Annotated in this window: 105 protein-coding genes and 1 riboswitch (2 of these 106 running past the window's edge); of the genes, 56 read left to right on the top strand and 49 right to left on the bottom strand. The window is 60.0% G+C overall.

Going from position 1 to position 113691, the window contains the following annotated elements; all coding sequences use genetic code 11:
* The 3 genes from cobT to FHT97_RS13325 all read left to right on the top strand — a co-directional run.
* Positions 1-697, top strand: partial view of a nicotinate-nucleotide--dimethylbenzimidazole phosphoribosyltransferase gene (gene cobT, locus FHT97_RS13335; protein WP_183862756.1) — the 3' portion only. 320 nt of this gene lie to the left of the window's left edge; the window shows 697 of its 1017 coding nt (coding positions 321-1017); its start codon lies off the left edge, out of view; its stop codon occupies positions 695-697.
* 119 nt (positions 698-816) lie between these two features.
* Positions 817-1197, top strand: a complete 381-nt coding sequence (locus tag FHT97_RS13330; RefSeq protein ID WP_183862754.1) for a diacylglycerol kinase — start codon at positions 817-819, stop codon at positions 1195-1197.
* 119 nt (positions 1198-1316) lie between these two features.
* Positions 1317-2423 (top strand): hypothetical protein, encoded by a 1107-nt coding sequence (locus FHT97_RS13325; protein ID WP_183862752.1) that lies wholly within the window; start codon positions 1317-1319, stop codon positions 2421-2423.
* A gap of 6 nt (positions 2424-2429) precedes the next feature.
* Here FHT97_RS13325 and FHT97_RS13320 read toward each other — a convergent pair whose 3' ends face one another.
* Positions 2430-3965: a HAMP domain-containing sensor histidine kinase gene (locus tag FHT97_RS13320; RefSeq protein ID WP_183862750.1), complete on the bottom strand. Its 1536-nt coding sequence runs from the start codon at positions 3963-3965 to the stop codon at positions 2430-2432.
* A 106-nt stretch (positions 3966-4071) separates the two neighbouring features.
* Here FHT97_RS13320 and FHT97_RS13315 point away from each other — a divergent pair, with 106 nt between their 5' ends.
* The 3 genes from FHT97_RS13315 to FHT97_RS13305 are packed head-to-tail and all read left to right on the top strand — an operon-like array spanning position 4072 to position 5807.
* Positions 4072-4608, top strand: a complete 537-nt coding sequence (locus tag FHT97_RS13315; protein ID WP_183862748.1) for a thermonuclease family protein — start codon at positions 4072-4074, stop codon at positions 4606-4608.
* Positions 4602-5267, top strand: a complete 666-nt coding sequence (locus FHT97_RS13310) for a uracil-DNA glycosylase family protein (RefSeq protein ID WP_183862746.1) — start codon at positions 4602-4604, stop codon at positions 5265-5267. The genes FHT97_RS13315 and FHT97_RS13310 overlap by 7 nt, the downstream gene beginning before the upstream one ends.
* A gap of 51 nt (positions 5268-5318) precedes the next feature.
* On the top strand, positions 5319-5807 hold the full coding sequence (locus FHT97_RS13305) for an Lrp/AsnC family transcriptional regulator (protein ID WP_007533095.1): 489 nt from the start codon (positions 5319-5321) through the stop codon (positions 5805-5807).
* 11 nt (positions 5808-5818) lie between these two features.
* On the opposite strand, the gene FHT97_RS13300 is transcribed toward FHT97_RS13305, so the two are convergent.
* Together FHT97_RS13300 and FHT97_RS13295 are read right to left on the bottom strand one after the other, a co-directional pair.
* Positions 5819-6817 (bottom strand): ABC transporter permease, encoded by a 999-nt coding sequence (locus tag FHT97_RS13300; RefSeq protein WP_114712870.1) that lies wholly within the window; start codon positions 6815-6817, stop codon positions 5819-5821.
* A 34-nt stretch (positions 6818-6851) separates the two neighbouring features.
* Complete coding sequence (locus FHT97_RS13295; protein ID WP_040674400.1) at positions 6852-7595, bottom strand: ATP-binding cassette domain-containing protein; 744 nt, start codon at positions 7593-7595, stop codon at positions 6852-6854.
* 213 nt (positions 7596-7808) lie between these two features.
* Between FHT97_RS13295 and FHT97_RS13290 the strand changes: the two genes are divergently transcribed.
* Together FHT97_RS13290 and FHT97_RS13285 are read left to right on the top strand one after the other, a co-directional pair.
* Complete coding sequence (locus FHT97_RS13290) at positions 7809-8789, top strand: NAD(P)-dependent oxidoreductase (protein WP_183862744.1); 981 nt, start codon at positions 7809-7811, stop codon at positions 8787-8789.
* Positions 8790-8836: 47 nt separating this feature from the next.
* Complete coding sequence (locus tag FHT97_RS13285) at positions 8837-9826, top strand: sugar-binding protein (protein ID WP_019279868.1); 990 nt, start codon at positions 8837-8839, stop codon at positions 9824-9826.
* Between the two features lie 68 nt (positions 9827-9894).
* Here the strand turns inward: FHT97_RS13285 and FHT97_RS13280 are convergent, their stop codons facing one another.
* Entirely contained in the window at positions 9895-10596 is a 702-nt protein-coding gene (locus FHT97_RS13280; protein ID WP_183862743.1) for a DNA alkylation repair protein, read from the bottom strand.
* The gene (locus FHT97_RS13275) at positions 10593-11462 is read right to left on the bottom strand and encodes an NAD(P)-dependent oxidoreductase (RefSeq protein WP_183756368.1); all 870 of its coding nucleotides are present in this window, start codon (positions 11460-11462) and stop codon (positions 10593-10595) included. Before FHT97_RS13275 ends, FHT97_RS13280 begins: the two co-directional genes overlap by 4 nt.
* Before the next feature lie 254 nt (positions 11463-11716).
* On the opposite strand from FHT97_RS13275, the gene FHT97_RS13270 reads away from it, so the two are divergent.
* The 4 genes from FHT97_RS13270 to FHT97_RS13255 all read left to right on the top strand — a co-directional run bounded on the left by FHT97_RS13270 (position 11717) and on the right by FHT97_RS13255 (position 15668).
* Complete coding sequence (locus tag FHT97_RS13270; RefSeq protein WP_183756369.1) at positions 11717-12682, top strand: aliphatic sulfonate ABC transporter substrate-binding protein; 966 nt, start codon at positions 11717-11719, stop codon at positions 12680-12682.
* Between the two features lie 29 nt (positions 12683-12711).
* The gene (ssuD, locus tag FHT97_RS13265; protein WP_183862741.1) at positions 12712-13887 is read left to right on the top strand and encodes an FMNH2-dependent alkanesulfonate monooxygenase; all 1176 of its coding nucleotides are present in this window, start codon (positions 12712-12714) and stop codon (positions 13885-13887) included.
* Positions 13888-13996: 109 nt separating this feature from the next.
* The gene (gene ssuC, locus FHT97_RS13260) at positions 13997-14833 is read left to right on the top strand and encodes an aliphatic sulfonate ABC transporter permease SsuC (RefSeq protein WP_183862739.1); all 837 of its coding nucleotides are present in this window, start codon (positions 13997-13999) and stop codon (positions 14831-14833) included.
* Positions 14834-14843: 10 nt separating this feature from the next.
* A complete protein-coding gene (locus FHT97_RS13255) occupies positions 14844-15668 on the top strand; it encodes an ATP-binding cassette domain-containing protein (protein WP_183862737.1) in 825 nt (274 codons plus the stop codon).
* A 29-nt stretch (positions 15669-15697) separates the two neighbouring features.
* Here FHT97_RS13255 and FHT97_RS30805 read toward each other — a convergent pair whose 3' ends face one another.
* From FHT97_RS30805 to FHT97_RS13230, 6 genes are all read right to left on the bottom strand, one after another.
* On the bottom strand, positions 15698-15880 hold the full coding sequence (locus FHT97_RS30805) for a hypothetical protein (protein WP_246712619.1): 183 nt from the start codon (positions 15878-15880) through the stop codon (positions 15698-15700).
* Between the two features lie 53 nt (positions 15881-15933).
* Positions 15934-16410 (bottom strand): SRPBCC family protein, encoded by a 477-nt coding sequence (locus FHT97_RS13250; RefSeq protein ID WP_183862735.1) that lies wholly within the window; start codon positions 16408-16410, stop codon positions 15934-15936.
* 7 nt (positions 16411-16417) lie between these two features.
* Positions 16418-16753: a metalloregulator ArsR/SmtB family transcription factor gene (locus tag FHT97_RS13245; RefSeq protein WP_183862733.1), complete on the bottom strand. Its 336-nt coding sequence runs from the start codon at positions 16751-16753 to the stop codon at positions 16418-16420.
* On the bottom strand, positions 16750-17433 hold the full coding sequence (locus tag FHT97_RS13240; protein WP_183862731.1) for a glutathione S-transferase family protein: 684 nt from the start codon (positions 17431-17433) through the stop codon (positions 16750-16752). Before FHT97_RS13240 ends, FHT97_RS13245 begins: the two co-directional genes overlap by 4 nt.
* Positions 17434-17523: 90 nt before the next feature.
* A complete protein-coding gene (locus FHT97_RS13235; protein WP_183862729.1) occupies positions 17524-19131 on the bottom strand; it encodes a hypothetical protein in 1608 nt (535 codons plus the stop codon).
* A gap of 127 nt (positions 19132-19258) precedes the next feature.
* On the bottom strand, positions 19259-20074 hold the full coding sequence (locus FHT97_RS13230; RefSeq protein WP_183862727.1) for a class I SAM-dependent methyltransferase: 816 nt from the start codon (positions 20072-20074) through the stop codon (positions 19259-19261).
* 124 nt (positions 20075-20198) lie between these two features.
* Between FHT97_RS13230 and FHT97_RS13225 the strand changes: the two genes are divergently transcribed.
* Positions 20199-20921: a DUF2270 domain-containing protein gene (locus tag FHT97_RS13225; RefSeq protein WP_183862725.1), complete on the top strand. Its 723-nt coding sequence runs from the start codon at positions 20199-20201 to the stop codon at positions 20919-20921.
* Positions 20922-20938: 17 nt separating this feature from the next.
* On the opposite strand, the gene FHT97_RS13220 is transcribed toward FHT97_RS13225, so the two are convergent.
* From FHT97_RS13220 to FHT97_RS13205, 4 genes are all read right to left on the bottom strand, one after another.
* Positions 20939-21205 (bottom strand): phosphoribosylanthranilate isomerase subunit Usg protein, encoded by a 267-nt coding sequence (locus FHT97_RS13220; protein WP_016554211.1) that lies wholly within the window; start codon positions 21203-21205, stop codon positions 20939-20941.
* 159 nt (positions 21206-21364) lie between these two features.
* Positions 21365-22195 carry an ABC transporter permease gene (locus FHT97_RS13215; RefSeq protein ID WP_183862723.1) on the bottom strand — a complete coding sequence of 277 codons (831 nt, stop codon included), beginning with the start codon at positions 22193-22195 and terminating at the stop codon, positions 21365-21367.
* Positions 22192-22995, bottom strand: coding sequence for an ABC transporter permease (locus tag FHT97_RS13210; RefSeq protein ID WP_016554209.1), 804 nt, complete (start codon positions 22993-22995; stop codon positions 22192-22194). Before FHT97_RS13210 ends, FHT97_RS13215 begins: the two co-directional genes overlap by 4 nt.
* A 113-nt stretch (positions 22996-23108) precedes the next feature.
* Positions 23109-23885 (bottom strand): ABC transporter substrate-binding protein, encoded by a 777-nt coding sequence (locus tag FHT97_RS13205; protein ID WP_016554208.1) that lies wholly within the window; start codon positions 23883-23885, stop codon positions 23109-23111.
* A gap of 323 nt (positions 23886-24208) precedes the next feature.
* Here FHT97_RS13205 and FHT97_RS13200 point away from each other — a divergent pair, with 323 nt between their 5' ends.
* Entirely contained in the window at positions 24209-26470 is a 2262-nt protein-coding gene (locus FHT97_RS13200) for an OmpA family protein (RefSeq protein ID WP_183862721.1), read from the top strand.
* Positions 26471-26560: 90 nt separating this feature from the next.
* Here the strand turns inward: FHT97_RS13200 and FHT97_RS13195 are convergent, their stop codons facing one another.
* The 4 genes from FHT97_RS13195 to FHT97_RS13180 are packed head-to-tail and all read right to left on the bottom strand — an operon-like array spanning position 26561 to position 29435.
* A complete protein-coding gene (locus tag FHT97_RS13195) occupies positions 26561-27349 on the bottom strand; it encodes a GNAT family N-acetyltransferase (protein ID WP_183862719.1) in 789 nt (262 codons plus the stop codon).
* Between the two features lie 22 nt (positions 27350-27371).
* Positions 27372-27887 (bottom strand): molybdopterin-guanine dinucleotide biosynthesis protein B, encoded by a 516-nt coding sequence (gene mobB / locus FHT97_RS13190; protein ID WP_183862717.1) that lies wholly within the window; start codon positions 27885-27887, stop codon positions 27372-27374.
* The gene (gene mobA, locus FHT97_RS13185) at positions 27887-28519 is read right to left on the bottom strand and encodes a molybdenum cofactor guanylyltransferase MobA (protein WP_183862715.1); all 633 of its coding nucleotides are present in this window, start codon (positions 28517-28519) and stop codon (positions 27887-27889) included. Before mobA ends, mobB begins: the two co-directional genes overlap by 1 nt.
* Positions 28520-28526: 7 nt before the next feature.
* Positions 28527-29435 (bottom strand): DMT family transporter, encoded by a 909-nt coding sequence (locus FHT97_RS13180; RefSeq protein ID WP_183862713.1) that lies wholly within the window; start codon positions 29433-29435, stop codon positions 28527-28529.
* Between the two features lie 202 nt (positions 29436-29637).
* Here FHT97_RS13180 and FHT97_RS13175 point away from each other — a divergent pair, with 202 nt between their 5' ends.
* Positions 29638-30408 carry an SDR family oxidoreductase gene (locus FHT97_RS13175; protein ID WP_183862711.1) on the top strand — a complete coding sequence of 257 codons (771 nt, stop codon included), beginning with the start codon at positions 29638-29640 and terminating at the stop codon, positions 30406-30408.
* 21 nt (positions 30409-30429) lie between these two features.
* Here the strand turns inward: FHT97_RS13175 and moaA are convergent, their stop codons facing one another.
* Entirely contained in the window at positions 30430-31476 is a 1047-nt protein-coding gene (gene moaA / locus FHT97_RS13170; RefSeq protein WP_183756385.1) for a GTP 3',8-cyclase MoaA, read from the bottom strand.
* Positions 31477-31610: 134 nt separating this feature from the next.
* On the opposite strand from moaA, the gene FHT97_RS13165 reads away from it, so the two are divergent.
* Together FHT97_RS13165 and FHT97_RS13160 are read left to right on the top strand one after the other, a co-directional pair.
* Positions 31611-31985 carry a DUF971 domain-containing protein gene (locus tag FHT97_RS13165; RefSeq protein WP_183862709.1) on the top strand — a complete coding sequence of 125 codons (375 nt, stop codon included), beginning with the start codon at positions 31611-31613 and terminating at the stop codon, positions 31983-31985.
* A 26-nt stretch (positions 31986-32011) separates the two neighbouring features.
* A complete protein-coding gene (locus tag FHT97_RS13160) occupies positions 32012-33193 on the top strand; it encodes a low temperature requirement protein A (RefSeq protein WP_183862707.1) in 1182 nt (393 codons plus the stop codon).
* A gap of 105 nt (positions 33194-33298) precedes the next feature.
* On the opposite strand, the gene FHT97_RS13155 is transcribed toward FHT97_RS13160, so the two are convergent.
* Entirely contained in the window at positions 33299-33766 is a 468-nt protein-coding gene (locus FHT97_RS13155; RefSeq protein WP_183862705.1) for a MarR family transcriptional regulator, read from the bottom strand.
* Between the two features lie 45 nt (positions 33767-33811).
* On the opposite strand from FHT97_RS13155, the gene FHT97_RS13150 reads away from it, so the two are divergent.
* Positions 33812-34765, top strand: a complete 954-nt coding sequence (locus FHT97_RS13150; protein WP_183862703.1) for an alpha/beta fold hydrolase — start codon at positions 33812-33814, stop codon at positions 34763-34765.
* A 50-nt stretch (positions 34766-34815) separates the two neighbouring features.
* Complete coding sequence (locus FHT97_RS13145) at positions 34816-35427, top strand: pyridoxamine 5'-phosphate oxidase family protein (protein ID WP_183862701.1); 612 nt, start codon at positions 34816-34818, stop codon at positions 35425-35427.
* Positions 35428-35502: 75 nt separating this feature from the next.
* Here FHT97_RS13145 and FHT97_RS13140 read toward each other — a convergent pair whose 3' ends face one another.
* The gene (locus FHT97_RS13140; protein WP_183862699.1) at positions 35503-36573 is read right to left on the bottom strand and encodes a GGDEF domain-containing protein; all 1071 of its coding nucleotides are present in this window, start codon (positions 36571-36573) and stop codon (positions 35503-35505) included.
* Positions 36574-36924: 351 nt separating this feature from the next.
* Between FHT97_RS13140 and FHT97_RS13135 the strand changes: the two genes are divergently transcribed.
* On the top strand, positions 36925-37122 hold the full coding sequence (locus FHT97_RS13135) for a hypothetical protein (RefSeq protein ID WP_183862697.1): 198 nt from the start codon (positions 36925-36927) through the stop codon (positions 37120-37122).
* Positions 37123-37128: 6 nt separating this feature from the next.
* Here FHT97_RS13135 and FHT97_RS13130 read toward each other — a convergent pair whose 3' ends face one another.
* Both FHT97_RS13130 and fumC read right to left on the bottom strand, forming a co-directional pair.
* Positions 37129-38736 (bottom strand): fumarate hydratase, encoded by a 1608-nt coding sequence (locus FHT97_RS13130; RefSeq protein ID WP_183862695.1) that lies wholly within the window; start codon positions 38734-38736, stop codon positions 37129-37131.
* Positions 38737-38895: 159 nt separating this feature from the next.
* Positions 38896-40287, bottom strand: coding sequence for a class II fumarate hydratase (gene fumC, locus FHT97_RS13125; protein WP_183862693.1), 1392 nt, complete (start codon positions 40285-40287; stop codon positions 38896-38898).
* A gap of 399 nt (positions 40288-40686) precedes the next feature.
* Between fumC and FHT97_RS13120 the strand changes: the two genes are divergently transcribed.
* The gene (locus tag FHT97_RS13120; protein WP_183862691.1) at positions 40687-42561 is read left to right on the top strand and encodes a L,D-transpeptidase family protein; all 1875 of its coding nucleotides are present in this window, start codon (positions 40687-40689) and stop codon (positions 42559-42561) included.
* 57 nt (positions 42562-42618) lie between these two features.
* Here FHT97_RS13120 and FHT97_RS13115 read toward each other — a convergent pair whose 3' ends face one another.
* Positions 42619-43326: an HAD family hydrolase gene (locus FHT97_RS13115; protein WP_183862689.1), complete on the bottom strand. Its 708-nt coding sequence runs from the start codon at positions 43324-43326 to the stop codon at positions 42619-42621.
* 190 nt (positions 43327-43516) lie between these two features.
* Here FHT97_RS13115 and rpiA point away from each other — a divergent pair, with 190 nt between their 5' ends.
* From rpiA to gor, 3 genes are all read left to right on the top strand, one after another.
* The gene (gene rpiA, locus FHT97_RS13110; protein ID WP_183757502.1) at positions 43517-44215 is read left to right on the top strand and encodes a ribose-5-phosphate isomerase RpiA; all 699 of its coding nucleotides are present in this window, start codon (positions 43517-43519) and stop codon (positions 44213-44215) included.
* Positions 44216-44232: 17 nt separating this feature from the next.
* On the top strand, positions 44233-44820 hold the full coding sequence (locus FHT97_RS13105; protein WP_183757501.1) for a DUF2059 domain-containing protein: 588 nt from the start codon (positions 44233-44235) through the stop codon (positions 44818-44820).
* Positions 44821-44929: 109 nt separating this feature from the next.
* The gene (gene gor / locus FHT97_RS13100) at positions 44930-46315 is read left to right on the top strand and encodes a glutathione-disulfide reductase (RefSeq protein ID WP_183862687.1); all 1386 of its coding nucleotides are present in this window, start codon (positions 44930-44932) and stop codon (positions 46313-46315) included.
* Between the two features lie 4 nt (positions 46316-46319).
* Here gor and FHT97_RS13095 read toward each other — a convergent pair whose 3' ends face one another.
* Positions 46320-47648, bottom strand: a complete 1329-nt coding sequence (locus FHT97_RS13095; protein ID WP_183862685.1) for a pilus assembly protein TadG-related protein — start codon at positions 47646-47648, stop codon at positions 46320-46322.
* Between the two features lie 288 nt (positions 47649-47936).
* On the opposite strand from FHT97_RS13095, the gene FHT97_RS13090 reads away from it, so the two are divergent.
* Positions 47937-49310 (top strand): 3-deoxy-7-phosphoheptulonate synthase class II, encoded by a 1374-nt coding sequence (locus FHT97_RS13090; RefSeq protein WP_183862683.1) that lies wholly within the window; start codon positions 47937-47939, stop codon positions 49308-49310.
* Positions 49311-49507: 197 nt separating this feature from the next.
* On the opposite strand, the gene FHT97_RS13085 is transcribed toward FHT97_RS13090, so the two are convergent.
* The 3 genes from FHT97_RS13085 to FHT97_RS13075 form a co-directional block, all read right to left on the bottom strand.
* A complete protein-coding gene (locus FHT97_RS13085) occupies positions 49508-50383 on the bottom strand; it encodes a hypothetical protein (RefSeq protein ID WP_183862681.1) in 876 nt (291 codons plus the stop codon).
* Between the two features lie 133 nt (positions 50384-50516).
* Positions 50517-51041 carry a DUF1003 domain-containing protein gene (locus FHT97_RS13080; RefSeq protein WP_183757497.1) on the bottom strand — a complete coding sequence of 175 codons (525 nt, stop codon included), beginning with the start codon at positions 51039-51041 and terminating at the stop codon, positions 50517-50519.
* A gap of 81 nt (positions 51042-51122) precedes the next feature.
* Complete coding sequence (locus FHT97_RS13075; RefSeq protein ID WP_246712618.1) at positions 51123-53051, bottom strand: LTA synthase family protein; 1929 nt, start codon at positions 53049-53051, stop codon at positions 51123-51125.
* Positions 53052-53255: 204 nt separating this feature from the next.
* Between FHT97_RS13075 and FHT97_RS13070 the strand changes: the two genes are divergently transcribed.
* Both FHT97_RS13070 and bluB read left to right on the top strand, forming a co-directional pair.
* The gene (locus tag FHT97_RS13070) at positions 53256-54089 is read left to right on the top strand and encodes a PD40 domain-containing protein (RefSeq protein WP_183862679.1); all 834 of its coding nucleotides are present in this window, start codon (positions 53256-53258) and stop codon (positions 54087-54089) included.
* 25 nt (positions 54090-54114) lie between these two features.
* Positions 54115-54296, top strand: a riboswitch (cobalamin riboswitch).
* A 39-nt stretch (positions 54297-54335) separates the two neighbouring features.
* Positions 54336-55025, top strand: a complete 690-nt coding sequence (gene bluB / locus FHT97_RS13065; protein ID WP_183862677.1) for a 5,6-dimethylbenzimidazole synthase — start codon at positions 54336-54338, stop codon at positions 55023-55025.
* 6 nt (positions 55026-55031) lie between these two features.
* Here bluB and FHT97_RS13060 read toward each other — a convergent pair whose 3' ends face one another.
* Positions 55032-56114 (bottom strand): DUF2865 domain-containing protein, encoded by a 1083-nt coding sequence (locus FHT97_RS13060; protein ID WP_183862675.1) that lies wholly within the window; start codon positions 56112-56114, stop codon positions 55032-55034.
* A gap of 127 nt (positions 56115-56241) precedes the next feature.
* The gene (locus tag FHT97_RS13055; protein WP_183862673.1) at positions 56242-58554 is read right to left on the bottom strand and encodes an NADP-dependent malic enzyme; all 2313 of its coding nucleotides are present in this window, start codon (positions 58552-58554) and stop codon (positions 56242-56244) included.
* 226 nt (positions 58555-58780) lie between these two features.
* On the opposite strand from FHT97_RS13055, the gene FHT97_RS13050 reads away from it, so the two are divergent.
* Together FHT97_RS13050 and FHT97_RS13045 are read left to right on the top strand one after the other, a co-directional pair.
* Positions 58781-59605 carry a UDP-2,3-diacylglucosamine diphosphatase gene (locus tag FHT97_RS13050; protein WP_114712829.1) on the top strand — a complete coding sequence of 275 codons (825 nt, stop codon included), beginning with the start codon at positions 58781-58783 and terminating at the stop codon, positions 59603-59605.
* Between the two features lie 160 nt (positions 59606-59765).
* Entirely contained in the window at positions 59766-60986 is a 1221-nt protein-coding gene (locus tag FHT97_RS13045; protein ID WP_183862671.1) for an MFS transporter, read from the top strand.
* Here the strand turns inward: FHT97_RS13045 and dgcA are convergent.
* The gene (dgcA, locus tag FHT97_RS13040) at positions 60938-61921 is read right to left on the bottom strand and encodes an N-acetyl-D-Glu racemase DgcA (RefSeq protein ID WP_183862669.1); all 984 of its coding nucleotides are present in this window, start codon (positions 61919-61921) and stop codon (positions 60938-60940) included. The genes FHT97_RS13045 and dgcA overlap by 49 nt on opposite strands.
* Positions 61922-62020: 99 nt before the next feature.
* Between dgcA and FHT97_RS13035 the strand changes: the two genes are divergently transcribed.
* From FHT97_RS13035 to FHT97_RS13020, 4 genes are read left to right on the top strand one after another with little or no spacing between them, the layout of a single operon-like run.
* Positions 62021-63190: an MlaE family lipid ABC transporter permease subunit gene (locus FHT97_RS13035; RefSeq protein WP_183862667.1), complete on the top strand. Its 1170-nt coding sequence runs from the start codon at positions 62021-62023 to the stop codon at positions 63188-63190.
* A 9-nt stretch (positions 63191-63199) separates the two neighbouring features.
* The gene (locus FHT97_RS13030; protein WP_183757488.1) at positions 63200-64045 is read left to right on the top strand and encodes an ABC transporter ATP-binding protein; all 846 of its coding nucleotides are present in this window, start codon (positions 63200-63202) and stop codon (positions 64043-64045) included.
* A gap of 9 nt (positions 64046-64054) precedes the next feature.
* The gene (locus tag FHT97_RS13025; RefSeq protein ID WP_183757487.1) at positions 64055-65425 is read left to right on the top strand and encodes an MlaD family protein; all 1371 of its coding nucleotides are present in this window, start codon (positions 64055-64057) and stop codon (positions 65423-65425) included.
* 22 nt (positions 65426-65447) lie between these two features.
* Positions 65448-66056 carry an ABC-type transport auxiliary lipoprotein family protein gene (locus tag FHT97_RS13020; protein WP_183862665.1) on the top strand — a complete coding sequence of 203 codons (609 nt, stop codon included), beginning with the start codon at positions 65448-65450 and terminating at the stop codon, positions 66054-66056.
* A 179-nt stretch (positions 66057-66235) separates the two neighbouring features.
* On the opposite strand, the gene FHT97_RS13015 is transcribed toward FHT97_RS13020, so the two are convergent.
* Positions 66236-72901, bottom strand: a complete 6666-nt coding sequence (locus FHT97_RS13015; protein ID WP_183862663.1) for a hypothetical protein — start codon at positions 72899-72901, stop codon at positions 66236-66238.
* Between the two features lie 468 nt (positions 72902-73369).
* On the opposite strand from FHT97_RS13015, the gene FHT97_RS13010 reads away from it, so the two are divergent.
* Together FHT97_RS13010 and FHT97_RS13005 are read left to right on the top strand one after the other, a co-directional pair.
* A complete protein-coding gene (locus FHT97_RS13010; RefSeq protein WP_183757484.1) occupies positions 73370-73738 on the top strand; it encodes an Hpt domain-containing protein in 369 nt (122 codons plus the stop codon).
* 204 nt (positions 73739-73942) lie between these two features.
* Positions 73943-74263 carry a 2Fe-2S iron-sulfur cluster-binding protein gene (locus FHT97_RS13005; protein WP_027511814.1) on the top strand — a complete coding sequence of 107 codons (321 nt, stop codon included), beginning with the start codon at positions 73943-73945 and terminating at the stop codon, positions 74261-74263.
* Positions 74264-74553: 290 nt separating this feature from the next.
* On the opposite strand, the gene FHT97_RS13000 is transcribed toward FHT97_RS13005, so the two are convergent.
* Positions 74554-75180 (bottom strand): DUF922 domain-containing protein, encoded by a 627-nt coding sequence (locus FHT97_RS13000; RefSeq protein ID WP_183863016.1) that lies wholly within the window; start codon positions 75178-75180, stop codon positions 74554-74556.
* A 98-nt stretch (positions 75181-75278) separates the two neighbouring features.
* On the opposite strand from FHT97_RS13000, the gene folP reads away from it, so the two are divergent.
* Genes folP through folK form a run of 3 tightly spaced genes read left to right on the top strand, consistent with a single transcriptional unit; the run spans position 75279 to position 77021 of the window.
* A complete protein-coding gene (gene folP, locus FHT97_RS12995; RefSeq protein ID WP_183862661.1) occupies positions 75279-76145 on the top strand; it encodes a dihydropteroate synthase in 867 nt (288 codons plus the stop codon).
* Entirely contained in the window at positions 76142-76510 is a 369-nt protein-coding gene (gene folB / locus FHT97_RS12990) for a dihydroneopterin aldolase (protein WP_183862660.1), read from the top strand. Before folP ends, folB begins: the two co-directional genes overlap by 4 nt.
* The gene (folK, locus tag FHT97_RS12985; protein WP_183862658.1) at positions 76503-77021 is read left to right on the top strand and encodes a 2-amino-4-hydroxy-6-hydroxymethyldihydropteridine diphosphokinase; all 519 of its coding nucleotides are present in this window, start codon (positions 76503-76505) and stop codon (positions 77019-77021) included. The genes folB and folK overlap by 8 nt, the downstream gene beginning before the upstream one ends.
* A 52-nt stretch (positions 77022-77073) precedes the next feature.
* On the opposite strand, the gene FHT97_RS12980 is transcribed toward folK, so the two are convergent.
* The 4 genes from FHT97_RS12980 to FHT97_RS12965 all read right to left on the bottom strand — a co-directional run bounded on the left by FHT97_RS12980 (position 77074) and on the right by FHT97_RS12965 (position 80961).
* Positions 77074-77625, bottom strand: a complete 552-nt coding sequence (locus tag FHT97_RS12980) for a hypothetical protein (protein WP_183757480.1) — start codon at positions 77623-77625, stop codon at positions 77074-77076.
* 210 nt (positions 77626-77835) lie between these two features.
* The gene (locus tag FHT97_RS12975) at positions 77836-78915 is read right to left on the bottom strand and encodes a TIGR01620 family protein (RefSeq protein ID WP_183862656.1); all 1080 of its coding nucleotides are present in this window, start codon (positions 78913-78915) and stop codon (positions 77836-77838) included.
* Positions 78912-80387: a YcjX family protein gene (locus FHT97_RS12970; RefSeq protein ID WP_183862654.1), complete on the bottom strand. Its 1476-nt coding sequence runs from the start codon at positions 80385-80387 to the stop codon at positions 78912-78914. The genes FHT97_RS12975 and FHT97_RS12970 overlap by 4 nt, the downstream gene beginning before the upstream one ends.
* 76 nt (positions 80388-80463) lie before the next feature.
* Positions 80464-80961 carry a histidine phosphatase family protein gene (locus FHT97_RS12965; protein WP_183862652.1) on the bottom strand — a complete coding sequence of 166 codons (498 nt, stop codon included), beginning with the start codon at positions 80959-80961 and terminating at the stop codon, positions 80464-80466.
* A 273-nt stretch (positions 80962-81234) separates the two neighbouring features.
* On the opposite strand from FHT97_RS12965, the gene dksA reads away from it, so the two are divergent.
* The gene (gene dksA, locus FHT97_RS12960) at positions 81235-81654 is read left to right on the top strand and encodes an RNA polymerase-binding protein DksA (RefSeq protein WP_007532954.1); all 420 of its coding nucleotides are present in this window, start codon (positions 81235-81237) and stop codon (positions 81652-81654) included.
* A gap of 71 nt (positions 81655-81725) precedes the next feature.
* Here dksA and FHT97_RS12955 read toward each other — a convergent pair whose 3' ends face one another.
* Positions 81726-82757: a flagellar biosynthetic protein FliO gene (locus FHT97_RS12955; protein WP_183862650.1), complete on the bottom strand. Its 1032-nt coding sequence runs from the start codon at positions 82755-82757 to the stop codon at positions 81726-81728.
* Positions 82758-83043: 286 nt separating this feature from the next.
* Between FHT97_RS12955 and FHT97_RS12950 the strand changes: the two genes are divergently transcribed.
* A complete protein-coding gene (locus FHT97_RS12950; protein WP_183862648.1) occupies positions 83044-85644 on the top strand; it encodes a PAS domain-containing sensor histidine kinase in 2601 nt (866 codons plus the stop codon).
* A 31-nt stretch (positions 85645-85675) separates the two neighbouring features.
* Here the strand turns inward: FHT97_RS12950 and FHT97_RS12945 are convergent, their stop codons facing one another.
* Entirely contained in the window at positions 85676-86602 is a 927-nt protein-coding gene (locus tag FHT97_RS12945; protein ID WP_114712814.1) for a pseudouridine-5'-phosphate glycosidase, read from the bottom strand.
* Between the two features lie 28 nt (positions 86603-86630).
* A complete protein-coding gene (locus tag FHT97_RS12940) occupies positions 86631-87575 on the bottom strand; it encodes a carbohydrate kinase family protein (RefSeq protein WP_183862646.1) in 945 nt (314 codons plus the stop codon).
* 240 nt (positions 87576-87815) lie between these two features.
* Between FHT97_RS12940 and recA the strand changes: the two genes are divergently transcribed.
* The 3 genes from recA (at position 87816) to FHT97_RS12925 (ending at position 92707) form a co-directional block, all read left to right on the top strand.
* On the top strand, positions 87816-88904 hold the full coding sequence (gene recA / locus FHT97_RS12935; protein WP_016554154.1) for a recombinase RecA: 1089 nt from the start codon (positions 87816-87818) through the stop codon (positions 88902-88904).
* A 156-nt stretch (positions 88905-89060) separates the two neighbouring features.
* On the top strand, positions 89061-91721 hold the full coding sequence (gene alaS / locus FHT97_RS12930) for an alanine--tRNA ligase (RefSeq protein ID WP_183862644.1): 2661 nt from the start codon (positions 89061-89063) through the stop codon (positions 91719-91721).
* 134 nt (positions 91722-91855) lie between these two features.
* Entirely contained in the window at positions 91856-92707 is an 852-nt protein-coding gene (locus FHT97_RS12925) for an AraC family transcriptional regulator (RefSeq protein WP_183862642.1), read from the top strand.
* Position 92708: 1 nt separating this feature from the next.
* On the opposite strand, the gene FHT97_RS12920 is transcribed toward FHT97_RS12925, so the two are convergent.
* From FHT97_RS12920 to FHT97_RS12910, 3 genes are all read right to left on the bottom strand, one after another.
* Positions 92709-93329: a glutathione S-transferase family protein gene (locus tag FHT97_RS12920; protein WP_183862640.1), complete on the bottom strand. Its 621-nt coding sequence runs from the start codon at positions 93327-93329 to the stop codon at positions 92709-92711.
* Between the two features lie 100 nt (positions 93330-93429).
* Positions 93430-93876: a GNAT family N-acetyltransferase gene (locus tag FHT97_RS12915; protein WP_183862638.1), complete on the bottom strand. Its 447-nt coding sequence runs from the start codon at positions 93874-93876 to the stop codon at positions 93430-93432.
* Positions 93877-93958: 82 nt separating this feature from the next.
* Positions 93959-95170 (bottom strand): NADP-dependent isocitrate dehydrogenase, encoded by a 1212-nt coding sequence (locus FHT97_RS12910; RefSeq protein WP_113365402.1) that lies wholly within the window; start codon positions 95168-95170, stop codon positions 93959-93961.
* A 186-nt stretch (positions 95171-95356) separates the two neighbouring features.
* On the opposite strand from FHT97_RS12910, the gene FHT97_RS12905 reads away from it, so the two are divergent.
* The 12 genes from FHT97_RS12905 (at position 95357) to FHT97_RS12850 (ending at position 108571) form a co-directional block, all read left to right on the top strand.
* Positions 95357-95887: a hypothetical protein gene (locus FHT97_RS12905; protein ID WP_183862636.1), complete on the top strand. Its 531-nt coding sequence runs from the start codon at positions 95357-95359 to the stop codon at positions 95885-95887.
* A 163-nt stretch (positions 95888-96050) separates the two neighbouring features.
* Positions 96051-98015, top strand: coding sequence for an FUSC family protein (locus FHT97_RS12900; RefSeq protein ID WP_183862634.1), 1965 nt, complete (start codon positions 96051-96053; stop codon positions 98013-98015).
* Positions 98016-98073: 58 nt separating this feature from the next.
* On the top strand, positions 98074-98904 hold the full coding sequence (locus tag FHT97_RS12895) for an RNA methyltransferase (RefSeq protein WP_183757466.1): 831 nt from the start codon (positions 98074-98076) through the stop codon (positions 98902-98904).
* On the top strand, positions 98885-99685 hold the full coding sequence (murI, locus tag FHT97_RS12890; protein WP_183757465.1) for a glutamate racemase: 801 nt from the start codon (positions 98885-98887) through the stop codon (positions 99683-99685). The genes FHT97_RS12895 and murI overlap by 20 nt, the downstream gene beginning before the upstream one ends.
* A 114-nt stretch (positions 99686-99799) precedes the next feature.
* Positions 99800-100927, top strand: coding sequence for an MFS transporter (locus FHT97_RS12885; protein WP_183862632.1), 1128 nt, complete (start codon positions 99800-99802; stop codon positions 100925-100927).
* Positions 100928-101018: 91 nt separating this feature from the next.
* Positions 101019-102533 carry an ATP-binding protein gene (locus FHT97_RS12880; protein ID WP_183757513.1) on the top strand — a complete coding sequence of 505 codons (1515 nt, stop codon included), beginning with the start codon at positions 101019-101021 and terminating at the stop codon, positions 102531-102533.
* A 153-nt stretch (positions 102534-102686) separates the two neighbouring features.
* Positions 102687-104144, top strand: a complete 1458-nt coding sequence (gene phoA / locus FHT97_RS12875; protein ID WP_183862630.1) for an alkaline phosphatase — start codon at positions 102687-102689, stop codon at positions 104142-104144.
* Positions 104145-104399: 255 nt separating this feature from the next.
* On the top strand, positions 104400-105017 hold the full coding sequence (gene rpsD / locus FHT97_RS12870) for a 30S ribosomal protein S4 (protein WP_183757462.1): 618 nt from the start codon (positions 104400-104402) through the stop codon (positions 105015-105017).
* A gap of 69 nt (positions 105018-105086) precedes the next feature.
* Positions 105087-106016: a glutaminase gene (locus tag FHT97_RS12865; RefSeq protein ID WP_183862627.1), complete on the top strand. Its 930-nt coding sequence runs from the start codon at positions 105087-105089 to the stop codon at positions 106014-106016.
* Positions 106017-106075: 59 nt separating this feature from the next.
* Positions 106076-106960, top strand: coding sequence for a tRNA 2-thiocytidine(32) synthetase TtcA (gene ttcA, locus FHT97_RS12860; RefSeq protein WP_183862625.1), 885 nt, complete (start codon positions 106076-106078; stop codon positions 106958-106960).
* Between the two features lie 29 nt (positions 106961-106989).
* Positions 106990-107814 carry an inositol monophosphatase family protein gene (locus FHT97_RS12855; protein ID WP_183862623.1) on the top strand — a complete coding sequence of 275 codons (825 nt, stop codon included), beginning with the start codon at positions 106990-106992 and terminating at the stop codon, positions 107812-107814.
* A gap of 157 nt (positions 107815-107971) precedes the next feature.
* Positions 107972-108571 carry a LysE family translocator gene (locus FHT97_RS12850; RefSeq protein WP_246712617.1) on the top strand — a complete coding sequence of 200 codons (600 nt, stop codon included), beginning with the start codon at positions 107972-107974 and terminating at the stop codon, positions 108569-108571.
* Between the two features lie 52 nt (positions 108572-108623).
* On the opposite strand, the gene FHT97_RS12845 is transcribed toward FHT97_RS12850, so the two are convergent.
* From FHT97_RS12845 to grxD, 3 genes are all read right to left on the bottom strand, one after another.
* Positions 108624-109895 carry a multidrug effflux MFS transporter gene (locus FHT97_RS12845; RefSeq protein ID WP_183862621.1) on the bottom strand — a complete coding sequence of 424 codons (1272 nt, stop codon included), beginning with the start codon at positions 109893-109895 and terminating at the stop codon, positions 108624-108626.
* A 35-nt stretch (positions 109896-109930) separates the two neighbouring features.
* The gene (locus tag FHT97_RS12840) at positions 109931-111136 is read right to left on the bottom strand and encodes a multidrug effflux MFS transporter (protein WP_183757512.1); all 1206 of its coding nucleotides are present in this window, start codon (positions 111134-111136) and stop codon (positions 109931-109933) included.
* A 143-nt stretch (positions 111137-111279) separates the two neighbouring features.
* Complete coding sequence (gene grxD, locus FHT97_RS12835; RefSeq protein WP_016554134.1) at positions 111280-111615, bottom strand: Grx4 family monothiol glutaredoxin; 336 nt, start codon at positions 111613-111615, stop codon at positions 111280-111282.
* Positions 111616-111900: 285 nt separating this feature from the next.
* Here grxD and FHT97_RS12830 point away from each other — a divergent pair, with 285 nt between their 5' ends.
* Positions 111901-113052: a hypothetical protein gene (locus FHT97_RS12830; protein WP_183862619.1), complete on the top strand. Its 1152-nt coding sequence runs from the start codon at positions 111901-111903 to the stop codon at positions 113050-113052.
* Positions 113053-113073: 21 nt separating this feature from the next.
* Here the strand turns inward: FHT97_RS12830 and FHT97_RS12825 are convergent, their stop codons facing one another.
* Both FHT97_RS12825 and purL read right to left on the bottom strand, forming a co-directional pair.
* The gene (locus tag FHT97_RS12825; protein ID WP_183757455.1) at positions 113074-113307 is read right to left on the bottom strand and encodes a BolA family transcriptional regulator; all 234 of its coding nucleotides are present in this window, start codon (positions 113305-113307) and stop codon (positions 113074-113076) included.
* A gap of 19 nt (positions 113308-113326) precedes the next feature.
* On the bottom strand, positions 113327-113691 hold the end of the coding sequence (gene purL, locus FHT97_RS12820; protein WP_183862617.1) for a phosphoribosylformylglycinamidine synthase subunit PurL. Its footprint extends 1870 nt past the window's final position; the window shows 365 of its 2235 coding nt (coding positions 1871-2235); its start codon lies off the right edge, out of view; the stop codon is at positions 113327-113329.

The raw sequence follows: 113691 nt of genomic DNA, 5'->3' as shown, positions 1-113691 counted from the left end.
CTGCGTGGCCTATGATCTTGGGCTGAAGGTCTTCGATCTCGCGCTCGACTACCCGACCGGTGACATCACCGAAGAGCCCGCATTGTCCGAGCGCGATTGTGCGGCAACCATGGCCTTCGGCATGGAGGCGATCGCAGGCGGCACCGATCTTCTTTGCATCGGCGAGATGGGGATCGGTAACACCACGATCGCAGCAGCGATCAACTATGCCCTTTACGGCGGGAACGCGCGTGACTGGGTTGGCCCGGGCACCGGTTCCGAAGGCGAAATGCTGGAACGCAAGATAGCTGCGGTCGAAAAGGCTGTGGCGCTGCACAGTGACCATCTTGACGATCCGCTGGAGATCATGCGCCGCCTCGGCGGACGCGAAATCGCGGCGATGGCTGGGGCAATCCTGGCCGCGCGTGTCGAGAGGATCCCGGTGCTGATCGACGGCTATGTCGCGACAGCGGCCGCCGCCATCCTGAAGGCCGCCAATCCTTCGGCGCTCGATCACTGCTTGATCGGCCACGTCTCCGGCGAACCCGGACATTTGCGAGCGATTGAAATGCTTGGCAAAACGCCGCTTCTCGCGCTCGGGATGCGGCTTGGCGAGGGGACTGGCGCGGCGCTCGCGGCCGGTATCGTCAAGGCAGCGGCGGCCTGCCATTCCGGCATGGCAACGTTCTCGCAGGCAGGTGTCAGCAACAAGCACTGAAACCTTCAGGTTTATGACAGGTTGATGACAGAGTTCTTGCCGCGGGGACCGTGAACCGGTATCGCAATTTCTGACTGATGGCGGCAATGGCTGCCATTGACGGACGACGAGGGCACTTGATGAAACCTGCCGTGACAAAACTCACCGGCATCAGCCACTTCTTTGCAGCCGCCAGCTATTCGCTTGGCGGCTTTCGCCGGCTGATCAAGGAGGCGGCGTTCCGGCAGGAACTGTTGTTCTTCGTGGTTTCACTGATCCTGCTGGTCTCCGTCGGCGCGACGCTGGCGGAGTTGATGATCGCTGTCGTCCTGTTTCTCGTGCTCTTTGCCGTAGAGGCGCTCAACACCGCGATCGAGGAAGTCATCGACAGGATTTCGCCTGAGATCTCGATGGTTGGAAAGCACGCCAAGGATCTCGGCTCTTTCGCCGTGCTCTGCACGATTGCCGCGTGCGGGGTGTTCCTCCTGTTTACGATCGGCAAGCATCTGCTGTTCGGGTAAACGGCGCGCCTCCACTTCTTGATGTAATCGGTTGTTGTTACTACACAAGTGCATCTTGTGGGTGTATTTCAACCTACGCTAGGCTGGCTGTCAGGTGCGCACCAACTGGAGGGGTGGCGATGTCGGCGATGGCAGGGAGATCAAACTCAACTTCCGAGGAACGCGAGCGCGGCCGACATGCGCTTCTTCTCTGCATCGTGGGCGGAGTTGCAACGGTTGTAACCCTGCTCTTTATGCTTCTCTCGCAGTTTGACGGTTGGATCGCTGCTACAGGCGTCGGCGGTTTGATTACCTTCCTTGGAATGTCCATTGGTGGTTTCCTTGGCTTTTTGTTCTCGGTACCGCGAATTCTGGCGAAGGACAGCACAGCACCGCTCAGCGCCATTGTTGGCGCGGCAGCAAATGGGACGGGTCCATCTGCCCCGCCGGCGGCTGTGGCGGCGATTAAGCGCGAGCGTCTGCTCAGTTCGAACACGAACCTCGAGCGCATCTCTGAGTGGCTTACGACAATGCTCGTTGGCGTGGGGCTCACACAGATCGGCTCGCTCGATCGGGCAATAATGGGCCTTAGCGGCTTTCTCGACGCGAAGGCCCGGGTTTTCCTCGTCGATGGACAGCCAAATGCCGGCGTTCTCCCCGCAATCGGTCCTCTCCTGCTAGTTTGCGGATTGGTAAGCGGATTCATCTTCTTCTATCTGTATACCCGGATCTATTTGTCGCCACTCTTTCAGCGCGTTGAAGAAATTCTGGGAGACGAGCTAAGCACGGAACCACTGCTAACCGCGATCCCCGAGTTCCGAAATGCGGCGGCGAGCCTTGCCGAGGGCACTGATAACCTATCGATGGCGTACACTTCGAAGGCTTCGGAGATTTCTATAGCAGACAGTCTCGATGTCATCCAAAACCTCCTTTATAAAACCGATGGATACGCGCGAGCACTCGAGCTCAGCAACAAACTCGTGACCACGCCAGCAGTCAAGCTTGCACGGTACTGGTTTCTCATGTCGGCAGCCTATGGCCAAAAGCATCACGCACTATTGGACGCCGACGCACCCGAAGCAGAGCGTCTTTCTGCAAGGCGTGCTGTGCTTGACGCGGTGCAAAAGACCGTCCAGCTCAATCCTAGCTATAGAGCGAGGTTGATTGCCTTGACTGACGCAGGCGCGTTCGACAACGATCTGCAGGATTTTGCGACGAGTGATGATTTTTGGCGGATCGTCAAATAGTCGACATCACGCAAAACTGCGGCGCTTGCGGGAAACCGCTTGGGTATCCTCGACAGCCGGAACGGTCTGAAGCACGCGCTTGGCGGGCAGGATGGCGATAACTTCGGTGCCTTCGCGCAGCTTCGATTTGAGGATGAACTGGCCGTCGTGCTTGGCGAGGATCGCCTGAACGATCGGCAGGCCGAGGCCGGTGCCTTGTTCCGCGCTCTTGATCGCGATCGAGCCCTGGCCAAAAGCGGACAGGACCACCGGAATTTCATCTTCCGGAATACCGGGGCCGTTGTCCTTGATGGAGATGTATTGGCCGCCACCGGCGGTCCAGCCGACCTTGACGTGGATTTCGCCCGATTGCGGCGTGAACTTCACGGCGTTCGAAAGCAGGTTGAGGACGACCTGGCGAAGCGATTTCTCATCTGCCCAGACGGCGGGCAATTCGGGCTCGAACTGCTGCGAGATGGTGATGTTCTTGCCCCGAGCCCTCAGTTGCACCATGCCGATGCAATCTTCGGAAATGTTCAAAAGCGAAATCGCTTCCTCGCTGAGTTCGTATTTGCCAGCCTCGATGCGCGAGAGGTCGAGGATCTCGTTGATGAGATTCAGCAGATGCTCGCCCGAGCGGTGGATGTCGCTGGTGTATTCCTTGTAGGTCGGGTTGTTGAGCGGCCCCATGACCTCAGCTGACATGACCTCGGAGAAGCCCAGGATGGCATTGAGTGGCGTTCTCAGCTCATGCGACATTGAGGCGAGGAAACGGGACTTTGCAAGGTTTGCTTCCTCGGCCCGGCGGCGGGCCTCATCCGACATCGATTTTGCGACTTCGAGTTCGGCGATCAGGTCGTCCTTTTCTGCCTGATAGGCGAGAATCTTGAGGTTGGATTGGAAGAGCCGGTCGGCGATGTAGTTGAAGAAAATGACGGTGGTTGTGAAGATGGCGGTCAGGCTGATCTCGAGGATTTCTCGGGACAGACCGGCCTTGGCGACCAGGCCGAGGACGACAGGGGCGAAGGTTATCAGCACCGACGGTGTCAGCATGAAATTCGACATGGCCGTCACGGAAAGTGCGATCAGTAGCGTAGCGCCCTTGTAAAGCAGGAAGCTCGACGGCTCGCATACGGCGCAGTCCTGCAGAGCGAACACTGCCCAGCAGCAGCCGACCATGAGTTGGCCGAGCAGGAGAATGCGGCGCCAGCTGCGCGCGGTTGTCGCGTTGATTTCCTGGCTGCGGGCGCGGCGCGCGATGAAGACGTTTGCCGCATGGGCTGTCAGTGTCAGCAGCGCCCACAGAAAGATCTGCGTGTCTTCCGTGAAGTAAACGCCGAATGCGGCAATGATGATGACGAAGAGCGGGACGATCGAAGCGCCCTGCAGGACGGCATTGACATACATCACCAGTACGTCGCGATCGAACCCGCCGCTCGCGGCGTGGCTCGATTGCAGGCGTTCCCGCGTCAGCCGAACAGCCTTCGATACAGGCTTGTTCCGGTGACTGCGTGACTTGTCGACGATGTTCTTATCGGTCGATGTGCTAACGCCAGTACTCATTGTGCACGTTGAAACTTGATCCGCGGGTCTCTACACCCTAAAGCCCAATCCTTAAGATGATGTTAGCCATCTTTGCCAAGGATTTGTTTCTGAAGGAGGCGAAAGCGTGACGCGCGGTTGGCGGGTGATGCGCGACGGCGTGACGGCGCTGGCTTTGCTGGCGTTCCTGTGGCTGATTGCGGCGAAGTTGAACGACAAGACAGAAACGGTCCATTCCGGACAATTTCATGCCGCGGATGGTGACAGTCTGAATCTCGGCAATGAGCGGATGCGGCTCTACGGCATCGATGCACCCGAGCTGAGCCAGACATGCGAGCGGGCAGGTGGAGTATGGACCTGCGGTCAGGAGGCGAAGCGGGCATTGCAACGTCTTGTTGGGGCGGTCGATACACAGTGCGCTGGAACGGAGCGGGACCGTTTTGATCGCCTGCTTGTGATCTGCCGGGCTGGCGGCGTCGATTTGAACGCCGTGATGGTGCGGAGCGGCATGGCGGTGTCCTATGGCGCTTATGGTGACGAGGAGAGGCAAGCGAGAATGGAAAAGGTCGGGCTCTGGGCTGGGACGTTTGAGACGCCGCGCAGTGTGCGCGAGCATGCGCCAAGATCGAATGTGCGGGGAATAGCGGGATTACTCGGATGGTGACTGACGAAGGCGCGCCGGACGAGCGCGCGCTGGATCGCCTTCGGCAGGAGATTGCCGCCTGCCGGATCTGTCGTGACGCACCGTTCGGCGGGCCTGGTGCGCGATTGCCACATGAGCCGCGGCCGGTCGCGGTCATCTCTTCCAAGGCGAGGATATTGATCGCGGGGCAGGCGCCGGGGCTCAAGGTCCACGACACAGGTCTGCCGTTCAACGACGCATCCGGCGACCGCCTGCGCGATTGGCTGCATGTCGATCGGGAGACGTTCTACGACCGCGACCGTTTCGCCATTGTGCCGATGGGTTTTTGCTTTCCTGGCTACGACGCCAAGGGAAGCGACCTGCCGCCGCGGCGGGAATGTGCGCCGCATTGGCGGAGTAGGGTGATTTCGGCAATGCCGCAGATCGAACTGGTGATCGTGGTCGGCCAATATGCGCAGGCTTGGCACATGGGCCGGGAGCGCCGCGAGACTATGACCGAGACGGTGCGGGCCTGGCAGACGGCCCTTTCGCGTCCGGGCTCGCCGGTCATTTTTCCGCTGCCGCATCCTAGTTGGCGAAATACCGGCTGGATCAAACGCAATCCTTGGTTCGCAACAGAGTTGTTGCCGACGTTGCGCGAGCGGGTTGCGGCATTGCTGTCTGAAACAAAATTCTTTTAAACTCCCGGAATCGCGCTATACAGAGAAAATAATTCGAAGGGGCTTTGCCGTATGGACCGTCTTGACCGTAAGATCCTGCGTCTCTTGCAGGAGGATTCGACTTTGGCTGTGGCCGATCTTGCCAAGAAGGTCGGGCTCTCCACAACACCTTGCTGGCGGCGCATCCAGAAGATGGAAGAAGACGGCGTCATCAAGCGCCGTGTGGCCATCCTCGATCCGGAGAAGGTCAACACCAAGGTCACGGTGTTTGTATCGATCCGGACGGCAACGCACTCGATCGAGTGGCTGCGACGCTTTTCGGAAGTCGTCGCCGACTTCCCCGAGGTCGTCGAGTTCTATCGCATGAGCGGCGATGTGGACTATCTACTGCGCGTCGTCGTGCCTGACATCGCGGCCTATGATGCATTCTACAAGCGGATGATCGCAAAGATCGAGATTCGTGACGTCTCGTCTGCTTTTGCCATGGAACAGATCAAGTATTCGACGCAGCTGCCGCTCGACTATATGATCCTCGACAACGCCAAGTCGAACGAGGACTGAGGGCTCCTCAGCTACTCGCTCTGGCGGAGATTTCTCAGCCGGTCGAACAGAACCGCGAGTACGATCGCGCCACCGATGAAGGTACCTTGCCAGAAGGCGTTGATCCCCAATAGTCCAAGGCTGTTGCGGATCACCTCGATCAGCGCCGCGCCAACGATGGCGCCGAACGCAGTGCCGACGCCACCGGCTAGATTGGCGCCGCCGATGACGGCCGCGGCGATAACTTGTAGCTCCATGCCCGCACCGATGTTCGTGGTCACGGCGCCAAGCCAGCCCGTCTGGATGATGCCGGCGACCCCGGCCGAGAGTGCCGAGATCATGTAAACGGCGACCTTGATCTTCCTGACGGGCACGCCCGTCAGCGTTGCCGCGTGCTCGTTTCCACCGATGGCGAACACATAGCGGCCAAACCGGGTCCAGCGCAGCACGAAGCCGGTGAGGAGGGCCAGCACTGCCATATAGAGCACCGGATTGGCTATGCCGAAGAACCATGCGCCGCCGCCAAGCGCCAGCAGCTTGTCGTGGTCCGGGCCAAACTGGAAGACAACGGTGTTGTTCGAGGCAACCATCGCGAGGCTGCGGGCAATCGACAGCATACCAAGGGTGACGACGAAAGGCGGGAACCCAAGATAAGCGATCAGGAGGCCGTTGAAGGCGCCCACGACGAGCGCCGTGCCGATCGAAGCCGCAATGCCGGTTCCGATGCCATAGCCGGCATGCATGGTGACTGCCAATACCATGCTGCAGAGGCACAGCACCGAACCGACCGAGAGGTCGATGCCACCGGTGACAATCACAAGCGTCATCCCGAGCGCGATGATCGCGACGAAGGTGACATTGCGGGTGATGTTGTAGAGGTTGGTGGGGGTAGCAAAGGAGCTCGTGGCGAAGGACAGGAAAATGCAGGCGAGAACGACGGCGACGAGGACCCAGAACGTCTGGCTCGCAAAGACTGACGACAGCCAGTTACGCTGCTTCTGCGCTATCGTTTGATCGAGGGTTATTGCCATGGTCGACCTTCGTTCGCTTGCATCCGGTGCTTGTTCACACCTGTTCGATTGCGCCGGTTATGAGCCCCGTGACTTCCTCCGGCGAGCTTGCCCCGATCTGCTTGTCGGCAACCTTGCGGCCGCGCCGCATAACGATCACCCGATCAGCTACCGAGAAGACGTCGGGCATGCGGTGGCTGATCAGGATGACGGCGATGCCGCGATCGCGCAGTTGGCGGATGAGGGAGAGGACCTCCGCAACCTGACGAACGGAAATGGCGGCCGTCGGCTCATCCATCAGCACAAGCTTCGCCTCGGCCAGCATGGTGCGCGCAATCGCGACGGCTTGGCGCTGGCCGCCCGACATCTGCTTCACCAGGTCGCGCGGGCGTGTCTCCGATTTCAGTTCCTTGAAGATTTCGCCGGCGCGCTTGTACATCGTCCGGTAGTCAAGAATGCGCAGCGGGCCGAGGCCGCGGCGGAGTTCGCGGCCAAGGAATACGTTGGCTGCGGCGGTGAGGTTGTTGCAGAGCGCAAGTTCCTGATAGACGATCTCGATGCCGCGCTGTCTCGCATCGATCGGCTTGTGAAGGATGAGATCCTGACCATCGAGCCGCATCGCGCCATGGCTCGGCCGAAAGTTGCCGGCGATCATTTTCACGAGTGTCGATTTGCCGGCGCCATTGTCGCCCATCAGCCCGACGACCTCTCCCGCTTCCAGTGAAAACGAAACGTCGTTGACCGCCTGTATGGCGCCGAAATGTTTTGATATGTTGGCGAGCTCGAGAACTGCCACCAGCCGTCTAGCCTCCTAAAGCCGAAACCCCTATTTCGGGCCGTGATGTAGCTCGCCAGTTCCTCCCTCGCGAGCCGTTGCAACATTACCCAGAACCGCGCGAAACCGTCAATCGGATGCTGCTAATTTACGGGCTCCGTTACAATTATTCGTTTTGTACTACAATTCGATTGACGCGCGTAGGTGTCTGTATATTAGCTATTGGTGGAGGAGAGTATGCTGATCCTTGTCACCGGTGGAACGGGCAAGGTCGGGCAGCACTTCATCGCTGGGCTGCTCGACGATCCGCGATTTTCAAAGGCGCGCATTCGCGCGCTTTGTCATAATCGCTTGTGCCCAGAAACCGAGCGGGTCGAAACCCTCCGAGGCTCGATCAGCGATCGCGAGACGGTAACCAAGGCGCTTGCCGACGTCACACATGTCGTGCATTTGGCGACATGCAAGGAAACGCCTGAGGACGTCATGGACGTCACCGTCAAGGGACTTTTCTGGCTACTCGAGGCATTCAGGACGAGCGCCACTGCGCGCCAGTTCATTCTTATCGGCGGTGATGCCGGAATCGGCCATTTCTTCTATCGCCATGAAGCGCCGATCACCGAGGCCACGCCGCACCAAGCCTATCCCGGGTGCTACGCGCTGTCGAAGGTTCTGGAAGAGGTGATGCTGGAACAATTCCAGATCCAGTACGGCATCAATGGCTGCTGTCTGCGTGCGCCCTGGATCATGGAGAAGGATGATTTCAAGTTCACGTTGTCGTTCGGTGATGACGTCTTCGGAGGGCCGGACTGGAAGACGCTTGTTCCGGCGAGCGATGCTGTGCGTTATGCGCGGGAACAGACGATCCCGCTCCTGCGTGACGCTGACGGTCGCCCATTGAAGCGCAATTTCGTGCATGTGGATGACCTTGTTTCCGCGATCCTTGCCGCGCTCGACAATCGGCGCGCCAACGGGGAGCTCTTCAACATCTGCATGGATCGTCCCGTCGACTACGGCGAGGTCGCCGCCCATCTGGCGCGCACGCGCGGGCTCAACTCGGTCGACATCCCAAGCCAGTTCCATTCGAACTGGATGGACAATAGCAAGGCCAAGTACCTGCTGGGATGGCGGCCCGTCTACGATCTGGAAATGCTAATCGACTCGGCCTGGGGGTATATGCGTTCGGAGGAGGATCCTCGCATCGTCTGGTATCCGGGTTGATCATGTGGCGGGCGATGGCGTCCGCCATTTTTAAATGGGAGGAAGCTATGAGGAAGGCATTATTGCTTACAGCCGCGGTGCTGGCGCTGACGGCTGGACAGGCCCTTGCCGCGAAGAAACAGCTGGTCATTGTCGTGAAGGGGCTCGACAACCCGTTCTTCGAGGCAATCAACCAGGGTTGCCAGAAATGGAACAAGGAAAACCCGGACTCCGAATATGAATGCTTCTACACCGGTCCCGCATCGACTTCCGATGAAGCCGGCGAAGCGCAAATCGTTCAGGACGTATTGGGTAAATCCGAAACGGCGGCCATCGCTATTTCTCCGTCAAACGCCAAGCTGATCGCGCAGACGCTGAAGACGGCAAATCCGAAGGTCCCCGTCATGACACTCGATGCCGACCTTGCTGCCGAGGACTCGGCACTGCGCAAAACCTATCTCGGCACCGATAACTATCTGATGGGCGCCCGCATCGGCGAATACATCAAGAAAGCCAAGCCGAAGGGCGGCAAGATCTGCACGATCGAGGGCAACCCCGGCGCCGACAACATTTTGCGTCGTGCGCAGGGAATGCGTGACACGCTGACCGGCCAGAAAGGCCTGACGGCGCTGAAAGGTGAGGGTGGGTGGACGGAAGTTGCCGGTTGCCCGGTCTTTACCAATGACGATGGCGCCAAGGGCGTTCAGGCCATGACCGACATTCTCGCCGCCAATACCGACCTCGATGCCTTTGGCATCATGGGCGGTTGGCCGCTGTTCGGCGCACCACAGCCCTATCGGGATCTCTTCAAGCCGATGGCCGACAAGATCGGCAAGAACGAGTTCGTGATCGGTGCGGCCGACACGATCGGCGATGAAGTCGCGATTGCCAAGGAAGGCCTCGTTACGGCGCTCGTCGGCCAGCGGCCTTTTGAAATGGGCTACAAGGCACCGTCGGTAATGATGGATCTGATCGCCGGCAAGACCGTCCCGGATCCTGTTTTCACCGGTCTTGACGAGTGCACGAAGGACACGGTCGATACGTGCATCCAGAAATAGTTGGGTAGAAGGAACGGCGGGCGGACGAAGATTCTCCGTCCGCTGTTTTCAACACGACTGAGGCGCGGTCATCGTTCGGCGGACTTTCGTTCCACCCTGGCAATGACCTTCTCGCTTGTCAGTTCCCGCACGGCATCCTTCCCGATCCAGCGCGCGGTCCGGTCGCTGGATGCGGCGAGGCTTTCCGCGACCGCGAGTGCCTTCGCGTGGCAATACAGATTGCGTTTGCCCATGTTCCTCAGCGCCCAGTTCACCGCCTTGCGCACAAAATTGCGTGGATCGCCAGCATGCAACTCAATGAGAGGAAGCCACGCCAACAGGGTTTCGTCCGGTTCCTTCTTCATATGAACTGCAGCGCTCGCGATCATGGCAAAGGCGGTTCGCCGAACAAACTCACGATCGTCGGCCGCGAACTCCGATATCAGCGCCTCGAGACGGGCTTCGACATAGAGGTCTGCCGCGGTATCGACGATCTCCCACGAGGCGAAGTCATCGGACCATGTTCTTGCAAGGTCCGGCGTCAACCTTTTAGGTTCGGCCGTATAGAGCGCCAGTAGGCGCGCCTCGCGGACGTTGCTTTGCCAAAGCTCAAGCGAGCGAGCGTGATTTCGCTTCACTATCCTCGCGATCTTTTGCAGATCCGGATTGGAGATCCCAAGCGCGGTTTCGGTGACGATCCCGAAACGGGCCATGCCTGATATGATTTCCTCAGAGCGCAGCGTCCGCAGATGCGCGATGAGCTCTGCTGCGCTGGAGGAGGGGACGATCATTTCTCCAATCGAGCCAGCAGCGAGGACGTATCCCAGCGATTGCCGCCCATGGCCTGAACGTCACCATAGAATTGGTCGACGAGGGCTGTCACTGGCAGCTTCGCGCCGTTGCGGCGCGCCTCGCTGAGGACGATGCCGAGATCCTTACGCATCCAGTCGATGGCGAAGCCGAAGTCGTACTTGCCCGCGTTCATGGTCTTGTGGCGGTTCTCCATCTGCCAGGAGCCGGCCGCGCCCTTGGAGATGACCTCAACTACCTTCTCGATATCGAGGCCGGCGCGCTTGCCGAAATGAATGCCCTCAGCAAGTCCCTGCACGAGACCGGCTATGCAGATCTGGTTAATCATCTTGGTGAGCTGGCCGGCACCGGCCGGTCCCATGAGGCCAGCCATGCGGGCATAGGCATCGATCACCGGCTTCGCCTTGTCGAATGTGGTTTCTTCACCGCCGCACATGACCGTCAACACACCATTCTCGGCACCTGCCTGTCCGCCCGATACCGGGGCGTCGATGAAGGCACAGCCCTTTGCTTTCGCGGCGGCATCGAGCTCGCGGGCAACTTCCGCGCTTGCGGTCGTGTTGTCGATGAGGATAGCGCCCGGCTTCATCGTCAGGAGAACGCCGTCCTCGCCCGTTGTCACCGAGCGGAGATCGTCGTCGTTGCCGACGCAGGTGAAGACGAAGTCCGCATCCTTCGCCGCTTCTGCCGGCGTTGGGGCGGACTTGCCGCCGAATTTCTCCACCCAGGCAGCCGCCTTTTCCGTGGTCCGGTTGTAGACCGTGACATCGTGGCCGCCTTTCACCTTGAGATGGCCAGCCATGGGGAACCCCATTACGCCAAGACCGATGAATGCGACTTTTGCCATGTGTCTATCCTTTCCCGAATGCAGGGCATGAGGATTAGCCGAAAGCACGGCGCCCGAAAAGCCGTCGGAAGAGCCAGCAACATCTGGAGGGAAAAATTTTCTCCGAAAGGGCCGAATGCTGGTTCGGATAATCCCGCAAGCGCCAAAAGATAATAAATATAAATGTCGATCGATTTAATGGGGTTTATCAAGATTGAAACATCGAAACGCTGGAGCGGCGACGGACAAGGCCGACTCCCAACGAGGGAACGACGATGATTTCACGACGTCAGACATTGGGGCTTTTCGGCGCGGCGGCGGCAACGGCGTTGCTCCCCGGGATCAAAGGCGCGCGTGCGGCGGCGACCGAATTTCGGATCGGCTGGCAGAAAAATGGCGTTCTGGCTCTGGCCAAGCGCCGCGGCGCGCTGGAGAAGCGATTGGCTGATCGCGGCATCACCGTCAGCTGGTCGGAGTTCACCTCGGGCCCACCGCTGCTTGAGGCGCTCGGCGCCGGTGCGCTCGACTTCGGCGCGACGGGTGATGTCCCCCCGCTTTTCGCGCAGGCCGCCGGTGGTCACCTCTACTATGTTGGACTTTATCGAGGCAGCCCGGCCGGCTCGGCGATCCTTGTCAGGAAGGACTCGCCGATCAAGTCGCTGGAAGATCTGAAGGGCAAGAAGGTTGCCTTCAAGCGCGGCTCGAGCGCCCATAACGTCACGGTAAAGGCACTGCGCAAGGTTGGGCTCGCGCCTGAGGATATCGAGGGCGTCGATCTCAGCCCAGCGGACGCCGCAGCCGCCTTCAAGAATGGCAGCATCGAGGCTTGGTCGATTTGGGATCCATATCTCGCAATCGCGGAGGCGGATCCGGAAACGCGCATCCTGACAACGGCCGAAGGCATCGTCGACTCCTACAGCTTCTTCCTGGCGAATGCCGAATTCACCGACGCAAACGGCCAGGTCATCACCGATGTGCTTGATGAGCTGACGCAGGTCGGGCGGTCTGCACAGAGCAATCTCGATCAGACAATCAAGGAGCTCTCCGAAATCACCGGCGTGCCGCCCGAAGTGACGCGTGTGACGCTGACGCGAGCTGGGGCCGACCTCGGCAGTGTTTCCGGCATTACGGATGCGGCTGCGGCTTATCAGCAGGGGCTGGCCGATGAGTTCTACAAGCTCGGCATCGTCCCGAAGCAGTTGAACACCGGCGACATCGTCTGGCGCGCCAAGGCAAGCTGATTTCTATTCCGACTAGAAGGCATCATTCCATGACCGGCAAACACGATCCCATCAATTTCCTCTGGTTCATCCCGACCTCGGGGGACGGCGCCTATCTCGGTTCGAACGAGCAGACGCGTGCGCCCGAGATCGGCTATCTCACCCAGATCGCCCAGGCGGCCGATCGACTTGGCTACTCCGGCGTGCTGCTGCCGACAGGCGTCGCCTGTGAAGAATCCTTCGTGACGGCGGCAGCACTTGCCGCCAAGACCGAGAGGCTGCAATTCCTGGTCGCCATCCGCCCGGGCACGGCGTCGCCGGCTTACTACGCTCGCCTGACGACAACGCTGGACCGCATCTCGAATGGCCGCCTGTTGCTTAACATCGTTGTCGGTGGCAGTCCGGAGGAGCTGGCCGGCGACGGCATTCATCTGGCCCATGACGAGCGCTATGCCCATGCCGATGAGTTCTTCACGGTGTTCGAAGAGCTGCTCGAGAAAGGCGTCGCGAGCTATGACGGCAAGTACATCAAGGCAACGAATGCGAAGCTTGGTTTTCCCTCAGTCCAGAACCCGCGTCCGCCGCTCTATTTCGGCGGTTCGTCGGATGCCGGCATTGATTTCTCGGTTGGTCGCGTTGACAAGTACCGGACCTGGGGGGAGCCACCTGCACAGGTCGCCGAAAAGGTCGAGAAGGTGCGCGCGGCCGCTGCGAAAAAAGGCCGTGAGGTGAGCTTCGGCATTCGCCTGCACTTCATCGTCCGCGAGACAGATGAGGAAGCATGGGCGGCGGCCGATCGCCTGATCTCGAAGCTCGACGATGAGACGATCCGCGAGGCACAGGAGCGCTTCGTGAAGGAATCCGATTCGGTCGGTCAGAAGCGCATGGCAGCGTTGCACGGCGGCAGGCGCGACAAGCTGGAAGTTTCACCGAACCTGTGGGCCGGTGTTGGCCTGGTGCGCGCCGGTGCAGGAACGGCACTGGTCGGCTCGCCGAAGACAGTGGCCGCGCGGCTGCGCGAGTATCAGGACGTCGGCATCGATACCGTCATCGGGTCCGGTTACCCGCATCTCGAGGAAGCCTATCGTGTGGCCGAGTTATTGTTCCCGGAACTCGGGATCGCACGCGACGAGCAACGGCACGGCTTCCAGACCGATTTCGCCAAGCATCAGGTCTTCGGTGGCGGCAGCCATGGGGGCAACCTGAAGGTAGTTTCCGGCTCCTGACCCGCCAGATGGCGCCGCCCGCTATCGGGCGACGCTTCTTGATTGATGACCACACCCCCATGCCTCTCCGAAGTTGAGGTGGAGCAAGCAGCAGCGAGGAAAAACCTTCATGTCGACTTTCGACACGCCGATTGGGCGGGCACTAACCGACCGCGTTGAACGCAAGGGAAATATCCGTCTGCCTCTTCCGGGGCGAGATAAGCTGTTGCCCTTCCTCGTGCCCGTGGCGATCATCGCCGTATGGCAACTGGCCTCTTCGGCCGGTTGGATCTCCTCCCGCATCATGCCGTCACCGGCGGATGTAGCCGTTGCATTCTGGTCGACGACCGCCACAGGGCAGTTGCCACACGATATCCTCGTCAGCGCCGGCCGAGCCTTTGCCGGTCTGCTGGTTGGCGGCTCGATCGGTTTCCTGCTCGGCATCGCCAATGGCGTCTCGAAAATCTCCGAGCAGCTGACGGATACGACGCTGCAGATGCTGCGCACGATCCCGCATCTGGCCATGATCCCGCTGGTCATCCTCTGGTTCGGGATCGGCGAAGAATCCAAGTTGTTCCTGACTTCGCTCGGCGTGCTCTTTCCGATCTATCTCAACACCTATCACGGCGTCCGCAACGTCGACCGTGACCTGATCGAAATGGGCCGCGTCTATGGTATGAGAGGCTGGACGTTGTTCAGGAAGGTGATCTTTCCCGGCGCCCTGCCGTCCATCTTCGTCGGCCTGCGCTACGCACTCGGCATCATGTGGTTGACCTTGATCGTATCGGAATCGATCGCTGCTTCGTCCGGTATCGGTCACATGGCGAACAACGCGCGCGAGTTCATGATGACGGACATCGTGGTGCTGGCGCTGGTGATCTACGCCATCCTCGGCAAGCTTGCCGATGTTGTCGCCCGGGCGCTCGAACGTCGAGCGCTCAAGTGGAACCCGGTTTATCAGAAGTAGGAGAGGCGTCGTGACCATCATTGCGCATGAACGTTTTCAAGGGGCCGCTGACGAGTTCGAATACGAGTCCGATCGTGCGACGCCGGAACGCACCGGGGCCGCGACGATTACCCTGAGAGCACTTGAGAAGAGCTTCGGCGGCAACCGTGTGCTGCGCGGCATCAATCTCCACATTCCGGCCGGGCAGTTCGTCGCGGTTATCGGCAAGAGCGGTTGCGGCAAGAGTACGCTCCTGCGCATTCTGATGGGGCTCGATGAGCCGACGAGCGGTGAACTGCACTTTGAAAACGCAGACGGTGCGGATGCCCAAGGGAACGCGAGGATCGTGTTTCAGGAGCCGCGCCTGCTCCCTTGGTTGAGCGTTGCCAAAAATGTCGCGGTCGGGCTCGGCGATGGCGTCGATAAAGGTGCCGCCCTTGGGGAAGCCGAGGCGGTGCTTGCCGAGGTGCAGCTTGTCGAAAAAGCAAACGAATGGCCGGCCCGTCTCTCAGGCGGACAACGGCAGCGTGTTGCGCTGGCGCGGGCACTGGTGAGCAAGCCGGGCGTACTGGCGCTCGATGAACCGCTCGGGGCACTCGACGCATTGACACGGATCAGCATGCAGGAGTTACTCAATCGCGTCTGGCGAGAATTGGGCTTTACGGCCGTGCTGGTCACGCATGACGTCAGCGAGGCTGTGCATCTCGCCGATCGTGTGATCGTGCTCGAAGAGGGGCGCATTGCGCTCGATCTGGCGATTCCCTATCCGCATCCGCGCAGACACGGCAATCCCGCACTGGCAGAGCTTGAAGGGCGGCTGTTGGCGGCGATCCTGGGAACGGAGACCGCTCAGTGAATTTTTGACCACGGCGGCCTCAAGGGCGACTAGAACAAAAATCTAGCGGCGGTAGCAATCACCAGAAAGCCTACGACGACCCAGGCCGCTGCCCATGCGACCGTGTGGTTGGCCCTTGCCAGGACTTCGGGTCTAGGTTCGCGCTTGGGATTAAACTTGTGCCGCCTTTTCTGGGCGGTTCCGGTTTGGGAAGGCCTCTTTCCTGCGCTCATGCCGTCTTACTCGCAGTGGGATTGTTCGGACAGCAATCTAGCATGAAAGCGGCTCAGTGTGTTGTGCTGCTCTCGCGTTCGACATAGGCCTGGATGCGGTCGACCAGAATCTCGGTTCCTTGCCGGCGGGAACCGCCGTCGGTGTAACCGTCAAGGAAGACCACCTGTTCCGTGAAGAGCATGGTTGTCCCTGATGGCGTCGCCTCGAAGGTGATTGTTGCGAGCGATGCCGAAATGCGTGTTTCGCCGAGCTTCATGTCATAGGCATAGATGATGCGCGCCTGCTGCACGATATCGATATAGCGCGCCTCATAAACGTGTGGGACTCCATCGCTGTCGGCGACGCGGTTTCGCTCCTGGCCGCCGACGCGGAAGTCGAGGCTGTATTCGAGGGACACCCATTCATCGTGGCAGGCGAACCACTGGTGCTTGGCGTCCGGATCTGCCCAGGCGGCAAAAACGCGTGAAACGGGAGCCCGCATCTTTCGCTCGATCGCGAACGTCTCGTGCATGGAGGAATACGTCGTCATCGCTTCATCACTCCGGTTTTTGCTCATCTGCCAGGAACTGCTCCAGGCGATCGAAAGTCTTGTTCCAACCCGCCTTATGCGCTGCAAGCCAGCGTTCCATCTCTGCCAATGCGTCCCTTTGCAGGCGATAGGTCCGAACACGGCCGCTCTTTTCCGATCGGACAAGGCCGCTTCGCTCCAGGACCGCCAGGTGCTTCATGACCGTCGGGAGCGCCATCGACAACGGTTCGGCCAGTTCGGACACCGAGGCAGGGCCGTGGCCGAGACGGTCGACCATGCCGCGCCGACTGCGGTCCGACAGCGCGTGGAACATCTGATCGAGAGCGGCGGGTTCGTGCATCATTTTGCGGCTTCATCTGGCCGGAAGCGGGCAGGCAGCCGTTCACGATAGGGATAGAACTTGAAGTACGGACGCGCCTCCTCAAGGACCCGGGCGAAGGAGGCGCGCGCAAGAAGTCTGTCGTAGTAGCCCTGCAGCCTCGGCTGGTCCACGAAAGGAACCAGTGTCTCGGCGTAGAAGAGGGCGGGAGCGGCCGCACAATCGGCCATGGTGAAGCTGTCTCCGGCGATCCACAGGCAATCGTCAAGCTGCCGCTCGATCATTCCGTAGGCTTTGCGTAGCGCCGCCTGGGCGTCCGCCACGCGGCTCGGATCGCCGCCGCCACGCAGCCGCTCCGCGACGATCTGCTGCATCGGTTCCTGCACGTGCAGGTCGAAGAGCCGATCCCACAGCCTGACCTGGAGCGCTTCATCAAAATCGTTCGGGATAAGCGGTCTTGCGCCCGGATAATAGCGATCAAGATACTCTATGATGATCGTCGTTTCCGGCACGGTGCGGCCCCGGGTTTCGTCGCGCAGTACCGGCATTTTTCCGAGCGGCCAGACACTGAAGAAGGCAGATCTGGACGCCTCGCTCCCGAGATCGACGTGCACGGCCTCAAACGGCGTGGCGTTTTCGTAGAGGGCGATCAGGACCTTGTGGCAAAAGGATGCAAGCGGGTGACTGTGGAGGAAGAGCGACATGAGGCCAGCCTTTCACGCTGTTTGAAACTTGCGTGATTGGCTAAGTATCAGGTCGTGACCCCATATTCAACGAAAAAGTTGCGTGATTAGCTAACTATTGACGGGTTGAGGAGGTGCCGGCCCGTTGTCCAGTCGCTTCGAGCGATTGCCTAGATCATCCGACATCTCTTGCCAGATCCGCCGTAGCCGCCGAACGTGGAGGTCGTCAGCGATCCATCCGATCAAGTGCTCCACGCAAGCCTTCGTTTTCGCTGGATTCTCGGTGATGGTTCGGCAAGCCCAGGTAAAATATTCATCGACAGTTGCTGCTTGGATGGGCGGAAGAGCAGATGCCGAAGGACTGTCTCCTGGTGGCAGCGAATTTGTGGGTTCATTGCGTATGATAAACGCGTTGAGGCCGCCAAGTTCGCCGATCCTGCGCGCGTCTGCGGTAACGGCAAAAAGAACGCCCGCATAGATCTTATCGAATTCGTCGGGCCCTGCTTTTTCGGTGGGCGCAGCCTCCCGTCCTCCGTAGTCGATGGCGCGCTCCAGATCGAAGACAGTGCGGATGTTCAGTTGCTTCAGCATCAGATACTTAGGGAGGCCCAGCATATTGCAGAGCTGCGCCTGTCCGACCCAGTCAATCGTCTGATAGATGCCGTAAGGCGACTCGATGTGAAGCTGGATCGGATTGTAGGTGGCAAGGTTCTGGACGTCGTAGATGCCGCACTCCTCGAGCCTGAAGCGGGTGGCGTAGTCGATCCCGTCGAGCACATCCAGAGGGGTGACACGGGTCACTGGATAGAAGCGGTCGTCGTCCATCTTTATCCACGAGATGATCGACTGCATCTTGATGAGCAGGAACTTGGTCGCGCTCTGCGGCGCTAGACCCAGCAAGGGAGCAAGCGCAAGCCACACCCATGAAATATGGGTACAATCGCGTGCTCCGTCGCCGCCCGCGCCCAGCGTTCCCAGCAGGCGTGTCGGATCGGTGAAGGCGACGTAGAGGAAGATTACGATCGCTACGGAGGCAAATATCTCCGCTGTCTGCCAGATAATTGTGTAGGCGGAGAGATCAAAGACTGCGAGGCTGCGAATGAACTGGCGGATCGCTGCAATAAAGGCGCCTGCGAATGTCAGCGTGCCTATGATCCGGATCTGACCCAGGAAGGCGTTCGGTGGGCAGCACGTGGTTGTTGCGCCACATATTGGGGCGCCCTCGACACCTGCAACCTGCAGCCCGGTTTCAAGCGCCTTGAGCAAGCTGCCAAACCCAAAATAGCAAATGACCATGAAGCCGAGCGCGGAAAGAAACAGCCGGAGGTCGCCCGCGTTGCCGATGATGCGCGACGACCGCATCCGCCTTTCGATCTCCTTGATCAGGCCCTCGGAACCGAGCCGGATCGGTTGGTCGTCCGGTTCGCGCAGATCGGATAGATATTTCGATGTCACAAACTCGAGGGCCGGATTGCTACCCGGCCTGTCCGATGGAACGCCGGCCCTCGCTGGGTCCTGGTCCCTCGTTGTCGGATAGGAGGCTATGAAGTCCGAAATGATACGCAGGCGTCGCACGCGTATGTCATTGCGCGCGTAGATGAGCAGCAGGGGGATAAAGACTGCCAAAAGCAAAACCGGCCACTGGATGTCCAAGTCGTGCAATTCCGAATGGAGCCAGCGCAGTAAGTTAGCGATGTTGAATGGTTGCGACTCTCCCATGCGACCTCTCCCCAGGGTTGCTCTGAGAGGTTCAGCCTCAAATGGTCACTCGTCTACCAACGAGACGCAATTGGTGGTTGTATTTTGCCGTAAAACCCTGTGTCGCGCGGATATTTCGCGACTGCCATCAGCCACGTCGCGCAATCACCAGATGGCCTGGACTCGGAAGGCCTTCTTGCATGCGAACGTTGATCTCCCTCATTTCGACGAGCGTGAAGCCGGTTGCCGCCAGCCTTTCGCGAATATAGGTCGCCGAATGGAGGAAGCGCTGATGAGGTCCGACCATATACGGCTGGCCGTTTCCCGAAGCCTCGGAAAGTTCCTCCGATGAGAAGATGAAGAAACCATCCGGGTTCAGATTTTCCGCCGCGCCGAAGAACAGCGGTTCGAGCGCGCCGAGATAGGGCAGGACGTCCGTTGCGGTGATGAGGTCGAACGGGTCCTCGTCATTGTCGTCGAGGAAATCTTCTACCTCCGCGACGAAGAGCGTTTCGTAGAGCTCCTTTTCATGGGCGATCTCGACCATGTTTTCGGAGATGTCGATCCCGGTCATATCTTCGCAGAGATCACCGAGCGCGCTGCCGGTGAGGCCAGTACCGCAGCCAAGATCGAGCATGCGCTTGAAGGGGCCGAGTTTTAATTCCTGCAGCCGTTGGCGGACCATCATCGGCACATGGTAGCCGAGCTGTTCCACGAGGACATCCTCGAAGACTTCGGCATGCTGGTCGAACAGGGTCTCGACATAGGCGTCGGGCGCCTTGGTCGGCGTCTCGCCACGGCCCATGGAAGCGATCCGCACGGCGGCACCGCCATGATCTTCCGGATCGATGGCGAGGACCTCTTCATAGGCCTTCACGGCGGCGTCAACGTCGCCCGCCTTCTCGAGTGCAAGTGCCCGGTCATAGGCTTCCGCGAGTGCGTCTTCGTCGATCTTCTTGGCCATAGCAATTCACCATCATTTTATTCCAAAGCTGCGTCTACGGCGACTGAATGTCTTTTGCAATGGCGACGTTCGAGGAGCAAAGTAAGTGTCCTCTAATGAACAAGAACAAAATGGAGGAAATGCCATGGTCGCCGAAGTCAGCAAGGCAAATTTCGAGAAGGAGTTGGATAGTCTGCGCCCGGCGCTCCCGGCAACTCCAGGCGAGATCACGAATACGCTCAGCCACTATTACCGCGGTGAGCTCGGCCGGATGATCAGCTGGCGGGATCGCATCGACCGCACATCGAATTGGGCGATCACCGTGGCGGCGGCGCTGCTTTCGGTTTCACTTTCGACACCGAGTTCGCATCACGGCGTGCTGCTTTTCGGGATGATGCTGATTACGTTGCTGCTGCTCATCGAGGCCCGTCGCTATCGTTTCTTCGACATTTATCGTGCCCGCGTACGGAAGCTTGAGCGAGGCTATTTCGCACAGATCCTGGCGCCGAATGGTGATTTCAAAGCCGATTGGGCCGGCGCGATTGCCAAGAGCTTGCGCAATCCGCAATTTCTGCTGAGCTACCACGGGGCGGTAAAGCGTCGACTGCGGCGAAACTATTGCTGGATGTACCTGATCCTGCTGCTCGCATGGTGCTTGAAAATCACGACACCCAAGCTCCAGACCGAAGGCAATCCGCTGACGCAGACACATTCCTGGACCTATGTGGTCGAGAACGCGGCACTTGGGCCAATTCCCGGCTGGGCAGTGCTCTGCGTCGTTGTATTGGCCTATGCCGGCATCCTCTATGGCACACTGCACCGAGAGATGGACGAAGACGAGTTCGTCAAAGGGGAGGCTCATGTCTGACCGGCCGTGCGGCCCGATCAGTTGATTATGAATTCACCTCTCAGCGCGCGCCATTCGGTGGCCGAGATCAGTTTGCGGTGAATGTAGCGCACCGAATGCAACGGCCCGTCGAGCTTCTCCTGCCAGAACTTCAGGAAACTGCGCATTTCTGGAAAGTCCGGAGCAAGGTCGTAGTCCTGCCAGATATAGGTCTGGAGGATCGTTCGGTGATCCGGCATCCGGTAGATAATTTGGGCCGTCGTCAGGCCGTAGCCTTGCAGCTGCCTTTCCATGTCCTTGTGCATCGTCGTCTCGCTTCTGGTTCCAATGATCGCGTATTAGCGATCCATAAAATGGAACCACGATAAGCTTAACCCAAGCTTGACGAATTGCTAGTGTCTCATGGATTTATCTTTTAATTTCAAGTCGTTGGCAGCTGTCGGCAGTGAGTGCTGCCAACCTCTTCAGCGCTTCAGGTGGCGGGTGAGGCGGCGCTCGATCCAAGCCCAGAGATGGCGCAGCGCCTCGACCATGCTGAGGTAGAAGATCGCCGCCCAAAGGTATGTCTGGTAATCGAAGGTGCGCGAGAAGGCGTAGCGCGTTTCACCCATCAGGTCGAGAACGGTGATGATCGCGACGACCGCTGAGCCCTTGATCAACAAGATGATCTCGTTGCCGTAGGGGCGCAGGGCGACAATCAGCGCCTGCGGCAGGATGATCTTGCGGAAGGCGATGACCTTGTGGATTCCGAGCGAAGCCGCGGCCTCGTGCTGGCCGCGCGGAACACTCTGGATGGCGCCGCGCAGAATTTCCGCCTGATAGGCGGCCGTGTTGATGGTCATTGAAAACAGGCCGCAAAACCATGCGTCGCGGAAGAACCACCAAAGTCCGACGGCTTCCAACTGCGGCCGGAAGCCGCCGAGGCCGTAATAAATGAGGAAGAGCTGGGCGAGCAGCGGGGTGCCGCGGAACACGTAGACGTAGCAATAGGCGATGCCGTTGATGACCTTGTTCTTCGACATGCGGGCAAAGGCCAGCGGCAAGGAGAGGATGGCGCCAAAGAAAACCGAGATCACCACGAGCATGATCGTCGTGTACAGGCCATGCAGATAGCGGGGACCGTAGCGGGTAAATTTTTCCGAATCCCAACCGCTGACCACCATTGCAATCAGCGCGGCGGCAAGAAGAATCCAGAGAGCGACGACCACGTAACCGGTGATGCGTGCAACGGTGATCGGCTTGTGCGCTTGCTTCGGCGCCGGCTGCGCCGGAATGAGGGTCTGGGCGTGGCTCATCGGCTGATCTCCGATCGCTTGGCCCACCGCTCGATGTAGCTGAGCCCGAAGGAGGAAATAACGGCGAGACCGAGATAGAGAGCGCAGGCAACGGTATAGAAGAGGAACGCCTGCTTGGTGACCTTAACGGCGACGCCTGTTTGGCGCAGGATATCCGCAAGGCCGATGATCGAGACGTAGGACGTGTCCTTGAGCAGGATCATCCAGAGGTTCACCAGGCCGGGCAGGGCGATCCGCACCAGCTGTGGCAGCACGATCAGGAACAGGGTGCGGCCGCGATGGAAGCCCAAGGCGTCGCCGGCCTCGTATTGGCCCTTGGGAATGGCGCGGAAAGCCGAGAGCAGCACTTCGGAGCAATAGGCGGAGAATACGACCGAAAGGGCAATCATGCCCGCGAAGAAGGCATTGATCTCGATGCGGCCTTCGTATCCGAAGGAGGCGAGGACCGACTGGATCAGGATCTGCATCCCGTAATAGATGATGAACAGCGTCAGCAGTTCCGGCAGGCCGCGGAAGATCGTGGTGTAGATGCCGGCGGCCAGGCGGACCGATTTCTCTTCCGACTGCTGGCCGAGTGCCACGAGAAAGCCGATGATCAATCCGATCGGCAGCGTTACCAGAGCGACTGCAACGGTGACCTTCAGGCCGGCGGCGATCTCATCGCCCCAACCAGTGTCGCCGCAGGCCAGGATCGTCGAAGAGCCGAACCAGGTGAAGAGTCCTGCAGGTCCGCAAAGCGGATCGAAGATATGCCCAATCCAGGCCCACAATGAGCCCAGCGCGGAAAATAATCCGCCCATGCCAGTTTTCCCCTCGCGGTTTGTACCGCTTTGATCTTTCCATCCTTGTCAAACAAAAATGGCGGAAGAGCAAGCCTTCCGCCATCAGCTTTATGAGCGACCTACAGCTTTTCTTATTCGCCGTAAACGTTGAAGTCGAAGTACTTGTCCTGGATCTTCTTGTACTCACCGCTGGTGCGGATCGCAGCGATCGCGGTGTTCAGCTTTTCGCGCAGCGCGTCGTCGCCCTTACGGACGGCAATGCCTGCACCAACGCCGTTGATTTCCTTGTCGACCGGGAGCGGCGTCAGGATCTTGCAGCATGCGCCGGCATCCGACTTGACCCACTGCGACAGCACGACGATGTCGTCGATGACGGCGTCAACACGGCCGTTCGCGATGTCGAGCTTGTATTCGTCTGCCGTCGGGTAGAGCTTCAGCTCGGTGTCGGGCAGGTGCTTTTCAGCGTAGTTCGAGTGGGTGGTCGAGGTCTGCGCGCCGATCGTCTTGCCCTTCAGGCCGGCAACGTCGGTGATGGTCGAATCCTTCGGCACGGCGATTGCCGGCGGGGTGTTGTAGTACTTGTTGGTGAAGTCGACGAGCTTCGAGCGCTCAGGCGTGATCGACATGGACGAGATGATCATGTCGAACTTCTTGGCCTGGAGTGCTGGAATGATGCCGTCCCAGTCGCTGCTGACGATGGTGCAGTCGGCCTTCATCTCGGCGCAGAGTGCGCGGGCGATGTCCATGTCGAAGCCCAGGAACTGCCCACTGGCGTCAACATATTCGAAGGGCGGATAGGTCGAGTCCGTGCCGATGACATACTTCTCACCATCAGCCATGGCGGCGCCTGCGAAAAGAGACATCGCGGCGACAGAAGCGGCGGCGAGAATACGGGTGGAGATACGCATGTTAGTCCTCTCTGTTGGTGCTGCCGCTCGTGTTCTTCTTTTGGACGGCGGCTGAGCAGGGCGGCGCTGGGCGCTGCCTTGGCGCGATACTCAAACCTTTTTTTGAGGAATTGCAACTGGAATCGCAGGGGCGCGGCGAACGGTCAACTATGGCGAAGATGAACAATGCCGCACTGCCACATTCATACCGGGTTAATAGTCCAGTTCCTAAGACTCGTGGAACAAATGCAGTCCCCGCGCGGTTTTCGCCGTGGGTGAACGCCCCAAAATCGGACGCGGCCACGACTGCGTCTCAAGAACATAAAGTACAACGAGGAGCCCCTATGGGAATGAAATCCAGATTGTTTGCCAGTGCCGCCTTTCCGCTGTTGTCGCTGTCGCTCGTAATCCCTCCAGTACATTCCTTCGCAGCAGCTGCCAGCGTTGAACAGGTTCGCACATTGCCGCAAGCAGTCGCGGGCAGCTTCGAAGTTGCACAGGATGCGCCATCCGACGAAGAGCTTCTGAAGAAGCACCACAAGCAGCACGGCGGCGGCGGTGAAGAACAGGCGCCGGCCGCCCAGCAGGAGCAGCCACAGCAATCGCAGGAAGCGCCTGCCGAAAAGCCACGCAAGCAGCGTGAGCCGGCAGCAGAGGCACAGCCCGCGCCACAGCAAGAGCCTGTCGTGGAACAGCAATTGCAGGAGGCAGCCCCCGTCGAAAAACCGCGCAAGAAGCGGCAGCCGGCCGCCGAGCAGGCAGAGCCCGCGGCTCCGCAGGAGCAGATAGCCCCGGCCCAGGAACAGCAGTTGCAGGAAGCAGCCCCTGTCGAAAAGCCGCGCAAGAAGCGGCAGTCGGCCTCCGAGCCGGCTGAGGCCGCGGCTCCGCAGGAGCGGATAGCGCCGGCGGCCCAGGAACAGCAGCCTGTGGAAAGCCAGGAAAAGCCACGTCGTAAGCGTGACAAGCAGCCATCGCAGGAAGAGGCCGCGCCGCAACCGCAGCCCGAACAGGGCGCCCCGCAGCAGGAGCAGGCTCAACCGCAGACCGAAGAGCCACAGCAAAAGGGCAAGGGAAGCAAGCAGGCCACGGATGGCTCGGAACAGCCGGTAAAGCCGCGCAAGAAGGCTGCTCAGCAGCAGGAGGCACCGGCAGCCGAAAATACGCCTGTTCCGCAGGAGTCGCCCGCGCCTGAAAAGGCTCCAAAGCCGGAGGCGGCGCCTACGGCCGAAAAGCCGGCGGTTCCCGCGCAGGAGCCGGCGATCGAAGCCCAACCCGGCGGCATGCAGCCAGCTCAGCAGCAGGGTGAGCAGGCTCCCGCGCCTCAGCCAGGCGAGCCGGCTGTTCAGCAGGGGGAACAAGTCCCGGCGCAGCCGACTGACCAGCCGGCAGCCGGTCAGGCAGAACAGGCTATCCCTGCTCCGGAGAAGGTCACGCCCAAGGAGCTTGAGCGTCGTAAGGAGATTGCCGCTGATCCGAGCAAGAGCACGGAAACCGTCGTTCTTCCGGTTGAAAACGGTGCTGCCGTTCTCGATAGCGACAAGGACGCCGATCGCTCCGGTGGGGTCCAGTCGCGCCGTGACCGCGACAGGCAGCGTGGACAGGAGCAGAACTTCCGCGTCCCGAAGTCGGATGCCGACGCCCAGATCATAACCGAAGGCGCCAAGGCCGCTCCGATCAAGATCGAAGCCGTCACCAGCGAAGAGGGCCGGCGCCTCGACAGGCGTCCGCAGTTTGACAGGCCGGAAGGTGCACGTTTCGGTGAGCGCGGCGACGACAATCGCGTGATCATTCAGATCAACAACCAGACGATCGTTCGCGGCGATGACGACAGGCGCTTCCTGCGGGATGGCGAACGTCCGATTTACGAGCAGCTGCCACGGGATCGCTATCGCGAGACCATCGACCGTGACGGCTATCAGATCGTGACGATCCGCAATCGCTATGGCGATATCATCCAGCGGTCGCGCCTCGACAACCGAGGCCGTGAGTCGGTTCTCTACTATTCGCCTGATCTCTACGAAGATCCGGACCGCGGTTACTTCGAGGATCCGGGTCGCGACCTGCCGCCGATGCGCCTGCGCATTCCGCTTGATGACTACATCATGGACACGAGCAGCGACGACGGCCGCGACTACTACGACTTCCTCCGCGAGCCGCCGGTGGAACCGGTAGAGCGTGTCTATTCGCTGAACGAAGTGAAGTACTCGGCACGTATCCGCGACAAGGTTCGCCGTATTGACCTCGATACGATCACCTTTGCGACGGGCAGTGCCGAAATCCCGATGAGTCAGGCGCGCAGCTTGCGCAAGGTTGCAGATGCCATCAATGAGGTCCTGCGCAAGGATCCGTCGGAAACCTTCCTGATCGAAGGTCACACGGACGCTGTGGGGTCTGACCAGAGCAACCTCGTCCTGTCGGATCAGCGCGCTGAATCCGTCGCGAACGTCATGACCGACGTTTACGGCATCCCGCCCGAAAACCTAGCAACGCAGGGCTACGGCGAGCGTTACCTCAAGGTCAATACGCAAGGACCGAACCAGGAAAACCGCCGTGTCACCATCCGCCGCGTGACGGCGCTCGTTCGCCCGGTCGCTTCGCGCAACTGAGCTGACGGCCAGAGTTGACGGGAAAGCCGCCGGGAGACCGGCGGCTTTTTCTTTTGCTCGCGCTGCAATGTTGGTGGCGGTTGCCGAGCCTCAGGTCGTAAAGCGGGCGTCGACGATTGGCGTTGCAAGCCCGCAAAGAATACTGGGATCGAGGCGGAGGCCGCAGGCCTCAATCATCCGGCGTGAAATGATGTTGTCAGCGTGGACGAACTCAACCACTTCGTCGGCTCCCAGCGTTTCGAAGGCCGCTCTGACCGCTAGGGCATTGATAAGCCGACCAAGCCCCTTTCCACGCTGTTGCGCCGCGACGGCGATCAAACCGACCCAGGCGGTGCCTGAGTGTTTGCTGTGGGTGTTGAAAGGCATATTCGCGTGAGCGGTTGCGACGACATGACCTTGAGCGTCAGCGAGGGCGATGGTGACCGCGGGGACTATGTTGCCAGCCAGCATGGCGCCTGAAAACGGCGCTATGCCATTTTCCGCCATGCATGTCTGAATAGCTCCGACAGCGTCGTCGCCGGGATCGGCCGTCAGATTGACACGCGTCAGGCCACCGGGAATGTCATCCTTCAGGATCGCAGTGCAGGCTCGTGTCGCCGCCGTGCGATCGGCCCTGCAGACACTCCACACGTCAACGCGATAGGACGGCCCCAGCTTCAGGCGGATGTCCTCGATGCGTGTTGCCGACATCATGCGGAAGCCGAAGACGCCGTCCTGGGCGAGGCGCTCGTCGACAAATGCCCAGTCGATGAGGTCGAAGTTGTCGACCGAGAAGAACCGCCCGGCTTGCACAAGGCCCGGCGTGGCAGCGATTTTAGGCTGCGCCTCGTCGGACTGACGCTGCAAGCGCTGCTGCTTTTCCGTGCCGTAGTAGGTCATTGCTCCCTCGCAACAGGGTTTTCTACTTTGCAGGTAGTTCCACTATTCCCGAAATGAAGTCCGCGATCGCCCTGGTGTCGTCCAGATTGAAGACCGGCAGAAAGCCTTCGGCGATCGGGTGATCGGTCGCAATGGCGACGATGAAAGGATCCGTCGGCGCGAGAGGTTCCTGGTTCGCGGAGTCAAAACGGCGGGCTTCGATCTTTGGAATCGGCTCGCGCTTATAGCCCTCGATCAAGACGAGGTCACAGGGCGCGATGCGGCCAAGGATTTCTTCGAATGTCGGCTCCGGGGCGCCGCGCAACTCGTGCATGATGGCATAGCGCGTCCCGGAAACGATGGTGACTTCGTGCGCGCCGGCCTGCCGATGGCGGTAGCTGTCGGCGCCGACCTTGTCGATGTCAAAGTCATGATGGGCGTGCTTGATTGTGGAAATGCTGTAACCACGGCTGGTGAATTCCTCGACGAGGCGGACAGCCAAGCCCGTCTTGCCCGAGTTCTTCCAGCCGGCGATGCCAAAAACCTTCGGCTTGTCCATCAGACCAGCACCTTGAGCCAGCGTTCCGCCTCTTTGAGGTCGTCAGGCGTGTTGACGTTGAAGAACGGATCGAGGAGGCTCGCCCGTGTCGGACGCAGCGGGAAGTCAACTTCCCTTACGTCATGCCGTAAGAGGAAGTCCCGAACACGGCGTTTTTCATCGGTGGCAATCCAGGTTTCGAGATCATCGGCAAGTTTAACGGGCCATAGGCCGAACACCGGATGACTGCGGCCTTCAGAGGCGGCAATACCAATCTTCAAGGGCGCGTCGATGGCGCCTGCAAGCCAATCGACGAGGTCGTTGGGAAAAAACGGGCTGTCGACAGAAACCGTCATCACGTGCGTCACCCCCCTCAGCGTTGCGCCGTAGGCCATCGCCGCGTGAATGCCAGCCATCGGTCCCGCTTTGCCGGGAATTATATCAGGAATGAACAAATGCCGGCAGTTTTCCGGCGTCGCATCGGCATTGACCGCAAGGGTGCTCACTTGGGGCTCAAGCTGTTCGATGACGCGCTCGAGCAGGCTGCGGCCGCTGAGGCGCACGGAGGCTTTGTCTCGGCCCATGCGGGAAGAGCGCCCCCCCGCCAGGACCACACCCGGTATATTGGATCTATCTAGTGCAAAATCGTTCATGATTGCCTCAGACGGGTGTTCTCGGCTCGGATTCCTGGGCGACTGGCGGCACATGGCGCTTGGCTTCACGATAGAACGTGTAGAGGCCGGACGCTATGACCACTGCAGCACCCATCAGCGTCCAGAGATCGGGAAACTCCGCGAAGAAGACGAAGCCCAGCAATGTCGAGAAGATTAGGCTGGTGTAGCGGAATGGCGCCACGAAGGAGATTTCCCCCGTTCGCATCGCCATGATCACCGACTGATAGCCAATCAGCACCAGAATGGCGGCGAGCAGCAGATGGGACAGCGATGTCATGCTGACTGGCTCCCAACCGCCAAGCAGCGGCGTCAGCAAGGCGCCGACGACCGTCACGGAGACGGCCGTTACCACTGTGATCATCAGCGAAGGGATCTCGCGCCCAATACCGCGGGTGGCGAGGTCGCGGCCGGCTGTGGTGAGGACGCTGCCGACGCAGAGGAGGGCGGCGGCCGTAAAGCCTTCCGGTCCGGGCCGGATGATGATCAGCACGCCAATCAGGCCGACGAGGATGGCCGACCAGCGACGCCAACCGACAGGCTCGCGGAAGAACAGCGCCGCACCGAAAGTAACAACCAGCGGAAGCGATTGCAGGATGGCGGACGCGTTTGCGATCGGCATCATTCCAAGAGCGGTAATGTAAGTCACCGCTGCCAGTATCTCGCAGATGACGCGGATGATGATCATCGGTTTGAGGATGATGCGCCACGGACGCAGCGCCCCCATGTGACGGGCAATAAGGTAGACGAAAATGCTCGTGAACAGGCCGCGCAGACACATGATCTGGCCGGCATTCATCGAGGCGATAACTGACTTGGAAAGTGCGTCGCTGCAGGAAAATCCGGCCATGGCCGAACTCATGTAGATGGCGCCCTGGGTATTGCGGGACCGCGGCATGTCGATATTCCGATTCTCGTACACGTCCTTTTAGAAGGTGCCTGTCGCCAAGGGAATCGATCGAAAGCCACAGTCGCGATAATTCGATTGCGCAGTGCACAATGACCCAGGCGGTGCGGGCAGGCGAGGGCAGGAAACGGGTGGCTGCGCGCCCCGATGTCTGAGATTTGGAATACCGCAAACAACAAGCGGAGGTTCCGAGATGAGATATCTGGATGGCAAGGTTGCGATCATAACCGGGGCGAGCTCAGGCATCGGCCGGGCAGCAGCCAAACTCTTTGCAGCCGAAGGCGCACGGCTCGTCGTTGCGGCCCGACGCGAGGCCGAACTCGGCATGCTGGTCGAAGAGATCGAGCGCGCGGGTGGCGAGGCCGTAGCCGTTGCCGGTGACGTGCGCGAGGAAGCTTTGAACCGGCGGCTGGTCGAGGTGGCGGTCGAGCGCTTCGGCGGTCTCGACGTCGCCTTCAACAATGCCGGCGGCACCGGCGAATCAGCGCCGGTGGCAGACCTTTCGCTGGCTGGCTGGAACGAAATGCTGGCGCTCAACCTGACGAGTGCGTTTCTCGCAGCGAAATACCAGGTGCCGGCGATGATTGACCGCGGCGGTGGATCGATTGTCTACACCTCGACCTTCGTCGGCCATACGGCGGGGATGCCAGGGATGGGCGCCTATGCGGCGAGCAAGGCCGGACTGACCGGGCTGGTGCAGGTGCTTGCCGCCGAACTCGGTCCAAAAAACATTCGCGTCAATGCGCTGTTGCCAGGTGGCACCGACACCGCGCTGAACCCGGCGAACTTCGAAAACCCGGATATGCAGCTGGTCGCCTTCATCCATGGCCTGCACGCGTTGAAGCGCCTGGCGCAGCCGGAGGAAATCGCCAAGGCAGCACTTTTCCTGGGATCGGATATGTCAAGCTTCGTGACCGGCACGTCGATGCTGGCAGATGGCGGGGTCTCGATCAACCGGACCTGATCTGCTTGAATTCAGTGGGCGTCACCCGCCGGTGACGCTCATGTGGCGGGCGACGGCCGGGCGGTTATGGGTGCGGTCGATGATGAAGTCGTGACCCTTCGGCTTGCGCGAGATCGCCTCGTCGATCGCCGCATAGAGCAGCCCATCGTCCGGGGTGGCGCGGACGGCGGCGCGCAGGTCGGCGGCGTCGTTCTGGCCGAGGCACATGTAGAGCGTCCCGGTGCAGGTCAGCCGCACGCGGTTACAGCTCTCGCAGAAATTATGGGTCATCGGCGTTATGAAGCCGAGTCGGCCGCCAGTTTCCTTCACTTCGACATAGCGGGCAGGGCCGCCGGTCCGGTAGCCAATGTCGGAGAGCGTGAACTGTTGTTCGAGATCGGCCCTGAGCTTCGACAGCGGCAGGTATCGGTCCGTCCGGTCTTCCTCAATCTCGCCCATCGGCATGGTCTCGATGACGGTCAGATCCATGCCGCGGCCATGCGCGAAGCGGATCATCTCGGGCATTTCGCTGTCGTTGAAATCCTTCAGCGCCACCGCATTCAGCTTGACCTTGAGACCGGCCTTCTGGGCCGCCTCGACGCCCTCCATCACCTTGTGGAAATCGCCCCAGCGCGTGATCTGACGGAACTTGTCGGGGTCGAGCGTATCGAGCGAGACATTGATGCGGCGAACGCCCGACGCGTAGAGTTCATCGGCGAAGCGGGAAAGCTGCGAACCGTTGGTGGTCAGCGTCAGCTCGTCGAGACCAGAGCCGATTTGCTTGCCGAGCTCGCGCACCAGATACATGATGTTCTTGCGCACCAGTGGCTCGCCGCCAGTGAGCCTCAACTTGCGCACGCCCTTTGCGATGAAGGCCGAACAGAGCCGGTGCAACTCTTCGAGCGTCAATAGCTCCTGCTTCGGCAGGAAGGTCATGTGTTCGGCCATGCAGTAGGTGCAGCGGAAATCGCAGCGGTCGGTGACGGATACGCGCAGATAGGTCACGGCCCGCTGGAAGGGGTCGATCATTGGTTTCGCCTCTGCAACCAGTGGCGATGCGCTGCCTGTCGTTCCGACGTTGCTGTTCACGAATGCCTCCGCAATGCTACTAATGTGCGTATAGGCTATTGCCACGTCAAGGGAAACGCTGTCGGGAGCGGCAAATTACGCTTGCCTCGCCAAGCGCCATTGCCTACTCGTCATTTTTGAAGGGGAGTGGGATCATGAGCGATATCTGGCCGACCGAACTCAGAGTTTCAAAAGACCGGCAGCACCTCGTCGTCACGTTCAACGATGAGAGAAGCTTCGATCTTTCCGCGGAGATGCTGCGCGTGCTTTCGCCGTCGGCGGAAGTGCAGGGCCACGGGCCGGGACAGAAGGTGACGGTTCCCGGCAAGCGCAATGTCGCGATCATCTCGCTGACACCGACCGGCAACTACGCCGTGCGCATCGGCTTCGACGACATGCATGATACGGGCATTTATACGTGGACCTATCTGCGCGAACTCGGCGAGCATGGCGCAGAGCTATTCGCCGCCTATGAAGACGAGTTGCGGGAGAAGGGCATGGATCGCGACACGTCCGAGAAGCCGCGCTGAACGACAACAGCTAGAAGGGGGACTGCATGACGGGAACGAGCAAACGAAACTGGCTGCGGAACAAGGGCAGCAGCAGGGTCACCTTCCTCGAACTGTTTTTTGATCTGGTCTTCGTTTTCTCGATCTCGCAGCTCTCGCATGCGCTTGCAGCACATTATACGCCACTCGGCGCCGCCGAAGCCGGGTTGATGACCTTCGCAGTCTGGTGGGTTTGGATATTCACCGCCTGGGCTACGAACTGGCTCGATCCCGACAAGATGCCCGTGCGGATTATGCTTGGGGTTTTGATGCTGCTCGGCCTCGTTCTGTCCGCGTCCATTCCGGAAGCCTTCACTGACAAGGGACTGCTGTTCGCAGGCGCTTACGTTTTTATGCAGGTCGGCCGATCGCTGTTCACGACATATGCCTTTAAGGATCAGAGCGCTGCCAACTGCCGCAACTTCTTGCGTATCAGCACCTGGTTCATCGTTTCCGGTGTCTTCTGGATCGTCGGCGGCTTCCTGGAACATGAGGCGCGGTTGATCGCGTGGGTGATTGCGCTTGCCATCGAGTATGCCGGGCCGGCGAGCGGCTTCGCAGTGCCGGGGCTTGGCAAGTCGAATGCGACTGAGTGGGACGTGTCCGGCGCACATATGGCCGAGCGTTGCGCGCTATTTGTCATCATCTGCCTCGGTGAGGCGGTGCTGGTTTCGGGGCGGACATTCTCGGAAATGCCGTTCTCAACACTGACGGCGGTTGTCTTCGTCACCGGCTTCATAGGCACGGTGGCGATGTGGTGGCTCTATTTCCGTTTTGGCCACGAGCGGGCGGCGCATCGGATCGAGCACGAAGAAACGCCGGGAAGCTTGGCGCGCCAGGCCTTTACCTACGCCCACATTCCGATCTTGGCGGGCATTATTGTCCACGCCGTTGCGGTCGAGTTCATGTTCTCGCATCCGCACGAGTCCGGCAACCTTGGCGTCATGGCATCGGTGCTCGGCGGCTCAGGGCTGTTTCTGGCCGGCAATCTGTGGTTCAAGGGAGCGACCAGCGGACGCATGCCACTCTCGCATCTGGCAGGCTTGGTGCTGCTGATCCTGCTTGCGTTCATCGCACCGTTCATCGAGGTTTATCTCGCCGGCATTCTCGCGACCCTGGTGCTGATCATCGTGGCTGCGTGGGAGTATCGATCGCTTGCCGGGCAGACCGTCGGTCACACGGTTCACTAGAGCCTTTGAAGCGTTCCGTTGGCTCAAACGAGTCGCATGGCCGGTCGACCATTCGGCCCGTTTCAGCCAAAAGAACGCTTCAATTTAACCCTGAAAGGCTCGAGGTCAGTCTTCGTCGACAAGGTCGCGCTGCAACAGGCGGATGATCCGCTCCATCGAGCCTGCCATCGCCATGCATTGCTCGATCGGCTCGGGTGAAAGCACACGCTCGATGAGATCGGTCTGGATGACCATGGCCTTCTCGGTGACGTCCCGGCCTTCCGGCGTCAGGAAGAGACGCAGCACGCGCTTGTCCTTCTCATCGCCGCGCCGTTTGATTAATCCGCGCTTTTCCATCTGCGGAAGCAGCATGCTCATGTTCGAGCGACCGACCAACAGCTTGCGGGCAAGCTCCTGCTGCGAAATGCCTTCAAAGCGGTAGAGATTGATCAGAATGTCGAGATGCGGAGTCTTGATATCCAGTTCGGCGAGCGAGCGACCGAGCGACTGCTGCATCAGCTGGCAGGCGCGGGCGACGGCGATCCAGCTGCGAAAACGCGGATGATCCCAGGGCAGGGATTGATTTTTGTTCATCGTTGTACTTTATTGTTCAGTGTTGAACATTGTTGGATTCCCACTATGACAAGCTTTGCGCTGAAGGTCACCCGCCTCGGATTCTCTCTGTTGCAGTCGGTTTCGCCGCGCATTGCCGGGAAGGCGGCGTTCAGCCTCTTCTGCATGACGCCCTCGGCAAAGCCGAAGGGTGACAAGGCAAAAGCGGCACATGCCGCCGGCGCCTGGAAGCTTGCCGGAGCTGAGCGGTTCACGCTCCGCCTTGCCGGCGGCGGAAAAGCCCATGCCTATCGGTTGAATGGTGGCGCTCTGGGACGCCGCCCTCGCTATCTCGTGACGCACGGCTGGGGATCGAGCAGCGCCTACATGGCTGATCTTTTGGAGACGCTGGCTGCCTCGGGTGCAGAGGTGATTGCGGTCGATTTTCCAGGTCATGGACGCGCGGCCGGGCGGGTTCTGCACATGGGAATGGCGGTGAAGGCCATAGAGGCTGCAGAGCGACGGTTCGGCGCCTTCGACGCGGCGATCGGCCATTCCTTCGGTGGAGCCGCTCTGATGGTGGCCGCGTCCGGCATGCTGCCGGGCGTGCCTGCCGTCGTGCCGGAGAAGCTGACGTTGATCGGCTCGCCGAGCGAGATGCACTGGCTGTTCAAGGACTTCGGCAAGATGATCGGGCTCCGGCGGAAAGCGCAGGATGTGCTGGAGAATGAGGTACGGCGTGTCACCGGCCGGAGGCTGGAGGAATTCGATGCAAGCAAGGCGGCAGGCGCGATCCGACGTCCGGTACTGATCGTGCATGCCGAGGATGACAAGGAAGTAAGCCACATCCATGCTCGGCGCTATGCGGCGGCAGGCGACGCTGTGCAGCTCTATTGGGCGAATGGCTTCGGGCATCGTCGGATCGTCGCGGCGCGGCCGGTATTCGACGCGATCACTGGTTTCCTTGGCGAGGGAGCCGTCAGCAAAGATGCTGAGATCATTCCTCTTTTCGAGCTTCCGGCACGGCGCATGTCATTGTAACGTCACGTGAGGCAGCTAAAGGCCGCCTCCGACAACATGGCAGGACAATCATGAAAATCATTGAAACGGTAGAGGACCTCGCAGCGATCTACGCTGGCGGTCTGACGCAGGCATCCGTGGCCAAGGTGACGGACTATCTGACACCTCTCTACCGAGAGATGATCGAAGCATCACCCTTCGTGGCGCTGGCGACGGTGGGACCCGAAGGACTAGACTGTTCGCCGCGCGGTGACATCGGCGGCGTCGTGCGCATTGTGGACGATAGGACGCTGCATATGCCGGACTGGCGTGGCAACAACCGCGTCGACTCGCTCTCCAATATCGTGCGCGACCCGCGCCTGGCGCTGATGTTCCTCGTTCCTGGCTCGAACACCACGATGCGCATCAACGGGCGGGGCGTCGTGACGAATGACGAAGCGGTTCTGACCAGCTTCGAGATGGACGGAAAGCATCCGCGGACGGTGATCGTCATCACGATTAATGAGGTCTATTTCCAATGCGCCCGGGCGCTGATCCGTTCCGAGATATGGAACCCGGAAACATTCGTTGACCCGAAGAGCCTGCCGACACCCGGGATGATGCTGAAAGCGGCAACCGGGGATTTCGACTACGAAACCTATGATCGCGAGTGGCCGGAGCGCGCAGCCAAGACAATGTGGTAGCGTCAGAGCTTTCGCGCTTGCGGCAGTCTCACGAACGTTGCGGATGAAGGCAGCCCAGGCTGCCAGGTCCCGAGGTTAGCCCTTGTAGATCAGCCAGCTCTTTGTGAAGTCTTTCTGCATACCGTCTTCGAAAAGGACGCTGCAGTTGCGGCCGGAATTCTTGGCGCCGTAAAGCGCCACGTCGGCCTTGTGGTAGAGCTCGCCGGCGTCTTCAGCATGGGAGGCCATGCAGACGCCGACCGATACCGTCACTGGCCCGTAGTTGATCCTCGTACGCGAGTTCGTGAAGGGCGTCGTTTCCAGTGTGCGACGGATGCGCTCGGCCGCGCTCATGACTTCCTCGGCGGTGTTGCCCTCGATGATGAGCGCGAATTCCTCACCGCCGGTGCGGGCGACAAAAACATCGCGGCGGACATTGGCACGGATGACCGAAGCGACGGTCGCGAGGATCTTGTCACCGACAGGGTGACCATAGGTGTCGTTGATCTTCTTGAAATTGTCGATGTCAGCGAGCACCAGCGCGGTGACAGGGCGCATGGCGGGATTGTTGAAGACCCCGGCAAGGCGGTCATCGAAGGCGCGGCGGTTCGACAGGCGCGTCAAGGAGTCGGTATTGGCGATACGCTTGTACTCGTCGAGTTCCTTGCGAACCTGGTCCATTTCCTGTGAGCGCTGGACGACGTTCTCGACCGTGCGTTCACCGTGGGCCATCGTGTCGCCGGTTGCTTCAGTCAGCAAGGTAAGGGCGTTTTCGATGAGCTCTACACTCGTATGGTTTTTCGAGCTGATCCGCTTGTAGGTTTCGCCAAGCAGCTTGTTGTAGCTCTCGAGAGATGTCTGCTCCTGGCGCAGGACGCGGAGCAACGTCTCCAACTCGGCGGCGATGCGGCCATGAACGTCGTCGAACACACGAGATGGGCTGTGCGCAAAATATTGTGCGCCGAGCGCGTCCAGTTCCTCCTGCGAGGCCTGGCTGCCGAGTGCGGCAAGATCCCGCGTTAGCGCCGGGTTGGAGCCGATATAAGCCTCGTAGAAGAGCTCGTAATTGCGTGGGATCGGCGCAACGCCCATGGAGCGCATCGCGAATGTGATCTGACCTGCCACATCGGGAACCTGCGCCCTAGTTGGCGCCGCGGCCGTCGTCATACGACTACTCCTCAATTGAATGTTTAATGCAGTCTTTAATTGCTTAGACTACAAATATTGGGAAATGATTAAGGGTGGATATACCAATGATTACATGCGAAATCTGGCCATCCTTAACGTTTCTATGTTTATCGCGTTGATTTTTATTCGAGAATTTAGAAGAGCGTGACAATTGCCTCGCCTTAAAGGCGAGTTACAAAAATAAAAAATCCAACCAACCGTTTTGGTTGAGTTTCTTACCGTTTCCAATTCGTTGACAGTCGGTCGCGATTGGTCGCTCTATCGCGCATCGGCAAGAGGGTGCACGTTGCTTCCAACGAGCGATACAGCTCCAACGGAAAGCATGAGATCATGGAAACGTCTCGCCACACTTCGCCTATCATCCTCGTCACCGCAGTCATTGCCGGCTCACTCGCCTTGATCGAGCAGAACGGTTTCTTCGAGGGCATATTCCACAACGAGATTCTCGCCAGCGTGAGGGTGGAGGAGACCGTCGGTGCTGCCAAAGCCACCGCGGCCGACCATACGACGACCGCGGCGGTCCATTGAGGTCGATCAGCCGAGGTTGAATTCCTGGAAGAAGTCGTTGCCCTTGTCATCGGTGACGATGAAGGCCGGGAAGTCTTCGACCTCGATCTTCCACACTGCTTCCATGCCGAGTTCGGGATATTCCAGCACCTCGACCTTCTTGATGCAGTCCTGTGCCAGCCGGGCGGCCGGCCCGCCGATCGAGCCCAGGTAAAAGCCGCCGTGCGTCTTGCAGGCCTCGCGCACCGCGCGCGAACGGTTGCCCTTGGCCAGCATCACCATCGAGCCTCCGAAAGACTGGAATTGGTCGACGTAGCTGTCCATGCGACCGGCAGTGGTCGGGCCGAAGGAGCCGGAGGCGTAGCCTGCCGGAGTCTTGGCCGGCCCGGCGTAGTAGACCGGATGGTTCTTCATGTAGTCAGGCATGCCTTGACCGCTTTCCAGCCGTTCCCGGATCTTGGCGTGGGCGAGGTCGCGTGCGACGATGATGGTGCCCGTCAGTGACAGGCGTGTCTTGACCGGGTGCTTGCTGAGTTCGGCAAGGATTCCGGACATCGGCTGGTTGAGGTCAATGCGGACCATCGAGTCCGACAGCTTCGACTCGTCGATGTCAGGCATGTACTTCGAGGGATCCGTCTCCAACTGCTCGATGAAGATGCCTTCCCGAGTGATCTTGCCCTTTGCCTGTCGGTCGGCGGAGCAGGAAACGCCAAGACCGATCGGCAGAGATGCGCCGTGACGGGGCAGGCGGATGACGCGCACATCATGACAGAAGTACTTGCCACCGAACTGCGCGCCGACGCCCATCTGCTGGGTCAGCTTGTGGATTTCCCTTTCCATCTCGACGTCGCGAAACGCATGGCCGCTTTCCGAACCCTCGATAGGCAGCTCGTCGAGATAACGCGTCGAGGCAAGTTTGACCGTCTTCAGGTTCATCTCGGCCGAGGTGCCGCCGATGACGATCGCCAGATGATAGGGAGGGCAGGCCGCCGTACCTAGCGTCAGGATCTTTTCCTTGAGGAAGTCGATCATTCGATCATGCGTCAACAGCGACGGGGTGCCCTGGTAGAGGAAGGTCTTGTTGGCCGAGCCGCCGCCCTTGGCGACAAACAGGAAGTCGTAGGAGTCGGTTCCTTCCTCATAGATATCGATCTGCGCCGGCAGATTGTTCTTGGTGTTCCTTTCCTCGAACATCTTGATCGGCGCGAGCTGCGAATAGCGGAGGTTCTTCTTCTCGTAGGCGTCCATGACGCCCTTCGCGAGGGCGGAGTAATCCTCGCCTTCGGTCCAGACACGGCGGCCCTTCTTGCCCATGATGATCGCGGTGCCGGTATCCTGGCACATCGGCAACACGCCGCCGGCGGCAATGTTGGCGTTCTTGAGCAGGTCATAGGCGACGAAGCGGTCGTTATCAGTCGCCTCGGGGTCTTCGAGAATTGACGCGAGCTGCTTTAGATGACCGGGCCGGAGGAGATGATTGATGTCGGCGAAGGCCGTTTCGGCGAGCAGGCGGATGCCTTCCGGCTCGACGGTGAGGATGTCCTGTCCCTTGAAGCTGTCCACAGAGACGTAGTCGCTGCTGATCTTGCGGTATTGGGTGGAGTCTTTGTGGAGGGGGAAAAGATCGTCAGCCATTGAAGGACCTTTCATGCGGACCGAAATCGCAGATGGTCTATTCGGGCGTCTTCGCAATTGCAATAATTCTAAAACTTGTCTGCTTTACTCATGAAAATTCGCAAAGACACCGCCGCGCGGGCGGCGGTGTCAACTGGTCGATCAGGCCGCTAGGCGGATTTATTTAGGGCCGATCATTGTCTCGGGGCGCACGATCGTGTCGTATTCCTCTACGGTGACGAGACCGCTCGCCAAGGCTTCCTCCTTCAGAGTCGTGCCGTTCTTGTGTGCCGTCTTGGCGATCTTGGCGGCGTTGTCATAGCCAATTTTCGGAGCGAGTGCCGTAACCAACATCAGCGAGCGTTCGAGTCCCGCCTTGATGTTGTCCTCGCGGGCCTCGATGCCGACGACGCAGTTGTCCGTGAAGGAAACGGCGGCGTCACCGAGTAACTGCACCGACTGGAGGAAATTGTAGGCCATCATCGGGTTGTAGACGTTGAGTTCGAAGTGGCCCTGGCTGTCGGCGAAGGTGAGCGCCGCGTTGTTGCCGAAGATGTGCACGCAGACTTGGGTCAGCGCTTCGCACTGCGTCGGGTTGACCTTGCCCGGCATGATGGAGGAGCCGGGCTCGTTTTCCGGCAGGGCGAGTTCACCGAGGCCGGCGCGCGGGCCGGAACCCAGTAGGCGGATGTCGTTGGCGATCTTGAAGAGCGCCGCCGCGGCCGCATTGATGGCGCCGTGGCTGAACACCATGGAGTCATGTGCCGCCAGCGCTTCGAACTTATTCGGGGCCGTCACAAAGGGAAGGCCGGTAATTTCGGCAATTTCGTCGGCGACTTTCTCGGCAAAGCCGATTGGCGCGTTGAGGCCGGTGCCGACGGCGGTGCCACCCTGAGCGAGTTCGCAGAGGCCGGGCAGGGTCAGTTCAATGCGCTTGATTGCGGAGCCAACCTGGGCCGCGTAACCGGAGAATTCCTGACCAAGGGTCAATGGCGTTGCATCCTGCGTATGGGTGCGGCCGATCTTGATGATGTGGCTGAATTCGGTGACCTTCATGTCGAGCGCGGCGTGAAGATGCTTCAGGCTCGGCAGAAGCTGACGCACGATCTGTTCCGCGCAGGCGATGTGCATTGCCGTCGGATAGGTATCGTTCGACGACTGGCTCATATTCACGTGATCGTTTGGATGCACCGGCTTCTTCGAACCCATGACACCGCCGAGCATTTCGATGGCTCGATTGGAGATTACTTCGTTGGCATTCATGTTCGACTGCGTGCCGGAGCCAGTCTGCCAGACGACGAGGGGGAAGTGGTCGTCGAGCTTGCCGTCGATGACTTCCTGTGCCGCATCGACAATGGCGTTGCCGACCTCAGGATTGAGTTGTCCGAGTGCCATATTCGCGCGTGCAGCGGCCTGCTTGACGATACCGAGCGCGCGGACGATCGAAAGTGGTTGCTTCTCCCAGCCGATCTTGAAATTGCCAAGGGAACGCTGCGCTTGCGCGCCCCAATATCTGTCATTCTGGACTTCGATCGGGCCGAACGTATCTGTCTCGGTACGGGTGGAGGTCATGGCCATGCCTTTCTGTCGCGGTGCCTCTCAGAGATGCGGTCTTATAGGTCCGAAACGGGCCGAAGAAAACCGTTCTGGAAAGAAACATGAATTGGCGATTCAGGTTATTCATGGGGGTCAGTGATCTTTTAGACACGTCTGAATTTTTATCATTCAGCGTCTTTTTGGCCACTGTGTCTAAAGGCGAAAATAAAGTAAAAAATTAACCAATAATTTCAGAATTTTGTGTGAACTGAAGGCTGACGTTAGCGTTATTCGCGTTACTTTGAGTTGAGTAGGCGCAGGCTGGCGGCTTCGACCGCTTTCTGCCATGTGACGCTCGCGCCGGATAAAACGAGTTCTGAGGCGGGCCGCGCCCGTTATTTTGAAGACAGCATGACACTGGGACTGGATAAAAGCATGACATTCCTTTTGAAAAGTGCGGTTTCCGCACTCGCGCTTTCCTGCGGTATGGCCGTGATGGGCGTCGCGCCCGCGAACGCCTATACGCTGATGGATATGATCCGCGGCGATCGCGCCCGGAACCAGGGCACGATTGTCAATCCGAGAGCGTCCGTTCCTTCGTATCTTCAGTCCGCTCCAGATACGCCGCTGCCGAAAGTTTCCAGCCCGCGCTATTACACCTACCAGCCCGACGCGATGCGCTTCGTCGATACCGGCAAGTTTACCGATCCTGTCGTCACGGGTGCAGTTGCCGACGCTTCGGCTGCGACTGAGACCATGCCGTCGGTGCAGCGCCGCTTCCTCATCGAGGCAAAGGTGCGCGCTCCCGTCGAGGTCGCCAAAGCGCTTGAGGCCTACTATGGCGACATCAAGAATCCGCTGGTCTGGCTCACCGGGACGGACGTCAACGATCGCGCCAAGGCAGCGATGGACGTGTTGTCGAATGCTGCGTCGGTTGGTCTCGATCCGGCCGACTATGCCGTCCAGATGCCGACCGAAGACCCCGCCAATCCTGACCCTGCCAACCGCGATCGTGCACTGACCCAATTCGAGTTGGAGCTTTCGGCCAAAGTTCTTGCCTATGTGCAGGATACCCTTCGCGGTCGCGTCGATCCGAACAAGCTCTCCGGCTACCATGACTTCAAGCGCAAGGATGTGAACCTTGCCCCGGTCCTCAAGCTTGCCCGCATGAGCCCGGATGCGGCTGCTTATCTCAAAAGCCGGACGCCGGATGGTCCGCAGTTTGTCGCGCTCGAAAGCGAATTGGCGAAGCTGCAGGCGGAGGGCGCAGGCGGCGACCGCATCGACATTGCTCTGAACGGATTGCTTCGCCCAGGCGACAACTCTTCCGAAATCCCGAATATCGTGAAGGCGATTGACAAGCACGGTTCGGCAGCGCTGAAGGCCGAGCATGCGGCAACACTTGCCGCATATACCGGCAGCACCGAATATTCAGCGGAGATCGTCGCGCTCGTCGAAGGTTTCCAAAAGGAGCATGGGCTTAAGCCCGACGGAGTCGTTGGCCAAGCCACGGTCCGTATCATGACCGGTGGCGACAGTAACGCTTCGAAGATCGAGAAGTTGATCGTCGCCATGGAGCAGGCGCGTTGGCTGCCTAACGATCTCGGCTCGCGCTACGTCTTTATCAACCAGCCGGCCTACATGGTTTACTACCACAACGACAACAAGGAGCAGTTGTCGATGCGCGTGGTGATCGGTCAGCCGTCGCACCAGACGTTCTTCTTCCAGGATCAGATCGAGACGGTCGAGTTCAACCCGTTCTGGGGCGTGCCGCAGTCTATCATCATCAACGAAATGCTGCCGCGTCTGCGCTCGGACCCGAGTTATTTGGACCGGATGGGCTACGAGGTAACTGTTGGTGGCCGCGCTGTAGCGTCGTCCAGCGTCGATTGGTACGGCTCGACGACCAACGTCTCCGTGCGCCAGCCGCCGAGCGACGACAATGCGCTTGGCGAACTCAAGATCCTTTTCCCGAATGCGCATGCGATCTACATGCATGACACACCCTCGAAGAGCTTCTTCAAGCGGGACATGCGCGCACTCAGCCACGGTTGCGTCCGTCTCGCCGAACCGCGTGCGATGGCGGCGGCGGTACTGAACACGTCGGTGGATCAGATCGGCAAGGAAATTGCTATCGGCAAGAACCACGCTCTGCAGGTTCCGCAGAAGATACCGGTATACGTCGCTTACTTCACTGCCTGGCCGAATAAGGATGGCGTCGTACAGTATTTCGACGATGTCTACGGTCGCGACGCTTACGTTCAGAAGGCATTCGACGCCACGACGAAGGCACGTGGCGCGCAGATATGATCGCGCTAAGCGCATGATAAGAAAAAGGCGGCCGTTGAGCCGCCTTTTTCGTTCGTGTCAGCCTGCCGCAGCCGTCGGCCTTGCAGCAGTGAAATCCGTGATCAGCTCGTCGACGAGCGCTGGCGTAAGTTCCTTGAAGTGCGTGATCACGCGGGTTGGTCCAAGGGTCTCGACGGGCGCGTCGGAATAGCCGAACGGTACGGCGATCGAGGGAACACCAGCATTTCGCGCGACAAGAATGTCGTTGATGCTATCGCCGATCATGACGGAATTGCGGGCATCACCGCCGGCGCGCTCGATCGTACCGAGGAGATGCTGGGCGTCCGGCTTTCTGACCGTGAAGGTATCTCCGCCGGTAATTGCGTCGAAGTAGTGGGTAAGCTCAAGTTTCTCGATCAGGCTGCGTGCCAGCCCTTCGAGCTTGTTGGTGCAAACGGCAAGCTTGCAGCCGGCGCTCTTCAATTGATCCATCGCCTCGACAAGACCGGGATAAGGAGCTGTATGTCCCGGCATGTTGTCGGTGTAGTGCGCGATGAAGCGGTCAAGGAGGCCGGGAAGTTGCTCCTGTGACAACGGATGTCCCCGTAAACTGCACGCCCGCTCGATCATGACCTTGGCGCCGTGTCCGACGAGATGAGTCAAGTCGTCGTAGCCGACTGGCGCCACACCGATCGCGGCGATCGTATGGTTCAGGCTCTCGACAAGATCGGCATGAGTGTCGAGTAGTGTCCCATCGAGATCGAATACAACTAGGGAAGGGGTCAAGGATTTCGCCTTTCGGAAATGATGTCATCAGGCAGTAGGTGATGAGGGCGGGAAAAGCAACGTTTCGCGGCAAAGCCGACGAGTTGTATTCCCCACGGCTTTTCGAAAATCATTGCGCTATTTTGGCTTTCGTTTGGCAAGCGAGCCGTGTAAACAGCACATCCAACGCAATAATCGGAGTCAGCGGCGCATGGATGCCCGCGAAATGAAGATCAAGGCCGCTGAGGCCGCACTTGCTCATGTCGAATACGGCATGCGGCTTGGAATCGGAACGGGAAGCACTGCCGAGGAGTTTGTTCGGCTGCTCGCGGAAAAGGTTGCGACCGGCTTCAAGGTCGAAGGTGTACCAACTTCGGAACGCACGGCTAGGCTTTGCGTCGAGCTCGGCGTTCCGCTGAAGTCGCTCGATGAGTTGCCGGAACTCGATCTGACGATCGATGGCGCGGACGAGGTCGATTCCGACCTGACACTCATCAAGGGCGGCGGCGGTGCGTTGTTGCGCGAGAAGATTGTGGCCGCGGCATCTCAGCGCATGATCGTTATTGCCGACGAAAGCAAACTGGTCGAGACGCTCGGCGCATTTCCGTTGCCGATCGAGGTCAATCCGTTCGGACTCGTGTCGACGCGTATGGCAATTGAAAAGAAGGCTTCGAAACTGGGATTGAGCGGCGGCTTGGCGCTGCGCCAATCCGGAGGCGGAGACTTCATGACGGACGGCGGCCACTACATCATCGATGCATCTTTTGGCCGCATTCCTGATGCAGAGGCGCTTTCAAACGAGCTGAATTCAATACCCGGAGTCGTTGAACACGGGCTCTTTCTCAATATGGCGGCGCTTGCGATCATTGCTGGTCCAGCAGGTGCACGCACGCTGCGGGCGAACAGGTAACAGGAGCATTGAAACTCATGATTAAATTTGCAGGTCTTGGCCGTTTTGCTGCTGCGACCGTTATTCTTTCGGGCGTTGCATTCGGCTCTGTCGCACACGCGCAGGAAGCATCTCCGGAGCAGCTGAAGGCAGCCCGCGCCGCTATCGACGCGATCGGTGCAACCGCGCAGTTCGACAACATCCTGCCGGGCCTCGCCGAGCGCCTGAAGGCCGACCTGATCCAGGATTCTCCGAACTACCAGGATGCCATCACGGCTGAGGTCGATAAGCAGGCGCTGGCACTTGCACCGCGTCGCGCCGATCTCGAAAAGGAAGCCGCTCTGACCTATGCCAAGGCATTCTCGGTCGAAGAACTCAACGCAATCGCCGAGTTCTACAACTCGGAAGTCGGCAAGAAGCTGCTGAAGGATGGCCCGATCGCATCTCGCGAAACCGTGAAGGCGGCTGATATCTGGGCACAGGGTATCTCCCGTGATTTGCAGAAGCAGACCAGCACCGAGCTTGCCAAGGTCATCAAGGCTCCGCCGCCGGCCGCCGATCCGGCCAACCCGGCCGCAACGACGGCACCGAAGCCCGCCGCGCCGGCCCCAAAGCCGAAGCCGTAAGCTGTACCTGTAAGAGATCGAAAGCCCGGCATCGTCCGGGCTTTTGTTTTTACGGTGGTCGATACTATATCAATTTCACCTTTCCAGCCGATTTCATCCGGAGCTTCTCATGACGTCCTACGATTACGATCTTTTTGTCATTGGCGGCGGATCGGGAGGTGTACGAAGCGCCCGCGTTGCAGCATCGCTCGGTAACAAGGTCGCGATTGCCGAGGAGTACCGCTACGGCGGAACCTGTGTGATCCGTGGCTGCGTGCCCAAAAAGCTCTTTGTCTATGCGGCCCAGTTCCACGAGCATTTCGAGGACGCCGCCGGTTTCGGCTGGACGGTGGGTGCGAGTTCGTTCGATTGGAAGAAACTGATCGCCGCGAAGGACAACGAAATCGCGCGTCTGGAAGGGCTCTACAAGAAGGGCCTCGCTGGCGCTAACGCCGAGATACTGGAAACGCGCGCTGAGCTGGTTGACGCGCATACTGTTCGACTGGTCAATACCGGCAAGACGGTGACCGCCAAGACCATCGTGATCGCGACGGGCGGTCGGCCTAACCCGCACGCTGCCTTGCCGGGACATGAGTTCTGTATTTCATCCAACGGGGCTTTTCATCTGGAAGAGCTTCCGAAGGCGATCGTCATTGCCGGCGGTGGCTACATCGCGGTGGAGTTTGCCAATATCTTCCACGGCCTCGGCGTCGAAACGACGCTGATTTACCGTGGCGCCGAAATCCTTTCGCGCTTCGATCAGGATCTTCGTCAGGGGTTGCATGAGGCGATGGCCGCGAAGGGCATTCGCATTCTCTGCCATGACACTCTGGAGAGCGTCTCGAAGCAGGAGGGGCGACTTTCCATAGAGACGTTGAAGAATGGTACGCTGACGGCCGATGTGGTCATGCTGGCGCTTGGACGCATCCCCAACACGGAAGGCCTCGGCCTGGAAACCGCCGGCGTGAAGACTGATGAACGCGGTGCAGTCGTCGTCGACGAATATTCGCGTACCAGCGTGCCGAATATATATGCGCTCGGCGACGTCACCGACCGGGTCCAATTAACGCCGGTGGCAATCCACGAGGCGATGTGCTTCATCGAAACCGAGTACAAGGACAACCCGACCAAGCCGGATCACGAGACGATCGCAACGGCTGTTTTCTCGCAGCCGGAAATCGGTACCGTAGGGCTGACGGAGGAAGAGGCGAGCAAGCGCTACAAGGAGCTTGAGGTCTATCGCGCCCAGTTCCGGCCGCTGAAGGCGACGCTGTCGGGGAGGGGCGAGAAAATGATCATGAAGCTGATTGTTGATGCTTCGAGCAGGAAGGTCGTCGGCGCGCATATCCTCGGCCACGATGCCGGAGAGATGGCGCAAATCCTTGGTATTACGCTAAAGGCAGGCTGCACGAAGGACGATTTCGACCGTACTATGGCCGTGCATCCGACGGCGGCCGAAGAACTCGTCACAATGTATGCGCCGAGCTATCGGATTCGGGACGGCATTCGAGCCTAGCCGATCAACTGGTGATGCGGGGCATGCGGATGACCTTGAGGAAGAGCGCCTGCATCGCATCGGTTATACCCTGGGTCGGCGTCACCTCGAAATAGAGACCTGGTGAAGCGCAGTTCTGCATCTTCGTCGGGATTTCGTTTTGGAAGGGCTTGATCCAGCTATTATACCAGCTGTTCTTCGGCAGCGGCAGGTACGTCGTGTAGAGCACGGCGATCTTGACGCCCCGGTCCTTCAGCGGCTTGCAGAAGGAAATGTCGATCGGCTCCTGGCAGCGCTCGCCTGTCTTTGGTTTCGTGCAGTTCGACTTCTGGCTGTCGCCGACGCCATCGGATACGAAGAACAGAATCTTCTGAGGCTGCGCTTCGGTGCTCCCGTTGCCCGGCGTGGAGATAATCTTGTTCATCTGCGTGAGCGAGTTGTCGAAGCTCGTTTGCTGGTCGTTATTGTACCCCTGCCTCGGGATCGACATCAGGGTGACCGCATTCGTATAGGTTGCGACCTTGTCGAGATCGGTGATCGGCGCTGAGATCGTCGTCAGGTTTGCGTCTTCGGCCTTCTTGCCGAAAGTATAGACGCCCATTTTGAACTGGTTATCAGAAGCCCGCTCGGTCTTTGCTGTCTCGGTGAGCTTCTGCGTAGCCTGGCGAACCACGTCGACGCGAAGGGTCACGCCGTTGTTGCGCGCGATGTTGTAGTAGCTGTTCTTGTCCACGACACCAGCTTCCGACACGATATGGCAAGCAAAGGCACAGGTATCGGGTGTCTTCTGCTCCATGAGGGCGACGTCGGCCGGGGTCGCTCCGACACCCATGGAAGGTGTGTTGTCGATAAGGATGTAGAAATCCATGAACGCCGCCGTCTGGAAGGTTGCCGTAGCGGTGCCCGAGATATCGACGCTGTTGCGACCGAGGATTTGCATGAAGGTGGTCGGAACCGAGGCAGTGAAACTGACGGAAGAGTTCAGTTTGTTAGATGCGCGGCTCACCTGCACATCCACGGCCACCTGACTTCCGGTAAGTTCGCCCTGCATTTGGCCGACGAAAATGTTTCGGGCGTCGTCCTGTCCGGTGGATATCGGTCCGTCACTGGTCATCTTCATGGCGGCCGCAGCTGCGGCCGAATTCGCGGAGATTGCTCCGACGGCCGCGGCGTCTGCTGCCGCATAGAGTTGCGTGCGCAGACTGAGCGCGTGGGCGAAGTCGACGGCCACGCCCGCCGAGCCGATCAGGGGTACCATGAGGATGGCTGTCAGCATCCCGAAATTGCCAGAACGGTCAGTGCAGAAATGATACAAGCTGCGCACGAAATCAAACCCATGATTCCACCATGCCATCGGTGATCAAGCGGGGTCGTCATGACGCGCTATTAGAATTGACGGTGTTTCTACGGTACAAGCTTGAATTAGATACAAACTGTCTTGGTTTATTGACCGTTAAATTGCGCGCCTATGTTTGAAAACGCGGCGCGGAATTCCTTTATATCGGCTGTTGTTGGTCGATTGAATCAGTAACGCCAAAGAGCGGAACGCCGCTATGCAAGATGACGCTAACGGTTTATAAGCCGCCCAACATTTTTAGGACGGAACATCCGGACGGACCGGATGCTGGAGCAGGTGAGTGACATGGCAGAGAATTGGACACCGAGCAGTTGGCGGCAAAAACCGATTCAGCAGGTTCCGGACTATCCGGACCAGGCGGCATTGGCAGCAACGGAAGCCACGCTCGCGTCCTATCCGCCGCTCGTCTTTGCGGGGGAAGCTCGTCGCCTGAAAAAGCATCTTGCAAACGTCGCTGAAGGCAATGGTTTCCTGCTACAGGGCGGAGATTGTGCAGAAAGCTTCGCCGAGCACGGCGCGGATAACATCCGGGACTTCTTCCGTGCATTCCTGCAGATGGCCGTTGTGCTGACGTTCGGCGCGCAGTTGCCGGTGGTCAAGGTCGGACGTATCGCCGGCCAGTTTGCCAAGCCGCGTTCCTCCGGGATCGAGACGCAGAACGGCGTTTCGCTGCCGAGCTACCGTGGCGATATCGTCAATGGCATCGAGTTCACCGAGGAAGCCCGCGTTCCGAACCCGGAGCGGCAGGCGATGGCCTATCGTCAGTCGGCCGCGACGCTGAACCTGCTGCGCGCCTTCGCGATGGGTGGTTATGCCAACCTCGAGAACGTCCACCAGTGGATGCTCGGTTTCGTCAAGGACAGCCCGCAGGGCGAGCGCTACCGCAAGCTTGCCGGGCGCATCAGCGAAACCATGGATTTCATGAAGGCGATCGGTATCAGCGCGGAAAACAATCCGAGCCTGCGCGAGACGGACTTCTTCACCAGCCACGAAGCGCTGCTGCTGGGCTACGAAGAAGCCTTGACTCGTGTCGACTCGACGTCCGGCGACTGGTACGCAACGTCAGGCCACATGATCTGGATTGGCGACCGCACCCGTCAGGCCGACCATGCGCACGTCGAATACTGCCGTGGCATCAAGAACCCGATCGGTCTCAAGTGCGGCCCGTCGCTGCAGGCGGACGACCTTCTGAACCTCATCGACATCCTCAACCCGCAGAACGAGGCGGGTCGGTTGACGCTGATTTGCCGCTTCGGACACGACAAGGTCGCCGACCATCTGCCGCGGCTTATTCGCGCGGTTGAGCGCGAAGGCCGCAAGGTCGTCTGGTCCTGCGATCCGATGCACGGTAACACGATCACGCTGAACAACTACAAGACCCGTCCGTTCGAGCGGATCCTGTCGGAAGTCGAGAGCTTCTTCCAGATCCATCGCGCCGAGGGCTCGCATCCGGGCGGCATTCATATCGAGATGACCGGCAAGGATGTCACGGAATGCACTGGCGGCGCTCGTGCCGTAACGGCCGAAGATCTGCACGATCGCTACCACACGCATTGCGACCCGCGTCTCAACGCCGACCAGGCCCTGGAACTTGCCTTCCTGCTGGCAGAGCGCATGAAGGGCGGCCGCGACGAAAAGCGGATGGCCGCCAACGGCTGATCAAGGCGAATGTGAAAGAAAGAGCCCGGCCATGCCGGGCTTTTTCATTTGGGAACGGACCGACCGCTGGCAGCGGGGGCATCGCATGTTGTGCCGATCCTGAGGTCAAGCGGCAGCGGCGTGTTTGCGGTTCGCCAATCGGTGCGATGCGGACCTGTCGCACACCGTTTCGCACCGACACGCGGGTTGGCAACCGGCTAGCGGATCTGGCCGGCGGCCCAGTGGATCGCCCTGTCCAGCTCGGCGAACTTTGCGGATTGCCAGTAGAAATAGTCCTCGATGAACGTGCGCGAGAGCCAAAGCGCACCGCGGCTGCGTGGGCTCTCCCAGCCAAGCATGTCATCCCTTTCGGCTTTCTTGAACATCCGCTTGAGGTTTGTCAGGGAGATACCGAATTCATTAGCGATTTCGCTGATGCTCACGCCTTTCAGCAGGATGCGATGCTGTTCACGCGCGTCGTCCGGGAGGCGGCTTATCAGATCATGCAGCACGAGGCCACCGACATCGGACCAGAGGAAGTGGCCGATGCTCGCCCGCGGCTCCTTCCACACCGGGTCCTGGATCAGGGCACGCGCGGCGCGCGGCTGTGCCAGATAAAAGAGCCGAGGGTCATCTGCGGTCAGGCTGCCGCGGTTGGCACCGTCGAGTTGATCGAGGCAGGCCATATGTCCCTGGAACCAGGAGGCCATGGCCTCCTCGCTGAGTTCCGTCGTCTCGAGGCGGCGGAGGCGCCGATCGGGTGTTTCATCGGGAGCATCCCGCAAAAACTTGTAGGCGATCAGTTCGGCAAGAAACGAGGCGGCCGTATTCTTGCTGGCGAGATCGAATTCCTTGGCGACCTGCATCATGCGACCGGCCGTAAGGCCCGAGACCGGATTGCTTTTATCGCGTCCAGTATGCATGGCGAACAGCGTCTGTGTCAGCAGCCACTTCTGGTGCGACGCAGCAAGGCGGGCAAGGCGAGGAGCGCGCTTGTGGATGCCGATAAGATGGAGTGCGATCTGGCGTTCTATGGACAGAAATAGAGGGTGATGAAGGATTTCATCGCGAGTATGTGGCCTGCCAGTGAGCATTGTCTTGTACGGTCGGATCGGATTGGTTTCCGTTGCTCCTCCAACATTTGCGTCGATGTTTCAATGCGGGACGTGATTAGCGGATCGTTAATCAGTCGGTATAGTTAAATTCAAGCGGTTCCGGACGGCGGCATCAACTTGGTAGTCGCTGGTGTAGCCGTTCGATATCTTCTCGCAATGCTGCAATTTCCGTGAGCACGCGCATGTCTATCTTCTGATGCAGCGACAGGACTTCGAGTTCTGCTTTGAGATTGACCTCGTAGTCTTTGGCGGCCTCGAAACGATCGCGCTCAGCCTGACGGTTCTGCGACATCATGATGATCGGAGCCTGGATGGCGGCAAGCATCGACAGCACAAGATTGAGGAAGATGAAAGGATAAGGATCGAAAGCGCGTGTGAGCAGCACGATGGTGTTCACGACGCACCAGAAGACCAGAAAAAGCAGGAACGTGACGATGAAGTACCAGGAGCCGCCAACGCGGGCGATCGAATCCGCCAGGCGTTCGCCGACAGATGATTCGGCCCGCAGAGCCGCATTGATATCGGTCGAGATTATCTTGCGCTCATGGGCCTTTGCGAGGACGCGCTTCTCGATCTCGCCGAGTTCGTCGGCCGACTTGTCGAAGTGATGGTGGATGAAGTCCGATAGATTATGCATAGCTGACTCCGAATGCTAGATCGCTCGGGCGCCAGTATTCCGCAATGTTTTCAAATTGCAATGTGGACTTCTGTCGCTCTTTTACGTGCCTTGCGCATAGAGCCAGGCATGCTGTGGGAAGAAGCGATCAAGGGTCTCGGCCTTGCCGAACATGATGTCGTGCTGGAGGTATCGATAGTCCCGCACGAGAGGATCGAGGTTTTTTGGCTTCAACACCCAATCGGGCGACGGCGTATTGTCGCGTGCAATGAGCTGATAGCGGTCGATGACGCTGTACTTTTTCTGCACGCGACCGAGGAAGCCCGTATAGTAGGGATGCTCGAAGCCGGCGAACTTCAGAAGATGATAGGGAAGCAGTGACGGGCTGATAGTGCCGACATCCTTCTTGCTGCCCTTCTTGTTCGACCAGATCACGAGCGGGGTCTCGTGCTCCTGTTTCATGACGCTGACCGATGCCTTGCGGGTCGCAACCTGATCCGGCATGTAGCCCGTCGCCATGTAGACGTTGCCGAGCGGAGGCAAGTGGTCGCCCCAGAGCACGATGATTGTTTCGCGGTCGCGCTTCTTAGCCCAATCCATCAGCATCTTGAGGCTATCGTCGGCTTCCTTGATCCCCTGTGTGTAGGTGGCGAGCGTCGCCCGGTCCGCGTCGTTCAGGTTGCCCTCTATGTCGATGCTATTGTGCGCATAGCGGTTAGGCTCGTAAGGGCCGTGTCCCTGAAGAGTGACCCCGAAGAAAAAGAACGGACGATCAAGGCCGTCGGCTTCGTTGATGATCTCCTTCATGAGGGACTCGTCCGAAGCGAAGATGCCCCTTTTCTCCATCGGCGGCAGGGTTTCTTCCGAGCGGAACTGCTCGAAGCCGAAATCCTTGTAGACTTCGTTGCGGTTCCAGAACCAGCCGCTGAAAGGGTGCAGCGAACGGGCAGCATAGCCTTCGCCGCGGAAGAACGTCGCAAGCGAAGGAAGGTTGCCTCTAATATACTGCTGATACGGGATGCTGCCGTAGGGCAGGAAGGCATTCGAGAATCCCGTCAGCGCTTCGAATTCGACGTTGGCCGTCATGCCCCCGAACTCGGGCGAGAAGACGTAGCCCGACTGCGCCGCGCGGATGTTCGGCATGGGATCGGGCGACATGCTGATGTTCCTCAACCTGGTCGGATCCCAGAAGGATTCGCTCATCAGCATGATCACGTCGGGCTTTTCGCGCGGGCCGCTGAGGTAACCGTAGTTACGGCCGGGAATGGCATCGAGCGCCTGTGCACCGAAGCCGGCTGGCGCTGCCACGTCGGCCATCGGAATATTGAAGATGAAGGCCAGGATGAAGCCGTTGCTGCGGTAGTTTTCCTTCTGGTCCCACATCATCGGTACGACCTGAAGACGGTCGCGTATGTAGGAGTATTTGGAATAGTCCATCAGCGTGCCGAAGGCGGCGACAACAGGCAGGCCGATGCAGAGGTGACGCAGGCGAGTGGTCTTCGAAAGCCGCGGAAAGTGGCGCCAGGCGAAATGCCAGAGCGCGGCAATCGCGGCAACGGAAAGAGTGATGCCAACGAGCATGGCGACGGCGGTCCACGGCCGGTCGCGCACCATCACCGGCAGCAATTCCATGATCTGCCGTCCGAAGAGGACGTCTGACGGATAAAGAGGATCCGAAAGGTAGTGCTGCTTTTGGTTGGAGACGATAGCCGGGACGATAACCACCGGCAGAACGATCAATGCCGAAATGAATCGCCTTCCCAAGGCTGCATCCAGAGAGAGCATCAGAACGCTCAGCATCGCGACGGTGGTGATACCGGGACGTGCCGGCGACGTCAGGAATTCCCCAACGTCGGCCAGCCCATCGCGCGCAATAATTTCAACCGCTACGGTGGCGAAAACGGCAATGAGAGCGGAAAGGCTGATGGCCAGGGCCGTCCGTATAGCCGGCGATCGTGCGCTTCCCCGGACACCGGTGGAAAGCGACGCAACCCGCGTTGCCGCTGCGGACCTCATTACCAACGCGATCAACTGAAAAACTCCAACGTCATAAAAGCTTCACTGAACTGTCACACCTTCGTCATGAACGCTAGATGAACCGCTAGGTTTCCAGCATTTGTGATTGGTGGATAAGGGCCGGGGCCGTGTGCCCGACACCCATCGCTACCCCGCGTCGACTTGTGCTCGGTGGCGAGGCATCGTAGGTCAGGGGAATCGATGTCAGGAGGATTTAGATTGAGAAGTTCCGTCGAGATCTACAACGTCAGAACGGGCGAGGCGCGCGTGGTATGGCAGACCGCGCAATTGGTGGAAGCGCCGAACTTTTCGCCGGACGGAAGCTATCTTCTGCTGAATGGCGACGGGCTTCTTTACCGGCTGGCGCTAGACGGTTCGGGCAAGGTCGCGAAGGTGGATACTGGCTTTGCCAGGACCTGCAACAATGATCATGGCATCTCGCCTGACGGCCGCGAGATCGTCATCTCCGATAAGACGGAATTCGGGAAGTCGACGATCTATGTGCTTCCGGCCGAAGGCGGGACGCCGCGACTTGTGACGCAAAATCAGCCGTCCTATTGGCACGGCTGGTCGCCCGACGGAAAAGAACTCGCCTATTGCGGCATCCGCAACGACCTGTTCGATATCTACACGATCTCTGTGGCAGGCGGCGAAGAAAAGCGGCTGACACACGGCGAAGGACGCAATGACGGGCCGGACTATTCGGCGGACGGCCAATGGATCTATTTCAATTCCAGCCGCACCGGCCTCATGCAGATCTGGCGGATCCATCCCGACGGGACCGGGCTCGAGCAGATCACCAGTGACAATTACGGGAACTGGTTTGCCCATCCATCGCCCAATAATGACAAGGTTCTGATCCTTTCCTATGATCCTGATGTCTTCGACCATCCGCGTGATCTCGATGTTCGCCTGCGGCTGATGGACATGGACGGTGGAAACCTGACGACGCTCTTCGATCTTTTCGGCGGACAGGGAACGATCAACGTGCCCAACTGGTCGCCGTCAGGCGATGAGTTCGCCTATGTGCGTTACTATCCCGTCTCTGCGTGAAGGATTGCGTCGAGCGAGTTTTGCCGGCATAGAACTTCCGTCGGGTGCCCGTCTCAGGCGGGAGAATCGGGAATTCGGTGAGAAACCGGAACGTGCCCAACGCTGTAAGGCTGACGACTGCCGCAACACGCCACTGGTCAGCACCGGGAAGGCGCGGCAGTCGGATGACGCCAAGTCAGAAGACCGGCCCGACATCATAGACTGACCCGCGTGGACGGCGGGCGGTTGTATTGTTGGGGATTGACGATGCGACCAGACCATTCAGGCTCCCTGTCGGGAGCCGCAGCCTTTTCGACCGAGGAACGTGACGCCGTTTATCGTGCGATCTCGACGCGTCGCGATGTCCGTTCGGAGTTTCTCCCGGATCCGATACCGGACGACGTTGTCCGCAGGCTCTTGACCGCCGCGCACCACGCGCCGTCGGTTGGGTTCATGCAGCCTTGGAATTTCGTCCTGGTGCGCGATCAGCAGGTGAAAGAGGCAGTATGGCAAGCCTTCGATCGCGCCAATCGCGAGGCCAGCGAGATGTTTGCGGGCGAGCGGCAGCAACTTTACCGGTCGCTGAAGCTTGAAGGCATCCGCGCCGCACCGCTCAGCATCTGCGTGACCTGCGATCCGGATCGTTGCGGCGACGTCGTTCTCGGCCGAACGCACAATCGACGGATGGATTCCTATTCGACGGTGTGCGCCGTGCAGAATCTGTGGCTGGCTGCCCGAGCCGAAGGTATCGGGGTTGGTTGGGTGAGCATTTTTCACGAGTCCGATATCAAGCAAATCCTCGGTGTGCCGGATCGCGTCGAGATCGTTGCCTGGCTCTGCGTCGGCTATGTCGATCAGCTCTATGACCAGCCGGAGCTGGCGGCCAAAGGTTGGCGTCAGCGGCTGCCGCTGGAGGAACTCGTGTTCACTGACCGTTGGGACAATTCGCTGGACTGACGGTGGCTATTGTTGCTGCGGCTGAGGGCCCGGCTTTGCCGGGTTCTTCAGGTCGATCGTGCCTTGGTCGCCGGCCAGGAACTGTGGGCCGATCTGGCGGACCTTGCTGGTTGCCGGATCGTAAGGCCTGTCAGGTGCCTGTGGCTGCGAAGCCGCGGGGGTAACGGACTGGACCTTGGCCTCGGGCTTTTTGGTTTCGATCGTCGTAATTGATCCCTGCTGTGGAGGTTCGCTGATCGATTGGCTTTTTCGCATCCGCTCGTAGTAGCCGTTGAGATCGCAACTGCAGGACGATTTTTCGCCAGGCTTGCGGTTCTTGTAGGCGAAGGCATTCGGCATGGCGCTGTAGGGAGCGCCCGTCGCGGCCGAAATCATCTGTGATGTCTCGGTGCTGGAGACGTCATGATAGAAAAGCTCGGTGTCGATCCCTGGACACATCTTCGAGCAGGTATCGGCGTCACGGGGGAAGTCCTGGGAGGTCGCATTCGAGCTCAATGGGAAGAAGCCGCCGTCGCAGGTTCGGACACAAACGGTGTTCAGATGAGAGAGAGTCGACATGCCGAAACCGTATCGGCGCTGGTTAGGATCGTCACCTAAAGGTATGAAGGTGTCGTTGCGCATAGCCTGGTCTTCGATGCTCGGCGGCGCTGCGTATCCCTCTGCGCGGTCCTCGGGCCACTGCTCGTCATTGCAGCCGTTGTCGTCGAGTGCCGTCAGCAGCTCGTTTCTCGTGCGCACATCCTGGCTCTGGCCACGCAATTCATCGCGCCGCTGCTGCAGATAACGGATGTTGTCGACCATCTTGCTCTCTGCGCGCTCGAGCTCGCCGCAATAGCCGTCGTCATCGCCGATCACGACCATGCTGCCGCTCGTGCAACCGTTCTGGCGCAGATCGCTGCGGAGCTTGCGCAGTTCAAGGTTCTGTTCAGCAATGGCACTCGCGAATTTGCGCACCTCAGGCGTGCTGCCAATGATCTCAGGCAGGTCGGCGAGCCGCGCCCGTAGGTCGCCACAGATTGCCGGCACCTGGGCATGGGCCAGGCCGGTGAAGGTAAGCACTGTTGCGAGTGACAGAATCCAGCGGTTCAAAGCACGGTCCCATCGGTGAGCAAATACGAGCGGTTATAGGCGCGGCGTTGTGCCTCGCCTCTGCCGCAGCCTGCTTGTTAGCAGGCTGCGGTTGAAATCTTAGCGCATATTCTCCATCCGCCGCAAATCACGCTGGCTGTGAAGCCTCGACGACGGCGAGGGCGGCCATGTTGACGACGCCGCGCGAGGTCACGGACGGCGCCAGGATATGCGCTGGGAGTGCAGCGCCAAGCAGGATCGGTCCCACATGCAATCCGTCGATCATCGATTTCACGACGCCGAGTGTGATGTTTGCCGCATCGAGGTTCGGGAAGACCAGCAGGTTCGCTTCGTCGTGCAGAGTGGTGTCAGGCATGACACGCTTGCGCAGGGCGTCGGAGATGGCGCTTTCGCCGTGCATCTCGCCGTCCACTTCGAGCTCAGGTGCAGCCTCGCGCACAAGCTGAAGCGCAGCGCGCATCTTCGTCGCACTCTCGGACTCACGCGAACCGAAATTCGAATGGGATACGAGAGCAGCGCGCGGGGTGATGCCGAAGCGCTTGATTTCCTCGGCGGCAAGAACTGTCGACTCGGCAATTTCTTCGGCACTCGGATTGAAGGTGACGTAGGTGTCGGTGAAGAAAGTGGCGCCGCGCTGGGAAATCAGGAGGCTGAGGGCGGAGAAATCGCAGACGTCGTGCCTCTTGCCGATGATCTGACGGACATCGCGGAGATGCTTTTCATAGCGGCCTTCCAGGCCGCAGATCAGTGCATCAGCTTCGCCCCGCTTCAGCGCCAGTGCACCAATCACAGTGGTGTTGGTACGAACGATCGTGCGGGCGGCCTCCGGAATGACCCCACGGCGTCCGACCAGCGAGAAGTAGAGATCGACATACTCGCGGAAGCGGGGGTCGTCTTCCGGGTTGATGACGGCGAAATCCGAAAGCGGCCGGATGCGCAGGCCGTAGCGCTGCAGGCGTGTTTCGATGACCGATGGGCGGCCGATCAGGATTGGCTCGGCAATACCTTCCTCAAGCAGAACCTGCGCGGCGCGCAGGACGCGCTCGTCTTCGCCTTCGGAGAAGATTACCCGCTTGCGCTCGGCATTCTTCGCGGCGGCAAAGATCGGCTTCATGATGAAGCCCGAACGGAAGACGAAGCGGTTAAGCTGGTCGAGGTAGGCGTCGAAATCGGTGATGGGACGGACGGCGACGCCGCTTTCGGCAGCGGCCCTTGCAACGGCCGGGGCGATGCGCAGGATCAGGCGCGGGTCGAAGGGCGAGGGGATCAGGTAGTTGGGGCCAAAGACAGGAGTTTCGCCCGAATACGCACGGGCGGCGACGTCAGATGGTTCCTCGCGCGCCAATGCCGCGATGGCGCGCACGGCGGCCATCTTCATTTCCTCGTTGATCGTGACTGCGCCGCAATCCAACGCACCGCGGAAGATATAGGGGAAGCAGAGAACGTTGTTCACCTGGTTCGGGAAATCGGAACGACCAGTGCAGATCATCGCATCGGGACGCGCTGCCCGGGCGAGATCGGGCATGATCTCCGGCGTCGGATTGGCGAGCGCCATGATCAGTGGGTTTTCGGCCATCTGCGCCAGCAGTTCCGGCTTCAGCACGCCGGCTGCGGAAAGGCCAAGGAAAACATCGGCCCCACTGATGTTTTCGGCAAGCGTGCGGGTGTCGCTTTTCTGGGCGTAAACGCTCTTCCATTCGTCCATCAGTTCGGTGCGGCCCTCGTAGACCAGACCTTCGATGTCGTGGACCCAGATGTTTTTGCGCTTGGCGCCCAGCGTAACGAGCAGATTGAGGCAGGCAAGGGCGGCAGCGCCAGCGCCGGAGGCAACTATCTTGACCTCGTCGATCTTCTTGTTCGCCAGTTCGAGGCCATTGAGGATCGCCGCGGCGACGATGATGGCAGTGCCGTGCTGGTCATCGTGGAAAACCGGGATCTTCATGGTCTCGCGAAGGCGGCGCTCGATCTCGAAACATTCCGGCGCCTTGATATCCTCGAGATTAATGCCGCCGAAGGTCGGCTCGAGCGAAGCGACGGTCGAGACCATATGATCAACGCTCGATGCCTCGACTTCGATGTCGAAGACGTCAATGTTGGCGAATTTCTTAAAGAGGACGGCCTTGCCTTCCATGACAGGCTTTGAGGCGAGCGGGCCGATATTGCCGAGGCCGAGAACGGCGGTGCCGTTGGAGATGACCGCTACCAGATTGGCGCGCGAAGTATAGTCGGCGGCTGTCTCCGGATTGTCACGGATTGCGAGACAGGGTGCTGCAACACCGGGGGAATAGGCCAATGCCAGGTCGCGCTGGTTGCCGAGCGGCTTGATCGCCTGAATCTCGAGCTTGCCCGGACGCGGATAGCGATGGAAATAGAGCGCCTGCTCATCGAGGCTTCCACCTGCCAAATTCTTTTCCGTCTTGGACTTTTCGTGATGATCCATCATCGCCTCCGGGCTGCCGCATGCTGTCTTGAAATGTTTTCAATACATCAAACGGCATGGCGGAACAGTCGGAATTTCCATCGAAATGCGAAAACAACGCGAATCTCTCCTGACATCCGCGCTAGTCGACAGGAGCCGGGAAAATCAACCGGGAAAGCGGCATGTCATCTTCCTGAAACACGACTCTGGTTTTGGAGAGGCAGGTGAACGATGGGACACGAGCAGGATGCTTGTGAGGGACAACATGGATACGCGGCACTTCCGTACGCTTTTCATTTCCGATGTGCATCTCGGCTCCAAGGCCGCGAAGGTGGACTTCCTGTTGGATTTTCTCAAGCATCACGACGCGGACACGATCTTTCTTGTCGGCGATATCGTCGATGGTTGGCGGCTGAAGCGAAGCTGGTACTGGCCGCAGGATTGCAACGACGTTGTGCAGAAGCTGCTGCGCAAAGCGCGCAAAGGCACGCGGGTTATCTATATCCCGGGCAATCACGACGAATTCCTCCGTGACTTTCCAGGCACCCATTTCGGCGGCATCGAGGTTGCCGAGCGGATGATGCACGAAACGGCCGACGGCAAGAAATACCTGGTCCTGCATGGCGACGAGTTCGACGTCGTCGTCCGCAATGCGCGCCTTCTCGCCTATCTCGGCGACTGGGCTTACGACATGGCGATCATGATCAACATCGGCCTGGCAGCGATCCGCCGCAAGATGGGTATGCCCTACTGGTCGTTTTCGGCGTGGGCCAAGCTGCAGGTCAAGCACGCTGTCAATTTCATAGGCGAGTTCCAGCGCGTCGTCGCCGACGAAGCCCGCAAGCATGGCGCAGACGGGGTGATCTGCGGTCACATCCATCATGCCGTGATGGAGGACATGGATGGCATCCGCTATATCAATACTGGCGACTGGGTCGAAAGCTGCACGGCGATTGCCGAACATCAGGATGGCACCTTCGAATTGATCGAGTGGCGTTCAATGAGCGGAATACAGCCAATCCCGATGGCTATCGGTCACCGCGAAAAGGAAGTCGCGCCGCAGGCTGCCTAGTCGCGGCCTTTGCTCCCGCAATTCACAGTATGAATTTAGCCCGTTGTGTCTTTGCGACAGGCCCTATTTATTTTCTAAAACGTTTTCGATGGGCAAGTTCTTGCCATAGTCGCCCTTAGGTTGACGTGCTAGGCAGCGTTCAGTTTCCTGCAGGTCCATCATGATTCCCGCTCAAAATCCTCCGGCAAGTGAGGGCGCGCCACCGCGCTTTCGGCTTCTCAGTGCCTTGTCTTACTGTGCGCCTTTGCTTGTTAATGGCGTTGCCTTGCCGTTCTTCCCGATGTGGCTCGCGCTGCACGAGTTCAACGATCATCAGATCGGCGTCATCCTGGCAGTGCCGATGGTCGTACGCGTGCTCGTTGCACCTATTGTCGCCATGTATGCCGACCGCATGAAGGAGCGGGCGGATGTATTGCTGTTTTCCGGAAGCCTGTCGCTGCTGACGGCGATTGCGCTTTACTGGACAAATACGTTCTGGCCAGTGCTGATCGTCTATACCATCCAGGGCGCGACTTTTGCCTGTTACGTCCCGGTCGTGGAATCGATCGTGATCTCGGGTGTAAGGCGCTGGGGGCTGGACTACGGGTCGATGCGGGTTTGGGGCTCGATCGCGTTTATTGTGTCCACCCTGATTGGCGGGCAGTTGATCGGGCATTGGGGCGGAGAGATGGTGCTGCCCGTGATGACCTTTGGTTTCGTCACGACAGTGGTCATGGCGATCTATTGTCCGCGGATTGGTCCGACACGCAGACGTGGCACGCCTGTCGATATTTCGGCGGCGACCGGGAGTTCGTTGCGTCAACCGCATCTGCTGGCCTTGCTGATCGGAGTCGCCATCCAGCAATCGAGCCACGCGGTTCTGCAGGCTTTTGCGTCGCTCTACTGGCGTGAACTCGGTTTTTCCGGCACGCAGATCGCTGTGCTGTGGAGCGCCGGCGTCGCGGCCGAGGTGACTGTGTTCTTTCTCTCGCGCCGGCTGAACCGTCGGTTCAGCGCCTGGACCTTGATTCGCTTCGGTGCGGCCGTCAGTGTCTGCCGCTGGATACTGTTCCCGATGCACTGGGGCTTCTGGGGCTTCTTTCTGCTCCAGTGCATGCATTCCTGCACTTATGCGTTCGTGCATACCGGCGTGCAACGCCGGATCGTTGCCACCGTCCAGGAGACCCAGGAATCGTCGGCCCAGGGCGCCTATTTCTTCTACAACGGCATGTTCCTGGGGCTGATGACAATTGCCTCCGGCTACCTCTACGCCTGGCTCGGCCTCGCCAGCTATTACGTCATGGCAGTGGTCGCCCTAACGGGCCTCGGTCTTGTTATCGCGGCTTATTATCTTCAGCCCCAGAGGGTGATCTCCGGCGGCCAGACGAGCGAGGCCGTGTAGCGCAAACCCGGGTCGCGGTCTCGAGCGAGAAGCAGCGGCCCGTCAAGGTCAACGAACTCAGCATCCTGCGCCAGCAGCACGGCAGGCGCCATTGCCAGTGACGTGCCGACCATGCAGCCGACCATGATTTGGAAATCAAGGCGTTGCGCCTCCTTTTTCATGGCCAGCGCCTCTGTCAGTCCGCCGGTTTTGTCGAGCTTGATATTGATCGCGTCGTAGCGGTCGCGAAGGCTCGCAAGATCGCCGGTGTGGTGGACGCTCTCATCCGCGCAGACGAGGACCGGCCGGCGAATCTCTGCAAGAAGTTCGTCCTTGCCTGCCGGCAGCGGTTGTTCGACCAAAGCGATACCCGCTTCGGCAGCAATGCGTAAATGGTGCTCCAGCGTGTCTTCCGGCCAGCCTTCATTGGCGTCGAGGATAATAGCCGCATCCGGCGCAGCGGCGCGAACAGCGCGGATTCGGCTTTCGTCGTCACCAGTGCCGACCTTGACTTTCAAGAGCGCGCGCCCGGCATTTGCGCGCGCCTGGTCCGCCATCACGTCGGGCTCGCCGAGGGAGATCGTGAAGGCGGTCGTCAGCGATTGGGGCTTGATCAGGCCGAGGCTCTTGGCGACCGTGTTGCCCGAACTCTTGGCCTCAAGGTCCCAGAGGGCGCAGTCCACTGCATTGCGTGCGGCTCCTGGCGGCATGGCGCGCTGTAGCTCCAGGCGCGTCAGGCCACCCTCGATCAACGGCCTTGCCGCTTCGATCTGTGCGGCAACACTCTCCATCGTCTCGCCGTAACGGCGATAGGGAACGCATTCGCCCCGGCCGGCGATCGGGTGCTCCCGGATTGTGCAGAGGATCACGTCTGCTGACGTCTTGGCGCCGCGCGAGATCGTAAACGTGCCTGAAATGGGGAAGGATTCCGTCTGAATTTCAAGTGACCGTGGCATATTTGCAATCCTGCGCGCATGGAAATTTGGTGTGGCTTGGGTATATTGATCCGAAGCGGCGAACCGTTAGTTCGCGAGTCGGCAATGTCGCCGTAAGCCTTGAAAGACACAAGCGTTTTGAAGTCCGAAACCCGTAACGCCGCGTCACTGCATGTGGACGACCAAACCCATGGATCGGGCCAGCTCGTTCATATCGAGGGGAACTGGCGGAGCGCGAACCTGCATCTCGTGTTGCGTGACTTCGAGAAGCTTACCGCCGCTCGATCTGGCGAAGTGACCCTCGATCTGTCGGGCGTGACCGATATCGACACGGCGGGTGTCTGGCTGCTCTGCCGGCTGAAGAAGCAAGTTGAGGGTGCGGGCGGTACCGTGCGCTTCGAAGGCAGCAACGAACATATCGACGAAATGATCGCGGAGTTTTCCGAAGAGCCGCCGCAGCTCGACCAGGAGCCGCAACGACGTCCAGGCTTGGCGGAACGAATCTTCGCGCCGATCGGCAAGATCACCTTCGATATCTGGAACAATCTCGCGGCCGCGATGTACATTCTCGGCTCCGCTGTCCGCGGCGCCCAAATGAAATTCGGGCGGGGTAGCGGCGTTTCGCCAGCGTCGATCGTCAACCAGATCGACCATATGGGCGTACGCGCGGTGCCGATCATATTGCTGATGTCGTTCCTGATCGGCGCGATCATCGCACAGCAGGGCGCCTTTCAGCTCCGCTACTTCGGCGCCGAAGTCTTCGTCGTCGATCTGGTTGGCATTCTGCAGCTTCGCGAAATCGGCGTGCTTCTGACGGCAATCATGATCGCCGGCCGTTCCGGTAGCGCCATTACCGCCGAAATCGGCTCGATGAAGATGCGCGAGGAGGTTGATGCGCTGAAGGTGATGGGGCTCAATCCCGTCGGCGTTCTCATTTTTCCGCGACTGGTTGCCCTGACTGTGGCGTTGCCGCTGCTGACCGTGATTGCGAACTTTGCTTCGCTCGCCGGTGCAGCCGTCGTCGCCTGGGCGTACTCCGGCATCACCTTCGCGAACTTCATCTCGCGCCTGCATGAAGCGATTACGCTGTCGACGGTCCTGTCCGGGATGATCAAGGCGCCGTTCATGGCGCTGGTTATCGGTATCGTCGCGGCGGTTGAAGGCTTAAAAGTAGGCGGCAGCGCCGAGTCGCTTGGACAGCACGTGACCGCTGCGGTCGTGAAGGCGATTTTCGTCGTTATCCTCATGGACGGGCTTTTTGCCATGTTCTATGCGGCCATCAATTTCTAAGGATTGTACGTGGACGGACAGCCTACACAGACCGGGAACAATGAAGGACGGGATGTCGTGCTGTCGGCGCGCGGCGTGACGGTCGCTTTCGGGTCCAAGGTCGTTCTCGACAATCTGAACCTCGATATCTATCGCGGCGAAATTCTTGGCTTTGTCGGCGCCTCGGGGACGGGCAAGTCGGTGCTGATGCGGACCGTGCTTCGGCTGCTGCCGCGCCGCTCGGGAAACATCAAGATTCTCGGCCAGGATTTCGACGAGCTCGACGAGCCGCAGCGCAATGCACTCGATATGCGGCTCGGCGTGCTCTTTCAGCAGGGAGCATTGTTTTCGTCGTTGACCGTGAAGGAGAACATCCAGGTGCCGATGCGCGAGTATCTGGACCTGCCGCAGTCGCTGATGGACGAACTGGCAAAATTGAAGATTCGACTGGTTGGGCTCGCGGCGGATGCTGCCGACAAATACCCGTCGGAGCTTTCGGGCGGCATGATTAAACGTGCGGCGCTTGCGCGCGCCTTGGCGCTCGACCCCGAACTGGTGTTCCTCGACGAGCCCACGTCAGGGCTCGACCCGATCGGTGCCGCGGAATTCGACGAGCTTATAGCGAGACTTAGGGACACGCTCGGGCTGACCGTCTACATGGTCACCCACGATCTCGACAGTCTCTTCTCGGTCTGTGATCGCATTGCTGTGCTTGGCAAGAAGCGGGTACTGGTCGAGGGAACGATCGACGACATGCTGGCCTACGACGATCCGTGGGTTCAGGCCTATTTCAAGGGCAAGCGGGCGCGTTCGATCGTGCCGCAGAGTGGCCACGCCGGCGAGAACAGCCTGGCGCAAGATAGCCGCGGGAAGTGAGCGGATACGATGGAAACAAAAGCGAACTACACGATTGTCGGCTTCTTCACGGTGCTCGTTATCGCAGCGGCGTTCGGTTTCGTGTATTGGATGGCCGAATACGGGCGTGGCGGTCCGACGGCGGAGCTGATCGTCCGCATTCCGGGCTCCGCGAACGGTTTGAGCGTCGGCTCGCCGGTGCGGTTCAACGGCATTCAGGTCGGCTCGGTCAAGTCGCTATCGATCGACGCCGATGATCCGAGCTTCTCACTCGCCTTCACCGAGGTGCGAGTCGACGCGCCGATCTATCCATCGACAAAAGCCATCCTGGAAATCCAGGGCTTGACGGGTGCGGCCTATATCGAACTCTCGGGCGGCAAGATCGGCGAAAAAAACATCCTTCAGCAATCGATCGATAGCGGCAAGCGAGCGGTGATCGTGGCGGATCAATCGAGTGTCACGAATCTGCTGGCGACAGCGGATAAGATTCTGGACCGCGCCAACGATGCCATCGGGCAGGTTCAGGGGTTTGTGAAAGACGCGCGCGGACCACTGACCAAAACGCTGCAGAACGCCGAGACGTTCTCCGACGCCTTGGCCAAGAACTCCGGCAACATCGACTCGTTCCTGCAAAGTGTCGGGCAGCTCTCCGATACCATTCGCAAGGTTTCTGGTCGCGTCGACTCGACGCTTGAGGCAATCGAGGCACTTGTGAAGGCCGTCGACGCGAAGAAGATCGATACCATTCTCAGCAATGCCGAGAAAGTTAGCCGCGACGTCGCGGATGCATCTGGCAACTTCAAGGGAGCGATCCAGAAGTTCCAGGAGACAGCAACGACCTACAACGACCTCGGCAAGAAGGCACAGGCGACACTCGACCGGGTGGATACGCTTGTAGCACAGATCGATCCGGCCAAGGTCAAAGGGTCCGTCGACGACATCTCGCAGGCGACCAAGGATGCGCGCACCGCTGTCGCCTCGATCAAGGACGTCGCGAACACGGTTGCTGCGCGACAGAAGGACATCGATCAGACAATCCAGAACGTGTCGCAAATGGCGAACAAGCTGAACTCGGCGTCCACGCGCGTCGACGGCATTCTAGTCAAGCTGGATGCGCTGCTCGGGACCGACAACACGCAGTCGCTTTTTGCGCAAGCGCGTGACACGCTTACCTCCTTCAAGAAGGTGGCCGACAACCTCAATTCTCGCATTGGCCCGATCGCCGACAATCTGCAGAAATTTTCCAGCGGTGGACTGCGAGATATGCAGTCGCTGATCAACGACACACGCTCCACCGTACAAAACCTTAGCAATGCGATCAGTGACTTCGACCGCAATCCGCAGCGGCTGATCTTCGGCGGCGATACTGTAAAGCAATATGACGGCCGGACGCGGCGTTAAAAGGGACATTAGGGGAGCGCATATGGCCGTATCGGATCTGGTTCAGCGTCGTTCGTGGCTATCGACAACCGCGATCGCGCTGCCGCTATTGGCAGGCCTTGCCGGCTGCGGAACCTCTGCAAAGAACGACACCTACGATCTATCCGGTTCGGTGACCGGCAGTGGACCAGCGGCGAAAGGCCGGCAAATCCTGGTGCAGCAGCCGACTGCACTGAAGGCGATCGACAGCGAGCAGATCGTCGTTCGGGTCGCTCCCTCGCAAATACAGTATCTTTCCAAGGCGCAATGGGGCGACAAGCTGCCGCGCATTGTTCAAGCGAAGCTGGTCGAGGCCTATGAGAACTCGGGCAAGGTCGGTGGCGTCGGTGTACCGGGCCAGGGGCTGGCTATCGACTACCAGCTCGTGACGGATATCCGGTCCTTTGAGATCGACACCACCAGTGGCAGCCGCGCGGTTGTCGAGATCTCAGCGAAGATATTGAATGATCGCAACGGTACCGTACGCACTCAGAAGGTGTTCAGACAGGTCGTGCCTGCCGGTGGCTCCAACGATGGCCTGGTGAAGGGCCTTGATGGTGCATTCTCGGCCGTAGCCGCTGAGATCGTCGCGTGGACGCTGCAGTCGATCTGATTCTTGCGTGGGCGCGGACGGCAAGCGCCGCAGGCCCATGGAGGCGTAGCCGCGACAAATAGACGGACGTGTGCGGCTTGGCCTGAAGTCTAAAGAAGGTCTTAGCCGAATCTTTGCAAGGGCAACTTCCGGAAATGCAAATGGCCGCCGAAAGGCGGCCATTTTTGATTTCCGAGCGCTTACTTCAGCCGTCCGGCTGCGTGGGCGAGCATCGTATAGACCTTGCCGGTGTCCGAGGTCAGATAGGACTGCGTGATCGTCTTGTCGCGATCGCCACGGGAGACATCGGCAAGCAGCTTCTCGAAGTCAGCGATATAGCGATCGACGGCGGTGCGGAATTCCGGCTCGCGATCGTACTTGCGCTTGATCTCGTCGAAGGTCTGCTGGCCCTTGAGCGTATAAAGCCGGCGGGTGAATACATCACGCTCGCCACGCTGATAGCGACGCCACAGATCGACCGATGCGTCATGATCGATCGCGCGGGCGATATCCACGGAAAGCGAATTCAAGGATTCGACGACGTGGCGTGGGTTGCGGCTGTCGGACGTGCGGGCCGGCGCCGGAGCGGGTGTCTCTGCGCGCGGTGCCGGTTGCCGCGCTGGAGCCTCCTCGGCGGCCTCTTCACGCGAGGCTCCGCGCAGGAGGTCGCTGATCCAGCCGCCGGTTGCCGGGGAGGCCGGAGCCGGTGCGGCCACAGGTGCCCGCTGCGGTGTTGTAGTGGCAGGCGCCGGCGGTGTCAGCGAGCCGCGTAGACCGAAGTTTTCGATCGGCGAGGGTGTCACGGCAGGAGTCGGAGCCGGGACCGCCGGAGGAGCCGGTTGGGGTGCCTGCTGGGCAACAGCGGGCTGGGCCGGACGCGGGGCAGGCTGAGGTTGCGGCTGCGGAATGGCACGCGGCGCAGGCTCGGAAATCTCCAGTTGCTGGGTCGAACGACCAACGATGTGGGAGATATCCTGCAGCGCCTTGATCTGCTCGGCCACGGCTCGGCGCATTGCGGCGGCGCTCTCCTTGGCTTCCTCGGGAAGGTCGAATGCACCGCGCTTCAACTCGCTGCGGGTCATATCGAGTTCCTTGCGGATATCGCCGGCGGAGCGGCGAATTTCCTCGGTAGCACCGGAGAAGCGGGCCACAGCCTCGTCGACTGCTTCGCGAAGCGATTCGCGCATCTGCTGGGCCGCACCGTCGGACTGGCGACCGGCTTCGCCAAGCATCCGCTCGACTTCCGAGAGCGATGCCGTCAGGCCACCGCGCAGGCGGTTGGAAAGCTCGCCGGAGCGGCGCTCGGCGTTGCCGAATGCGCCATCGATCGTTGCGTTGGCTTCCTCTCCGGCCTTTTCGAGGGCTGCGCGCATGGTCGCGGCTGCTTCCTCCGCACGCTTTTCGGTTTCAGAGAGAACGCGGCCTATGTCGGAGAACGAAGACTGCACGCTTTCACGCAGCGTCCCGCTGACCTGGTTGGAGCGCTGCTCGGCGCGGTCAAAGGCGGATTCGACCATGCCACCCAGAGAGCGCATCGTCTTTTCGATTTCCTCCGAGCGCTGGACGAGACCAACAGAAAGGTTCTGCAGCGCGGTTTCGCGATCCTCGAGGGTCGAGACGAGATTCGATTGAGCCGCCGCAAGCAGCCCGGATGCCTGGCTGAGGACCTTCGAATGCTCGTCGAAGCGACCGATGATCCCACCGACCTGGGCAAGCGTCTGGCCGGAGATATCGGAGAGACGATCGACCTTGCCCTCGAGCAGACGCGTCGATGCGGACACCATCTCAGCGGCCTTCGATGCGGACTCGGTGAAGCGCGAGGTCGTATCGCCGAGGCGGCCATCGACCGCGGCCAGATTCTCGGTCGCACGGCTCATCATCTGGCCCATGGCGGAACTGTTGTCCGACAGGCGCTCGATCAGCTGGTTGACGTTGGTAAGCAGGCTGCTTTCCATCGCATCGACGGCGGAAGACGCACTCTCGGTGCGTGCGGCAATCGCGTTGATCAAGGCTTCGTTTTCGCTGCGAAGGCGCTCGGTGCTCCGTTCGGTTGCCGCAGTGATGCGAGCGGCGGCGTCCTTGCCAGCCTCAGCGTAACGGTCGATCAGTGGGCGTGCGGTCTCGTCGAGGATGCGCGACAGCTCGGTGGAGCGGCCGGCAAGCATCGAGTTGAGTTCGCGCGTGCGGTCGTCCAGTGTCGTGCGGATGGCGCTGCCGCGTGCATCGAGCGCCTTTTCGACGTCCGTCAACGTCGAGTCGATTTCGCGTGTGCGATCTTCCAGGCTTGAGCGGATCGCGTTCCCACGCGCTTCCAGGGCGCGTTCCACTTCAGCCATAGTCGAGGCGATTCCCTCGCTTGCGTCGGAAATCGTCGTACGGATGCCGGCGCCATGGTTTTCGAAGGTCGCTTGTGCGTCGCCGAGAGCGCGGGAAATGGCACCAACCTGGCCACTGACCAAGGTCTCGGCTTCCGCGACTTTCTTGATGATTGCGTTGCCAGCTTCCGAGAAGGTTTGAGCGACGGCCGCTGCCTGGCCGGCGAGGCGGTTCTGGGCTTCCGAGACCCGACCGACGATCTGTTCGGAGCGTTCCTCGATTGCGCGGCTGAACTCGTTGCTTTTGCCTTCAAGGCTTTCGGCAAACTGCTGCCCCGTGCGGCCGAGGTTTTCGGCGGCGCGGGCGGCTTCGTCATCCATTCCCTGTGTCGTTTCAGCGACCGCGCTGCGCAGCGACGCAGCAAGGCCGGCGGCCTTGCCTTCAATTGTGCGGTTGACCGCATCCAGGCCGACCGTCAGGGCTCGGTCCATGGTCGACAGGCGTTCTTCGATGCGCGCACTGCCACGTTCCATTGCCTCGCCGATGCTTGCCGCGCGGCTGTCTATGCCGGAGGTCAGATTGGCCGTGCGGCTGTCGATTTCCGTCGTGAGGTTGGCGGTGCGGCCATCAAGCGTTTCGGCAAACTTTGCGGCGCTGTCGTTGAGCGCCGCCGCAATCCGGTCGGTTGCTTCTTCGCCAAGCGTTCCGAGGCGGGAGATACCGTCGGACAATGTGTCGGACAGGCGACCGCCAGCAGCATCGACCTGCTCGGCGACACCGCCGACGCCGTCACGAATGCGATTCTCGAGAGCGGCAAGGCCGGCTTCGACACGAGAGCCCGTTTCCGCAAAGCGGCCGGTCATGCCCTCGATGGACTGGTCGAGCTGCGAAGAGAAGGTTTCCGCCGACCGCGAGATCTCGCTAGCGGACTCCTGGAACCGACCGGCAATGTGGCCCGTGCTGTCGCGCAGCCGATCTTCGAGCGCCCGGGCGCTGTTGTCGATCGTCTGGCGAAGCGAGACCTCATGGTCTTCCAGCGACATTTCCAGCATGCCGACACTGGTCGCGATCGATGCGCCAATCGTCGTCGCCTGATCGGAGAGCGTGTCACTGATGCGGCTGTGCGCATCGCTGAGCGCCAGATTGATCGCCTGCTCGCGATCAGCGAGCGTCGAACGAATGCGCTCATGGGCCGATTCCAAGCCCCCTTCAATGCGCGTCGCGGCATTGCCGGTCAGAGCCTCGAAGCGATCGTGGGCGGCGGCAAGGCCTCCTTCGATCCGGGATGCGGCGCTGCCGTGCAGTGTCTCTAGTCGCTGATGCGCATCGCTCAAGCTGTATTCGATGCGGCTGGCGGCGCTGCCGGTGAGTTGCTCGATACGGTCTCCGCCGGTCGAAAGCGTGCCGGCCAGCGTCGCTGCGTGATCGCTCAGCGAACGCTCGAGGCGTTCCTGGCTCTCGGTGTAAGCGCTCCGAATTGCGTCGGACTTGTCCACGAGGGCGCCGGCAACGCGAGATTCTGCGCCAGCCACTGTGTCGAGCAACGCATTGGTGCGCGCTTCCAGCGCGTCGTCAAAGCGGCTCTGGCTTTCGCTGAAGGAGATCGCGAGCGCCATGGCCTTCTCGTCGAGCGTATCGGAAAGACGGTCCTGAACCGTGGCAATCGAATTGGCGATGGTATCGACGCGCCGCCCAAGCGCGTCCTCGATGCGGCTGTGACCCTCGTTCAATGATACGGCGAGCGCCATGACGCGATCATCGAGCGCTTCGGTGATCCGGTCATGACCGCCGGTGAGTGAATGGCTGATCGCGTCAGCATGATGACCGAGCGTGTCTTCGAGACGGGTCTGGCTCTCGTTCAGGGAAATGGCGAGCGCCATTGCCCTATCGTCGAGAGCTTCCGTGAGCTTCTCGTGGCCGCCGGCGATCTGGTTGGAGATCGTTTCGACATGGTGACCGAGCGCGTCGGCAAGGCGGGATTGTCCCTCGTTGAGGGAGATGGCGAGCGCCATCGCCTTGTCATCCAGAACGTCGCTGAGCTTCTCGTGGCTGCCGGTGAGCTGGTTTGCGACCTTCTCGACATGGTGGCTGAGCGTGTCGGCGAGGCGGGACTGCCCCTCGTTCAACGAGATGGCGAGCGACATCGCCTTGTCGTCAAGGACTTCGCTGAGTTTGTCATGGCCGCCTGCGAGCTGGTTTGCGACGGTCTCAATATGGTGACTAAGTGTATCGGCGAGGCGGGATTGGCCCTCATTGAGCGAAATGGCGAGCGTCATCGCCTTTTCATCAAGAGTGTCGGCGAACCGTTCGTGGCCGCTGGCCATCGAAGCCGCGATCGAGTCGGCACGCTTGGCGATCGTATCCTCGAAGCGGTTCTGGCTTTCGTCGAGCGAGATCGCGAGTGTCATCGCCTTGTCGTCGAGCGTTTCGGCAAGGCGCTCATGGCTGCCGGCGACGGCGTTGATGATTGCTTCGGAACGGCTTGCAAGGGTGCTCTCGAATCGTTCCTGGCTGTCGGCGAGGGCTGTCGTCAGCGCGCCACCGCGATTGGCCATGACGCCGTCGATCCGTTCGTGCGCCGAGTCGAGCGCCTGCGTAATATCAGCGGCGCGCCTCGAGATCATCGTGTTCAGATCGTCGGCACGGCCAAACGCCGAAGTGATCTGCTCGGTACCGGCGGATACCGCGGAACTCAGGTCGGAGGTCGTGGACAGCAGCGTGTCGCGGAACTCCGTCGCCCGCGCCGAGAGGTTGTTGTGAAGTTCCGACGTGCCGGATGCCAGCGCCAGCGAGATTTCGGAGGTTGCGTGGCTTAACGCCGACGTCATACCCGTCGTGTGGGTATGGATCGCTTCGGTAACCTCGGAAACCTTGCCTGCCAGCGAGCTTTCCATGACTTCCTGGCTGGTCGCGAGGGCCGTTGCCAGTGCGAAGGACTGGTCGGTCAGCGATGCGCCAAGCCGGTCGATGCTCGAGCTCAGAATGCCGTTCAGGGACTCCGAGCCACCGGTCATAGTCTCGTTGATGCGATTCAGGCTCTCCATGAGCTTCGTATCGAGCGAGCCGGCCCGCTTGTCGAAGGCGTTGGCGAATTCAGCAACGCGTTCATCGAACGAGGTCGACAGCTGCGCGACCGTCGCCTGCAGTCTCTCGTCGAAGAAGCCGGAGCGCAGGTCGAGATCCATGATAGTGTCGTCGACACTGGATTGCAGGCTTTGGCGGAAGCTCGAACCCTTCTCGTCGAGAGCACTGTTCAGCTTGGAGAGGACGTCATCAAGCGTGGTGCTGATCGTGCGTTCGCCGCCCGTCAGGCTCTCATTGATCTCGCGGGTGCGGGCAATCAGGATCTCGTTCAGCTGACGGGCACGGTCGTTCAACGCCGCGTTCAGCTTTTCGGCGTTGCTGTCCATCGTGGACGCACGCGTTTCGAACTGACGAAGGATCTGATCTCCGTGTTCGCTCAGGCTCGACGTGAGAGAGTCCAACCGTGTGTCGAATTCGTTGGTGAGCGCGAAGCCGGAGGAGGTCAGCGTTTGCAGCAGCGAATCCGTCTTAGCCGCGAGCAGCGTGCCCAGCGACTGGATCGCCGACTCCGATTTTTCAGTGATCGCCGCGGCGCGGGTGTCGATCATCGACGCGAAGGCTTCGCCGGAGGTTGCGAGGCGTACCGCGATTTCCTCTGTCGCAAGCGACAGGTCTTCCTTGAGCTGATCGTGGACGCCTGAGATCGACGTACGAATGCGCTCGGCGTGGTTGACGATCGCTTCGCGCTCCGAGCCAAGCTCGTGTACGAGGCCGCGCACGCGCAACTCGTTGTCGGCGTAGCTGCGCTCGAGCGCGTTGACCTCGGAGTGGACGAGGGTTTCCAGTTCGGACGCACGGGCAATGGTGCGCTCGATGCCCTCGTTCATTGCCGAGACTTCGCGGCGAACCGCCTGGCCGACCGTCATGATGCGTTCGGAGGCAACGGTCTCAGGCTCCGAGAGGCGGAGCGCAACTTCGGCCATGGAGCGTGCGGCATTGCGCATGTCCTGGGCGCGGGCCATCATGACCGCGAAGGCATAAAACAACAGCACCGGCACGATAATGCCGATAAAGCCGGCGATGACGCCGGGCAGTCCCAAAAGATCGGCGATCGATCGGATCTGCCAGATCTGCGGCGAATAGAGCAGGGCCATCAGGCCGAGTCCGCCGACGATCCACAAAAGCGACACGAGGGTTGCATTGCGCATAGCCGATCGGCTGGAGCCGTTCTCGAGGGACTTCAGAAGCGAAGCCGGCGATATGCGGTTGGCGTCGTTGGCGGCGAAGGATGGAGCGCGTGACGGCTGTTCGGGCTGGCGAGGCGTGCTAGCAGCGCGGGCGCGCTTGGCATCGGTCTGGTTCTGCTGATTGCGGGCACTTGGTGTTTCGGACAATTTGGCCTCCGGGGCGTCGGTCTTGCCGTTGCGAGACAGCGTATCGTCTTCTCCGAAGTCGATCTGGAGCGCTTCGTCCAATGCCTTGAACGCCTTGTCCTCGATCGACTCGTTGTACTTGTTGTTCGCCATTTACGTTACGCCTCGTTACATCCCAGCCGGTTCAACAACGCATCCGGGCTTCCCGCCGAGCCCGAACAAAACCTTAGCCTCTGAGCCCGCCCGTCCACGCTGCCGAGGACGGATAAGCATATCATTTCAGAGTGGATAGCTGCTTTTTCATACAGACGGTATCAAAACATTACCATTATCCACTTGGCGAGCAAAGGCAGGGACCGGAGAGCTCGCCCAGTAGTATCGTAGTGACACATCCGGGACTGCTAGACAATTAACGCAACCAGTCAAATCCCCCGATATTAAGGTCTTGTTAACACCATTTAACAAACGTGCGCACTTAAAAACCAAAGGGTTAACGAGGTTTAGTCGATGTTAACCATATCCTGAGAAATCCGCCCCGAATGTGCCGGAATTTAACGCGATGCCCACATGGCGCCCGCACGATCATCTAACAGCGGGGCTAGACGACCGGAGAATTGGCACATGGCAGCAGTCAGTATTGCGTTTGCGGCACCCGACAATTGCAAGGGTCCACGCCCATCGCAGGAGCGTCCCGTGGATCTTGTGCATTTGGCAAACCAGACAATGGGCGACAAGAGCCTGGAAATCGAAGTTCTGCAGATGTTTGCGCGGCAGGCGCGCGCTTGCCTGCACGAAATATCTTCCGGCGACATCAAGACGATTGAAGCTGCGGCGCATCGCCTGAAGGGCGCTGCCAGCGCGGTCGGCGCGTTCCGCGTTCATGCGGCCGCTGAGGCGCTCGAGGGCAATTGCGGCGACGCTGCAACGATGGCGGCGGTTGGCATTGCGGTGATTGAGGCCGAGAATTTCATTCTCAAGCTTTGCCGTTAAGCGACGCAAGTCGGCCGCAGAAATCGGCCCGCTGATCCATTTCGGAGCAGCGGGTCTTTTTGTGACCGTCAGCGTGACGCATTTTGACAAGCGCGTCGCTTCCCAATCTGTGATGAAGGGTATCAGCGGTCGATGTTGACTGCCTCGACGATTTGTTGGAAGAAAAAATCCAGACCCTCCCATTGACGACTACCGGAAATCACTATGCCCAAACTGACTATTGTCGCCTTCGACGGCACGCGCTTTGATCTTGATGTCGACCAGGGATCGACCGTTATGGAAAATGCCGTGCGCAATTCGGTGCCGGGCATCGAGGCCGAGTGTGGCGGCGCCTGTGCGTGCGCGACCTGTCACGTCTACGTCGACGACGAGTGGACGGAGCGCGTCGGTCCACCTGAGGCGATGGAAGAAGACATGCTCGATTTCGCGTTTGACGTGCGTCCGACGTCGCGCCTCTCCTGTCAGATCAGAATGAAGGCCGTCCTGGACGGACTCATCGTCCACGTGCCCGAGCGTCAGGCCTGATCGCCACTCCGCACAAAAAAAGCCTCGCTGGCCGTTAGACGAGCGAGGCGAGGTAGGCGCATTACCTACGGACGAGGGAGGATCGTCCGCGGCTTCGCAACGCGCCAGGAGAACCCAGGAGTGAAAGTTCGGGCTTACGAACCTGAACTTTCGAATGTCTGAATATTAGCGCGTTGTAGTTGATTTAGCTAGACCGAGAAATAACCAGTAAATCACTGGGGCGACTGCAGTTTCACACAAGTTTCGTTACGCGGCTAAACTTCTGTGATCGCCTTAAGCTTGAGAATCGGCTATCTTTCGCCGCCGGATGTTTTCATCCGATTGTTCAGAAGTCTTATCATCCGGTTCTGAAAATTGACGGCCTCGATTCGGTCGAATCGGGCCTGCAGCCTGTCGTGTTCGTCGATTCCGCGTGTCGAGACATCGGTGACCAGTTCCTGCATGCGTTCGCAAGTGGACTGTGGTGGAAGGGCGAGGATCTGCCTTTCCATGATGCGCGCCTGGTTTCGAGCAATCTCGGCATGCCGCTCCTCGTGCCGCCTGATGTCGCTCGACAGAGCGTCCCATATCATCGACAACTGCTTGCTCGCACCTCTGCGGTTGGTCCAGCGGGGAAGGATAATCTGTGTGTGGACCGTGACCTTGGCGCTGCCTACCCGGCATCGCCCTCCCGCCTGGACATAGGTGGCGTCGCCGCCAAAGCGAATCTTGGTGGCTCCCGGGTGACGAGCTGACGAACCGCTCGCGGTCGGTCCGTTGCTGCTCAGTTGCTGATCCAGTTGGTCGGCGGTTTTGCCCTTGATGGTGAAGTATGAGTAGCTTCGCGTCGCGATGACGGCAGCGGCAGCTGGACCGCAGGCGGCTATGGCCATGGAAAACCCGAGGAGGAGCGGCATATAACGCGGTACGAAAAGCATTCTGCAGATACTCATGTTGAAGTTTGCCGGAGCTTGGGGCATAGCCACGACCAGCGCAATATCGCTGGCGCTTTTTTCGATCGATAGGATGAATGCCGTTGACACAGCTTAGGAGCAGTTTCTGGCGCGTCGGGCATGGTCGTGAGGTCGAACTGGGCGCGCGTTCCGTGCTCATGGCGATCGTCAATGTGACACCGGATTCCTTTTCCGACGGCGGGCGATATGAGAGCGTCGAAGGGGCTGTCGCACATGCGCTCGAAGCTGCGAACCAGGGAGCTCACATCATCGATATCGGCGGGGAGTCGACACGCCCGGGCGCTGCCGCCGTTACTCCCTCTGAAGAGCAGGCGCGGGTGCTGCCGGTCATCGAGGCGCTGCGTGGTAAGACTGACGCGCTGATTTCGATCGATACGTATCGGGCCGAGACCGCGCGGCTTGCCGTCGGCGCCGGCGCGCACATCATCAACGACGTATTCGGGCTCCAGAAGGAGCCGGAAATCGGGAATATTGCTGCCGATACCGGTGCGGGGCTGTGCCTGATGCACACCGGTCGCGACCGGGACAAGCTTCCGGACGTGATTGCCGACCAGTTTGCTTTCCTGGAGCGCTCGCTCGAAATCGCTACCGCAGCTGGGGTACGTAAGGATCACGTCGTGCTGGATCCCGGCTTCGGCTTTGCGAAGGACACGCAGGAAAACATCGAGCTGATGGCCCGTTTCGGCGAACTGCACCGCTTGGGATTTCCGCTGCTTGCCGGAACCTCGCGCAAACGGTTTGTCGGCGCCGTCACCGGCAGGGAAGCCGCCGATCGAGACGTTGGGACGGCGGCGACGAGCGCGCTGCTGCGTCTGGCGGGAGCCAGCATTTTTCGCGTACACGATGTCGCAATCAACAGGGACGCTCTGGCCATCGCCGATGCTATGCTTGCGGCGCGCTGTAGCTTCGAGCAGGGAACCTTGGCATGAGCACCACCTACACCATCACGCTTCAGAACTGTGCCTTCTTTGCCCGGCATGGCGTTCACGACGAAGAGGAATTTCTCGGTCAGCGTTTCTTCGTGGATGCCGAACTCGACGTTGTCGCCGGCGATGCACTGCAGAGCGATTCGATCAACGATACCGTCAACTATGGGATCGCATTCACGGTGATCGAGGAGATTGTCACCGGCAAGCGTCGGTATCTGATCGAGGCGCTTGCGCTTGATATCGCCAAGGGGCTGTGTTCGACATTTCCGCAGATCAAGCGTGCAGAAATCACGGTCCGCAAGCCCAACGCGCCGGTGCCGGGCGTTCTTGATTTCGTTCAGGTGAGCGTCGAACACTTTGCCTGAGGCTACTTTCGATACCGCCACGCTCGGACTTGGCGGCAATCTCGGCGATCCCGTCCACGCCATGGCCCTCGCGCTGAGGGCACTTGACCAGAGGCGCGACTGTCACGTTGTCGCTGTCTCGCGGCTTTATCGCACCCCGCCGTGGGGAAAGACCGACCAGTCCTATTTTTTCAATGCTTGTGCCGCGGTCAAGACGACGCTTGGTCCCGAGGCGCTTCTCGATGTCTGCCTTGATATCGAGCGGGGCATGAAGCGCGAGCGCATCGAGCGCTGGGGGCCGCGGACGCTGGACATTGATATTCTGACCTACGGCGATGTGGCACAATCGGCGCCGCGGCTGGAGCTTCCGCATCCACGCATGACGGATCGTGGATTCGTGCTTATGCCGCTCGCTGATATTGCCCCGGATCTGCGGGTCAGCGGCGCGACCGTTCGTCAATGGCTGGCAAAGGCAGATGTGCAGGGGATCGAAATAGCTGACCAGACCGGCGAGTGGTGGCATACGGCCTGAAACAACAAAGCGGCGGAAAATCCGTCGCTTTGCAAAGACTTATCCTGACGCTCTATTCGACAGAGCCGACGGTGATTTCGTCGACCTGACGCGTCAACGTAAGGCCGATCACCGGGACCATTTGGCTTTCGACCTTCACCGATACGGTAACGTTCATTGTCTTGTCGTCGCGGACGCGGGCGATCATCGCGCCGTTGAGCTTGGAGCGGTTGAGACCGACAACCACAGTATCCGGCGTCACCGCACCCGAGACGACGTCAAGCCCCTTGCCCTCGGCGCCATCAAGGAACTTGCCCTTGTAGGAATTGCCGGACTGGGTGATCAGCGCCGTCATGGGTTGCTTGAAGACACCGACCCTGCAGCTCCCGTCGAGCTTGATCCCCGTGCCGCCGGCGCTTACCGGTTCGCCAACGAGGTTGCAGGTGAATTTCGTACCCTTGTACTTGCCAGCGACGATCTCGCCGGGACCTCGCCAGGTGCCGGCGATTGACTCGAAGAAGGCCTTATCCCGTGTTGCCGCCGTTGCGGACGGAGCCATGTCGGCGACCGGTGACAACGCCACGGCAGCGAGCCCGAAAAGAAGAAGAAACTTGCGCGAATACATGGATTTTCCCTAGCGACACCATCGCTTAACTGGTTCCAAGTTTTGCCGCAGAATGGTTAATGGTTGGTTTCTTGCGGGCCGAAAAGCGCTGAATTTCAGGGCGTCTCGCAGGTGCCGATCGTCCTGATCGGGACGCTACCCTGTTGAATTCGTAGCAAGTATTTTCCCACGCCGTTCAGCGCCTGGCAAGCGTTAGAAAACTGTCAATTCTCAAGAACTCTTGTCGCGCGACGTCATGGACGGCGTTAGATCGCCGATGAAGTCGCCGATTCCCGGACGCTTCAGCGCGTGGAAGGAAAGCGGACGGCAGAGATCCATCGCGGCGATCCCGATGCGGGCGGTCATAAGCCCGTTGATGACGCCTTCGCCGAGTCGCGCGGACAGTTTCGATGCCAGTCCGTGCCCAAGCACCTGCTGCACCAGACTATCGCCGACGGCGATCGAGCCGGTCACGGCAAGATGCGCCAGCACGTCCCGCATCAGTCGGATCATCCCCAGCGTCCCCGGTCGTCCACCATAGAGCTCCGCCATAGCTCGGACCAGCCGAGCGGCCTCATAAAGCACGTACAGCAGGTCGACGATCGCGCGCGGGCTGACGGCGGTGACGATAGAGACGCGCTTCGATGCGTTGACGATCAACGCGCGTGCCTGCCGATCGAGCGGCGCCAGAAGCTCCCGTTCGGCGAGAGCGATCAGCTGCGGTGCGTCGATAATATCGCCCTCTGCCGCCGTCAGTGTCGCTCTGCCCTTGGCAGTTTCAGGTTTGCTGGAAAGCAGGGTCTCGAGGCGCTTGACCAGTGCGCGTGCCTTCGCCGGCTTCGGCTCAACAATGGCGGCCTCGGCCTCCGTCTTGATTTCCTGCACGGCTGCTAACCGCATCAGGCCGGCTGTTTCACGGATAACGATGGCGATCACCGCCAAGAGGCCAATTCCGAGCGCAGCAAGCGCCGCATAGCCCAGCCAGTCGGCGCGACTGAAGAGATTGCGGATAAGGCTATCGGTCCAGAGGCCGAAAGCGAGCGAGAAAAGAATGCCGAACGCGGCAGCCGCGATTTTCCCAAACGACGCGCCGCGCCTGCGCGTGATTGCGACCGGAATTGGCGCGACATCCTTTTCGGGACTAAGGAATGGGTCATCCTCGTCGGCGGTCAGCACGACATCGTCGGTGAAGCTGCCGGGCCGCCGCGGGCGGTGTTTGGTCTCGATCGCTGGTCGAGCCGGTGTATCCTCTTCATAAGAAAAGGCGGCCGGCGCGCGAGGTGTGGGGCGTTCGGACGGTGGCTTGATCATGCGAGGCGATCTCCGAACAGAAATTGCATGGCACGGTCCAGGCGGATATGCGGAACCGAGAGCGTTATGCCGCCACCCGTTTCCTCAAGGTGGGGCGGACGGAAACGCACTACGCTCACATCGGGCAGGGAAACATCGCTGTCTCCCGATTCGATCCGCTCGAACAGGCTCTCGGGATCCGCGGGCAGGTCGCCGGGAAAGATCGCCGTCTTCTTTTGACCGTCAAAGCGCTCTCCGCCGATGGTTTCGCCCTCGATTGGTGTTCCAACGATGACCGGGAGGTCATGGCCGTCGCGTTTCACAGTGGCTTCGCGAGTGGCGCGGACCGATGCGAGCGCCATGACATCAATGCCCGCGCCGGCCATGCCAATCCGATGCACCGCGCGATCGACCAGGCGGCGGGTGAGGGCGTCAAGCCGATCATGGCTTTCGTGGTGCAGATGGTCGGCCTTCGTCGCCGCGACGAGAACGCGGTCGATCCGGCGGCCGAGCAATGAGGATAACCAGGAATTCGTGCCTGGGCGGAAGCAAGCCAGAACGTCCGTCAGGGCTCGTTCGAGGTCCTGTACCGCCTCCGGGCCACGGTTGATGGCCTGCAAGGCATCGACGAGCACGATCTGTCTATCGAGGCGGGCGAAGTGCTCGCGAAAAAAGGGCTTCACGACGACGGACTTATAGGCCTCATAGCGTCGCTCCATCATTGCCCAAATGGACCCCTTTTGGGGCTTAGCTTCCGGCGGAAGTGCGAGCGGTGCAAAGGTTAGGGCCGGCGAGCCATCGAGATCTCCCGGCAGCAGGAAGCGGCCCGGCGGAAGCGTCGAGAGCGAGCGTTCGTCGGCTTTGCAGGCCTTGAGATAATCAGAAAAGGCGGTGGCGAGGTCGCGCGCGCGCATCTCGTCGGCCGAAGCAGTGACGTCGGTGGCGTGAGTGAGCGCCAACCAAGCTTGCGAAAGCTCTGCGCGAATGCCGGCTTCCGCCAAGCCGATCGTCTCTTCGCTGAATGTCCGGTAGTCCTTTGCGAGCAGCGGCAGATCGAGGAGCCATTCGCCGGGATAGTCGACGATATCGATTGATAGTCTGCCTGGCGAGAACAGCCGGTTCCAGCCGCTTGCGCTCTGATAGTCCAACGTGATGCGCAGTTCGGAGATCGCCCGCGTCGAGTCCGGCCATACGCGATCCTTGACGAGGGAGCGAATGTGATCCTCGTACTGGAAGCGCGGCACTGCATCGTCCGGTTGCTGCTCAAGCCGCACCGCCGAAACACGACCGGACTGGACGGGTTCGAAGAGTGGCAGACGACCGCCGTGCAGAAGGTTGTGGACCAGAGATGAGATGAAGACCGTCTTGCCGGAACGCGACAAGCCGGTCACGCCGAGGCGCACGGTGGGATTGATCAGGCCCGACGCCCGGTCGGCAAAATTGTCCAGGGCAATGCGCGCGTCGTCGGAAAAGGAGGTCAGGCTGGGCGGCAAGGCGGAATTCCGGTGGATCGTGACAAGCCATATAGGGACCGCAGGTCGACGCGAAAAGACGTTCCGCGAAAAGACCTTAGTCGATCACAAAATCAACGAGACGCCAGCCTGGCAACCCGCCGTCATAGTCCAGAACCGCAAGGCCGGCCGTCGGAAAGCCGGTCGGCAGCGCCTGACAGAGCGCCTCGTGCCCAATCAACGCTTCGAGCGTCTGTTCCATCGTTGGGTTATGGCCGACAAGCATTACTGAATTGATGGTTTCTTGTGCGTCGATGATCTCAAGGTAGACCTCCGGCGAGGCATTGTAGAGGGCGTCGACAAACCGGAGGTCAAGCGTAGAGCCCATGGCCCGATGCACGGCATCAGCAGTGTCCCGGCAACGCGCAGCTGTGGAGCTCAGAAGCAGATCCGGCCTGTAGCCTTTGTCGGCAGCCTTGTCGGCGACGATCTCAGCGTCCGCATAGCCCTTGTCGTTCAGCGGGCGGTCGAAATCACGTTGTCCAGGTGCGGCCCAGGCAGCTTCGGCGTGCCGCAGCAGATAAATCCGGGAGGGCGGAGGCGTGATTGCAGCCATAGGAAAATCCACGTCGAAGGGACTTTTTCAGTAGCGGGTGAGCGGCCCGCGCGTCAACCGTGCCGGCAGGAGTCGCCGCTAAATCCAGGGTAGGAAAGTGTGGGGTTACCGGGAGCGAAACACGTGCTCGTCGGAATAGTGGTGAGAAAATAGTCTGTTAGCGTAAAAATATGACAGATTTAAAAAACTGTTTACCTAGCGTATTTGGCTTGAATCAACCGCAGTGCTCGCGATATACACCCGCCAGATGAGATGTTCTTCAGGAGAATCGCGTTGAGTGAGAAGATCGATCTTAGCAACTACGTACCCTCGGAAGAGGAAGAGTTCATGAACGGTAATCAGCGGGCTTATTTCAGAGCCAAGCTGGTGGCCTGGAAGAATGATATTCTCAGAGAGGCGCGCGAAACCCTCGACCACCTGGCAGAGGAAAGCGCAAACCATCCGGACCTTGCTGACAGGGCATCGTCTGAAACCGACCGGGCCATCGAACTTCGAGCCCGCGACCGCCAGAGAAAGCTGATTTCCAAGATCGACGCAGCACTGCAACGTATCGAAGACGGCACCTACGGCTATTGCGAGGAAACCGGCGAACCAATCGGCCTCAAGCGGCTTGACGCTCGACCGATTGCAACGCTCTCGATCGAAGCCCAGGAACGGCACGAGCGCCGGGAAAAGGTCTACCGGGACGAATAATCCCGAAATGCCGACAAGAAAAAGGGCACCACGGTTTCCGCGGTGCCCTTTTTTACTTGTGCGTCGATCGACTATTTGTCGCGATTGACGCTCATTTCACCGAAGATGCGTGCGACTTCGTTTTGAAGAGCAGCATCCGCACCGGTAATCGGGGCCATTTCAGGATCGCGGCGAGGTTGGTTGCCGGGTGCTGGACTTGGCCGCGGTGCAGGTGCCTGCGGTGCCGGTACGATGCGCTCGGCGGCAAGCGTGCTGGTCATTTCCTCCTCGAGAATGCGCTGAAAGTCGCTCGGCTGTACTGCTGGCGCCAGTGTTCCCACTTCAACGAACGCCGACGAGGGCTGCACGGGCGCAGGAGCGCTTCGGATGGGCGATGGGGTGATCTGCGGCTCGATGCGCTGTTGCGGCAGCACACGCTGGCGGGCCGAATCAAGGATATCAGCGGCGGCTGAAGCTTCGATCGGGGCAGGCGCCGGTCGTGGTTCCGGGCGTGGTTCGAACGAGGGTGCCTGACGTGGTTCGAACGACGGTGCTGGACGCGGGGCGCGCTCACGTTCGGCAGCAACTGGCGGCGGCGACGCGGACGAGGGGGCGCTCATCGGTTCAGGGCGCGCTTCAATCGGCGCACGCTCGACGGCGGGAGGTTCGGTCGGCGTGTGGCTAAGGACCGGCCGTGCATTCTGGACTTCGGCAGGCGCAATACGAGCGGGCGCTAGCGGTTCCGGTGCCATCTCGATCTGCGGGGGCGCTGGCGGTGCTGGAGCAGGAACGAGTGCAGATTGATTCGCTATCTCGGCCGATAGCGCCTTGTCTGCAGCCTCGCCAATGCGGCTCTCGATCACGATATCGGTCGGACCGCCGATCATGATCAAATGCTCGACGTCGTCACGGCGAACGAGGACGAGGCGCCTCCGCGCATCGACGGCGGCGGCATCGAGAACCTGCAGCCGTGGTTGGCGATTGCGACCACCACGGACGAAGGGCGAAGGCGCGCGGCTACGGACGATCAAGAGTACGACAATCAGCAGCAACAGAGCTAGGCCGACGCCGCCAGCGGCAAGAAGGAAGCGGCTTCCGTAAGCTCCCATGAGATCATCGAACATCTTGGTTTACTCCCTTCGCGGTTTTGCACCACATCGCGATATTACCACTTCGTAGACAAGTCGCGACGGCCTTGTCCAGTCATCCCAACCCGAAGTGGAATTCGAACATGTTTTCTTAACAACGCATTTTAATGGCGAAATTGGCGCTCTTCGCTGTGAATTCAATCAGTCTTCATGGAGACCAGTGTTTTTGCGGAGACCGCAAATTGGTAAGAAGAAAAGGCGCCTGATTCCTGCTTTGTCTCCCTGTTACGACCGAAGCCCGGCAGGCCATGCGAGGGAATAGATGACGAAACCGCGTCAGGCCGAAGACTTTAACGAACCGCTCTTGGACCGCGGGGGGCGCACGGGCACGGCTTTGCGGATCATTCTGCTTGCGCTTGTCTTGATTGGCGCAGCCGCCGGGTTCGTTGTCTTCAAACGCTCACTAGACAACGAGATGGTGCTCGGTGTTCTCGGCGTGCTGGCCATGGTCGGGATCTTCTTCCTCGTGTCCTCGGTGATCGGTTTCATCGAGGTCATGCCGCAGCGGCAGTCGGACAGCCTGGCGCGGGCCTTTTTGAACAGCCACCCCGACGGGTCGCTGATTACCGACGAGAAGGGCCGCATCGTCTATGCGAACGCGGCCTATGGTCAATTGACCGGCGCGCGCAAGTCGACGGAGGTTCAGACGCTTGAAGCGCTGCTGTCGCGACATCGGGAATCGAACGAGGCGCTTTATCGCCTCTCCAACGGACTGCGTGAGGGCCGCGAGGGCAGCGAGGAATTCCGCCTTTTGCGGTCGCTCGGCCCTGCCACAAGTGGCGCGGGAGCGCATTGGTACCGTCTGAAAGCGCGGAGCCTGCGGAGCGAGGAGATAGGACGCAAACCGCTTCATATCTGGCAGATCAGCGACATTACATCAGAGCGCGACGATCAGGAGCGGTTCTTCAAGGAATTGCAGAATGCCATCGACTATCTCGACCATGCGCCGGCTGGGTTCTTTTCGGCAGGGCGCAAGGGCGAGATTTTCTACCTCAACGCGACGCTTGCCGAGTGGCTCGGCATCGATCTCACGAAATTCGTGCCCGGTTCGGTAACGATTGGCGACTTTGTTGCGGGCGAGGGGCTTGCGCTGATCCAGTCGGTGCAGGCGGATCCCGGCCTGAAGAAGACGGTGACGCTCGATCTCGACCTAAAGAAGATGAACGGTCAGAGCCTGCCTGCACAGATCGTTCACAGCGTCACGTCGATGCGTGACGGCGCGCCCGGAGAAAGCCGGACGATTGTGCTGACCCGCCAGAAGAGCGGAGAAAGCGACCAATCCGCCTCGGCCGCGGCGATGCGGTTTACGCGTTTCTTCAACAACACGCCGATGGCGATCGCCTCGGTGGACGGCGAAGGCCGCATCCTGCGCACCAACGCGCCCTTCCTGAAGCTGTTTTCCGGAATCGTCTCGCGCAATGACGTTGAGAACGGTGCCTTGCTTGAGGTCATTGTGCAGGACAGCGACAAGGCAAGGCTGCAAGACGCGCTTGCGGCGGCCAAGGACCGGCAGGGCGATATCCCGCCGATCGATTCGCGCACGCCGACGGATGAAGCCCGCCACTTCCGCTTCTACGTCAATGCGGTGATCGACCAGAGCGACGAGGCGCCGGAGGAGGCCGCGATCGTCTATGCCGTCGAGGTGACCGAGCAGAAGGCGCTCGAGGCGCAGATGGCCCAGACGCAGAAGATGAATGCGGTTGGCACGCTGGCAGGTGGGATCGCGCACGACTTCAACAACGTTCTGACGGCGATCCTGCTGTCCTCAGACCATCTGCTGCTGCAGGCACGGCCTGCCGATCCAGGCTTTGCGGACCTGATGGAAATCAAGCGCAACGCCAATCGTGCCGCCGTGCTCGTGCGGCAACTGCTGGCGTTCTCGCGCAAGCAGACGATGCGACCGACCGTGCTCAATCTGACCGATGTGGTGGGCGACCTCAGGATGCTTGTCGATCGCCTGCTGTCGGGTACGAATGTGAAGCTCGACGTTGAGTATGGTCGTGATCTCTGGCCAGTGAAGACGGACCTTTCGCAATTCGAGCAGGTGCTGATCAACCTCTGCGTCAACGCGCGCGATGCCATGCCGCAAGGCGGCAAGCTGACGCTTCGCACGAAGAACGTGACGGCGGAAGAGGTGGCCGCGTTCAACTATTCCTACATGCCGCATGAGGACATGGTCCTTGTCGAGGTCTCGGACAACGGGACGGGCATCGCGCCTGAGATCATGGACAAGATTTTCGAGCCCTTCTTCACGACGAAGGAAGTGGGCAAGGGAACGGGGCTTGGCCTCGCGATGGTTTATGGCATCGTCAAGCAATCGGGCGGGTTCATCCAGCCCGAGTCCGAAGTTGGCAAGGGGACCACGTTCCGGGTGTTCCTGCCGCGCCATATCGTAGAGCCGGCGGTTGCAGCAGAGGTGGACGCCGTGACGCCAGCGGCTGGTACACCGATCGAAGCCGTGCCGGCAGCTGTGGAGCAACCTGAGGATTTGACCGGATCCGCTGTCATCTTGTTGGTCGAGGATGAGGAAGCGGTACGTCGGGGTGGCAAGCGCATGCTCGAGACCCGCGGCTATACGGTTTACGAGGCGGGATCCGGCGTCGAGGCGCTGGATATCATGGACGAACTCGAAGGTAAGGTTGACATCGTCGTTTCGGATGTCGTGATGCCAGAGATGGATGGTCCATCGCTACTGCGCGAACTGCGCAAGAATTATCCGGACCTGAAGTTCATTTTCGTTTCGGGTTATGCCGAGGATGCGTTTGCGCGCAACCTGCCGCCGGATTCGAAGTTCGGCTTCCTGCCGAAGCCTTTCTCCCTCAAGCAGCTTGCCGTCGTCGTCAAGGAGACGCTTGACAGCTAAAGGGGCGCCAAAGCGCCCCTCCTTCAACCAATCAGCCGGCTAGTGCGACGGCAATTTCTGCCGCCAGTCGCGCATTGTTTTCCACCAGCGCGATGTTGGTCTTCAGACTCTGGCCATCGGTCAGATCGAAGATCGTGCTGAGCAGGTAAGGCGTCACTTCCTTGCCGCTGATTTCGTCGCGCTCGGCGCTGTCGAGCGCGCGCTCGATGTAGATTTCCATTTCCTCCCGCGGGATCTCGTCTGCCTCCGGCACCGGGTTGGCAATCAGCATGCCACCGTCAATTCCGAGCTGCTCGCGCACCGCCTGGAAATTGGCGATGGCTGCCGGGCTGTTGAGCGTCAGCGGACTGCGCAATCCAGAAGCACGCGACCAGAAGGCCGGGAATTCCTCGCTTTCATAGGTGACGACAGGCACGCCAGCGGTTTCGAGCACTTCCAGAGTTTTCGGAATGTCGAGGATTGCCTTGGCGCCGGCGCAAACGACGATGACGCCGGTGCGGCCGAGTTCTTCGAGGTCAGCGGAGATGTCGAAGCTTTCTTCCGCCCCGCGGTGGACGCCGCCGATCCCTCCTGTGGCGAAAACCTTGATGCCAGCGCGTTCCGCGGCGATCATCGTGGCTGCAACAGTCGTCGCACCGTGACGGCGCTCGGCAATCGCGAAGGCAAGATCGGCGCGCGAAACCTTGAGGACGTCCTTCGCCTGCGCCAGTTGCTCCAACTGATCGGACTCAAGGCCGATATGCAGCGTGCCGTGGATGACTGCGATGGTAGCCGGAACCGCACCCTGTTCGCGTATGAGCGCCTCGACGCTGCGGGCCATCTCGATATTGCCAGGGTAGGGCATGCCATGGGTGATGATGGTCGATTCGAGAGCCACGATCGGCGCGCCGCGCTGCTTGGCGCTTGCGACTTCCTTGGAGTAGGCGATCGGCAGGAGGGGGGAGATCGGTTTCGTCATTGTCTCTTCCATTTCGTCTGTATTGGCTTCAATGCAAAATTCTCGCCGACGGAACAAGGGCAAGTGTCTCCCTCACCAAATCCGGAGAAAGATTTTCATTGACCGCATGTGGGGATTGCACCGTCAGGGCTGCCGCGGCCGCACCCTCGCGCACGGCATCGGCCAAGGGCATTCCGCGCATAAGCCCTGATATGACGCCTGCTGCAAGCGAGTCGCCGGCGCCGGTGACATCGGCGACGCCCTCGAGATTTACGGGCTGCAGGGCAACAACGCGGCGGCCTGCAAACGCGATCAGCTCGCGTTGGCCGCGCGTGACGACGCCGCCGCGCAGACCGATGTCACTCAGCAGTGACGGCCAGTGGGCCGGGTCGTTTGGCCGTTCGCCGGTGAGCGCGGCGGCCTCGGCTTCATTGAGGAATAGATAGTCGATTCCGTGGATGCATGGTTTCAGCTTAACGGCCTTCGCCGGCGAGATCGCGATCGCGCCAACCGGCTTGCTAAGAGCCTTGGCGCGCTCGACGATCGATGCCAGCGTTTCTGCCGGCAGGTTGGCATCAAAGAGGATGAAATCAGTCGCGGCAAAGGTCTCGCGGACAGCGCGGATCGACAACCGGCGCGGCACGAACATGCGATAGAGATCCATATCGGCAAGCGCAATCACCAGGTTTCCGTCGTTCTCGATGATTGCAGTGTAGCTCGGCGTCTTCCGGTCGAGAAAAACAAAGGGGCGGTCGTGAACGCCCGCAAAATCGGCTGCCTCGCTCACCATCTCACCGATCGGATCGCCGCCGCGGGGCGAAATCATGGTCACCTCGAACCCCAATCGCGCCAGATTGCGTGCGGCATTGAAGCCGCCGCCGCCCGGCTCCTCGAACCATGAGCCCGGATTGCTGGCACCGGCCACGGTGTCGCCGGAAATGCGTCCGCGCCTGTCGATATGAGCTCCGCCAAGGACCAGAATCTTCTGTTTCATCTCATCGTCCCGCAAGGTCGGAAGATGCGAATCGTCCCGCTGCCGCTACCCGGCTGGCCGGCAGCGCCCTATCTCTAAGCTGTTGCTTTCCATCACTAAAACAAATGCAGAACACAGGCCGTTTTACCTTTTTCTTTCAGTCATTTGAAGGCGGCTTGCGCAATGAGAACAAATGCGGTACAAAATCCGCATTGGCGGCGACATTGCTTGAGCGGCTTCAATAACCTAAAGGTGGATCGAATGTCACAGAATACATTGCGGCTTGTAGAGGACAAATCGGTGGACAAAAGCAAGGCACTTGAAGCGGCACTCTCACAGATCGAGCGGTCGTTCGGCAAGGGCTCAATCATGAAGCTCGGCTCGAACGAGAATGTCGTCGAGATCGAAACGGTTTCGACGGGTTCTCTCGGGTTGGATATCGCGCTCGGCATCGGCGGCCTTCCGAAGGGTCGTATCATTGAAATTTACGGACCCGAGAGTTCGGGTAAGACGACGCTGGCGCTGCAGACGATTGCGGAATCGCAGAAGAAGGGCGGCATCTGCGCCTTTGTCGATGCAGAGCACGCTCTTGATCCGGTCTACGCCCGCAAGCTCGGCGTCGATCTGCAGAACCTCCTTATTTCGCAGCCGGATACGGGCGAACAGGCGCTCGAGATCACCGACACTCTGGTCCGCTCTGGTGCCGTCGACGTTCTCGTCGTCGACTCCGTCGCCGCGCTGACGCCGCGGGCGGAAATCGAAGGCGAGATGGGCGATAATCTGCCGGGCCTCCAGGCTCGTCTGATGAGCCAGGCACTGCGCAAGCTGACGGCTTCGATCTCGAAGTCGAACACCATGGTTATCTTTATCAACCAGATCCGCATGAAGATCGGCGTCATGTTCGGCTCGCCGGAAACGACGACTGGCGGTAACGCGCTGAAGTTCTATGCGTCCGTTCGCCTCGACATCCGCCGCATTGGCGCGGTCAAGGAGCGCGAAGAGGTGATTGGCAACCAGACCCGCGTCAAGGTCGTCAAGAACAAGATGGCGCCTCCCTTCAAGCAGGTCGAATTCGACATCATGTATGGTGAGGGTGTTTCGAAGACCGGCGAGCTCGTAGACCTCGGTGTCAAGGCGGGTATCGTCGAGAAGTCGGGCGCCTGGTTCTCCTACAATAGTCAGCGTCTCGGCCAGGGCCGCGAAAATGCGAAGCTCTTCCTGCGCGACAATCCGGATCTCCTGCGCGAGATCGAGACCGCGCTTCGTCAGAATGCCGGTTTGATTGCCGACCGCTTCCTGCAGAATGGTGGGCCTGATGCAAATGACGGTGACGAGGCTGCAGACGGCTAATTCTGCTTGACGGTTGCCAGAAGTTCAAAACCGGCCGCATTCCTCGATGAGAATGCGGCCGGTTTTGTTTGTCTGCTGGACAGTGGTTAAGGCGAGCGATAAAAGCCACTGGATTTAAGTTTTGACCTGCCTCCCGGCAGCATTGAAGGGCATAGCATGAGCGGTGTGAATGATATCCGGTCGACCTTCCTCGACTACTTCAAGAAGAACGGCCACGAAATCGTTCCGTCGAGCCCATTGGTGCCGCGAAACGATCCGACGCTGATGTTCACCAATGCCGGCATGGTGCAGTTCAAGAACGTTTTTACCGGCTTGGAGCAGCGGCCGTACAAAACCGCCTCGACTGCGCAAAAGTGCGTCCGCGCCGGCGGCAAGCATAACGACCTTGATAACGTCGGCTACACTGCACGCCATCACACCTTCTTCGAGATGCTTGGGAACTTCTCCTTCGGCGATTACTTCAAGGAGCGGGCAATCGAACTTGCCTGGAACCTGATCACCAAGGAATTCGCCATCGACGCCAAGCGCCTGCTGGTGACCGTCTATCACACCGACGACGAAGCCTTTAATCTCTGGAAGAAGATCGCCGGCCTGTCCGACGACAAGATCATCCGCATCCCGACCAGCGACAATTTCTGGGCGATGGGCGATACCGGCCCGTGCGGGCCATGCTCAGAAATCTTCTATGACCACGGCGATCATATCTGGGGCGGTCCTCCCGGCTCGCCGGAGGAAGATGGTGACCGCTTCATCGAGATCTGGAACCTCGTTTTCATGCAGTACGAGCAGGTCACCAAGGAAGAGCGCGTCGACCTGCCGCGTCCGTCGATCGACACCGGGATGGGTCTCGAGCGCGTTGCGGCTGTCCTGCAGGGCAAGCACGACAACTACGATATCGATCTTTTCCGCGCCCTGATCGAGGCCTCGGAAGAGGCAACCGGCGTCAAGGCCGAAGGTGAGCAGCGCGCCAGCCACCGGGTCATAGCCGACCATCTGCGCTCGTCGGCCTTCCTGATCGCGGACGGCGTTCTGCCGTCGGCCGAAGGCCGCGGTTACGTTCTGCGTCGCATCATGCGCCGCGCCATGCGTCATGCCGAACTGCTCGGCGCCCGCGAGCCGCTGATGTGGAAACTCCTGCCAGCGCTGATCCAGCAGATGGGCCGTGCCTATCCGGAGCTGGTGCGCGCCGAAGCGCTGATCACCGAGACGCTGAAGCTTGAGGAAACCAAGTTCCGCACGACGCTGAAGCGCGGCCTGTCGCTGCTCTCCGACGCGACGACAACGCTCGGCAAGGGCGACATGTTGGACGGCGATACCGCCTTCAAGCTCTACGACACATATGGCTTCCCGCTCGACCTGACGCAGGACGCGCTGCGCGCCCGCGAAATCAGCGTCGATCTCGCCGGCTTCACCGATGCGATGGAGCGGCAGAAGGCGGAGGCCCGTTCGCACTGGGCCGGCTCCGGCGACAAGGCCACGGAAACCATCTGGTTCGAGCTGCGCGACAAGCACGGCGCAACCGAATTCCTCGGCTATGACACCGAGACGGCCGAAGGCGTGGTACAGGCGATCGTCAAGGACGGTGTTACCGTCGACGCGGCCGCCAAGGGCGACAAGGTGCAGATCGTCGTCAACCAGACGCCGTTCTACGGTGAATCCGGTGGCCAGATTGGCGATACTGGGATCATCTCCTCCGACACCGCGAAGATCGAAATCTCTGACACGCAGAAGCGCGGCGAGGGGCTTTTCGTCCACACCGGTACCGTGGTCGAGGGCAGCGTCAAGGCCGGCGACGCGGTTGCCATGACCGTCGATCACGCCCGTCGTTCGCGCATCCGCGCCAACCACTCGGCGACCCACCTGCTGCATGAAGCGCTGCGCGAGGTTCTCGGCACGCACGTGGCGCAGAAGGGCTCGCTGGTTGCGCCGGAGCGCCTGCGTTTCGACGTCTCGCATCCGAAGCCGATGACGGCGGAAGAGCTGAAGCGCGTCGAGGATATGGCCAACGAGATCATCCTGCAGAATTCGCCTGTCACGACGCGCCTGATGAGCGTCGACGACGCGATCGCTGAAGGTGCGATGGCGCTGTTCGGCGAGAAGTACGGCGAGGAAGTGCGCGTGGTCTCGATGGGCCGCGGGCTGCATGGCGCCAAGGCGGGCAAGGCCTACTCGGTCGAGCTCTGCGGCGGTACGCATGTGTCGGCGACCGGTGACATCGGCCTCGTGCGCATTCTCGGCGACAGCGCGGTGAGCTCCGGCGTGCGCCGCCTCGAAGCGGTGACCGGCGAGCCGGCGCGTGCCTATCTTGCCGAGCAGGACGAGCGCGTGAAGGCGCTTGCCGGCGCGCTCAAGGTCCAGCCGGGCGAGGTGCTGTCGCGCGTCGAGGCGCTGATGGACGAGCGCCGCAAGCTCGAAAAGGAATTGGCGGACGCCAAGCGCAAGCTCGCTATGGGCGGCGGGCAGGGCGGCGCCGATGATGCTGTGCGCGAAGTCGGCGGCGTGAAATTCCTCGGCAAGGCGATCTCGGGCGTGGATCCGAAGGATCTCAAGGGTCTCGCCGACGACGGCAAGGCAAGTCTCGGCTCCGGCGTCGTTGCTCTGATCGGCGTATCCGACGATGGCAAGGCAAGCGCCGTTGTCGCCGTCACTCCTGACCTGACTGGCCGTTTCAGCGCTGTCGATCTCGTCCGCGTCGCGTCGGCGGCATTGGGCGGAAAGGGCGGCGGCGGTCGTCCCGACATGGCCCAGGCCGGTGGTCCCGACGGTGCGAAGGCCGATGAGGCGATCGAAGCCGTGGCGCTCGCGCTGGCAAGCTGAGCGTACTGAACTACATCGATTTTTAGAAAGGCGGGGTGATCCCGCCTTTTTCTTTGCGTAGTCGTCGAAGTCCGCAGGATTTGTCAAATCACGCTATGGTTCTGTTGGCCGATCGGTTTGCAAGAGGTTCTGACATGAATGGCGCAACGGCATGGACGCTCTATGAAGCTCGGCTTCGCCGGGTATCCGCCCATATCCACAATCACCTCGACGAGGATCTGGATATGGACAAGCTTGCAGAGATCGCCTGCATGTCGAGCTATCACTGGCATCGGGTCTACCGAGCCATTCATGGTGAGACACTTGCCGCGACCGTAAAGCGGTTGCGGCTGCATCGTGCTGCGGGCGATATCGTCGGTACGCATCTTTCAGTTGGGGAAATTGCAAAGCGATCAGGCTATCCCAACCTCCAGTCATTCAACCGCATTTTCAAGTCGGTCTACGGCATGCCGCCGGCGCAATACCGGAAGAAGGGTAGTCACACAGCGTTTGAACCTTCACCTAACGGAAAGATCACAGCGATGTTTGATGTTACCATACGCAAGATTGAGCCAATTCAATTGATTGGCGTACCGCACCTCGGCTCCTACATGCAGATCGGCCAGGCCTTCGAGACACTGTTCGGCACCCTGCATGTCCGCGGATTTGCCAAGCCAACGATGCGGATGATCGGTGTGTACTTCGACGATCCCGACATCGTGCCCGCCGACAAGCTGCGCTCCATCGCGTGTGTGAGCACTGACGGTGATGTTGCCATTGCGCCGCCGCTGCAGGCCCAGATGCTTGATGGCGGCGAGTATGCCGTCCTGCGTCACAAGGGGCCTTATGCCGACATGCACAAGGCCTACCAGTGGCTCTATGCGGAGTGGTTGCCTGTTTCCGGCCGGCAGTTGCGCGACAGTCTCATGTTCGAGGAATACCTGAACAACCCTCGCGATGTACCGCCGACCGAGCTTCTGACCGACATCTACATGCCGCTTGGCTAGCCTATTCGGCTGCCTTCATGGAAGCGTCGTCTATTTCGGACGCCCGCTTGAAGCCGGGACGTTCCATCAGGCGGCCGAAGTAATCGACGAAAGCCTGGCGCTTCTCGATCGTGCCGAAGCTCATGCCCCAGCCGATATGCGAGCCGACATAGACGTCGGCCGCAGTGAAGCGATTGCCTGCTATGTAGGTCGAGGCACCGACGGCCTTCTCCAACGTGTTCATGACATCCGAGAAGCTGCCGTAACCCGCCATGCGGCTCTTGTCGGTGGGCGTATCGAAGCCCAGCGCCTTGTTGGTCGCTGCGGCTTCGAGCGGCCCGGCTGCAAAGAACATCCAGCGATAGTAGTTGCCGCGCTCATCCGGTTTCGGGGCAAGCTCCGCGTCCGGGAAGGTGTCGGCGAGATAGGCGCAGATCGCGGCGCATTCGGTGACAACGGTCTTGCCGTGGCGGATCGCGGGCACTTTTCCCATCGGGTTGATGGCGAGATATTCCGGCGACTTCATTCCGCCGTCGAAACCGATGATCTTGGCCTCATAGGGAGCGCCGGTCTCCTCCAGTATCCAGCGGGCGATCCGGCCGCGCGACATGGGGTTCGTGTAGAGTATCAGTTCCTCAGCCATTCATTCCTCCTCCTGTTCGGTTTCGTCGTTACCCCTCGACGGACCTATTCACTGCCGGGAAATAGGACAGCACCGGTTGAAGCAAAGTCCGCGTGTTCGATCAAAGCGCCTTGCGATACTGGATGAAGCCTGAGCGCGCAGCGATCCGGTCGTACAGCTTTCGGGCGGTGGCGTTGGTTTCGTGGGTCATCCAGTAGAGCCGTCCGGCGCCATTTTCCCGCGCAAGGTCGGCGACCGCATCGATCAGGGCAGCACCGGTGCCCAGCCCGCGTTGGTTGCCTTCCACGTAGAGGTCCTGAAGATAGCACGTCCATTTCGGCAACCAGGTCGAGCGATGGAAGATGGCATGGACGATGCCGACAAGTTTTCCCTCGGGATCGAATGCGCCGAGCGCATGCATGCCCTCGGCGGGGTCGTGGAACCGGCTCCATGTCAGGTCGGTCGTCTCGTCGGGAATGACGACTTCATAGAAGCGCTGGTAGGCAAGCCACAGCGGTTCCCATGCCGCGCGCTCGGAAGGCTGAAGTGGTCTGATAGTCGCGGTCATTCCAGTTGTTCCCTGATTGTCTAGTCCTGAAACGAAAACGGCGGGGAAATCCCCGCCGTCCATTCTGATATTTGCGTCTGGCTTATGCCATCGCCTTCTGCAGGTTTTCGTCGATCTTGTCGAGGAAGGCGGTGGTGGAGAGCCACGGCTGATCGGGACCGATGAGCAGCGCCAGGTCCTTGGTCATGAAGCCGGCTTCGACGGTGTCGACGCAGACCTTTTCGAGCGTCGCTGCAAACTTCGCGAGTTCGGCGTTGTCGTCCAGCTTGGCGCGATGCGCGAGGCCGCGGGTCCAGGCGAAGATCGAGGCGATCGAGTTCGTCGAGGTTTCCTGGCCCTTCTGATGCTGGCGGTAGTGACGCGTAACCGTGCCGTGCGCAGCTTCAGCTTCGACGGTCTTGCCATCGGGCGTGAGCAGGACGGAGGTCATCAGGCCGAGTGAGCCGAAGCCCTGGGCAACCGTGTCGGACTGGACGTCGCCGTCGTAGTTCTTGCAGGCCCAGACGTAGCCACCAGACCACTTCAGAGCCGAAGCAACCATGTCGTCGATCAGGCGGTGCTCGTAGGTGATGCCGATTTCGTCGAACTTCGCCTTGAATTCGGTCTGGTAGACTTCTTCGAAGATGTCCTTGAAGCGGCCGTCATAGGCCTTGAGAATGGTGTTCTTGGTCGACAGGTAGACCGGCCATTTGCGCATCAGGCCGTACATCATCGAGGCACGGGCGAATTCGCGGATCGACTCGTCGAGGTTGTACATGGCCATCGCCACGCCGGCGCCGGGAGCGTCGAAGACTTCCTTTTCGATGACCTGGCCGTCTTCACCGACGAACTTGATGGTTAGCTTGCCCTTGCCCGGGAACTTGAAGTCGGTGGCGCGGTACTGGTCGCCGAAGGCGTGACGGCCGACAACGATCGGCTTGGTCCAGCCGGGAACGAGGCGTGGAACGTTCTGGCAGATGATCGGCTCGCGGAAGATAACGCCGCCGAGGATGTTGCGGATCGTGCCGTTCGGGCTCTTCCACATCTGCTTGAGGTTGAATTCCTTGACGCGGTCTTCGTCAGGCGTGATCGTCGCGCACTTGATGCCGACGCCGTGCTTCTTGATGGCGTTGGCGGCGTCGATCGTCACCTGGTCGTTGGTGGCGTCGCGGTTTTCGACGGAGAGGTCGAAATAGTCGATTTCGAGGTCGAGATACGGATGGATCAGCTTATCCTTGATGAGCTGCCAAATGATGCGAGTCATTTCATCGCCGTCGAGATCGGCGACGGGATTGGCGACCTTGATCTTCTTCATGTATCTGCCTCGTTTAAGCTTGGAGGGACGGGCGTCCCGGGTGGGTGATATGAAATCCCGAGCGCTATAGCATTGTGGGCCGGGAGTGCAAAGCCGGAAGCAGAAGGGGACGGTGTTTTTGCGGCCATTGCCAAGCGGAGGAAAATGGCTAGTCTCCGGCGCAAAACCATTGCCCGGATGCTCGTCATGAAGAAGACTTCCCTTGCCTTAGCGGTCCTGCTCGGTTCAGCCTCGCCGATGTTCGCCGCCGACGTTACGGCGCCTGTGAAAGAGATCATGGACGCGACCATCAAGAACTGGTCTGGCGCAGACAGCGACTGGATCGACATCTTCGATCCAAGCAGGCTTTCGCGGCTCTACAGCAAAGACTTCGTGACGAAATACCAGGCGGCCATTCAGAACCCGGCTGCCGACGAGGACGGTGTCTCGCCGTTCGACTACGATGTGATCGTCAATGGCGAGGATGCATGTCCGCTTGAGGATCTGACCTACACGCCAAAGCCCTCCGCCGACAGTGCAACGGAAGTTGTCGTCACCTTCAAGAAGGCGACCTGCATGGACGACGGATCGGACAAGCAGGCGATCACGACCGTCCGCTTTGAGATGCTCGAGGAGGCCGGCAAGCCGGTCATCGACGACATCGTCACCGAAGGCGATCCGGGCCAACCACCGAACTCGCTCAAAAACACCATGGTGCAGATCGCCAAGGGACAATGATGGCTTGGATGGCTCCGAACGGCACTTTCCCGGGCTGACGAATGCGCTAGTTTCCACCTGCCGAATGGCGGTTGTGCGAGAGATGGCGGGCCGTCCCGCGAAGGAATACGAGGCTTCCCTCGATCAATGACTGCTCGACGTCACGAACAAGGGGCGGGGATGCGTGCTTTCCGGTTTTGACTTCCGTGACTGGTTGCTCGCGCACGACCCGGCGCTGTCGCGTCTGCGCATCGCGTCGCGGGTAACGCTAGCGATGGTTCTCTCGTTTGGAGCGCTATTGGCAATCCACCATCTGCTGGTTCCGCTCCCGGCGGCGGCCTACGGTCTCGGCATTGTCCTCTCGATCGAAGGCGGGGTTGCGGTAAAGGACAAAGGCGGTGCCTCCCAGCTCGTCACGCGTTTATTGGGCTGCGTGGCAAGCGTCTGTGTCGTCGGCCTCGCCGCGGTCCTCGAAACAAACCGCTATGTGTCGGATGCAGCGTTCCTGCTCATCATCTTTCTTGCCTCGGCCGGACGTGTGTTCGGGCCGCGTGGGCATGCGATCGGCATGTTTGCCTTCACCTCCTATTTTCTCGGGGCCTACTTCCGCCCGCACATCGCAGACCTTCCGCTGATTGCAATCGGGCCGGTCGCTCCGGCTTTGATCGGGCATGCCGTACGTTCTCTGGTGCTTCCCGATGATTGGCGTAGGGATCTCTTGCGCTCGCTGGAAAGCGTGCGCGGCCGGATCAACCAGATTTTGTTCAAGATTGCTGCCCTCGCGTCCGTGGGGCGAATGGCGGACAAGGATGCACAGGAATTGAGGCAGCTGGAGGAGCGGCTGAAGGAAGTCGTGTTGATGGCCGAGGGTTTCATACCACGACCGCCGGCGGGCGTCTTCGAGGGCACTGAGCCGGCGGCGGTGTTGGCGATCCGCCTGTTCGACGCCCATCTTGCCGCCGAGAGTGCCATCGTGCTCAGTTCGCAAAGCCTGCCGCCATTTCCTCTCGTTCACGCGATCATAGACGGCTCTCCGCCGCCGGCAATGCTGGAAACACTGGACGAATTAGAGGCAGAAACAAGCCAGGCTTTGATCCGCCTGGGAGAGGCAAGAGCGGTGCTCGCAGAGACGATCGAAAGGGGCTATGCGACAGGATTTGCCGAGGTCGCTGCCGTGACAGATGAAATTGCCGCTCCTGCGAAGATCGACTTTTCGCTCAATAATCCGCTGATCCGCTCCGCGCTGCAGATAACGCTGGCATCGGCGATCGCGATGACATTCGGACTTATGATTTCGCGAGAGCGTTGGTTCTGGGCGGTGCTTGCCTCGTTCCTGGTGTTCACGAATACCAATTCCCGTGGTGATACCGCTATGAAGGCGCTGCAGCGTTCACTTGGGACGCTTCTCGGGATCGCCATGGGGCTGGTCTTGGCAACCGTTCTCACGGCGCATATGGTGGCTGCGCTTGCCGTCACGACGATCACCATTTTCCTCGCCTTCTACTTCTTGCAGACATCCTACGCGACGATGACCTTCTTCGTGTCGATCGCACTCTGCCTCGTCTATGGAATGATGGGATCGCTGACAGTCGATCTCCTGTTGTTGCGCATCGAGGAAACCATGCTGGGCGCAGCTGCCGGCACGTTCGTTGCGTTTGTCGTCCTTCCGTCGCGGACGCGGGGAGCGTTGGATATGGCAGTTGGCAAGTGGTTCTCGGCTTTGGAAGAACTTCTTTCTGCCGCTGGTGCGAAGAACGCGACCGACTCGTTGATCGCCTTTTCGCAGAAGCTCGACGCCGCATACCGGGATGTGGCCACCGCGGCACGTCCTCTCGGTACCTCCTGGTCGATTGTCACCAAGCCGGGACATATTCGGCAAACGCTGGCAATCTTTCTCGCCGCGACCTATTGGGCACGGGTTATGGCCAGAGACCAACAGGCAGCAGCCAGCGATGTGGAGAGCCCGAAGTTGATTGACGCGGAGCTTCAGCGTGTAACGCTTCTGGCAAAGCGTCAGTCGGAGTGCTTCTTCGTCGATAGAAAGACCGGCGGCACGCCCGGACGGCATTTGCCGCTCTCGCGTCCCGGCTCTCGCCTTGGGTTGGAGATGATCGGTTCTACCTTGGAGAGACTCTACGCTGGTGCTTGACCCTTGCCGTTTCGGTCCGGCTTGGCTATTCCCGCGCTTAGCAAAAGGATCCAGCGTTATGGCAGGCACGAACAGCGAGCGGCAACTTCTCAGCGAAGGTCCGGTTATCATCCTCGTCGAACCCCAGATGGGTGAGAACATCGGCATGGTCGCGCGCGCCATGGCGAACTTCGGCCTGGCGGAACTGAGGCTCGTCAATCCGCGCGACGGTTGGCCGAACGAGAAGGCACAGGCTGCCGCTTCGAAGGCAGATCATGTGATCGAGGGCACGAAGGTTTACGAGACGCTGGAACAGGCGGTTGCCGACCTGAATTTTGTCTATGCGACGACGGCCCGGCAGCGGGATGGCTTCAAACCCGTACGGTCGCCTGTGGCGGCCGCAGAAACGCTGCGAGCGAAGTTCCGCGCAGGTGAGGGCACCGGTATCCTCTTCGGCCGCGAACGCTGGGGGCTCAACAACGAAGAGGTAGCGCTCGCCGACGAGATTGTGACCTTCCCTGTCAACCCCGCCTTTGCCTCACTCAACATCGCCCAAGCAGTGCTCTTGATGTCGTACGAGTGGATGAAGTCGGGCATGGAGGATGTCGCGGCCGTTCCCTTCCAGGCGATGTCGCAGACGCAATCCACGAAAGAGCAACTTTTCGGTCTCTACGATCAGTTGGAAGAAGCGCTGGACGCACGCAATTATTTCCATCCGCCCGCGAAAAAGCCGAAAATGGTGGACAACCTGCGCGCAGTCCTTTCCCGCCGCGCGTTCACGGAACAGGAAATCAGTGTATTGCGCGGCGTGATTTCCTCCCTCGACCGCTTCTCGCGGAAATATCCGCGCGGTAGCCGGCCGCCCGTAGACGCCAAGGAACAATCGAAAGATGACAGCAGCGCGGAATGAGCTGAAACCGGTTCTGGTCTTCGATTCCGGTATCGGGGGGCTGACTGTGCTCCGCGAGGCGCGCGTGCTGATGCCGGAGCGCGGGTTTGTCTATATTGCTGACGATGCCGGTTTTCCCTATGGGGGCTGGGAAGAACAGGCGCTGAAGGAACGGGTCATCGGCCTTTTCGCCAAGCTGCTTGTCGACTACGATCCCGAGGTCTGCATCATCGCCTGCAACACTGCCTTCACGCTTGTCGGGGCGGACTTGCGTGCGGCGTTTCCCCGGATGACCTTTGTCGGCACTGTGCCGGCGATCAAACCGGCCGCCGAGCGGACGCGCTCAGGGCTGGTCTCTGTGCTGGCGACACCGGGGACCGTCAAGCGCGCCTATACGCGCGACCTGATCCAATCCTTCGCGCAACAGTGCCACGTGCGCTTGGTCGGGTCCGAAAACCTGGCGCGGATGGCAGAGGCCTATATCCGCGGCGATGCTGTGTCTGACGAGGCTGTGCTTTCCGAGATAGACCAGTGCTTCGTGGAGAAGGACGGTTCGAAGACCGATATCGTGGTTCTCGCCTGCACGCATTATCCCTTCATGGCCAACGTGTTCCGTCGGCTCGCACCCTGGCCCGTCGATTGGCTCGATCCGGCGGAGGCAATTGCCAGACGTGCCCGAAGCCTCGTTCCGCATGTCGCCGATGCCGTGCATCCCGATAACTTCGACTTTGCGGTCTTCACCTCAGGCAATCCTGATTTTGCAACGCGGCGGCTGATGCAGGGATTTGGGCTGAAGGCTTGACGTACGGCGCTGTCGCGCGACGCGGGATCGATCTTGATGCAATAGGGGCTATCGCAAGGCCATGCGACTGCGCAAACTGGGGTTGTGATTCGCATCGATCCCGCCGAGCTCCGCATGTCCTTTCAAAAGCTTGTAATGGCTATCTTTTTCCTGCAGCCGATAGCATTCGGCAGTTGGCTGCCGCGCATCCCCGAAATTCAGGCCCGGCTGGAGCTTGGTCCAGCCGATCTTGCGTTGGCGCTGCTCGGCATGCCGGTCGGGATTCTCGTGACGCTGCCCTTTGCCGGGCGAGTGGTGGCGCGGATAGGGGGTAAGACCACCGTTCTAGCCGGGTTTGTCGTCTTCTCGGTGATCGTCTGCCTTCCCGCTTTCTCTCGAACGTCGATCGAGCTGTTCATCGCGTTGGCGTTGCTTGGCGTTGCAATGTCGACGTTGGAGCTGGGGCTTAATGTCGAAGCGGACCGCGCCGAAAAGGATACTGGCTCCATCATCATGAACCGCTGCCATGGCTTCTGGAGCCTTGGTATCATGGCCGGCAGCCTGCTTGGTTCGGGAATGGTCGCGATTGCTGCCCCTGCCGAATGGGCGATCATGGCAGCCGCCTTCGTCGTTCTGCCGTTTGCCATCGTCGCGAGCCTTCGTCTGCCGCCCGATCGCGAGGCGGGCTCGGTTCCGCCGCACATGCCGTTCAAGCTGCCGAGCAGCGCGCTTCTCGGCATCTGCGCCTTCGTCTTCGGGATCACCATGACCGAGGGCGCGATTGCCGACTGGTCCGCCGTCTATCTCAAGGACGTTTTCCAGACAGACGGCATGATGACGGGTATCGGATACACGATTTTCGCGATGATGGTGGCGACCGGACGCTTCAGCGGCGACCACCTGAAGCAGCGTTTCGGGGCAATCGCGCTGGCCCGTGGTTGTGGGATGGCGGCTCTTACAGGAATGCTGATTGTCGTCTTTGCTTGGCATAGCCTGGTGACTCTGGCGGGGTTTGCCTTGGTCGGGATCGGCGTGTCGGTCGGTTTTCCCCTGGCTGTCACTGCCGCGGCGAGCCTCAAGGACCGACCGGCGGCAGCCAACGTCGCGATCCTGTCCTTCATGGCTCTCACAGGTTTCCTGATCGGACCTCCGTTGATCGGCTTCATCGCCGAGGTCTTGGGGTTGCGCGTCGGGCTTGCCATTTTGCTGGTTCCGCTGCTGATCAGCTTGGTTTTCACACGGATGCTGAAGCCCAGGTTCTGACGTTTTCTCCTGTGGGTTTGTGTTGCCGTGTTGCCAAAGACACGGTCTGATCTGCTACGACGCCGTGTTTGATTGAAAGAGGAATGTGACATTGCAGGTTGGTATCGATATGGGATCGGCGTCGGGAGGCAATCCGGCCACGCTCGATATCGAGGAGCTTCTGGCTACCCGTCTTCTGGTGCAGGGCAATTCCGGCTCCGGCAAGTCGCATCTGCTCCGTCGTCTGCTCGAGCAGTCCGCGCAGTGGGTGCAGCAGGTCATCATCGATCCCGAGGGTGACTTCGTCACCTTGTCGGACAAATTCGGTCATGTCGTCGTCGATGGTGAGCGTACGGAAGCGGAGCTTGCCGGCATCGCCAACCGCATCCGGCAGCACCGCGTTTCCTGCGTTCTCACGCTGGAAGGGCTTGAGATCGAGCAGCAGATGCGCGCCGCCGCAGCCTTCCTCAATGGCATGTTCGATGCCGATCGCGAGTTCTGGTATCCGGTCCTCGTGGTGGTCGATGAAGCGCAGATGTTCGCGCCGTCGGTCGCTGGCGAAGTTTCCGACGACGCGCGAAAGATGTCGCTCGGCGCCATGACGAACCTGATGTGTCGCGGTCGTAAGCGCGGTCTTGCAGGGGTGATCGCGACGCAGCGCTTGGCAAAGCTTGCCAAGAACGTGGCCGCCGAAGCCTCGAACTTCCTGATGGGCCGCACCTTCCTTGACATCGACATGGCGCGTGCGGCCGATCTGCTCGGGATGGATCGGCGGCAGGCGGAAATGTTCCGCGATCTGAAGCGGGGCAATTTCGTTGCGCTCGGGCCAGCTCTGTCACGTCGCCCACTGCCAATCCAGATCGGCAATGTCGAGACCTCCGCGCGTTCCTCGAGTCCGAAGCTCATGCCGCTGCCGGATGCCCCGCAGGACGTCGAGGACCTAATCTTCACGCCGGATCCAGAGGAGTTCCAGAGGCCAATCGTGCGCCGTGCTCCGCCGGCGCCACGTCCGACCACCGACATTCTTGCCGAACTGTCGCGGTCCGCGCCTGCTGCCTCGGCGCCCGTCTCGGAGGCGCGTTCCTCTCAGCCCGAATTGTCCGCCGAGGAGCGCGAGGAAAGGCTGACGGCGGTGCTGCACGAGATACTCGACGATCCAAGCTCGGGATTCCGAACGGATTCGGTGCTTTATCAGGACTTCCTTGTGCGCCTTCGCATGCGCCGGGTCCCGGGCCCTCCGATGTCCCTGCCGGAGTTTCGGCGCCGCGTGGCGATTTCTCGCTCCGGCGTGGATGCCGCCACGGCAGAGACCGAGGCCTGGGCAACGGCATTGTCGCTCTCTTCGGGTGTCACCGACGATCTGCAGGGTGTTTTCCTGATGCTGGCAAAGGCTGCGGTCTGCGGCGAGCCGTGCCCATCCGATGCGCGGATTGCCCGGGCTTACGGCACTCATTCGGCCCGGCGGGCGCGACGTCTGCTCGGCTATTTCGAGGAGCAGGGGACGGTCGTGGTCCACACGGATTTCGCCGGCAAGCGCATCGTCGCGTTCCCCGATATGAATTGCCAGACAGCCCCCGGCGATGCCAACGCGCCCGATGCGGATGAAATGCGCTCCGCAGCGGAATGAAGACTGGATCGAGCGCGGGTAATCGGCTCGGTCTATAGTCGATCTCAAATGTCACACGAAGAAGTTGCTTTTGTCACAAGAGCTTCATTCGGGTGGTGGATAAGGCGCGCGACCCATGCGGTCGATGCGGATTATCAAAAGGAGATCTCGGTCATGAGAAACAATGTTCGTCACCCGCTGCTGCGCCTTGTCGTCGGCGGCCTGCTTGCAACCGTCGCCATTCAGCCAGGCTATGCCGACGATGCAGCGAACAAGCTTCTGCAGCGCGCGGCAAGCGCCGATCTGAGTGCTCCTGGTGGCGCACGCCGCCTTTCCGGCGATATCACCGAAGCCTATCGCGCGGCGCTGAGCGACACACGCCCGAAGAACGTCATCCTGCTGATCGGCGACGGCATGGGCGATTCCGAAATCACCATCGCGCGCAACTACGCGGTTGGCGCCGGCCAGTATTTCAAGGGCATTGATGCGCTGCCGGTCACCGGCCAGTACACGCATTATTCGCTCGACAAGAAGACGGGCAAGCCGACCTACGTCACCGACTCCGCTGCCTCGGGCACCGCCTGGGCGACCGGTGTTAAGTCCTATAACGGCGCAATCGGCGTCGACATTCACGAGAAGGCGCACGAAACCCTCCTCGAAAAGGCAAAGGCCGCCGGCATCGGCACGGGCAACGTCTCGACGGCCGAATTGCAGGATGCGACGCCCGCAGTCCAGATCGCACACGTGACCCAGCGCAAGTGCTACAGCCCGTTGTCCACGACCGAGAAGTGCCCGACGAACGCGCTTGAAAACGGCGGCAAGGGATCGATCAGCGAGCAGTTGCTCAATGCACGCGCCGACGTGACGCTCGGCGGCGGCGCCAAGAGCTTCGCCGAAGCCGCGAAGGCAGGCGAATGGAAGGACAAGACGCTTCGTCAGCAGGCCGAGGAGCGTGGTTACAAGATCGTCTCGAATCTCGACGAGCTCCAGGCTGTCAAGCAGGCGAACGACAGCGCGCCGGTGCTCGGCCTGTTTGCCGAGGGCAACATGCCTGTTCGCTGGGAAGGCCCGAAGGCCAGCCACTACGGCAATGTCGAGAAGGAACCTGTCGTCTGCAAGCCGAACGAGAAGCGCACGGCAGCAACCCCGACGCTGGCACAGATGACGTCGAAGGCGATCGAGTTGCTCCGGACAAATGAGAAGGGCTTCTTCCTGCAGGTCGAAGGCGCCTCGATCGACAAGCAGGATCATGCCGCCAATCCGTGCGGGCAGATTGGCGAGACGGTTGATCTCGACGAAGCCGTTCAGGAAGCGCTGAAGTTCGCTCAGGAAGCCGGCGACACGCTCGTTATCGTCACCGCCGACCATGCGCACGCCAGCCAGATCGTCGATGCCGATACGAAGGCTCCGGGCCTGACGGAAGCGCTGATGACGAAGGACGGCGCTGTCATGGCCGTGAGCTACGGCAACTCCGACGACGCTGACGATCAGGGTCACACCGGCTCGCAGCTGCGTATCGCTGCCTTTGGACCGCGTGCCGCCAATGTCACCGGCCTGACGGACCAGACGGATCTGTTCTATACGATCAGCGACGCACTCGGCCTGAAGACCGAAACGGCGAGCGCCAAGTAAGCTCCCAAGCCTGGCACATCGGGGTTATTGAGGGGCGAGGGCGTGGAATTGTGATTGACATTCCAGCGACTTCGCCCTAAAGACCGCGCAGCACCGGGCAGAGATGTCCGGTGTTTCATTTGACATGTCCCGTGGATTTGTCCTGTTCGCGTAATAGGATGATCCTGTCGGATCCTCGAAAGAAGATCAAAGGAGGGCGTGTTTCCTTCGAGCGGTTTGGAAACAAGCCGCCGTAACACTCTGAAAGGAAATACGATGAGCAAGCGCGAATCGTCCAAGTACAAGATTGACCGCCGTATGGGCGAAAACATCTGGGGCCGTCCGAAGTCCCCGGTGAACCGCCGCGAATACGGCCCGGGCCAGCATGGTCAGCGCCGCAAGGGCAAGCTTTCGGACTTCGGTGTGCAGCTGCGCGCCAAGCAGAAGCTCAAGGGTTACTACGGTGACCTGCGCGAGAAGCAGTTCCGTGCAATCTTCGCTGAAGCCTCCCGCCGCAAGGGCGACACCTCTGAAAACCTGATCGGTCTTCTGGAGTGCCGTCTGGACGCGATCGTCTATCGCGCCAAGTTCGTTCCGACCGTTTTCGCTGCCCGCCAGTTCGTGAACCACGGCCACGTGACCGTGAACGGCGTCCGCGTCAACATCGGTTCCTACCGTTGCAAGGCTGGCGATGTCATCGAAGTTCGTCAGAAGTCGAAGCAGCTCGTTTCCGTTCTGGAATCGATTTCCCTGGCTGAACGCGATGTTCCGGACTACATCGAAGTCGACCATAACAAGATGGTTGCGACCTTTGCTCGTGTTCCGGCGCTCGGCGACGTACCTTATCCGGTCGTCATGGAGCCGCATCTGGTGGTCGAATTCTATTCGCGTTAATCGCGAGGCGTTTTCGCTTACGGAAAAGCCGCCTCTTGGGGCGGCTTTTTTGTTATCTGGAGAGGTACGATGACGGACTTGCAGGCAGTTCTCGACAGCATCCATAAGGAACTGGCGCCCCGTATCGGCGAAGGCAAAGTTGCGGACTATATTCCAGAGCTTGCCAAGGTGGACCCGAACCAGTTCGGCTTGAGCGTGGTGACCGTAGACGGCAAGGTCTATAACGTCGGCAATGCAGACGTGCCGTTCTCCATCCAGAGCATTTCAAAGGTTTTCATGCTGACGCTTGCGCTCGGCAAAGTCGGCGAGGGCTTGTGGAAGCGCGTCGGCCGTGAGCCTTCGGGCTCGGCGTTCAATTCGATCGTCCAGCTCGAGCACGAGCAGGGCATTCCGCGCAATCCCTTCATCAACGCCGGTGCGATTGCCGTGACAGATGTCGTCATGGCCGGCCATGCGCCGCGCGAGGCGATCGGCGAGTTGCTGCGGTTCGTCCGCTATCTGGCGGATGATGAGTCGATCAGCATCGATGATCGCGTTGCAAAGTCAGAGACGCAGACGGGCTACCGCAATGCGGCGCTCGCCAATTTCATGCGTTCCTATCGCAACCTCGATCATCCCGTCGATTACGTGCTTGGCGTCTATTTCCACCAGTGCGCTCTATCGATGACTTGCGAGCAACTGGCGAAGGCAGGGCTCTTCCTTGCCGCACGTGGCAGCAACCCGATGACCGGCCATTCGGTCGTATCGCCGAAGCGGGCCCGGCGCATCAATGCGCTGATGCTGACATGCGGCCACTACGATGGTTCCGGCGACTTCGCCTACCACGTCGGCCTTCCCGGAAAGAGCGGCGTCGGCGGCGGTATCTTTGCTGTGGCCCCCGGCATCGCGTCCATCGCTGCGTGGTCACCGGGCCTGAACAAGGTCGGCAACTCACAGCTCGGTGCTGTCGCGCTCGAGATGCTGGCCGCGCGCACGGGCTGGTCGGTTTTCGGGGATTGATGCTGGGTTGTCTTGGCGCTTTCTGCTAAGGCGGAGGCAGTGACTGATTGGAAGAGAGAATGAACATCGCAGCCAACATTGCCGATGAGCTTGAAACGCCGAACGCGGACGGCGCGATCGCGCACGCGCTCTTTGCCGAAGCTCCGAACTCGGTATCGTTCAACAAGCTGCGCAAGCGGCTGCTGCGAAACGTCAGGCAGGCATTCGACGATTTTGCGATGCTGAAGGGGCAGAAGCGTTGGCTGATCGGTGTCTCCGGCGGCAAGGATTCCTACGGGTTGCTCGCCCTTCTCCTCGACCTGCAGTGGCGCGGTCTTCTGCCGGTGGAACTGATCGCCTGCAATCTCGACCAGGGCCAGCCGAACTTCCCCAAGCATATCCTGCCTGAGTATCTTACCAAGGTCGGGGTCAAGCATCGGATCGAATATCGAGATACCTATTCGATCGTGAAGGAGAAGGTTCCGGAGGGCGCGACGTATTGCTCGCTCTGTTCACGGCTGCGCCGCGGCAATCTTTACCGGGTTGCCAGGGAGGAGGGCTGTGACGCACTGGTGCTTGGCCACCACCGCGAGGATATCCTCGAGACCTTCTTCATGAACTTCTTCCATGGCGGGCGGCTCGCCTCGATGCCGGCGAAGCTGCTCAATGACGAGGGCAACCTGATGGTACTGCGCCCGCTCGCCTACTGCGCGGAAGACGACATGGCGAAGTTTGCGGCTGCCATGCAGTTTCCAATCATTCCCTGCGATCTCTGCGGCTCCCAGGACGGGCTGCAGCGCAATGCGATGAAGGACATGCTCGCCGATATCGAACGGCGCATGCCGGGCCGCAAGGACACGATGCTGAGAGCACTCGCACATGTGAATCCTTCACATCTGCTCGATCCAAAGCTTTTCGATTTCGCCGGCCTGATGGCCGGAGAGACCGCGCCGAAGAGCGAATAGTCGGCGCTCACGCCAAAGAAGGAAAGTCCATGAGTTCCACGATAGATGTAACGACGCTAGCCGATCTCCTGAGGCGGGCGGCGAAGGCAGAGATATTGCCGCGTTTCCGTCGACTTGGAAGCGATGACGTGCGCGCCAAGAGCGAGGCGACCGACCTGGTGACGGAAGCCGACCTGCAGGCGGAGCGGATGATAAAGGCGGAAGCCGGCGCGCTTTGGCCAGATGCCGTGTTCATCGGGGAAGAGTCGGTCGCTGCGGATCCTGGCCTGCTTGGGAGGCTCGAGGGAGCGGACCTTGCCATCGTCGTTGATCCGGTGGATGGTACGTTCAATTTCGCGTCCGGGATTCCGGCTTTCGGTGTCATGGCCTCCGTGGTGTTCAAGGGTGAAACCGTTGCCGGCATCATCTACGACCCGATGGGTGACGATTGGGTGATTGCGGAGACAGGCGGCGGCGCATGGCTTCGACGTCCTGACGGGGAGGCAGAACGGCTCTCTGTTGCGGCGCCCGTCGCGTTGGAGGACATGGTCGGCATGGCGTCCACCGGCTTTCTGCCGAAGCCGAAGCGCAGTGAAATCCTTGCGAATTTGGCCAAGGTTCGGTTCCTTGCCAACTATCGCTGCGCCGCTCACGAATACCGCGCCTTTGCTGGCGGCCACGTGCACTACCTGATGTATAACAAGCTGATGCCCTGGGATCATCTTGCGGGCACACTTATCAGCATCGAGGCTGGCGCCCATGCGGCCCGTTTCGACGGTTCGCCCTACCTCCCGCATCACACCCGCGGCGGCTTGCTGATTGCGCCTGACCACGACAGCTGGGACATTCTGCGGCGTGAAGTCTTCACCATCTGATATCGAGGCGGCCGCCACACGCGGACTGCCACCACTAACTTGCGCTTCGTGGGTGCGATATTGGCGCTCCCAACAGAACGCCGTGCGCACAGACGTACAATACGGATAGGCACGCCTATCGTAGATATCCTCTCGCTTTTGAAATGACGAGGAGGGAATGATGGATATCGCGCAGGCGCTGGCTTTCTTGCTGTTTGCGTTTATCGCGGCCGTTACGCCGGGACCCAGCAACACCATGATCCTGTCCACCGGTGCCGCTGTCGGTACCTTGAGAGGCATCGGCTGTCCGCTCGGCGCATCGCTGGGCATGGGCGTGATGATCGTTCTAAGTGCTTTTGGCGTCGGAGAAATTGTCGCAGCCGCACCGGCCATCGTAATAGCGCTGAAGATGGCGGGATCTCTGTTTCTGCTGTGGCTGGCTTGGAAGATCGCCAATGCCGGCACGGTTGAAGCGAATGGACAGAGGCGGACGGTCGGATTTCGGCAGGCTTTTCTATTCCAATGGCTGAACCCGAAAGGCTGGCTGGTCGCGCTGAGCGCAGGTAGCACCTTCCTTGTATCCTCGCAGCAGGCTCAGACTAGCGGCGCTTTGTGGATGGGTGTGCTGTTTGCAGCAGCCGCGTTTCCGGCTGGGTTCCTTTGGCTCGTCCTAGGTGCTCTCGTGGCCCAGGTTCTGCGGACCTCACGCGCGGCGAGGTTCTTCAATATCGCCATGGCGTTTGCGCTGGCTCTGTCGGTTGCTCTTGTGTGGCGCTAACTCCTGAAAGAATTGCGCCCGCAACAACGTGTCGCGGGCGATAAGGAACGCTCTACGCGTTAGAAATGAGTTGCGGGCTGTCGCCCGGATGCGTGAAGAGCTTGCCGCCTTCCGCCCAGAGCGTCGCCGCGATACTGATCGCACCGAACACGGCAAAGCCACCGAAGAGCGGCTGGACAGTGCCGTTGAAGAGCTGGCCAACAGTGCCGCCGAGGATCGCGCCGAAGGTCGTGGACACGAAGCCGGTGATGGCGGTTGCTGTGCCAGCGAGGTTACCCATCGGCTCCAGGCTGATCGCTGTGAAGTTGGTCGCGATGACTGCGAACATCATCAGCAGGATCGTAAACAGCGCATAGGCGAAGGCGAAATCGGGCCGTCCGCCCAGCGCTTTGACGTAGCCGATTGCCGAAACAATGGTGAAGACGATCATGGCGACATGCGAGATACGCCGCATGCCGAACTTACGCACGAAGAAGCCGTTGGCGAAGTTTGCGACCGCGATGCCGCCTGCCGTTGCCGCAAAGGCAATCGGCAGCCAATCGCCAAGGCCGTAGACTTCACCGAAAACCTGCTGGACCGAAATGACGTAGGCGCTGATGACAGCTGTGAACATTGTCAGGCCGATCATATAGCCGCACGTGATCTTATTCGTCAGAACGGTCTTGAAGCCATCGAGGACGGAGCCGACCGATAGCGGAATGCGCTCTTCCTTCGGAAGCGATTCCTTCAAGCGCAGTGATGCCCAGACAAACAGGATCCCACCAACGAGACCAAGCAGGATGAAGATCCAGTGCCAGTTGGCATAGGTGATGATCAGCTGACCGACCGAAGGTGCCACGATCGGAACGATCATGAAGACGATCATTACATAGGACATGACACGGGCCATCTCGCGACCACCAAAGCAGTCACGAACGATGGCCATGGTGGTGATGCGAACCGCTGCGCCGCCGAGGCCTTGTATAAAGCGCATGACAAGCAGCATTTCAAAACTGCCCGTGGCTGCCGCGCCGAACATGGCGAGCATGTAAACCGCCAAACCGCCGAGCAAGATGTTGCGGCGGCCGAACGTGTCGGACAGGCTGCCGAAAATGATCTGCGAGACGCCGAAGCCCAGGAAGAAGACGCCGATGACCAGCTGCGCATCGTTGGCGTTGGCGACGCCGAGCGAATGGCCGATTGCGGGCAGGGCCGGCAACATGCTGTCGATCGCCATCGCGACACTGGCGGTCATGATGGCGATGGTGATGACAAATTCGACGAAGCCCATGCCTATTCGGCGGGAGCCTTGATTCTCAACATGAGGTTTATGTGGTGGCGTCATAATGGAAATCCTGAAATACGGGACGGGCGACCCATTCAGACCGCGGGATTATGCGGTTGAAAGAGGCGCCCTTTTTCTGCGATCAAAACGAAGATCAGACCGATGATCGAGACGGTGAAATAGCCTGCGACCATCGGCAGTGCGGTGCCGTTGAAAGCCTGTCCGATGCCGGCGCCGATCAGAGCGCCGCCGACGGTGCTCATGAAGCCCAGCACGGACGAGGCCGTTCCCGCAACATGACCAAGCGGTTCCATGGCAAGCGAATTGAAGTTCGAGCCGATCCAGCCGAACTGGAACATCGCCAGGCCGAAGAAACTGATAAAGAGGAAGAATGGCATCGGGTGCGGCCCGAGGAGGAGCGCTGCGAGCCAAATGGTGTTGACGGCGATGAAGCCGGTCAGTGCACCATGCGACAGGCGCCGCATCCCGAACTTGCCGACGAGCCGCGAGTTGAGGAACGACGACAGCGACATGAAGACGGCGACACCGGCGAAAGCGAGCGGAAAGTAGGCGCCGAGATCATAGATCCCCACGTAGATCTGCTGGGCGGAATTGATAAACCCGAACAGCGATCCGAAGATGAAGGTGGTAGCGATCGTGTAGCAGAGCGCGATGCGGTTCGTGAGAACAAGCTTGAAGCCGCCGATGACGGAGCGCGCCGTGAACGGCCGCACGTTCGAAGGATGCAATGTCTCGGGAAGGCGCATGTAGGCCCAACCCGAAATCAACGCCGCCATCACCGCGATAAACACGAAGATCAGGTGCCAACTGCCGAAAAACATGATGATCTGACCGCTCCCCGGCGCGATGACGGGGACGATCATGAAGACCATCATGATCAGCGACATGACCTCTGCCATCTGGCGACCGCCGTAGACGTCTCGCACGATGGAGATGGTGATGACGCGTGTAGCTGCGGAACCAATACCCTGGATGAAGCGAAGCACGAGGAGGCCGGTGAAAGTCGGCACCAGTGCGATCCCAAGGGCGGAACAGATATAAATCGCAAGACCGATCAAAAGCGGCAGGCGGCGGCCAAAGCGGTCGGAGAGGGGCCCGTAGAACAGTTGCGCCGAACCGAAGCCGAGGAGATACGCAGAAACGACAAACTGACGATGATTTTCACTCTCAACGCCGAGGCTTGCACCGATCTGCTGCAGCGCCGGAAGCATGATGTCGATCGCGAGCGAATTGATCGCCATAAGGAAGGCTGCGAGCGCAATGAACTCCCCTTTGCCCATGGGCAATCGGCCCGCGTGCACGGCTTGTGATGAATCTGTCACAATGAAATTCCCATAAACAGGCCAAGGCGCTGTTCAGCACAGCGCCTCGGACTCAAAATACAGATTTGGAAACCGGGCGAAGCGTCCGGTGACCGGGCAGGTCAGGCGGCGCCGCGAACGGTGACGCCGTGTTCCTGCAGGTGCTGCTGCAACTCACCGGCCTGGAACATTTCCCGGACGATGTCGCAGCCGCCGACGAACTCGCCCTTTACGTAAAGCTGTGGGATCGTCGGCCAGTTGGAATAATCCTTGATGCCCTGGCGGATTTCGGAGTCAGCGAGCACGTTGATGCCCTTGTAATCGACGCCGATGTAATCGAGAATCTGCACGACCTGGCCGGAGAAACCACACTGCGGAAACTGCGGCGTGCCCTTCATGAAGAGGACGACGTCGTTGCTCTTGATCTCGTTGTCGATGAATTCGTTGATACCGCTCATAGGGACCTAATCCTTTCCACAGGCGAGTTAAAGGCCCGCCGTTTCAATCGTTAAGCTTAGATAGCATGTGATCGCCGGAATTCCAGCAGGCGCCGGCAAAAAAAGAGCACCCTATCGGTTTGCGGGAGGCGGATTGTTGCGCTTGCGTTACGCCGGTTGCTGAACCGGCCCGGGAAGGCATTCGGCGCAACCGGTCTCGGGGTAACTTACCCGGATTTCGCCACAATTGTCGCGGAATGCGTCGCAGCAATTTATCGGCCGCGTGCGCGGCAACGAAAGAAAATAATGACATTGATTTCGAAGAGGGTGGTTCTCCATTTTCCGGGGTTCGAGCCACTTGATGGGCGTGCACACAAGGCACGGTACGAACGATCCGCAAAGCAAAGTGCCGCGGTTTGGGACTGTGGAGTTACCATCGGCGAGCCCAAATGCATGCCGGATTCGACAAGTTTCAAGGTGACGTCGATTGCGGATGGTTGGGAAACCAACAGCCATATTCATGTCTTTGATCACAATGCTCTCGTGGAGTGGCTTGGAGCCGGCAGCCGGGCGTGGCAAATTCTCGCGGGCTTTTGGGCCGCTCTGCAGGTAATCGGTTACGGCGGGATGGCCGGCTATTTCAAGTATGCATGGCGATTTGGACTGTTCTTCATCTTCCCGTTTCTGATGATGATCCTCGGCTTCTCGCTCAGCGCAACGATCGCTGTCATCCCGGTTGGAATGGAATTGCCGGCCCCTCATCTCTTCTGGAGCGTGGGGTTGGCGTCGTGCTTCTTCATCTTCGCGTTCCTGCCCGTTGCCGAGCGCTTCTACACATTGCATCTCTTCGCGGACTGGCGCATGGCGGTAGCGCTCGCTCGCATGAGCCATGCGGAATTCAATGAATGGCTCGATCGCTGTGCTGTGGCAGCGCGTGCCGCTTTGTCGGAATCGGCGGATGAATACGTGATCTCGTCTCACAGCATGGGTTCGAGCGTTGCCGCGCATGTGATCGGGCGCCTTCTCGAGGAACAACCAGATGTCTTCCGCGATAAGAGAGTAGTGTTCGCAACGCTCGGGTCGGCGCTTCTGCAATGCGCGCTATTGCGCCCGGCGAAATTGTTGCGGTCACGAGTGGGCTTGATCGCCCGCTGCGAGAACATCCATTGGCTCGACGTCCAGTGCCTGACGGATGCAATTCACTTCTACAAGGTGCCGGTCGTGGCCGTTTGCGGACATGGCGATCTACGCCCTGCCAAGATGGTGTTCATCCGCGTCAAGCAAATGCTGACGGTCGAACATTACCGCAAGATCAAAAAGGACTTTCTGCGCGTGCACCGACAGTATGTCCTGGGGTCGGATCTGCGGGCGCCGTTTGATTTCACGCTGCTGACGGCCGGCCCACGCTCGGCACTCGTGCTTGCCGAGGCCGGCTACAGCAAAATGCCCGGCTTCTAACCGGGCATTTTGCGTTCGATATCAATCGGGTGCCGATGTCTGCAGGGCCAGGGCGTGCAATATGCCGCCCATGTTACCCTTAAGAGCCTCGTAGACCATCTGGTGCTGCTGCACGCGGCTCTTTCCGCGAAATGCTTCGGCGACGACCTCGGCAGCATAATGGTCGCCGTCACCAGCGAGATCTCGGATGGTCACCCTGGCGCCGGGGATGCCGGCTTTGATCATGTCTTCGATATCACCGGGTTTCATAGGCATGATCGTTACTCCTTGCGCATTATTCCGTGGCAGCGAGTGTGCCATGGCCTTCCATGTAATCAGGGAACCATGATTCATGGGCGTCGCGCAATTGCTGAATCGGCAGCGTCAGCAGATCGTCGACCACGAGCTTGTCGCCTTCAACCGTGCCGAGGCGGCGGAACGGGACACCCGCACCTTCGGCATTTGCGCAGACGAAGCTCGCAACGTCCGCCGGCACCGTCAGGACATAGCGGGCCTGATCCTCGCCGAACAGCAACGCGTGTGGTGCACCCCTGCATTCATTGAGGCTAATCTTGAGGCCCTTGCCTGACGCCATCGCCATTTCGGCGAGAGCAAGGACGAGGCCGCCGGAAGAGATGTCGTGGCAGGCGGTTGCCTGGC

Source organism: Rhizobium sp. BK399, assembly GCF_014194695.1.
Taxonomy (GTDB): domain Bacteria; phylum Pseudomonadota; class Alphaproteobacteria; order Rhizobiales; family Rhizobiaceae; genus Rhizobium.
This window is presented reverse-complemented; position numbering and strand designations above follow the sequence as displayed.

Bases quoted from the DNA above. Each gene is read 5' to 3' on its own strand.
- FHT97_RS12955 (WP_183862650.1), bottom strand. From the start codon at position 82,757: ATGTTCGATGATCTCATGGGAGCTTACGGAAGCCGCTTCCTTCTTGCC.
- FHT97_RS13220 (WP_016554211.1), bottom strand. From the start codon at position 21,205: ATGCACAAGGACATGGAAAGGCAGCTGCAAGGCTACGGCCTGACGACG.
- FHT97_RS13135 (WP_183862697.1), top strand. From the start codon at position 36,925: ATGGAAACGTCTCGCCACACTTCGCCTATCATCCTCGTCACCGCAGTC.
- FHT97_RS13145 (WP_183862701.1), top strand. From the start codon at position 34,816: ATGAAAATCATTGAAACGGTAGAGGACCTCGCAGCGATCTACGCTGGC.
- FHT97_RS13050 (WP_114712829.1), top strand. From the start codon at position 58,781: ATGCTTGTGAGGGACAACATGGATACGCGGCACTTCCGTACGCTTTTC.
- ssuC (WP_183862739.1), top strand. From the start codon at position 13,997: ATGTCGACTTTCGACACGCCGATTGGGCGGGCACTAACCGACCGCGTT.
- mobB (WP_183862717.1), bottom strand. From the start codon at position 27,887: ATGGACAAGCCGAAGGTTTTTGGCATCGCCGGCTGGAAGAACTCGGGC.
- FHT97_RS12830 (WP_183862619.1), top strand. From the start codon at position 111,901: ATGACATTGATTTCGAAGAGGGTGGTTCTCCATTTTCCGGGGTTCGAG.
- FHT97_RS13270 (WP_183756369.1), top strand. From the start codon at position 11,717: ATGATTTCACGACGTCAGACATTGGGGCTTTTCGGCGCGGCGGCGGCA.
- FHT97_RS13250 (WP_183862735.1), bottom strand. From the start codon at position 16,410: ATGACGACGTATTCCTCCATGCACGAGACGTTCGCGATCGAGCGAAAG.
- FHT97_RS13105 (WP_183757501.1), top strand. From the start codon at position 44,233: ATGATTAAATTTGCAGGTCTTGGCCGTTTTGCTGCTGCGACCGTTATT.
- FHT97_RS13085 (WP_183862681.1), bottom strand. From the start codon at position 50,383: ATGCTCACTGGCAGGCCACATACTCGCGATGAAATCCTTCATCACCCT.
- recA (WP_016554154.1), top strand. From the start codon at position 87,816: ATGTCACAGAATACATTGCGGCTTGTAGAGGACAAATCGGTGGACAAA.
- FHT97_RS13330 (WP_183862754.1), top strand. From the start codon at position 817: ATGAAACCTGCCGTGACAAAACTCACCGGCATCAGCCACTTCTTTGCA.
- FHT97_RS13095 (WP_183862685.1), bottom strand. From the start codon at position 47,648: ATGGCATGGTGGAATCATGGGTTTGATTTCGTGCGCAGCTTGTATCAT.
- FHT97_RS13155 (WP_183862705.1), bottom strand. From the start codon at position 33,766: ATGAACAAAAATCAATCCCTGCCCTGGGATCATCCGCGTTTTCGCAGC.
- grxD (WP_016554134.1), bottom strand. From the start codon at position 111,615: ATGAGCGGTATCAACGAATTCATCGACAACGAGATCAAGAGCAACGAC.
- FHT97_RS30805 (WP_246712619.1), bottom strand. From the start codon at position 15,880: ATGAGCGCAGGAAAGAGGCCTTCCCAAACCGGAACCGCCCAGAAAAGG.
- FHT97_RS13280 (WP_183862743.1), bottom strand. From the start codon at position 10,596: ATGATCGTCCCCTCCTCCAGCGCAGCAGAGCTCATCGCGCATCTGCGG.
- FHT97_RS12885 (WP_183862632.1), top strand. From the start codon at position 99,800: ATGTCCTTTCAAAAGCTTGTAATGGCTATCTTTTTCCTGCAGCCGATA.
- FHT97_RS13025 (WP_183757487.1), top strand. From the start codon at position 64,055: ATGGAAACAAAAGCGAACTACACGATTGTCGGCTTCTTCACGGTGCTC.
- FHT97_RS13020 (WP_183862665.1), top strand. From the start codon at position 65,448: ATGGCCGTATCGGATCTGGTTCAGCGTCGTTCGTGGCTATCGACAACC.
- FHT97_RS12945 (WP_114712814.1), bottom strand. From the start codon at position 86,602: ATGACGAAACCGATCTCCCCCCTCCTGCCGATCGCCTACTCCAAGGAA.
- FHT97_RS13160 (WP_183862707.1), top strand. From the start codon at position 32,012: ATGACGGGAACGAGCAAACGAAACTGGCTGCGGAACAAGGGCAGCAGC.
- FHT97_RS13140 (WP_183862699.1), bottom strand. From the start codon at position 36,573: ATGACGACGGCCGCGGCGCCAACTAGGGCGCAGGTTCCCGATGTGGCA.
- gor (WP_183862687.1), top strand. From the start codon at position 44,930: ATGACGTCCTACGATTACGATCTTTTTGTCATTGGCGGCGGATCGGGA.
- FHT97_RS13230 (WP_183862727.1), bottom strand. From the start codon at position 20,074: ATGGCCAAGAAGATCGACGAAGACGCACTCGCGGAAGCCTATGACCGG.
- FHT97_RS13320 (WP_183862750.1), bottom strand. From the start codon at position 3,965: ATGAGTACTGGCGTTAGCACATCGACCGATAAGAACATCGTCGACAAG.
- FHT97_RS12950 (WP_183862648.1), top strand. From the start codon at position 83,044: ATGACGAAACCGCGTCAGGCCGAAGACTTTAACGAACCGCTCTTGGAC.
- FHT97_RS13300 (WP_114712870.1), bottom strand. From the start codon at position 6,817: ATGGCAATAACCCTCGATCAAACGATAGCGCAGAAGCAGCGTAACTGG.
- murI (WP_183757465.1), top strand. From the start codon at position 98,885: ATGACAGCAGCGCGGAATGAGCTGAAACCGGTTCTGGTCTTCGATTCC.
- FHT97_RS13055 (WP_183862673.1), bottom strand. From the start codon at position 58,554: ATGGATCATCACGAAAAGTCCAAGACGGAAAAGAATTTGGCAGGTGGA.
- FHT97_RS13305 (WP_007533095.1), top strand. From the start codon at position 5,319: ATGGACCGTCTTGACCGTAAGATCCTGCGTCTCTTGCAGGAGGATTCG.
- ssuD (WP_183862741.1), top strand. From the start codon at position 12,712: ATGACCGGCAAACACGATCCCATCAATTTCCTCTGGTTCATCCCGACC.
- FHT97_RS13195 (WP_183862719.1), bottom strand. From the start codon at position 27,349: ATGACCTACTACGGCACGGAAAAGCAGCAGCGCTTGCAGCGTCAGTCC.
- FHT97_RS13205 (WP_016554208.1), bottom strand. From the start codon at position 23,885: ATGCGTATCTCCACCCGTATTCTCGCCGCCGCTTCTGTCGCCGCGATG.
- FHT97_RS13045 (WP_183862671.1), top strand. From the start codon at position 59,766: ATGATTCCCGCTCAAAATCCTCCGGCAAGTGAGGGCGCGCCACCGCGC.
- FHT97_RS13285 (WP_019279868.1), top strand. From the start codon at position 8,837: ATGAGGAAGGCATTATTGCTTACAGCCGCGGTGCTGGCGCTGACGGCT.
- FHT97_RS12850 (WP_246712617.1), top strand. From the start codon at position 107,972: ATGATGGATATCGCGCAGGCGCTGGCTTTCTTGCTGTTTGCGTTTATC.
- rpsD (WP_183757462.1), top strand. From the start codon at position 104,400: ATGAGCAAGCGCGAATCGTCCAAGTACAAGATTGACCGCCGTATGGGC.
- FHT97_RS12855 (WP_183862623.1), top strand. From the start codon at position 106,990: ATGAGTTCCACGATAGATGTAACGACGCTAGCCGATCTCCTGAGGCGG.
- FHT97_RS12895 (WP_183757466.1), top strand. From the start codon at position 98,074: ATGGCAGGCACGAACAGCGAGCGGCAACTTCTCAGCGAAGGTCCGGTT.
- FHT97_RS13210 (WP_016554209.1), bottom strand. From the start codon at position 22,995: ATGGGCGGATTATTTTCCGCGCTGGGCTCATTGTGGGCCTGGATTGGG.
- FHT97_RS13215 (WP_183862723.1), bottom strand. From the start codon at position 22,195: ATGAGCCACGCCCAGACCCTCATTCCGGCGCAGCCGGCGCCGAAGCAA.
- FHT97_RS13005 (WP_027511814.1), top strand. From the start codon at position 73,943: ATGCCCAAACTGACTATTGTCGCCTTCGACGGCACGCGCTTTGATCTT.
- FHT97_RS12905 (WP_183862636.1), top strand. From the start codon at position 95,357: ATGAAGAAGACTTCCCTTGCCTTAGCGGTCCTGCTCGGTTCAGCCTCG.
- FHT97_RS12865 (WP_183862627.1), top strand. From the start codon at position 105,087: ATGACGGACTTGCAGGCAGTTCTCGACAGCATCCATAAGGAACTGGCG.
- FHT97_RS13120 (WP_183862691.1), top strand. From the start codon at position 40,687: ATGACATTCCTTTTGAAAAGTGCGGTTTCCGCACTCGCGCTTTCCTGC.
- FHT97_RS12980 (WP_183757480.1), bottom strand. From the start codon at position 77,625: ATGTATTCGCGCAAGTTTCTTCTTCTTTTCGGGCTCGCTGCCGTGGCG.
- FHT97_RS13310 (WP_183862746.1), top strand. From the start codon at position 4,602: ATGGTGACTGACGAAGGCGCGCCGGACGAGCGCGCGCTGGATCGCCTT.
- FHT97_RS13175 (WP_183862711.1), top strand. From the start codon at position 29,638: ATGAGATATCTGGATGGCAAGGTTGCGATCATAACCGGGGCGAGCTCA.
- FHT97_RS13235 (WP_183862729.1), bottom strand. From the start codon at position 19,131: ATGGGAGAGTCGCAACCATTCAACATCGCTAACTTACTGCGCTGGCTC.
- FHT97_RS12925 (WP_183862642.1), top strand. From the start codon at position 91,856: ATGAATGGCGCAACGGCATGGACGCTCTATGAAGCTCGGCTTCGCCGG.
- FHT97_RS13275 (WP_183756368.1), bottom strand. From the start codon at position 11,462: ATGGCAAAAGTCGCATTCATCGGTCTTGGCGTAATGGGGTTCCCCATG.
- FHT97_RS12840 (WP_183757512.1), bottom strand. From the start codon at position 111,136: ATGGGCAAAGGGGAGTTCATTGCGCTCGCAGCCTTCCTTATGGCGATC.
- FHT97_RS12825 (WP_183757455.1), bottom strand. From the start codon at position 113,307: ATGCCTATGAAACCCGGTGATATCGAAGACATGATCAAAGCCGGCATC.
- FHT97_RS12845 (WP_183862621.1), bottom strand. From the start codon at position 109,895: ATGACGCCACCACATAAACCTCATGTTGAGAATCAAGGCTCCCGCCGA.
- FHT97_RS13010 (WP_183757484.1), top strand. From the start codon at position 73,370: ATGGCAGCAGTCAGTATTGCGTTTGCGGCACCCGACAATTGCAAGGGT.
- FHT97_RS12915 (WP_183862638.1), bottom strand. From the start codon at position 93,876: ATGACCGCGACTATCAGACCACTTCAGCCTTCCGAGCGCGCGGCATGG.
- FHT97_RS12920 (WP_183862640.1), bottom strand. From the start codon at position 93,329: ATGGCTGAGGAACTGATACTCTACACGAACCCCATGTCGCGCGGCCGG.
- FHT97_RS13200 (WP_183862721.1), top strand. From the start codon at position 24,209: ATGGGAATGAAATCCAGATTGTTTGCCAGTGCCGCCTTTCCGCTGTTG.
- FHT97_RS13150 (WP_183862703.1), top strand. From the start codon at position 33,812: ATGACAAGCTTTGCGCTGAAGGTCACCCGCCTCGGATTCTCTCTGTTG.
- FHT97_RS13130 (WP_183862695.1), bottom strand. From the start codon at position 38,736: ATGGCTGACGATCTTTTCCCCCTCCACAAAGACTCCACCCAATACCGC.
- bluB (WP_183862677.1), top strand. From the start codon at position 54,336: ATGCGACCAGACCATTCAGGCTCCCTGTCGGGAGCCGCAGCCTTTTCG.
- FHT97_RS13000 (WP_183863016.1), bottom strand. From the start codon at position 75,180: ATGCTTTTCGTACCGCGTTATATGCCGCTCCTCCTCGGGTTTTCCATG.
- FHT97_RS13245 (WP_183862733.1), bottom strand. From the start codon at position 16,753: ATGATGCACGAACCCGCCGCTCTCGATCAGATGTTCCACGCGCTGTCG.
- FHT97_RS13090 (WP_183862683.1), top strand. From the start codon at position 47,937: ATGGCAGAGAATTGGACACCGAGCAGTTGGCGGCAAAAACCGATTCAG.
- phoA (WP_183862630.1), top strand. From the start codon at position 102,687: ATGAGAAACAATGTTCGTCACCCGCTGCTGCGCCTTGTCGTCGGCGGC.
- fumC (WP_183862693.1), bottom strand. From the start codon at position 40,287: ATGACCTCCACCCGTACCGAGACAGATACGTTCGGCCCGATCGAAGTC.
- FHT97_RS13290 (WP_183862744.1), top strand. From the start codon at position 7,809: ATGCTGATCCTTGTCACCGGTGGAACGGGCAAGGTCGGGCAGCACTTC.
- FHT97_RS13240 (WP_183862731.1), bottom strand. From the start codon at position 17,433: ATGTCGCTCTTCCTCCACAGTCACCCGCTTGCATCCTTTTGCCACAAG.
- FHT97_RS12910 (WP_113365402.1), bottom strand. From the start codon at position 95,170: ATGAAGAAGATCAAGGTCGCCAATCCCGTCGCCGATCTCGACGGCGAT.
- FHT97_RS13225 (WP_183862725.1), top strand. From the start codon at position 20,199: ATGGTCGCCGAAGTCAGCAAGGCAAATTTCGAGAAGGAGTTGGATAGT.
- FHT97_RS12965 (WP_183862652.1), bottom strand. From the start codon at position 80,961: ATGGCTGCAATCACGCCTCCGCCCTCCCGGATTTATCTGCTGCGGCAC.
- FHT97_RS13325 (WP_183862752.1), top strand. From the start codon at position 1,317: ATGTCGGCGATGGCAGGGAGATCAAACTCAACTTCCGAGGAACGCGAG.
- FHT97_RS12975 (WP_183862656.1), bottom strand. From the start codon at position 78,915: ATGATCAAGCCACCGTCCGAACGCCCCACACCTCGCGCGCCGGCCGCC.
- FHT97_RS13015 (WP_183862663.1), bottom strand. From the start codon at position 72,901: ATGGCGAACAACAAGTACAACGAGTCGATCGAGGACAAGGCGTTCAAG.
- folB (WP_183862660.1), top strand. From the start codon at position 76,142: ATGAGCACCACCTACACCATCACGCTTCAGAACTGTGCCTTCTTTGCC.
- ttcA (WP_183862625.1), top strand. From the start codon at position 106,076: ATGAACATCGCAGCCAACATTGCCGATGAGCTTGAAACGCCGAACGCG.
- FHT97_RS13165 (WP_183862709.1), top strand. From the start codon at position 31,611: ATGAGCGATATCTGGCCGACCGAACTCAGAGTTTCAAAAGACCGGCAG.
- dgcA (WP_183862669.1), bottom strand. From the start codon at position 61,921: ATGCCACGGTCACTTGAAATTCAGACGGAATCCTTCCCCATTTCAGGC.
- alaS (WP_183862644.1), top strand. From the start codon at position 89,061: ATGAGCGGTGTGAATGATATCCGGTCGACCTTCCTCGACTACTTCAAG.
- mobA (WP_183862715.1), bottom strand. From the start codon at position 28,519: ATGAACGATTTTGCACTAGATAGATCCAATATACCGGGTGTGGTCCTG.
- FHT97_RS12940 (WP_183862646.1), bottom strand. From the start codon at position 87,575: ATGAAACAGAAGATTCTGGTCCTTGGCGGAGCTCATATCGACAGGCGC.
- rpiA (WP_183757502.1), top strand. From the start codon at position 43,517: ATGGATGCCCGCGAAATGAAGATCAAGGCCGCTGAGGCCGCACTTGCT.
- FHT97_RS13180 (WP_183862713.1), bottom strand. From the start codon at position 29,435: ATGCCGCGGTCCCGCAATACCCAGGGCGCCATCTACATGAGTTCGGCC.
- FHT97_RS13080 (WP_183757497.1), bottom strand. From the start codon at position 51,041: ATGCATAATCTATCGGACTTCATCCACCATCACTTCGACAAGTCGGCC.